The sequence below is a fragment of the Vibrio breoganii genome (assembly GCF_001677275.1).
GTDB lineage: Bacteria > Pseudomonadota > Gammaproteobacteria > Enterobacterales > Vibrionaceae > Vibrio > Vibrio breoganii.
Map to the genome: position 1 here is coordinate 2,477,782 of NZ_CP016177.1, position 115,343 is coordinate 2,593,124.

Here is a 115,343-nt window from a genome sequence, read left to right on the forward strand (position 1 = left end):
AGAATAAGCAAATCCAGTTTTTTCACCGCTCACGGCTCTAACGCCAACACCCCTATCGATATTAAACGAGCCATCTTTAATAATGCTGTCTTCTAAGACAAGAGTTTCATGCCAACTGGATTGGAAATAGACATCCGCGTAATCGATATCTCGAGTAGCGATCATAGAAAGCGTATTGTTGACGTCCTGCTCAGTAAGGCCTGTAGGGGCCAGCAGTTCTTGTTCTACTTGTTCAATAGTCATAATCTACTCTTTATCCTCATTGTTTATGAGGTTAGAAATTTTCTGATGTGAAGCAACAGGCATCGCCTTGCGAACCTTCTCCACTTGATGTAATTCGATTTCGGCTACTAGGTTGCATGGGGTCGTAGCTCCTTGAGTGACGACTTTACCCCACGGGTCAATTACCATAGAGTGCCCCCACGTTTGTCTGTTGGCTGAGTGATAGCCACACTGCCCAACGCCAACAACCCAAGCTTGATTTTCTATGGCTCTAGCGCGAAGTAATATTTCCCAATGTGCCTCTCCAGTGACTGCTGTAAAAGCAGCAGGTACCAGAATAATATCGGCACCTTGCTCACGCAAAATGTTGTAGAGATGAGGGAATCTTAGATCATAACAAATAGAAAGCCCTAACCTTCCTACGGGAGTATCAATCACTTGGGGCTGTGTACCATGAGAAAAACAATCAGATTCTCTATAGCTACCATGCTCATCTTCAACTTCAACATCAAATAAATGCATCTTGTTGTAATGAGCCACTAGCGCTCCATTGTCATCAAACACTAAGCACGCAGAATAAAGATGAGTGGCGTTGCTTCGTATAGGAAAAGAACCAATCACCAACCATGTTTGCAACTCTTTTGCTAGTTGCGCCAATTTGGATTGAATTGGGCCAGAGTTCAGCTCTTCTGCGATCACTTGATACGCTAGTGCATTGTCAAACAGCAAGCTATTCTCTGGTGTTACCACCAACTGACAGCCTTGTTTGACTAAGTCTCTCAACTGTTGCTCAATGAATTGCAAATTCTCAGTGACATCGTTACCCGATGTCATCTGGATCAAACCTATCCTTGGTGCATCCATCATGGATTATTTCCCCTGTGATTCTGAGCGAAGCTGTTTGGGAATCTCGTAGTCAGCCTTACGTCGAGATTTCTCATTAACTTGCGGCGAGTTCATTGGGCCTTTTACCTCATAGGTAACCTGAGTAATAACCTCAATAACTGGCGCCACTACCGTACTTATCGCTAATACATAAAGCGCGGTTTGAGGCGCTACAGCGAAGGCAGTTAGCATAGGTATGCCAGAGGTAACATCCGGTTTAAATGTGACTTCCGCATCCACCATCTGAGTATTCAAATTGGCTAAACCGCGTATGGTCATATCCCCAGAGATAGAGTCCATCTTCAAGTCATTAGTAATAAAGACGCCCTTTTCGACCTTACCTGTACCCTTGATAGAGTCGAAGGCTAAACCTTCATCAAACACATCACTGAAGTCTAATTGCATACGTCTAATAATAGAATCGAGGCTAAACATACCTAACAGCTTTGCTGCGCCGCCGACATCTGAGATAACACCTCGGCCAAGCTCTGCTTTAAGGGTACCGTTAACGGTATCCACTTGCATATTCCAAGGAGAACCCTTCCACTCTAATGATGAGTTCCCCTCGAAAGAGGCCTTCTGAATCCCTGAATCAATGCCAAAGCGCGCCATGATTTCAGAGTTATCGTCACCCTTCAGGTTAAGATCAAGATGCGTAGTACTATCATCATCGGTCAGCTCCCACCAACCACTGGCTAATACACTCGATGTACCGCTGGTAAAGTTGGCTTTATCCCAAACAATACGTTGGCCATCGTGGTTCATGACCACATCAACTTTACCTACCTTGTAGCCCTGCATCCAAAAATCATCGATCTTAAGATCAAGGTTAGGCATTTCCTCAAAGAACTTCCGATCAAAATCGGTAATAAGCGGTTGAGTCTCACCCTTACTATCTTTGACCTCTGTTTTAGCGACAGACTCTTCAACTAAACTCTTTGGCTCAGCAAGATACAGTTGTAGCAGCGACAGATTGATACCTAAATTAGAACCATCATATTCAGCCTTACCTTTAACCTGTGAGCTGTCTATGTTGTATTGCCATGTATTGGCTCTCTTGCGGGCGACAAAGTCCACTTCATTCCAATCCAAGCCACCTACTTTAATACTGCTGGTTTGCACTTGAATACGCTGTGGCACAGGAATTTCAGGAGCATTGAGCTCGCTAAGGATCGGCTTAGGCCCAACACTTGGTCGCTCTAGCGCCGCTATCCATTCATCAAGATTAAACTCTGGCAAGCGCAGCGAGGCGTGATGGCCTACTATAGGGCTTACCCTAAAGCTACCCGAGCCAATGACAGTATTGGTCGCCTCAAGTACAGGCCGCCCCTGAGTGATATCAATTTCAGTCTGAAACTTAGCAGAAGGAAGCTGTAGCCTTGCGGAAATCGATTCCTGGTTACCAGAAGCCTGCATTCGAGCTTGCCATACGTCCCCCACCTTTTTGTTCATTGGTGCAGGATAGGTACTCGCAATAGAAGTTAGATTGGCCTTTGCATCTATCTGATAGGTAAAGCCAACGTCATTAATCTGTAGATCGATCCCCATATTCCAAGGAGCGTGTCCCGATATTGGCTCTAGCCAAGTCTTTCCTAGATAAGGAACTAGCGGTTCAGCGCGCCAATCGCCGATAAGGTCAATTCTGGTGTCGTAACTCGACTCGGCATTTTGTCCAAGGAAGTCCAAGGTAATAGGCTGTTCCAGCAGGTTAGCGCTTATCCCTGATGAGCGCACAACATCATTATCAAACTCAATTCGACCCGATGCCTTTTTCAGCAGCATAGGGGGTGCCGTAATATTGATGTCATTCTCGCTAAGATCAGCGTAGCCCCAAGCTCTAGCTTCTTGCTCTTCGTTGAACGGAATCTTAAGTTGGAACTGCGATTCTACCTGTCCCTTGATATCGACAGTCGTCAGTACCGCACCTACGGAGCCAACCAATGGAGAGGCGCTCATGTAATCTCGAACATCCTTACCTTCCGCTTTTGCTGCAGCGAAGATTTCGATATGTCCATTCCCATACATACGAGGGATCTTTCCAGAAATGCGGTCAGCCTGAATATTAAGAAGCTTGGCATCTTTCGAGTCTAAGAACATGGTCTCGTTTTGGAACAGCAAATCTAGCTGCATATCGGTCAAAGGCGGCCACGCGGTACTAAAGCTAAACTTGGTTTTGCGTAGCGGTACCCATGCCTGGAAAATGCCACTATTGTCGTTATATGGGAAGCTAGACAGTTCACCATACCAAAGCAATTTTGCCGTTTTTACTCGGCCGCCTTGAATACCGGCAGAGAGGTAATCGGTAAGGCCTCGCCCTAAAGCAAGAGTTGGTAAGTAACGCCAGGTTTGCCCTGCATTAGCTAGGTCGGCTTCTGCATAGAAAGACAAAAATGCGGGTGCATCCTTTGGAAAGTCGAGCTTGAACGCTCCCAATACTTGCAAGTCCGGAGTCGCTGCAGTGACTTTATCTGACCATAAACTCCAGCCGTTATCATCCGACTGCCAGACAATATCAACTTCTGCTTGGCGTATCTTAAGCGGTGCCTGGAATACCTCACCATAAGGCAAGGTATCATCAAGCATAGTGACGGTTGCTTTGGCGAGATCTGAGCGACCAAATATACGCGCTTCTAAGGTATGAAAGCCAGGGATCAGCTCCCAGTAGTTCATACGGCCATCTTTTACCTTAGCCGAGTAGCGAAGTGACTCTATGCCTTTACCCATAGATACACGAATATCTTGGACTGTACCTCCAAGACGAACGGTATCCACCCATTCTTCGCTCTTCTCCATATCAGGCAGTAGGTCGAGAATTGGGGTAATACTTTCTAGCTTTATTTGATTGGCATTCAATCGCCACTTTTCTGGAGACCACTCGAATGCCACATTCAGATCTGGCCAAGAGGTGCCATTTGAACTAAATGCCAAGTCTTGCGCGTTTAACTGCCAGCCTTTCTCGGTTGGATCAAGTTTAACCACGCCACCCTCAATAGAGATGGCATTAGGGATATCATCTTTATCACGCCATTCCAGTTCTGATGGCGATATTTCCAGATAGGCATCAACGGGCTGGTTATGTTGCAGGGAAATCCAAGTGTTTAGACTGACTCGGCCCTTATCAATAATCACACCATCAGCAAGATACGGCGATACCCAAGGGGTGACATCAAAGTTATTACCTTGTAGATAAAAGTCACCGCTGATATCCGATAAACCGTTATGGTCATAAAAATCGGCAATGACACTGACGCTATTAAGCTGGACATCTTTGATGCTCACCACACCATCAGCACGGTGGCGGTTGCCATCGTTAAGCCAACTTAGCCTCTCGATATCCACCTCACGTACATCACCAGAAATATCTCTAAATACTATGGTTGAGTTTGTAAGTGCAAACTCACTTAGCTGACGAAGTACTAGGTTTTCGAGGATCTTAAGTAACTGCTGATCGCTCTTTTCAGGTGGCTCTGATGACTCTGGGTTCGCCTTAAACAGGTCGATATCGCTGATATCAATATGCAAACCATCAACGGTCAACTCACTGAGCTTAGGTTGAAGGTTTAACAATGAGTCGATCAGGTCAAATTCAGCGCGAACCTCACCAACCGAAAACGCTTTAACACCTTTAGGTATGTCTGCTTCTAAGCCCGAAAGAGAGAGTGATGGGTGGGTGTTTTTCCAATAGCCATGGACCTCACCTATGGTGAAGTTCAGACCAGAGACTTGGTTAAACCAATTTTGAACATCGTCTTGGTAATGATCTAAGCGAGGTAAAGCAACGCGCAAAGCGGTGACCAGCACCGCTAACGAAACAAAGATAAAGACCAGTAGCGATAAAACTAATCGCTCTAGTCGAACTGCGAATGACGCCAATGGAACATTATCCTACATCATAACTACGTCGAACTGCTCTTGAACATAGAGTGGCTCAGCGGTGATTTTAACTTCTTTGCCAATAAACAGCTCCAGCTCAGCTAACGCATGAGACTCGTCACCATGCAGTGCATCTGCCACCGCTATCGAGGCATAAACTAGAAACTTATCCGCGTCGTACGCTCGGTTAACTCGAGTGATTTCTCGCAGCACTTCATAACACACCGTTTCCACGGTTTTTACTGAGCCACGACCTTCACAGCTAGGGCAATCAGAGCACAATACATGCTCAATGCTTTCCCTTGTGCGCTTGCGCGTCATCTCAACCAAACCTAACTGAGTAAAGCCATTGATATTGGTTTTCACTCGGTCATTGCTAAGTGCTGTCTCTAACGAAGCGAGCACTCGCTTACGGTGTTCATCGCTGGCCATATCAATAAAGTCGATAATGATAATACCGCCAAGATTACGCAGTCTTAGTTGACGAGCAATGGCTTCTGTAGCTTCTAGGTTGGTATTGAAGATGGTCTCTTCGAGATTGCGTCGACCTACGAATGCACCGGTATTGATATCAACCGTCGTCATAGCTTCGGTCTGATCAATAATCAGGTACCCACCCGATTTCAGTGTAACCTTACGATCTAGTGAGCGTTGGATTTCACTCTCTGCATCGTACAAATCAAAGATAGGTTTATCGCCTTCGTACAGCTCTAATTTTTCCATCAACTCAGGTACAAACTCTTCAGTGAACTCAAGTAAAGAGTCATACACCATACGCGAATCAACCTGAATCAAGGAAAGCTCGGTGCCGACGAAGTCACGCAAGATGCGTGGAGCAAGACCTAATTCACCATAGAGAGTCGAGCGTGTAATGTACTTAGAGCGACGCTCCATAACCTTAACCCACAAGCGCTCAAGAAAGGCGGCATCTTGCGCCAGTTCTTTCTCGTCTGCGCCTTCGGCTGCGGTACGAATGATAAAACCACCCGACTCACTGCAGTAAGGAGCAACGATTTTCTTTAAACGGTTGCGTTCTTGCTCAGATTCAATGCGTTGCGATACGCCAACATGGCTAGCGCCAGGCATGAATACAAGGTAGCGAGATGGAAGAGTGATGTCTGTGGTTAGGCGTGCGCCTTTCGTCCCAAGTGGGTCTTTAACCACTTGAACCACAATGTCTTGCCCTTGGCGGACTAACTCAGAGATATCTCGAACTTTAAACTGCTGCTTTTCATTTTCAGCAACACATTCGGTATGAGGAACAATATCTGAGGCGTGTAAAAAGGCAGCCTTATCCAGACCAATATCAACAAAAGCAGCTTGCATACCCGGCAGAACGCGACTCACACGTCCTTTGTAGATATTACCTACAATGCCTCGTCTAGCTTCTCTTTCAATATGGACTTCTTGAAGGACACCGCCTTCGATCATTGCAACTCGAGTCTCACTCGGCGTTGAGTTGATCAATAACTCTGCACTCATAGCGCACCTCTAAATCTTATAAAAATTGGTGCAAGAGCTGTTCGGTTTCAAATAAAGGTAGACCTACAACTGAGTGGTAACTGCCCTCAATACGGGTAACAAACTTACCGCCTATCCCCTGAATTCCGTAGCTTCCTGCTTTGTCGCACGGTTCGCCGGTCAGCCAATAATCTTCTATTTCTTGGCGGCTGAGGGGCTTAAACCATACGTCTGTAATACAAATAATGGTTTCTGATTTTTCGGCACTGCAGACACAAACAGCCGTCATCACTTGGTGCTTAGCATTAGACAGTTGACCCAACATATCCATGCTTTCTTGCAGCGAGTTTGGTTTTTCGAATACTTGCTCGCCTTGCGTAACTATAGTGTCGGCACCAATCACAATAGGTTTTGCACTACTCTCTGAGCGAGCCTGTTGCAGAACCGTTTTCGCCTTACTTTCAGCTAATCGCTGTACATACTGATCAGGGGTTTCTCCCTCACAACGCACTTCTTCTATATCACTGATTAGTATAGTGAATTCATAGCCAAGCTGAGATAAAAGTTCGCGCCTTCTTGGAGAAGCAGACGCGAGAATTAGAGATTTATGCATGGCTTATCGTACTCTCCAAATGCGACGCACCCGGCGCAACAATAAAAATAGCCATGGCCATAGAATACCGTTAATTAAACCTACCCACAGTGACGCAGGATTAAATACCACATCTTGGATGACAAATTCGCCAAAGAACTCGATGAGGACACCCAACATCGTCAGTAGTGCCATAATCATAGCCTGTTGCCACAACGCCATGTTGCGCAGTACCAAGAAATTGATCGCAACGAGATAGGTAATAATTGCCATCATCATGCCGCGAACGCCCAGCGTCGAGCCGAGCAATAGATCCCATATCAGGCCTAGAATTAAACCGGTTCCTACATTGACTCTGTGTGGCGCTGCCATCACCCAATAACAGGTCACGAGTACCAACCAAGATGGGCGGAATACGTCCATCGTGCCGGGCCACGGGATAGTTTGCAGAACCAAGGCGACAAAAAACGTCACCCAAATAACGAATTTGCTACTCAGAATACTATTCGCCATCTTCGACCTCGATAACGGGTTGCTCAGGCTGAACTGGCGCTTGTTCTAAAGTAATATCTTGCCCATCTTGCTGTGGCCACACCAACAACAAGTAGCGTAAGCGACCAAAATCGACTGCAGGTGCTGCGGTAATCGTTGAGAACTCACGATGGTTATCAATCTGCACTTTGCTTACCGTAGCGACAGGATAGCCCTCAGGGTAAATACCCCCTAAGCCAGAAGACACCAGCACATCGCCTTCTTGAATATCAAAGTTACTCGGTATGTGCTGAAGATGGATATTGGTTTGATCACCACTGCCTGCCGCAATCACTCGAATATCATTACGAATCACTTGAACAGGAATAGCAGAGTTAGCATCAGTCAACAGTAACACTCGGCTATTGTGAGCGCCCACTTCGGTGATTTGCCCTACGATACCGTTTTCATTGATGACAGGCTGACCTTGATAAACACCATCGATATGACCTTTATCAATCACTATCTGCTGATGATAAGACGAGGAATCCACCGCCATTACTTCAGTAACTACCTTCTTTTCATCACGCACAAACGTTGAGCCAAGTAGCTTTCTGAATCTTTGGTTTTCTTCTTTATATTGAGAGAGTAAAGACAGGTCGCTCTTCATTTTCAGAAGCTCTTCACGTAGCACTTGGTTTGTAGTCAGTAATTGCTGTCTGCTGCTGAAACGCTCATAGACGTTGCCAAACATGCTGCGCGGTAAGTCGGCAAGATACTGAATGGGCGCTACCGTACTATTCAACACATAGCGTACATTTGAGAAGGCATCTAAACGACTATCAGCCAACATTAAGCTGGCTGATAGTAATACGGCAAAAAAGAGTCTCAATTGCAGAGATGGGCCTCTGCCAAAGATTGGATTCATTCTTTGTTACCCGTTCTTATTGCTAATCGGGAAAATCCAATGAAAGAATTATTCTTCACTGAATAGATCACCGCCGTGCACATCAATCATTTCTAAGGCTTTACCGCCGCCACGAGCAACACAAGTGAGTGGCTCGTCAGCAACTACAACCGGGATACCGGTTTCTTCAGTTAGTAGGCGATCTAGGTCTTTCAGTAGCGCGCCGCCACCTGTTAATACCATGCCGTTTTCTGAGATATCTGATGCAAGCTCTGGTGGACACTGTTCTAGTGCAACCATTACCGCAGAAACGATACCGGATAGAGGCTCCTGAAGAGCTTCTAGGATCTCGTTTGAGTTTAGACTAAAGCTGCGAGGCACACCTTCTGCAAGGTTACGGCCACGAACTTCCAGTTCTTCAACTTCATCACCAGGGTATGCTGAGCCGATCATGTGCTTGATCTTCTCTGCTGTAGCTTCACCAATCAAGCTGCCGTAGTTACGACGAACGTAGTTGATGATCGCTTCATCAAAGCGGTCGCCACCGATGCGTACAGACGAAGAGTAAACCACACCGTTTAGTGAGATAACTGCAACCTCAGTAGTACCACCACCGATATCAACAACCATAGAACCTGTTGGTTCAGAAACACGCAGGCCAGCACCGATTGCCGCCGCCATTGGCTCGTCAATCAGGTAAACCTCACGAGCACCTGCACCTAGCGCAGATTCACGGATAGCACGACGTTCAACTTGTGTAGAACCACAAGGAACACAAACTAGTACGCGAGGGCTTGGCTTTAGGAAGCTGTTGTCGTGAACCTGCTTGATGAAGTGCTGAAGCATTTTTTCAGTCACAAAAAAGTCAGCGATTACGCCATCTTTCATTGGACGGATAGCTGAAATATTTCCTGGAGTACGCCCAAGCATTTGCTTCGCGTCATGACCTACAGCCGCTACGCTTTTCGCAGAGCCTGCACGATCTTGACGGATAGCCACTACTGATGGCTCATCAAGGACAATACCTTGTCCTTTAACATAAATTAGTGTGTTCGCTGTACCCAAATCGATAGACAGGTCGTTTGAGAACATTCCGCGAATTTTTTTAAACATATCTAAGCGCTCTTCTCACAATCTTTGGAAGACAAAATTGTACTAAATGTACCAATGCCACACTTATTCAGCAAGGCATTGGATTACAAAGATTGATATAAAGTGCCTTTTTCTGACGTTGTCCTGACTTAGGCGCTAAAAATGCCAGTTTTAATTGCCAATTAAGCCCCTTTCACCTTTGAATATGATTCTGTCGTTGCCTCGGAAGGTACCAAAGGTGACAACGGCCGAAGGGTCTTCGTCGCCCTTATTCCTCCAGTTGTAGTGCAACCATGGTTGATTGGTGAATCTACTACCATTGCTCGTGCAATCTACACCGGTTTCTGTGCGTTGCGGTGAGTCACTACCTTGCCTTAACCATAAACGTACCTGTGCTCTTTCATTGCTCGAGCCTGCCGCAGGGTTGTGCGTCGCCGATAATTTATCTGAAGCTCCGTCTGATACTTGGCGCTCTCTATTAGAGACTAATTCCGCAGAGGTATCCGCTCCATTCGGTAGGTTGTTCCAGATAGTTTGCACGCAATAACTTTGCGTGGCATCAAACAGGCTTCCACTGTCCTCTTGATTGGTCACAAACGAGCTACCATCCCAATACTCAACCCTAAGTGGAACCCTCAGGGTTTGCGCTGTGTTCCCGCCGACATCATCGAGATTCATTCGCCCATATCTAAATTCAGGCTGATTGGGGAATGACTTTCCAGTATTCGTATCTTCATTCAACTCAGGTATGTCTAATGTGTCAAAATCAACACCATCCACAATAGTCGAGACTTCGATACCGAACACGGAATTATCACTATCGAAGGGGCCATCAGGCTCAGTCACTTCATTGTCACCAATGGAGTCTCCTGCTTTTTTCGCAAAGGCGAAGTCATCAATAGTTACGACTAGGGTTGATGGATCAATCAATAGTGATTTTGGCCAGTCTTCGCCACTCCAAGAGAACGTCAGTACTGATAGTCGGTCTAGTAAACTGACGTCGACAGTTTGATCTTTTGTGTTTGCCACATAATCTAGATTGGAAACGAATGAGTTATTAAACAAGCCATAGTTAAGCGTTGGAGTATTATCATTGGCTTGAGCTTGAACCTTAAAAATGTGCGGAAACTCTTGTTTCATATAGGCAAACTCATCATGTCCATCTGCATAATCCCATTGAGTCCATAGTTCTTCTGGATCGCTACCTTCATCCAGCATTGCTAGGTGATTTGGAGAAAAGCGTCCTACTGAGCGATAGCCGGGATTAATAGGCTCAAACAGATAGTCAGCTTGGTCCTTTAGGCTAGCCGTAACCTTTATGCTCCCCGCCTCTCGCCACTTCAAAGATGAAAACTGCACAGGACCAGACGTGTTTGTATTATTCGGTAATCCGTCAACAGGCACACCTTCTAAACCGCTGCCTATTGTTCCTGTATCTGCACTTCCTAAATCTACATGGGGACTATGGAGTTCTGCCTCTAAACTCACATTTACAGCAGGCGCAAGATCAGGATAAAAGTTTTTCGTCTCAAGGCTATCGATCTGATTGCAGAATGCGCTCACTTCTATCGGTGTAGCGGGAGCTATATCCCCGTCACTCACCCAACGAATCGGCACAGCATCTAACCCAAATAGCTCGCCGGAACGCTTGAAGAAATCACCAGACTCTGATGTGCCAGAAATCTCGTTTCCTGTCGGCTCACACAAAGCGAATGTCCAAGGCCTGGACTGGATTAACTGCTCACCAATTATTTCCTCACACTCTTCTTCACCATCATCGTTGGTGATGCAGACTTCATCTTTCAATTCATAACTAACGCTACCCGCTTCTGGGTATATTACTTCGGTAGTTGCTTTTGCTGGTTCGCTATCACTTCCTGCAGAAAATGTTAGCTGAAGCTGATTATTTGGAGCATCAACCCAATTCCCATCCTTGTCTTTGATGGATATGACTTCACTGGCATTGCGGTCTGCATTAGGCTGAACATAAGTTGTGCTAGAAAGCATCAGTGTTTTGGTACCACTGTATTCATCAGACGGTATGGCTGCTGGCTCGCCTTGCTCATTGCATTGCATTGGCCAAATATCTATTGAGCTCGGTTTAGCAGCAACAACCTCTTTGGGAGACTCTAAAGCAAATTTCTGCGGTACAAACTCATAGCTTCCGTTGACAGAGGTGCCAGAGCAATCCGTACTCAAACATCCAGTAACACTTACTGTACTAACTTCTTGCTGGCTAAGTGTAAGGTCTAATGTACCAGAACCACTTGGGGTATATGAGCCACCGCTAGGTTGTAGTAGACCACCACTACTTGTTACTTCAATGGTCCCAGGGTAATCCGTTGCATTACTTCCATTTTTCTTTACTTGGAATGTAAGTGATTGGTCTTCGCAAGTTAAGTTAATACCTGTCAATGGCGATAATTCTAAGGTGTAATTACCCGGGGTAGTACCCTCACAATTGTTCGATGTCCTTTGTATTTTGGCACTACCCTGCACAGTCAAAGTATCCGCAGTGACAGAACCATAGATGAATGCCCCCCACCCATTAAGCAATACTGAACCTCGACTGAATATATTAGCTTCCAGCGGAACAGAAAGTTGCCCGATTTCAACATAAGCCGGCGATTGCGCTAAATTTTCAGCCCAAATAACTAGGCTTTCACTGCCGCTACCTGCAACGTTAATCGTAGCTTGATTAGAAAAAACCACTCGATTAACTCTTAGAAATGTATCAGCCTGAATATTCAACGTTGAACTACCCTCAACGACAAGAGTGCCTATCTCATAATCTGTGCCCGTAAACGTAGCTTCATTATTATTGTTTATTGTAATACTGCTATACGAACCACTAGGCAAAGGGTCTGTTGGGTTTGTTAAATCCGAACCGTAAGGTGAAAAACCGATTAAAGCTGGTTCTGAAATAAGCAACGTATCATCAGCCAAACACTCGTTACCATCACATAAGTAAACACCTTGGCCTGTCGTAACCTGGTTAAAACCAATTCTTCCCGCCTGATTATAAGTACCAATTATTTGGCCATTATTATCGATAGTTGCTGATGAATAGGGTTGCCCATCTCTATTCCAAGATTGCGCTGCATTAGGGAAAGTCTCGCATTGGTCTGGAATTTCAGGAATTGGTGGTGGCAAAACTACAACGTTGTCCTCAGAGCAATCCGTAATTTCAATTTCAATCCCACTACCGGTTAAGTTACCTTGCTTTATCTCCTCAACCTTTGATGTAATGAACTGAAAATCGGCATCAGATGCTAACCTTCGATAATAGTAGCTTGTATGCGTATCCTCATCGTGTTCAATTCGAACAACGTAATGAACGCCATCATCTAAACTCGCCTCCTCGAAAATATATGCGCCATCATTAGGGTTCGGAGCACCATCAGGAAGTGGCGGTGTATACCATAATGTTTCCCTACGGGTCGATCCTTGGCTAAAGTACATGTCTTGATATTTGCCATCTAGGCCCGTAACTTTAAAGACGACATAAAAGTCTTTGTTGCCTTTGATATTACACTGGTAATCAGCCACCTTCTTGGCGAGTGCTGAGTTCGAAAAGGCAACAAGAAAAAAAAGTAGCATGCTCCGGGTAAGCTTAAGTAACCTAATCATTTTTTACCCCTCTCACCCAAACCGTTTCTTCACGCTCCACCTCAAACACATTACTCTCATTGCATGTCGCTCGAGTCGTAACCTTCAGGTATTTCAAATCATCAGGGATATTTTCAGATGAAACGTCACAAGAAATAGTGGGGGATGAACATGGGATATCGCTGTTTGCCACCAGCGCGTTAGCGGCTTCTGTTGCGCTAGAACCTAGCAAACTGCATCGATCGTTTAACAAATCAAAATCATCATCTTCGTCTAAAGGAAACAAATGTGTAAGAGCCCATTCATTGCCTGATTGAGCCAATAGGGAAGCCTGAGAACCAAGGACTTCTCTCGTCAATGTATCTTGGTTTGACCAACTAATGCGTGTGAGATTGAGTGCTAGCATGCCCATTACCACAATTACGAAGATAGCAATGATGTAAACATTGCCGCTCTGAGATGAAATAGGCGTGGATTGATTACGGTACATTGCTCACCTGCACGTCATGTTTATATTGGCTTTGCTCGTCACCATTTTGAAACAGCAAACTAAGGTGTATAAGCCCACCTCGTTGAAGCGAAGTTTGTTCATAGTTAAAACTGCTTGGGTTGTACATAACCTCAGATGCTACCTGTACGCCATTGCGTCTCAGTTCGTTTGCTTGAGTAATACAGTAGGTCACAGATTGATCTTGGTAGATGAAATGCCGGTTAGCACTCGATTGGCTATCAGGGGTCATGGTTACAGAGAAGTACTCGCCATCAGTGGCTGTAGTGATCCCCCCAATATCTACTGACTGAGGACTCCCCGTTTCCAAATCATCCATACGGCTTGGGTTGATAACCAATTTTGACCCAGCAGTAAATGTATGTGGGTGCTCATAGTCTTCATTGCCCACGACAAACTCCACTGCATTTGTCGCCTCTCGTTCAACATAGAACCCCGCATATTGAATAGGATAGAATTCGATACATTTGCCAGCAGTGCCACTGCTCGTTGCAAAACTATTAGGCACTGCGTGCTGAATTTCTCTGCTCATCTTCTCAATGGCAAAACGAGCTTGGTTTTGTATGCGCTGCCTATCTATTGAGATGGTATAACCTTTAGTGCCAAATTCTACAAAGCCGGCAATGCCAAGAAAGATAATCGCTACAACCACAATAGTGACAATCATTTCAATAAGGGTGAAACCACGTTGTTTCATTAGTAGTTCCCCCTATATCCGGAAAACTTAAAATCACCGTATTGGCTTGCGGTAATAGTTACCGTCACTCTTTTGAACAGAGCCTTATCGGTTACGCCTAAGCGACTATCACTATCATAGACAACTTCAACTTCGGCTCTAAAACCAAGGTAATCATCGGCGATATCATTACCAAAGATATCCGTTAGGCTACCTGCCTCAGTCAGTCGGCATGCCGTTTGTGATTGTGGAGTGGTATACCAACAGCCCACGTAGTCATCGACATCGTTGAATAACTCAGGTGGCTCATCACCATCAGGACCAAAGTCGTCTGCTAATGTACAAGAGATAACATCACCTTGAGCATCGAAATAATCATCCTCTCCACAACGATAGAAGCCTCCATTGTGGTCGCTATTTTCATCAAAATTTCTAGATAGGATCTCTGTCATCAGGCTATTAGCCAGTGCCGACGCTCGTACTTCATAGAAGGGTTTTGCTGATTGAACTATTTGTGGGAATAAGAAACTGGTAAGCGTAATCAATGCTATGCCAAGAATGACAATGGCAATGATGCTTTCTATAAGGGTAAAGCCTGCATTCTTTTTAACAGCCATAGACGTAACCCTGACTGTTGATGCAGATACTTTCTTGTTCTTGAGTACTTGCGATTTGGATACGAATAGGTTCAGGGCATGCGGAACTGCAAATAGGATTACCGAGTAGATCAAAGTCGATACTCATAGCAGGAGTAAAGCTTAAATCCTGCTCTTCAATCACGACTTTATGGCTAAAGGGCTCTGTGGTGCTTGAAGTACATGCTTGCTGTGAACCTAAGCATTTTGCGGTTACAAGTAAACTGTACCTATCGTGCAGCGCATCCGTATCTTGAATATTGGATTGCATGCGGCCTAGCTGAATCTGACGAATAACAGCAATGCCTTGTTGCTGAGCGGCTTGTGCGGAAAACTGAGAAACACCAATAAATTTACTGGCGGCATACAAAGACATAATAGCCACTACGATGATCACCACGATCAACTCGACGAGAGTGAAGCCTTTAATGTGCTTTATACGAGGGTGATTCACTGCTTGTCCCTAACCAATGAAAACGTAAGTATTTAATATTATATGGAATTGAGCGTAATCTTGCTGAGAATTCGCCTAATTGTTAGACCTAAAAAAGGCCAGCGATGCTGGCCTTAACAAATTGACTTAGTAATTATTAACAACCAGAGTCAGTAATTTCGATAGATGATGTCGACGCAGAGTTTGCAGCTTCGCTATAAGTTACAAAACAATTAGTGTCCGTAATTCCAGTTTCATCTAACTTTGGATCGCCAGCGAAAGTAACAACAATCGCTGGAGTCGCAGCTGAAGCGTCAGTACTCAAAGCCCAGTTCCATTCACTATCGTCTTCTAAACCTTGAACTACCGAAACGATACCATTCTCTGTCGCTGCCGGATAACCAAACTCAATTTCTGTCTCATCCTCTAATTTTTCGCCAGCTAGACGCTCTTTACCTTCAATCGCAGCCTTACCGTAAACGATAGAGCCAGCGCCTGCCATTGCGCCTTTCAAGCCTTGTAGAGAAGACTCACGAGCGTCAGATTGTAGATTCAAGAAGCGAGGTGCAGCAGTTACAGCTAGGATACCTAGGATAACGATCACTACTACAAGCTCAATTAGTGTAAAACCGCCTTGCTTTTTCATATTTTAATACCTTTTTACGTGGGTAATCATATTGTTACTAAATATAATAACTAGTAATTATTTATAAACAAGATGTATGCGTGCTTTTTTATGGCACTCCATCTCATATAGCCGTTTTTTAACCTAACAGCCTGTTTCTACAACTGTTATTTTAGGGCTAGAAGACTCATTTATAGCATTTTGATAAATAACAGCGCATTCAGATCCATTGACTACCGTTCTATCAGCAAACGTTACTGCCAAGCCACCTGAAACTGCATCTTCATATTGCCATTCCGCTTCATCTTCTAAGCCTTGTACAGCTAAAACAATGCCAGTTTCATTTGCTGTAGGGTAACCAAAACTAGTCGTAATGGTTGTAGCCCCATTGCTAATTCCGGACAACGGGCTAGTCTCAACCCCATTAATTGCAGCCTTACCGTAAACAATAGAACCCGCACCGGCCATTGCGCCCTTCATACCTTGCAGTGCAGAAACACGCGCGTCAGATTGAAGGTTTAAAAAACGAGGTGCAGCTGTGACGGCTAAAATACCCAAGATCACAATCACAACTACTAATTCGATTAATGTAAAACCACTTTGTTTATTCATAGTACTGCTTACTCTATGTCAGAAGAATTAATTTAGAGTTACAACTACGCTACCGTTAGCTGCATCATACTCAAAGTAATGTGCTGTGTTACCTTCCTGCTGAGTGTAACGACAAACAGTAGTTAAACCGTCATCATTAGGGTCGCCCACTGCCGCTAGATATTTGATATTTGTATCACTACTATTAGAAGACACTTGCGGAGGGTTTTGAAGCAACTCAGTCATCAGATCAACACAACGTTGAGCACTTACAGCGAGAGGCGACTGAGAACCATCGTCTTTAAGAGCTATAGGATAGCCATCTCGAAAGTTTGTGGTATCTGAAGTGGTCAACCAGAACTCAGTACCATCATAGTCAACAAAGTTTGTTCTTGTGTTACCAGCTGTATCTTGAGTACGAACATTCGCTTCCCACTGTGCACGAGCAGACAATACTGCGGTAGCAAAACCACCCGCTACACCTTCAACACTTGCTTCTTTTGCTTTGTCTGTCACATCTAAAAATCTTGGTAGTGCAGCTACAGCTAAAAGACCTAAAACAACGATAACAATCACTAGTTCAACTAGAGAAAAACCTGCATTGCGTTTCATAAAAATTCCTCTTGGGTACGACTTTGGACGGCAGATTATATATAGATTGATTAAATAATCCACTGAAATTGTAAAATTAAGTTACGGAAATCATTGAATGTGTTTTGATATTGATAGGTTCCCTCCAATCATATTTACAATCAATAATTCGCTATTCCTAAAGGTAAAGGTGCATGAATAGACGTCACTTTCCTGCAACAAACTGGTTGCGACAGGAGAGTAGTCTAGCTTTGGTACTGGCAACAATAATTGCTCCCATGCATCGCAGCTTTTCACCCCATCGAGTTCTGGGGTCACCCATCCTTTATTGTTGAAGCGAACTATTGCTCCCTTTATTTCTGCGTACTCTGGTTTACCGTTAAGTTCCCAGTATTGACGCAGATAATTTGCTTTATCCAATGCCTTTGCACTAATCAAAGTGACAGAGGTACTCTCTGCCTCTACTGTGATTCGGTTTAACGAAGCAATCAAAATACCAATGAGTATTAACACTACTGCTGCCCAAGCAGCCAAGTGACCTATCTTGGTATTACGATACGTCGTCTCCACGCTTAGCCCTGCATTGCATCCAACATTCCCCACATAGGTAGGAAAATACCCAGTGCAAGAATCAGTACCATGCCCGCCACGACAACCAACAAAATAGGTTCAATTCGGGCAGTCAACGTTTTCAGGTCGTAGTCCACTTCTCGGTCGTAAAAATCAGCAACCTCGATTAACAGTTCATCAATGCGACCCGTTTCTTCACCGACAGAGATCATCTGCTCTACTAATGGCGTGAAGATACCCGTGCTTTTTGCTGCGCTTGAAATAGCGGTACCCGCTTCAATGGCGGACTTCATTTCCAATAGACGCGCTTCAAGGTATTTGTTGTCCATCGACTCTGCAGAAAGCGCCAAAGCGTTGTTCAGCGGTACGCCCGATTGCAACATCAGTGAAAAGGTTCGCGAAAAACGAGCCAATTGAGCTCGATTGACTATGTCACCGACAATTGGAAACCTCAGGCGCATTTTGTCCCATTTCTCACGCCCTTCTGCTCGGCTAATCCAAGCTTGAAAAGTAAAAAAAGCCCCTGCCATCACCGCAATAATCAGGGTCCAATACTCAACAAAGAAGTTGGATGTGCCGATTAATATCCGTGTTGGAAGAGGAAGATCCACCCCAAAGCGGCTGAACATACTGGCAAACTGAGGGATTACCTTGATGTTGAGTACAAACATGGCGAGGGTAATAAACCCCAGTACCAAAATCGGATAGCGCATTGCGGTTTTAATGCGCTTACGAGTTTCTAATTCTTGCTCGTAATAATTACTTAGCTGGAGCAGGGCTTTATCAAGACGACCAGTGCTTTCACCCACAGAGATCATGGAAACAAACAAGGGGCTAAATACGTTTGAGTGAAGCTGCATCGAAGCAGATAGGCTACGACCATTGGTCAACTCGTTACCCACTTCCTCTAAGGCATGCTTGAGCTGCTTATTTGTGGCATCAGTGGTTAAGCCACGGATAGCGCGCAACAGCGGAATACCCGCTTTGGTTAGGCTGTACATTTGACGACAGAAGATAACGTACACTTCTAGCGGCACCGCCGGGGTGAACATCGCCTTCCAATCAAAATTGCTTTTGTCAGAGGATTTACCCGTGCGCAGAGAGATTGGAATAATTCCTTTCTCGATCAAGGCTTCCGCAGCCAACTCTTGAGTTGCCGCATCCACTAGGCCATTCACTTTCTGGCCTTCTAGGTTTCGTCCTTGATATCTAAACGTCGCCATATCGCCCTACAACATATACGCTTCAATCAAGCCAGAACTGTCACCCTCACCAAGGGTCATCACTTCTTCCAGACTGACTGTGCCATTCAATGCCAACTCCATTGCTGATACCAGCAATGGTTTATATCCTTCCGTGTGACGTGCTTGCTTGGTAAAGCCCACAGCATCATTGGAGCGCAAGGCATCCATCAATGGCTGGTCGAGCTCTAGTAGCTCAAATACACCGACACGTCCTTTATAACCCGTTAAATTACAGCTTTGACAACCTCGCCCTTTGGTAAAGGTCACGGCCACTTGATTTGGGAATCGGGCTTGTAGCCAGGTTTGTTGGTGCTCACTAACAGAATGCGTTTCACCGCAATCGCTGCATACTCGGCGGATCAGGCGCTGTGCCAATACCGCACGAACCGAACTCGCCACCAGATAACCCGGCGCACCCATATCCATCATACGAAGCGCGCTATCTACTGCATCGTTGGTGTGAAGCGTACTCAATACAAGGTGACCGGTAAGCGCGGCACGCAGGCCAATCTCTACGGTTTCTTGGTCACGCATCTCACCCACTAAGATAATGTCTGGATCTTGTCGCAAGAAGGTTCTGAGTACCGTTGAGAAGTCGAGATTGATTTTGGTATTCACCTGAACCTGATTCACTCGCGGCAGTCGATACTCCACCGGATCCTCCACGGTAATAATCTTCTTACCCGGAGAGTTAAGCTCGGACAATGCGCCGTATAAGGTGGTGGTTTTACCGGAACCGGTAGGCCCAGTTACCAAAATCATGCCGTGTGGACGCTTTAGCTGGTAACGCACTCGCTCAAGCAGTTCTTTTGGTAAGCCTGTCTCGTCTAACTGACGCACGCCTGCGGTTTGGTTAAGCAGACGCATTACTACCGATTCGCCGTATTCAACCGGCATGGTCGACATACGAATATCAATAGATTGGCCCTTCACCTTGATATGAAAGCGACCATCTTGAGGTAAGCGCTTTTCAGAGATATCAAGATCAGCCATCAGCTTGAGGCGAAGTACTAGTGCTGAGGCAATATTAACCTCATTAAGAATGGTCTCATGCAAGATACCGTCAACACGCTGTCGCAAGCGCAGTACATTTTCATCCGGTTCGATATGAATATCCGAGGCGCCAACCTGCACCGCATCCTCAAACAGAGAGTTAATCAGCTTAACTACCGTAACTTCATCGCTGTCCGCCTCACTGCTCACGTTGATATCAAAGCTGGCTGTCGGTTGATGCTCGGCATGCAATTGCTCAGCAAACGAGGCGATTTCTTTGGTTCGACGATAATAGCGATCAAAGCCTGAGACTAACTGGCGCTCAGCGGCAATCACCAACTCCACATCGTAGTTGGATAACAAGCGCATCACTGACTCTTGGGCGAACAAGTCCGCAGGGTCGCTCATTGCCACACGCACGGTATGGCCGTTGCGGTCAATCACTAAGGCTCGCAAGCGACGTGCATGTACTTCAGGTAACAGCTGTACGGCTTCTATATCAACTTGCGCAAGGTTTAGGTCGATAAGCGGAAGGCTTAATTGCTGAGACAAAAACTCAAGTAACTGCTTTTCCGTTATAAAGCCAAGCTGAATAAGCGAATCACCCAGCTTACGCCCAGTTTGTCTTTGGGCTTCAAGAGCCTGCTGAACTTGCTCTTCTGAAACAATGTTTTCTTCGACCAGTAGGTCACCCAAACGCTTTAATAGTTTAATCGCCATTAGAGTCACCCTCTAATGATTCGAGAAGCTGTAAGCGGTCACGGATAAAGGACTGGGTTTTTCTCGATACGCCCACAAGACCAAGGGCTTTGGTATAAGATGCGTGAGCTTCTGGGTATTCAAGGCGACGCTCTTGTTGGATAGCTAAACCAAGCCACCAGCGCGCATTGTTTGGGTCTCTCTCAGCCAAGCTTTGGTAGCTTTCTAATGCTACATCGGTATTTTTTAACTGCTGTGCGACACCAGCGCGCAGCGCTAGGTAATCTTCACTGGCATTTTCAGGCACATACATCAGCGGGCTCAGTGCTGCCTCTGGTTGCTGTTCTTTAATCAACAACTTAGCCAATGCAAAACGAAGTTCCTCACTTTTGTCATTCAAGCGAATGCCATCTTGTAGCAAGGTTGCCGCTCTTCTCGCATCTTTACGACCATAGTAAAGCGCAGCAAGTTTTTGGCGTACGTTCTCGTCACTGGGTACTAAGCGCAGCGCTCGGCTGTATTCTGTGAAGGCTGTTTTTACATCATTAGAATCCAATGCTTTTTCTGCGCGAGCGATAGATTTATTCGCTAACTCTCTTGGTGTTAGCTCAACCTGTTCCACTGTCATGCTCTCTTTGGCAGGGGTATCTACCTTAGCGATTAATACTGGCTCTTTTTTTACCACCGCAGATGGAGTAGCAACAGGAGCCGAAACTGGCTCAACCTTGGCTACCTTCACTGGCACTGTCTTTACAGGCACAGGCGTGGTGGTTACCACAGATTGCACCGTTTTTGTGGTGCTGGTTGGCTTAGCTGTAACGGCTACTGACTTTTGTGTTGAGGCAGGTTTAACTTCAGGTAGCTCTTCAAATGATGCAACTGAAGGCTGAACCGTCTGCGGGGTGTGTATCACAACAGACTCTTCAACCTTACTATGGGTTGGAGAAGGCAAGCTTGCTTTGGGTGTTTCAACCACAGCCTCGGCTTGAAAAGCTTGCTGCTGAGCTTGAGTCACTGTCAGGATCTCATTGGAGGATTCTAAGCTTGTTACTGATGTCTGCTGCTGAGAAACCGCCCAGCCACCAATAGCCATACTGATCGCAAAGCCGCCCACCAACCATACAACAGGTTTAGAGCGTTTGATTTCAGGTATTTCAGCCTTGGTAATGGCTTGTCCTTGTGGCTTCTCTTTTTCAGCCAGCTTTGATAGAGCGTTGTTAACTACACTCATACTTGTTGCCACCCCCATAAACATGGCGTTTTGTATTTCGGCTTTTGCATAACGTATGTATCTTTCATTGCGTCAAATAGATGCCGATTTGCGACGGTTTGTTTGTCTGAAGTAAATGCCAGCAGCAAAGCCTTATGACACAACTGATTAATAATTCTTGGTATTCCTGAGGCTGCCCGCCAAATAGACTTTTTCTGGCTCAGATTAAATAAGTCTTTGCTCCCCCCGCATGAGGTAATGCGATGGTCTATATAGGCAGAAGCTTCGGCTAATGTCAGTGGTCGCAACTGAGCACTGAATGTGATTCTCTGGCGAAACTGACGCAAATGATGCTGTGCTAAACGCTCTTCGAGTTCAGGCTGACCAATCAATACTATTTGCAGCAGCTTACTGTTTATGGTTTCAAGGTTGCCAAATAGGCGTATGGTCTCTAATGCTTCGTCACTCAAGGCCTGCGCTTCATCAATCAAGGCAACAACAGGTTTCCCTGCTTCTCTTAGTTCCACCAACTTACGCTGAACATTGTCAACAATGGCTCTGGAGTCACTGGTGTCCACTTGCAACTCATTAGCGATCGCAAAGCGAATGCCATCACCGTCTAGTACTGGGTTGGGTAAATAAACCAATGAATAGTCATGCTCAAGTTGCTCTATGAGCATTCGACAAACCATAGTCTTACCCGTCCCCACCTCGCCGGTAAGCTTGATAACACCTTCGCCCATGGTTACCGCAGACATAACGGTATGGATGGCCTCATAATGCGGAGCCAAACCATGGAAAAGTTCTGTATTAGGCGTCAACCCGAACGGGGGCTGACTAAAGCCAAATCGCGAAAAATACATTATTGCCCTTCAGGGAACCACTCATTCAATAAGTTGCGCGAACGCTCAATCTCTTGCTGCCAGGTATTCACACCGACAACCGTCGGCTTAAGCAAAATAACTAGCTCAGTTTTTTCTGTTGTATTCACTGTATTGCGGAATAAATGTCCGATAGCGGGAATGTCACCAAAGAAAGGAACCTTAGAGACAATTTCTTTACTGCCAGACTTCATTAGTCCACCAATCACAACCACATCACCGTCAGTGGCGCGAATAATGGTGTCGGATTCTCGAATAGAGCTTTTTGCCAGTGGCAACTGAATCACACCCGCAGTATCACCTAGATCAATCGCTTTAATTTCTGTGGTCACTTCAATAACCGCAGGGTGAACATGCAGTAGCACATTGCCTTTGTCATCGATCTGTGGGGTCACATCCAAAGAGATACCAGAGAAGAAGGGTGTTAACTCGACGTCGGGAGCGACGTTGGCATTATCGCCACTGCCTACTGTGCTAGAGACATCAGTAACGAAATACTCATCTTCACCCACTTTAATCAGTGCTTTTTGGTTATTGGCGGCTGTCACTCTTGGACTGGATAGAACGTTTAGGTCACCCTGCGTCGCCATGAAGCTTAATACGGCTTCAAAGTTACCATCGGAAACCGTAACGCTGGTTGAGCCCCCTAACAGATCAGCAATGGGATCTAAGCCCGCCAAACTAGCAGCAGCACGGTTCACTATCACATCAGCACCACCAATGGAGGCACTCATGTTTGACCATTCGATACCTTGTTGATAGCCATCATTTAGGGTTACTTCTAGGATCTTGGTTTCGAGGATAACCTGACGTTGCAGGCGCTCTTGCGAAACGCCAAGAAAGCGACGAATTTCACGAATTTCATCTGGGTAAGCACGAACAGTAATCACACTGGCTTGTGGGGAAACCACAACACTGCGCCCATCACTTGAACCAATCAAGGTCGCAACAGCGGTTTCTAGTTGAGTCCAGAAATCACTTTCACTGAGTGTTTCAATATCGGTTCCGCCGGTTTTTTCCGTTGAGCTCGAGCTTGATGAAGAGTTTGAACTTGAACTCGAGCTTGAATCAGATGAACTGCTACCTGAGCTGTCATCTTTTGACGTTACTGAACCGTTAGTAATAGACGTTAAAGAACGTCCCATTCTCTTCATTTGTAAGTAGTCTACTGGGAGGGTTTCTGTACGAAGACCAGCAGGGTAAACCTGAATCACTTTGCCAGATTTAATCACATCGTAGCCGTACATATCACGAACAACGTTCAGCACCTCGTCCATAGTGACGTCAGTAAGGTTAACCGTAATGCGCCCTTCTACATTAGGGTGAATCGCCGCACTAAACTCCGTGCCTTTTACTAAACTGGCAAAGAAAGCCTTAGCTTGCACGCCATTGGCTTGCACTCTAAAGCGCTTAATCGTTGGCTGGTCAGACGGAGACAATCCTTCAAGATCCGGCATCAGATCCGCTTGTACCGACTCTGGCAGTTCATCCAAACTTTTACTGTTGGCTTGATTAGCAGCTTCGTTCAAGGCTTGTTTTATCTCAACTGGATCCTTGTGCCCCATTGAGCACCCAGATAAAACTGCTATAACCATCCCTAGGAATATAATACGCATCAAATTACTAAAGCCTTATTGTCTAACGTCTGAATTAAAAAGTTCTAAGTGCCAAATTTTTCCGGCGCGAGCTACAACGACTCGTTCTGAGTTGATATGTCTGATTTCATAACCCGCCACAGACTGCCCATCAGACAAGATCTTATCGTTAAGCATGGCAAAGCAATTGGAGCCTTCATCGCACACTATGCTTTGCAGGGTAGGCAAAGGGTATGTCTTTACCTTAGCGACCCCAGTGGATTTCTTTTTGTACCAACCTAAAGGCGCAGTAGGGTCTTGAGCAGCATAAGCAGCTTGCCCACCCACCAGCAAAGCAAGACCCATAATTATCACTTTAACCACTGATAAACTCCTGTCTTGTGCCTAAGGTGTATACCTCTAAAACCAGCTCTGCCTTAGGATATTCTTGGACCTTGTAGTCGAAGCTACGCCAAAAATACTTCACAGGCATATCCTCAAGGGTCGCTAGGTAATCTTTGATATCAAAATAGCGGCCAGAGATGGTAATTCGCACTGGATGTAAGAAATAACCAGAGCTATCGCTTGTTTTAGTGATGGACTCAGCAGGTAGCGACTGTAGTGATTCCAACTTAAGCTTACCGCTACTGCCCAAAACCGTTTCTAAAAGCTGAGCCATCTGGCTTGGCGCTATCAAGCTATCCACAACCTCAGACAATTCCTCAGAGAGTTGCTGGTTCTGTACAGTTAACTCAGTAAGCTTTTGATCGATCTCTGCATCTGGGTCTCGCTTCAGCTTGGCAATTAATACATCAATATCCGCTTGCGTCATCTGAACCGCGCTCATTTCTCGCTCAAGGTTTCGTTGTGCTTTACCTTTCTCTTCGGAAGCGGGATCCAACATAAAGGTTAACGAGATCAGAAGAATACCGACCCAACCGCCAATAGAAACCAACCACTTTTCACGGTCACTGAGATCGGCGAAACGGTCACAGAATAAAAGCCACTGTTCTTTCATTATTTCACCCCAGCCTTAGCTTTAAGCTCAAATGTCACAACGTTGTCTTTATCTCTACCTATGTTCAGTGATTCGAAGGTTCTTCCTACCAAGGCTAACTCATCTTTAAATTGATTGACCCAACTAGGTACCGCCGCCGGCTCGCTGGCTATGCCAGAAAGGTCTAAACGAGTACTTGTAATCACAATGTGTTGCAGAGAGATATCGTTTCGAGCTTGTTCAGATAGCGCAACCATGATCCCTGAGTAGCCCACCTTTTGAGAGTCATCAAACTGCCCAACAGCCTTTAATGAGCTTCTTTTTGCTTCGATATCTTGCTCTATACGCTTGGCAGCATTGACCTTTGATTGCGTCGGAGTATGGCTTGCGAGACGCTGTTGCAAGCTCGACTTCTCTCGATTAAGTAGTTCGGACTGGCTTTTAACGCTGACCAGCTTTTGTTGAAGGTCTGCGGTTTGTGTTTTTTCTAAATAAGTAAGGCCACCAATAGCCACAACCGTGATAACCCATAAGGCAACGACCTTATTCAGGTTCAGTAGCTCTTGTTTTGGTCTCAGGTGTTCTGGGTAAAGGTTAATGCTAAATGAAGTTAGCCCTGCCGCTGTTTTGCACAGCGCTATACCACAAGGCAGATGAGGATCAGATAAGGCACTTATCTTAGGATTCACTGAGTCCTGCAGACGAGCCATCAACTCTTCGATGTTGTCTTCGTCACAACATACTAAAAGCTGTCTAAATGACGATTGAGGCATAGAAGCAGCCAAGTAATCGGCACTGCGCTGAATATCCAGAGCAAGTGAGTCATACATTAGTGGCGTGCCATTCTCCCCCGTGATGGGTGCAACAATACCGCGTAAACTGCGGTTAAATACTGGAGCTCCATCAACATAGGCAGCCAACTTGTAGCCATCATTGGCGCCACGTCTTAGTAATAGGAAGCTTTGTTGCTCGGTGGTCGAATGTCCCCATACTTCATCTTCAGTGATGACTCGAGTGACATCAACATCGTTAGCTGAGCTGACTTCTAGAAGGGTTTGTAAGGTGCGTTTAGCCATTACATAGGCTTGCACCTTTTGTCCGTCAGGCATCAAGCTGCCATCAGCAACAATTTCCGTGAACTTTTCAGTAATCAGGTCTTTGAGTAAAAATGGTAGGGCAACGGGCCACTCTTCTTTTGGTAGTTGTGGTTTGTCTAGCTGGTAGCTCTGATAGTGCTGTGCACCAAGCACAACACAGGCCTTGCCTTTGATTAATTTACTAGACAGAGACTCTTTAAGAGCGCTCTCCCAGTTTCCATGAGCAATAGGAAAGAGTTCAGGAGCTTTTTCTGGGTGTGACAATTCAGACAAATACACAGCATCGGTCTGAATCACTATGATTAATTGAAAGTCATCATCCTTTGATGAGGCTAGTTTTTTTAAGCTCGACAACCATGTCATTTTTATTATCTACCACTACCTATTCACAGGATCTATTAAATACTAGTATTTAACGGGGAACTTTATTCTTCCATCTATTCCTTCTACTAGGAATAGTCGATATTATTTTTTTGCTTTGTGACGTTGGGGATGAAATAAAGTCGCTTTCTTTGGCAAAAAATCGCCCTTGACCACCATCTACACCCAGAGCAACTAATTGATTCCACTCTCGTTTGGTTTCTACACCCACCGCTATAACCTTAGTTTTTGTATTGGTACAGGCACCAATCAAACTTCTAATATAGAGTTGGTTCTCAGAGCGGTTCTCGATATTACGTACTAAGCTTCTATGCAACTTGAGGTAGTCGATCGCAGAGTCTTTGAGATAATGGGAGCTGATAATTGTGCGCCCAGCTTGATTGACAATGACCTTACATCCCAACCCAGATAGCATCTTTAATACAGGACGCATAGCATCTAAGTAAGTCACCATCGGACCTTCCATAAACTCAAACGCTAATCTTTTGCGTTGTGAGGGAGTCAGCTGCAACAATTCATCTCTCAACCAATTGAAGTGCGAACGATATCTGAAAGGTTGTGCATAGAAGTTAATAGAATAACATGAATCTTGAGCATCTTTCTTCAGAAATTTTACGATGCTTAACAAAACGTTTCTATCAAGTTGCCTCTCATAACCCACCTGTCTAATGGCTGGGCTAAATTTCGAAGCCTTCAATATCTTGCCTTGCTCATCGAGTATTCGACTAAAGATCTCTTGGTGAATCAGGTCAACCTCGCCTGATTCATTTAATAAAAAGCATGGCTGCTTAATCAGTATTAGTTTATCTGCATTCAACTGTTTATCGAATAGCGTGCGCCACCTAACACTGCCACGCTCTGAAGATGCCGTGTTAACCTTATTAAAGCGACTCCAATTATTGGAACCTTCTAGTTGAGCACTTTTAAGCGCCGTCTCAACCTCATTCAAAATATCGGTTTTGCGTTCACCTTGTTGATATACCGTCATACCCGCATGTAGCCAGTTTTCAGGATCCAACCCTTCTAATGGCTCAAGCTTTGCTACTTGCTTTAATACTTGAGAAGCCAAGTTAGAAAGATCTGCAGGAGATTGATTGGGAACAAGTGCGGCAAAAGTGGCTTCAAAATAGCGGGCAAACACTACATCGGGAAAGCGATTAACACAGTTGGCGACTGCCTCCCCTAAGTTAACAATAAATCTGTCTTTCTGCTCTTTAGTTAAACTATCTCGGATCTCTACCCAGTCATTCACCTGCACAACGATCACACCACCAGCTGCGCCACTTTCGGTAAGCGTCGACTCCAGTTTGTTGTCAAATGAAAGGCGGTTGGCAGCACCCGTCAATTGATCAAGGAAGGTTTGTGAGCGAATGAAGGTATCGAATCTACTACGCTCTTGTCTTGCATCTTGCAGTTCAGCAATCATCTTATCTAGTGCTTCACTGGCGGTGTATGGCCACTCTAAGTGATCACCAACCGCATACTGCTCCACTCTACCGGCTAAGATCATTCGCCCGCGTTCTTCTAGCAGTTCCGAGCCTTGCAGCTGCTCACGCAACCAGCGCACACCTTGTATCAAGCAAATAGCAATTAAACCGAACGCTAATGTCAAAGACCATAAAGCGCCTACCGAATAGCTATATCCGATATAGGGTGGTAACACCTTCACATTGACAGTATATGAGGGGTTCAAAACAAGGGGGTTGGAGATAGAAATCAACCGGGTTTGATCAAACTGAGCTTCAGTATCGTGATAATGAAAGATGACAGAGTTTGGCGTCGAGACTTCTAGTTCAATAACGTTACTGGCTTTGATTATTTTTGGGATCCAGCGACGTAGCTCTCCAGTTTCAACATGCTCAAGCAGTTGTTGGTCTATGACCTTAACAATGCCTTGCACAGAATGCTTGGTGTATTCCTGACCAAGCTGCTTAATAGAAAGCGCACCCCCAACGAAGAGGATGAATACCGCACTAATCACAATCATGGTCACAAAGGCAACCAAGCGAGTGCTGAGTTTTAGAGAAGGGGTTGAGCGCATGAAGATTCAATCCTTGAATTTCATCAGTAATCTACAGGATATACAGGTCGGGGGTGAATGGTACTATTTTTGCCATAAAAGCAGAGGGCGGTTAAAAAAATGGCCCCTTTTAGGGACCATCTTGTTATTTTTCAATAAGTTTTGAGCTCAAGGCCGGTTTTAGAACGGAATGTCGTCGTCAAAATCCATTGGCGGCTCATTGTACTGCTGAGGAGCCTGTTGTGGCTTCTGCTGCTGTTGCTGTTGAGCTGGCTGATGAACTTGAGGTTGTTGAGGTTGACCCCAACCGCCTTGTTGCTGTTGACCACCTTGAAGAGCGCCACCGTACTGCTGGCCACCTTGGTTTTGTGAAGGAGCTTGACCACCTTGACGAGAGCCTAGCAGTTGCATCTGACCAGTAGGCCACTGAACAACAACTTCAGTTGTATAGCGATCTTGGCCTGATTGATCCTGCCACTTACGAGTTTGCAATTGGCCTTCGATGTATACTTGTGAACCCTTTTTAAGGTACTCACCTGCAATCTCAGCAGTCTTACCAAACAGAACAACACGGTGCCATTCTGTTTTCTCGCGTTGCTCGCCATTGGCTTTGTCTCGCCAAGTTTCAGAGGTAGCAATTGTAATGTTTGCAATTGCATTGCCATTTGCGGCGAAACGAACCTCAGGATCTTGTCCTAAGTTACCCATAATAATTACTTTGTTGACGCCACGGCTAGCCATGTATCGCTCCATTTGTTTCTTTATTTCGCTAATACGCCAAGCATAACATGCCTAACGGACTACTTAAATCACTAGAAAGTGTATTCGAGAACCTCAACCACTGCGCAGGTACTGAGCACAAACCGACACACTTGGTTGCATTTTTTTCGGATTATTACGCAAAATTATGCAACAAAAAGCATAATATAGGCATTCTTATTGAATAAACACGCAAAAACTAGTGCCTAGTTTCGCAAACTAAAGGAATGCAAAAGAGACTAGATGTAGGCAACAGGGAGAAAGATGTATGTATTTTGATGGAATAAATTCTCAGCTTTTTTTGCATGAGAACTGTGGTTTTGATAACAAGACGGTCGAACAACTAATAAAGGCTTCTGAGATTCAACTTCACTCGCTCGAAGATTGGCATCAGAAATACAAGCCGAGTATGACACCGGTGATCTTGGTGGATTATAACGATCCTACGTTTGACCCTACCGATTTCGAGAATCCCAGCTTTCCCGGGCAAAACATCAACATGGTGATCACTCAGGCGCCCTTGCACCTCAAAACCACTGACCTACTCAAATATGGCCGTCTTCGTGGCATCTTCTATAAGCAACAATCCATTGAGGAGATCGCAGCGGGTTTACGCACCCTTAGTGAAGGAAACTCTTGGTTGAGCCGTGGGGTTACCGATCAATTGCTGTCCTATTATCAGTCGGTGCTGATTCGCTATGCCCCTCCACACACGATTAATTTAACTCGTCGCGAAATGGAAGTGCTTGAAGCATTGCGAATTGGCAAATCAAACTATGGCTTAGCTGAGCAGTTGTTTATCAGTGAGCACACCATAAAGTCCCATCTATATAAGATATTTCGCAAAATTAAGGTCAAGAACAGAGAAGAAGCGGTTGTCTGGGCCCACCATTTCTTACCATAAAGTGACAATACTGGGTAATTTAACCAAAGTGTATTTTATATCGACGAATTGTAATGATAGAGTTAGGCGCAACAACTTTATAATAATGATTCAGTTAGGTTACCCCCATGATTAAAAAATGTCTTTTCCCTGCCGCAGGCTACGGCACCCGCTTTCTTCCTGCGACTAAATCAATGCCAAAAGAGATGATGCCAGTGGTTAACAAACCACTGATCGAATACGGCGTTGAAGAAGCGATCGATGCGGGTATGGATGCTATGTGCATCGTAACCGGTCGAGGTAAGCATTCCATCATGGATCACTTTGATAAGAATTATGAACTGGAGCACCAGATTCAGGGCACCAACAAAGAAGAGTTGCTGGTTGATATTCGCGATATCATCGAATCGGCTAACTTTACCTATATCCGTCAACGTGAGATGAAGGGTTTGGGTCACGCTATTTTGACAGGCCGTGAACTAGTGGGCGATGAACCTTTCGCAGTGGTTCTTGCTGATGATTTATGTGTCAATGAGGAGCAAGGTGTTCTAGCTCAAATGGTTGCGCTATATAAGCAGTTCCGCTGCTCTATCGTTGCCGTTCAAGAAGTACCAGAAGAGGAAACTCATAAATACGGTGTTATCAAAGGCGAGATGATCAAAGACGACATCGTGCGCGTTGATGACATGGTAGAAAAACCAGAACCTGGTACAGCGCCAAGTAACCTAGCCATTATCGGTCGCTACATCCTAACTCCTGATATCTTCGATCTTATCGAAGCAACAGAGCCTGGCAAAGGCGGCGAGATCCAAATCACTGATGCTCTACTTAAGCAAGCTAAAGCTGGTTGTGTTCTCGCATACAAATTCAAGGGCACTCGTTTCGACTGTGGTAGCGTTGAAGGCTACATTGAAGCAACCAACTACTGCTTCGAGAATGTGTATCTCAAAGATCAAAAAGCCACTGAGCTTGGCAAGCAGTCTACGCACAAAGAACCAACGACTTAATCGTTAGGCTTTATCCAATACATAAAAACAGTGACCTAGTGTCACTGTTTTTTTATCCAGTATTTATTTGCAGGCGTATAAAGCTATGCAATACTTGGACAACGATTATGTAATTGAGCGGAATTAGATGGACACTATCGACGTTCGTGGCGCCCGAACCCACAACTTAAAAAACATCAACCTCACCATTCCAAGAGACAAGCTGACAGTGATTACTGGTCTTTCTGGATCAGGTAAGTCTTCTTTAGCTTTCGATACCTTATATGCTGAAGGGCAACGTCGATATGTAGAGTCTCTATCTGCTTACGCCCGCCAATTCCTGTCATTGATGGAAAAGCCCGATGTGGACCACATTGAGGGTCTATCACCTGCTATCTCAATTGAACAGAAATCGACATCCCATAACCCTCGTTCTACCGTGGGTACAATTACCGAGGTCTATGATTATCTTCGTCTATTGTACGCGCGAGTGGGTGAACCGCGTTGCCCTGAACACAAAGTGCCGCTGTCTGCACAAACCATCAGCCAGATGGTAGATAAGGTCTTAGAGATGCCAGAAGGTTCTAAGATGATGCTGATGGCTCCGATTGTAAAAGAGCGTAAGGGTGAGCATGTTAAAACCTTTGAGAACCTAGCTGCACAGGGCTTTATTCGAGCTCGCGTAGATGGCGACATCTGCGATCTTTCTGATCCACCGACTCTAGAGCTCCATAAGAAACACACCATTGAGGTTATTGTTGACCGATTTAAGGTACGTAGCGATCTTAAGCAGCGACTTGCCGAATCTTTTGAAACCACACTAGAGCTATCAGGCGGTATTGCCGTAGTGGCTTCAATGGATAAATCGGACGATGAAGAGATCATTTTCTCTGCTAACTTTGCCTGCCCATACTGTGGTTACAGCATGCAAGAGCTTGAGCCTAGGCTCTTCTCTTTCAATAACCCCGCAGGAGCCTGTCACACTTGTGACGGCCTTGGTGTACAGCAATACTTTGATGAGACGAGAGTCGTTCTAGATCAGAACCTAAGTATTGCCGAAGGAGCAATCAAAGGCTGGGATCAAAAGAACTACTATTACTTTCAGATGCTTAGCGCTTTAGCTGATCACTATGATTTCGATCTATACGTGCCCTTTAAGTCTCTATCAAAAAGGATCCGTGAGATCATATTGAAGGGCTCGGGTCGAACAGAGGTCGAGTTTAAGTACATTAATGATCGTGGCGATATTCGAGTTAAGACTCACCCATTTGAAGGGATCCTTAACACCCTAGAGCGCCGCTATCGAGACACTGAATCCAACTCAGTGCGTGAAGATCTGGCTAAGTACATCTCTACTCGCTCTTGTGCAAGTTGTAACGGAACCCGCCTTCGAGAAGAAGCACGAAATGTCTTTGTTCAAGATACTCCTTTACCTAACATCGTTGAGATGAGTATTAGTGAGGCGTTGGAGTTTTTCGAAAGCATGAGTCTTGAGGGGCAAAAAGCCCAGATCGCCGAAAAGATCATGAAAGAGATTAATGATCGTCTGAGCTTCTTGGTCAATGTTGGCCTCAACTATTTAAATCTGTCTCGCAGTGCTGAAACTCTTTCTGGTGGTGAGGCGCAGCGTATTCGTCTTGCCAGCCAAATCGGTGCTGGGCTCGTTGGTGTTATGTATGTGCTCGATGAGCCCTCTATTGGATTGCATCAGCGAGACAATGAACGCCTGCTTGGAACTCTGACTCACCTGCGAGATCTCGGCAATACCGTACTCGTCGTAGAACATGATGAAGATGCCATCCGCACTGCGGATCATATTATTGATATTGGCCCTGGCGCAGGGGTTCATGGCGGTAATGTTGTTGCAGAGGGAACCTATGAAGATATCATCAATAACCCTGAGTCTTTAACCGGGCAGTACTTAAAGGGCACCAAGGAAATCGCCATTCCCAAAAAACGTACCCCTGTTGATAAAGATAAACAGCTGACACTCAGTGGCGCTTCGGGCAACAACCTCAAAACGGTCGATCTTACCATCCCATGTGGCTTGTTTACTTGTGTAACGGGCGTATCAGGGTCAGGTAAGTCAACGCTTATTAACGACACCTTCTTTAAGATCGCGCACCGTGAGCTTAACGGAGCAACCACCAGCAACCCTAGCCCTTACGACTCCATCAATGGCTTAGAGCACTTTGATAAGGTCATCGATATCGATCAAAGCCCAATCGGACGTACGCCAAGATCAAACCCAGCTACTTACACTGGTATCTTCACGCCAATACGAGAGCTATTTGCCGGTACGCAAGAGTCACGCTCTCGCGGCTATAAACCGGGTCGATTTAGCTTTAACGTGAGAGGCGGTCGCTGTGAAGCGTGTCAGGGTGATGGCGTTATTAAGGTAGAGATGCACTTCCTACCGGATGTGTATGTGCCATGTGATTCTTGTAAAGGCAAGCGATACAACCGTGAGACCCTCGAGGTGAAATACAAGGGTAAGTCTATCGATGAAGTATTGAACATGACCGTTGAAGACGCTCACACCTTCTTTGAACCCGTGCCTGTTATTGCGCGCAAACTAAAGACCCTGATTGATGTTGGCCTTTCGTATATCCGCCTAGGCCAAGCGGCTACCACCCTGTCTGGTGGTGAGGCCCAACGCGTTAAGTTAGCGAGAGAGCTGTCCAAACGCGATACAGGTAAAACGCTGTATATTCTTGATGAGCCTACCACTGGCCTTCATTTTCATGATATACAACAGTTACTTACTGTATTGCATCGCCTTCGCGATCACGGCAACACCGTTGTAGTGATAGAGCATAACCTTGATGTGATTAAAACTGCAGACTGGATCGTCGATCTTGGACCTGAGGGTGGACAAGGTGGTGGTGAGATTGTCGCTACCGGAACACCTGAGCAGGTTGCTAAAGTGAAAGGCTCGCATACCGCTCACTTTTTAAAGCCGATGCTTAAATAGAACAAAGGATACAATTCATGGCAACCCTGTTAACCACAGGTACACAACTTGAAGTAAAGGCTCCCAAAGTACCGTTTAACAGGCGTTTTCTACTGTTTATCGGGATAACCTTCCTGATAGCTACTCACTTCTTCTCCCCCAACCCTGGGGGAGCAGGACTTGCGCTTTCATTTAACCCTCCAGTGTGGGGATTTTTGAGCATAGCGCTAGGTATTGCCGTATATCAAATGGCGAGCAACCGTGTCATAAAATACTCAAAGATGACGGTTGTGTTGTTTATCAGCTGCCTGTTGATGACACTGCCCATCGTATTACCCAATGCCAGTGCTGCCATTGCTCTACCAAGGCTCACCGGCTTATGGGCAGGCTTTGTTCTTTTCTTAGCTTTTCAGCAGTTTCGATTTAGTAATGAAGAAAAGCAGCGATTGTTGTGGTTTATTTTATTCTCCGTCGCTATTGAAGCCGTATTTGGCTGGGTTCAGTACACTCTATTATCTGAGGGAAACCCCTTTGGTTACAATACGGTAAACAACCGACCTTACGGCATTTTCCAGCAGCCCAATGTAATGGCGAGCTTTCTAGCGACAGGTCTAGCTTTGTCTGGCTATCTTCTCGCACGGCAGCCTCACGATAAGTACCTAAGCTGGCGACAAAAAATCGTCTTTCTTTATGCCATTCCCCTACTCACCATTCCATTACTGGTTGTTCTTGCGTCCAGAACAGGATGGCTAGGAGCGGTAATTGCAACGGCAATGGTGGCTCCTTATCTGTATCGCTTTGCGTTAAAGTCACGCGCCATTATCTGGTCTGCCTGCCTAGTTGCAGGTCTCGCCATTGGCGTAGGCATGACCTTTATCGGCGACAATCAATCGTTGGTCGGCGATAAAGCCGATCTAGAGAGTCCTCGAGCCTATACCTTCCCGCAAGGGCTAGACATGATGATAGAGCGACCATTGTCAGGTTATGGCTATGGTAACTTTGAGTCAGCCTATATGCTGTATACGGCTAGACAGCACCAGCTTAATCCTGATTATCCTGCTGGACTTCCATCAATGGATCATCCTCACAATGAGTTACTCATGTGGGGAATTGAAGGAGGAATGATTCCACTGGTTGGGATATTTCTTGCGATGGGATTTGTACTGTATCGCTTGTATATGGCGAGAAAAGGCACGCGCATTGGCATATTGTCATTGTTTATCCCCATCGTATTGCACACCCAATTGGAATACCCCTTTTATCATTCAGCTATCCACTGGGTTTCTTTTATTGTGCTTTTATATTGGGTTGATCAGCGCACCGCGCGCTACAGACAATTCAACTTTGGGAAGCTAAGCAAGGTTGGGTTGCGCCTTGCTAGCCTGCTATTACCGATACTCACTTGTGTCTACATGCTCACAGCACTGCACACCAATCAAGTATTAACGGATTTCGAGCGCTCTAAGCCAAAGAACCCAGATATCTTAGATAGGGTGACTAACCCAGTCGCTTGGAAGGATCGCTATGAATGGGACATTCACAGCACACTATTGAATATTGGTATAGCCACCAACGAAAAGGCGCATGTTCAAGCTTACGTGGATTGGTCTCTACCTTTCATACAGGACAAGCCTCGCCCTGCCTTGTATAAGAATTTGATACTCGCGTATCAAGCGCTAGACCAACAGCAGATGGCTAGCGCTATTCGAAGTGAAGCGAAGTTTTTATTTCCGAAGGTGGACTTTAGCTCTGTGTCCTTGAAGCGAGTTAAAGTCAGCCAAGCCAATCAAAGCAACACTAATGGCTAGGTAGATTTAAGCTAGAACCTCTTTCAGTGCCTGCAAGCAAAGTGCGACATTTTCCTTGCGGGCACCGTATCCCATCAAACCAATACGCCACGCTTTTCCAGCGAGATCCCCGAGCCCTGCACCTATCTCTAGATTGTATTCATTGAGCAAGCGCTGGCGCACTAACGCCTCATCAATTCCAGTGGGTACATACACGGCATTCAACTGTGGCAATCGATATTCCTCGTCCACAACAAAGCTCATACCCAAGTCAGTTAAGCCCTCTTTCAAACGTTGATGGGTATCGGCGTGACGTTTCCAAGCCTGCTTAAGCCCTTCTTCTTTGAGTATTAATAGTGACTCATGCAGGGCATAAAGACTGTTTACTGGCGCGGTATGATGATAAGCACGTTTGCCTTCACCACTCCAGTAGCCAAGCACCAAGCTTTGGTCCAAGAACCAACTTTGAACGGGGTGTTGTCTAGCTTCAATCTTGGCAATAGCTCGACTAGAGAAAGTCAGTGGCGATAATCCAGGGGTACAGGATAGGCATTTTTGACTCCCTGAATACACCGCATCCAGTTGCCATTCATCCACCATTAGTGGCACGCCACCTAGCGAGGTCACCGCATCGACAATCACCAGCATGTCTTTACTTCGTGCAATCGTAGACAAAGCCTCTGCATCACTTAGGGCACCTGTCGAGGTTTCGGCATGCACAAAGGCAACCGCGATTGCATCTGAGTGTTCTTCTACCGCGCTTTGTAGCTTTTGTGCTGATACAGGGCTTCCCCATTCATCATCAACCACAATCGCAACGCCTCCGCAGCGCTCTACATTCTGTCGCATACGCTCGCCGAACACGCCATTACGACACACAATCACTTTTTCTCCAGGCTCTATAAGGTTTACAAAGCAGGCTTCCATTCCAGCACTACCCGGTGCGGACAAGGCAATAGTGAATTCATTTTCTGTTTGAAATGCGTATTTTAGCAGTGACTTTAGCTCATCCATCATCTGAATAAACAGTGGATCTAAATGCCCTATGGTTGGGCGGGAAAGCGCCTGTAAAACCTGCGGGGAAATATCCGAAGGACCTGGGCCCATCAGTGTACGATGCGGGGGAATGAAGCTGCGCATAGTTAAACCTTATTCAAGGGAAAGTGCGAATAGCTTATTGCATCACTAAAAGAGCCTCAACGAGCAATGCGTAGAAGTATGCGGTAGGTAAAAAAGTGACGATTTGTATTCAAGCCATTGACATAATTTCGCCAAACCAGTTCAATGAAGACAAAGAGTGGATGACCAATGCAATGCGACAAGGACAAGCTCTTCTCATTTTATGCGGGGTAACTGCTTCGCATTTTATACTCACCTCTATTAGCGAGAGTGAGTATTTGCACATTTAAAGGATTAATGGAGAGACGCTGTGAGCGCAATCAACGTCGCCAAATTTGGCGGCACAAGTGTAGCAAATTTTGAGGCGATGAGCCGATGTGCGGCCATCGTAGAGAATAACCCAAATACCAAACTCGTTGTCATCAGTGCCTGCTCAGGCGTGACCAACGTATTGGTCGAGCTTGCCAATGGCATCGCCGATAAAGGTAAACGTGAGCAACTTCTGCAGCAATTGGTTGATATTCACTTCAGTATCATCAATCAGTTAAAGCACCCTGAAGTCATCAATGATGCGATCAACGAGATTCTAACAAAGGTTTCTCAGTGTGCCGAGAAAGCCGCCAGCGAGACTAGCGAGCAATTGACTGACCAATTAGTCTCTTGTGGAGAGCTAATGTCGACACACATCCTTTGCCAGCTAATGAGTGAGCGCGGACATAAAACCGAGCGCTTCGATATTCGCACAGTGATGAAAACAACATCAGTATTTGGAAATGCAGAGCCGTTACTGGACGAGATCGGCATTGCTGCACAAGCTCACCTAGTGCCATTGTTTAAAGATTCTATTGTCATTACCCAAGGGTTTATCGGCTCAGATCTTAATAACAAAACAACAACACTAGGTCGTGGTGGTAGTGATTATAGCGCCGCCTTAATTGCCGAGGCGATCTCAGCGTCTGGCCTAGAAATTTGGACGGATGTACCGGGCATTTACACCACAGACCCGCGCATCGCGCCACCAGCACAACCCATCAAAGAGATCAGCTTCAGTGAAGCCTCTGAGATGGCAAACTTTGGTGCTAAGATCCTGCACCCTTCAACGTTAGTACCTGCATTGCGACATAAAATCCCCGTATTTGTTGGGTCCTCTAAGGAACCAGAACGTGGCGGTACTTGGGTAAAACAAGAAGTTGATAGTGCACCTTTATTCAGAGCCGTCACCCTGAGAGGCAATCAAACACTGATTACTCTTAAGAGCCTTAATATGTTCCAAGCCAGTGGATTTTTGGCAAAGGTATTTACCATCTTGGCTCGTCATAAGGTATCGGTAGATCTGATTACCACCTCAGAGATCAGCGTATCACTGACGTTAGACCGCACGAATACTCAAGGTGGCGCTCCGCAACTGCCTGTTGCTGCTCAACAAGAACTGGAAGAACTCTGCTCAGTTGTCGTAGAGCAGAACCTAAGCTTGGTTGCGCTTATCGGCAACAACATGGGACAAGCTAAGGGCACCGCAAAGCAGATATTTGGTACCCTTGAAGACCACAATCTACGAATGATTTGCTATGGTGCAAGTAACCATAACCTGTGTTTCTTATTGCATGAATCATCAGCAAGACACGCCGTGCAGCAGCTTCATCGACAGCTCTTTGAAAGCTAAAATTAGCTAACAAATATCGAGAAAAAAGAAGGGGCTAAATAGCCCCTTCGTTATTTTTGTTGTTAACCGTTCAAGTTAGGCCCTAGCCACTTTTCAGCCTCAGTCCAATCCCAACCTTTACGCTCTGCGTAGTCTTTAGCTTGGTCTTCTTGGATCTGTGCAATCGCGAAATAACGGCAATCAGGGTGAGAGAAATACCAACCAGAGACCGACGCACCAGGCCACATTGCGTAGCTCGTAGTAAGCGACATTCCAATGGTTTCCTCAACTTGCATCAAGTCCCATATAGCCTGTTTCTCAGTATGCTCAGGACACGCAGGGTAGCCTGGCGCTGGGCGTATACCTTGATACTTCTCGCGGATGAGGTCATCGTTACCCAATTGCTCATCAGGGGCATATCCCCAGATATCCTTACGCACTTGCTGATGAAGGTACTCGGCAAAGGCTTCAGCCAAGCGATCGGCTACCGCCTGGATCATAATCGCGTTGTAATCATCACCTTCCGCTTTGTAGTTGTCAGCAATCTCACGCTCACCAATACCACCCGTTACGGCAAATCCGCCAACCCAATCTTTAACACCGCTATCTTTAGGCGCAATGTAATCGCTCAAGCAGTAATTGAAGCCTTTCGGCTTTTTGGTTTGCTGACGAAGGTTGAATAACGTCTTAGCCACAACCGTACGTGACTCGTCGGTATACACCTCGATATCATCACCCACACTGTTGGCTGGGAACATCTGGCACATACCGTTTGCCTTGATGATACCGTCCGCTTCTATCATATCGAGCAAATCGTTGGCATCCTTATACAAACGCTTCGCTTCCTCGCCCACTTCTTCATGCTTTAGGATAGCGGGGTATTTACCCATTAGGCTCCAAGTCATAAAGAATGGGGTCCAGTCAATATAATCACGCAGCACCGATACGCTCATATCTTTGACCACCACTGGTTCAAGCTGCTTTGGTTGTGGCGGAGTGTAAGACTCCCAATCAATAGCCACTTTATTCTCACGCGCCTTCTCTAGAGTCACCGGCGCTGTCTTTGGTCGCTTTCTAGCGTGCTGGTCACGAACGCGTTCATAGTCGAGATCTAGTTTCTCAATAAAGCCTGGCTTTTGCTCATTAGAGAGCAGTGCAGAGCATACGCCTACCGCACGAGAGGCGTTGTTTACATATACGACTGGCTCTGAGTAGTTTTGCTCTATCTTCACCGCTGTATGGGCTTTAGAGGTGGTTGCACCGCCAATCAGTAGTGGAAGATCAAACCCTTGACGCTCCATTTCTTTCGCAACGTGTACCATTTCATCCAAAGATGGGGTTATCAATCCTGACAAGCCAATGATATCGACGTTCTCTTCTTTTGCGACTTTGAGGATCTTCTCACAAGGCACCATCACACCCAGATCGATGATTTCGTAGTTATTACACTGCAGAACCACACCCACGATATTCTTACCGATATCGTGCACATCGCCTTTTACTGTCGCCAACAATATCTTACCGTTGGTTTGACCCACTTCTTTTAGAGCGTCAATGTAAGGTTCAAGGTGACCGACTGCTTGTTTCATGACTCGAGCAGACTTTACTACCTGAGGTAAGAACATCTTACCCTCACCAAACAAGTCGCCCACTACGTTCATACCATCCATCAACGGCCCTTCAATGACCTCCAGAGGTTTAGACGCATTCAAACGAGCTTCTTCAGTGTCTTCGATAATAAACTCAGTAATACCTTTCACAAGGGCATGTTCCAAGCGTTTTTCTACTGGCCAACCGCGCCATTCAAGCGCAGCTCCATCATCTTGGGCACCCACACCGTTTTCACGATATTCACCAGCAATGTCCAGCAAACGTTCAGTGGCATCATCTCTGCGGTTCAGAACCACATCTTCCACCGCTTCTCGCAGTTTGTCAGGTACGTTGTCATAAACTTCTAGCTGACCCGCATTCACGATGCCCATATCCATACCATTTTTAAAGCAGTGGTATAGGAATACAGCATGTATAGCTTCACGAACGTAGTTGTTGCCGCGGAATGAGAAAGAAACGTTAGATACACCACCCGACACCATTGCATGTGGTAGGTCGCGTTTGATATCCGCTACTGCATTGATGAAGTCGACGGCGTAGTTATTGTGTTCATCAATACCCGTCGCGACGGCAAAGATGTTTGGATCAAAAATGATATCTTCAGCAGGGAAGCCAACCTCATCGACAAGGATGTTGTAGGCATTAGTACAGATCTCAATCTTGCGCTCACGAGTGTCTGCCTGGCCCTGTTCATCAAACGCCATAACAATCACAGCCGCACCATAACGACGAATTAGCTTAGCTTGCTCGATAAACTTCTCTTTCCCCTCTTTCAAAGAGATTGAGTTAACGATGCCTTTGCCTTGAATGCACTTAAGACCCGCTTCAATGACTTCCCATTTAGAGGAGTCCACCATAACCGGCACTTTCGATATATCAGGCTCGGAGGCACAAAGATTGAGGAAACGAACCATACATGCCTCAGCATCTAGCATCCCTTCATCCATGTTAATATCGATGATTTGAGCGCCGTTTTCTACTTGCTGACGTGCAACGTCCAGAGCTTCTTCATAGAGCTCTTCTTTGATTAATCGTTTAAAGCGAGCAGACCCAGTGACGTTAGTACGCTCGCCCACATTCAAAAATAGAGTTTCTTTAGAAATAGCGAGAGGTTCTAAGCCAGATAAGCGACACGCCGCTTTTATTTCTGGTCGTTGACGTGGTCGAGCATTTGCAACAGCTTCAGCCATCGCCTTAATATGTTCCGGTGTCGTACCACAACACCCCCCCACCAAGTTCAAGAAACCTGACTCTGCCCACTCTTTAATATGCTCAGCCATGTCTTCTGGAGATAGGTCATACTCACCAAACGCATTGGGTAGACCGGCATTTGGGTGAACAGAGACGAAGGTTTCAGAAATACGCGATAACTCATCCACATAAGGGCGTAATTCGTCAGGACCCAAAGCACAGTTCAGACCGAAAGAGATGGGGTTCACGTGTCTTAAAGAGTTATAGAAAGCTTCTGTCGTTTGACCAGACAAGGTACGGCCTGATGCATCGGTAATGGTTCCCGAGATCATGACGGGCAGCGTGTAGCCTAGCTCATCAAAAACAGTATCAACAGCAAATGCACATGCCTTCGCATTCAAGGTATCAAAGATGGTTTCAATGAGAATAAGGTCTGAACCACCTTTTATAAGGGCAAGGGTGGATTCTTTGTATGCCTCGACTAACTCATCAAAGCTAACGTTTCGAAACCCAGGGTCATTAACGTCAGGAGAAATAGAACAGGTACGGTTTGTTGGGCCGAGAACGCCAGCAACATAACGTGGTCTATCGGGAGTCTTTGCTGTCCATTCATCTGCCGCTTCTCTGGCAAGCTTTGCCGCAGCAAAGTTAATCTCTTCGCTAAGATCCTCCATCTCATAATCCGCCATCGCTATGGTGGTTGAGTTAAAGGTATTGGTTTCTAGGATGTCAGCACCAGCTTCCAAATAATCACTATGAAGCTTTTTGATGAGTTGAGGCTGGGTAAGGACAAGAAGGTCATTATTCCCTTTCAGGTCACAATGCCAATCGGCAAAACGACCACCTCGATAATCCGCTTCTTCTAGTTTTTGATTTTGAATCATGGTGCCCATACCACCATCTATCAAAAGAATGCGGTTCTTTAATTGGGCTTCTAATTGTGCTCTCATTCTGCGTCCTGCTCAGGTGTGGCATTTCCAACTTATACCCAACATCCTATCACAGTAAAATTAGATTTCTAGACGTCTAAACCATGGTAATTTTCGCTATGATGCTATCTAAGGTATAACTATATTTGATCTAGTTAACATTTTGTCTCACAGTGTTGAGGCTATTCAAACTTAGGAGAAAGGAATGGAAGCCTACCATACGCTGTGCTTTCTAGCTGCCGGGGCAGCACTCATCGCATTAATCAACAGTAAAATCGGCAAAATGCAGACCACCATTGCGATTACAGCCGGTGCCATGTTGCTATCGTTAGCGATTATTATCGCAGGTCAAGCAGGCTGGTTTAAGCTATCTCATGTCGCCAGCGAGACCATCGCATCGATTAACTTTGAAGATTTTTTGCTTAAGGGAATCTTAGGGTTTCTATTATTTGCAGGTGGACTTGGCATCAAGCTGGATCACCTTAAAGACCAGAAATGGGAGATTACAGCGCTAGCATTAGGTGCAACCCTGTTCTCTACTTTCTTCATCGGTTTTGTGCTATTTGGCATCTGTTCGTTAATCGGCTTCAATCTAGACCTGATTTATTGCCTATTATTTGGCGCATTAATATCACCTACCGATCCCATTGCAGTATTAGCTATTGTAAAGAAGTTAGATGCTCCACCACGCATCTCTACTCAAATTGAAGGGGAGTCCCTGTTCAATGACGGCTTTGGTTTGGTTATCTTTGTAACCCTATTTACCATCGCCTTTGGTACTGAAGCCCCTACCGTTGGTTCAGTGTCAGCACTGTTCTTCCAAGAAGCTATTGGTGGTATCGCCTACGGCTTTGTTCTCGGTCTAATCTTTCACTGGTTAATATGCACCACTGAAGATCATTCCATGGAGATGTTGCTGACCATTCTGATTCCTTCAACAGGCTATGCCGTTGCAGAGCTGCTAGAGGTATCAGGGCCACTCTCGATGGTGGTATCGGGCATCATTATTGGTAACTGGACACGCAAGACTGGATTTTCAGAATCAGGATTTAAGAATTTAGACCATTTCTGGGAATTGATTGACGAGTTCCTGAATGCGGTATTGTTCCTGCTCATTGGTATGTCGATGCTGTTGTTCGAGTTCCATCACGAAGACTGGATCATGATGGTGATAGCAGTACCCCTAGTACTTCTGTCTCGCTACCTTAGCATCAGAATCAATTATGTTGGTTTCAATCGATTTAGATACTACAACCCTATGTCTGTGAAAATACTCACATGGGGCGGGCTCCGAGGCGGTCTAGCATTAGCTATGGCTCTGTCTATCCCGGCTGGGATCATGGTGATTCCTGAAAAGAATATCGATGTGAAAGAGATCATCATGGTCATGACCTATTCTGTGGTCATGTTCTCTATCTTGGTACAGGGGATGACTATCACTCCAATGATAGAAAAAGCGAAGCAACTAGAACCCTCAAGTGAATCAGAGCAAGAGTAACCTTCTATAAACAGAAAAGGCATGCCAATGGCATGCCTTTTTTATATCAAGCGAATGACAAACTACTCTTCTGTAGTGAAGTTAGCTTCAGAAAACTTATCCAAATCGTATGGGGTTTGTTGGTAAACACAGTAATTAAGCCAGTTACTAAACAATAGGTGACCATGACTACGCCATGTTGCCCTAGGGGCATTATCTGGGTTGTTGTCAGGGTAATAGTTAACAGGTATTGCAGGCTCCATCCCTTCAGCCAAATCTCGCACGTACTCAGTATGCAGAGTCTTTGACTCGTACTCAGGGTGTCCAGTCACGAATACATTTCGCTTATCTTTGGTAGAAGCAAGATAAACCCCAGCGGTATCTGATGTTGCTAAGATATCAAGATCGGTATGCTCAGATAAATACTCTGGAGAAAAATCCGCATAACGTGAGTGAGGAGCTAGGAAGGTATCATCAAATCCACGAAGAATCGGATGGTGCTGATCCTGTGTAAAATGCTCATAGACACCCGATAGCTTTTCTTTACGAGTGCGCTTAGGAAGGTCGTAGAGCAACTTTAAACCAGCTTGAGCGGCCCAACAAACGTAAAGCGTTGACGTCACATGCTCTTTTGCCCAATTCATGATGGACTGCAGGTGCTCCCAATAGATGACATCTTCAAACTGAACCAGGCCGAGTGGCGCACCGGTAATAATGAGTCCATCAAAATTGCGTCCTTTCACCCCTTCAAATTGGCGATAGAAGGTATCTAAATGCTCAGTAGGAGTGTTCTTACTTGGTCGATTATCAATACGAAGCAGTTCAACGTCTACTTGCAACGGACTATTAGAAAGCAAGCGTAGAAATTGCGTTTCAGTCTCAATCTTCTTTGGCATCAGGTTGAGCAATAGGACTCTTAGAGGACGAATCTCTTGCGATGAGGCGCGAGATTCAGACATAACGAAAATCTTCTCTCCTCTTAATACATCAGTCGCAGGTAATTGATCAGGGACTCGAATTGGCACAACTTTTCTCCTTTAAGCATCTAGACGTCCATACGTATGTTGATTCAGACTACTGTATTCACTCGTTTATGTCGAGACTGATATTGTAAACCCATCTTTAATCACGAGACCATTGGAACTCTGGACTCTCTCCTAGTCGTTCGAAGTACGCTGGATGTAATTGTTTAAACTGATCTTTTTTCAACTCAGCTATGTTCCACGGGGTAAAGTCTATCTTGATTGATCTGCCATTAATCTCAATATTCGCTTGTTCTAATGTGTGTTCAGTAGATAAATATCTAAGCTCATTAGAGTCAGTACACGTCAACGTAATCGTTCTTTCTATATCATGATTAACTGCCAATTGAGCTTCAACATCATTATCGCACGAGGTGAAAATGGTCAACTGCAGCACCATGTTGTTATCCATAGTGGTATAGGCTGAGACTTCCATGGCGTGTAAAGGATAGAGCTTACGCAGCAGTAGTTGATGGGTATCTTTGGTACGCGCTATCTGTATACCACTATCTAGTAGAGGAAAGCCTAACCACTGCCAATCATAGCCCCGGTCTTTAACTATCAGCAGTCCGTACAAGCTTCCAAGAGCGCTCATTAGCACTATAGAAATTATGCAGCAAAGTAGTATGAGTAGCTTTTTCATTAACTCAGATCGTCGTTAGCCTTAATATAAAGGTATCACCGATACGGGATAAAAGCAGGAAAGAGAAATTAGGTTAGAAATATAGCTAAAGGAAAAATTATTTTCTACAGGTAAGAAAAAACCTTATACCAATTAAAGTAAAAATATGATCTAATTGAGGCTATCAAACAATTGTGAAATATTGCTATGGATAGCCTTGATAATACCGATTTCAAAAAGCTAGCGAGTCAACAAAAAACCATTCAGATGAAGGTTCGCTTACTAGCGCTTGCACACTTCAAAGAAGGTCATTCGCGAACTCAAATTGCTAAATATCTTAAAGTTAGCCGAACCAGTGTGAATAAATGGGTTAAGGTCTTTTTTGAAGAAGGCTTGGAAGGGCTTCAAGAAAAACCCCGCACAGGTAGACCTGCATATCTCAATGAGGAACAACGAAAACAACTCAGCGAATTCATACAAAAAGCAGCTGAATCACCGTCTGGAGGACGTCTTGTCGGTAGCGATATACATGACTACATCGTTGAACACTTTGATAAACACTATCACCCCAATTCCATCTATTATCTCCTCGAGCACATGGGCTTTTCTTGGATAACTTCTCGTTCAAAACACCCTAAGCAATCACAGCAAATCCAAGACGATTTTAAAAAAATTCCAAATAGAAACGATCCTTAAGATCCCCGGCCATATTGGGCTAGAACAGGTTGATGTCTGGTTTCAAGATGAGGCTAGATTTGGTCAGCAGAACACAACAACTCGTCTTTGGGCGACTCGCGGAACGAGGCCTAGAGTCGTAAAACAGCAGCAATTTGAATACGCTTATTTGTTTGGCTCTGTGTGCCCAGCAAGAGGGATCGGCGAAGCAATAGTTGTTCCTTGGGTAAACAAGGACATCATGATCAACCACCTAGAACAAATATCGAAAGCTACAGAAAAAGGTCGTCATGCAGTCGTAATAATGGATGGTGCAGGCTGGCATACGGACGACATAGCGAACCAATTTAATAACGTCAGTATCATCAAGCTTCCTCCATACTCGCCAGAGCTGAACCCTATTGAACAAGTTTGGAGCTGGTTAAGACAACATTATTTAGCAAACCAAAGTTTCACTGATTACAACGAAATTGTGTCCAAGGTTTGTCGCGCTTGGAATGGCTTTCTTGAGTGCAGAGATCGCGTCACAAAAATGTGCCAAAGAGATTGGATAGACCTGATCAGTTAATTTTCCGGATTGGTATTAGGACGGCTAGCCTGATGCTTGCTTCAATTAATGCTAAAGCTATAGACGAAAAAAAGCCCTAGTCTTTCGACTAGGGCTTCTTATTAGTGGCGGAGTGGACGGGACTCGAACCCGCGACCCCCGGCGTGACAGGCCGGTATTCTAACCAACTGAACTACCACTCCGCACCAATTTGTTATTGTCTTGAAGTCTTACTCGCGTTGCTTCAATACAATCTAATTTAAAGCCTGGCGATGTCCTACTCTCACATGGGGAAACCCCACACTACCATCGGCGCTATTATGTTTCACTTCTGAGTTCGGCATGGAATCAGGTGGGTCCACAATGCTATGGTCGCCAAGCAAATTTTAAAATTCGGAAAGCTATTATTTAAAAGTTATATCACACATTCAAAGTTCTACTTTGAGTCCACAAAACCCCTTGGGTGTTGTATGGTTAAGCCTCACGGGCAATTAGTACAGGTTAGCTCAATGCCTCGCAGCACTTACACACCCTGCCTATCAACGTTCTAGTCTCGAACAACCCTTTAGGACACTTAAAGTGCCAGGGAAGACTCATCTCAGGGCTCGCTTCCCGCTTAGATGCTTTCAGCGGTTATCGATTCCGAACTTAGCTACCGGGCAATGCCATTGGCATGACAACCCGAACACCAGAGGTTCGTCCACTCCGGTCCTCTCGTACTAGGAGCAGCCCCCTTCAATCTTCCAACGCCCACGGCAGATAGGGACCGAACTGTCTCACGACGTTCTAAACCCAGCTCGCGTACCACTTTAAATGGCGAACAGCCATACCCTTGGGACCGACTTCAGCCCCAGGATGTGATGAGCCGACATCGAGGTGCCAAACACCGCCGTCGATATGAACTCTTGGGCGGTATCAGCCTGTTATCCCCGGAGTACCTTTTATCCGTTGAGCGATGGCCCTTCCATTCAGAACCACCGGATCACTATGACCTGCTTTCGCACCTGCTCGAATTGTCATTCTCGCAGTCAAGCGGGCTTATGCCATTGCACTAACCACACGATGTCCAACCGTGTTTAGCCCACCTTCGTGCTCCTCCGTTACTCTTTGGGAGGAGACCGCCCCAGTCAAACTACCCACCAGGCACTGTCCTCATCCCCGATAAGGGGACTAAGTTAGAACATCAACACTACAAGGGTGGTATTTCAAGGACGGCTCCAACGATACTGGCGTACCGTCTTCAAAGCCTCCCACCTATCCTACACATGTAGGGTCAATGTTCAGTGCCAAGCTGTAGTAAAGGTTCACGGGGTCTTTCCGTCTAGCCGCGGGTACACTGCATCTTCACAGCGATTTCAATTTCACTGAGTCTCGGGTGGAGACAGCGTGGCCATCATTACGCCATTCGTGCAGGTCGGAACTTACCCGACAAGGAATTTCGCTACCTTAGGACCGTTATAGTTACGGCCGCCGTTTACCGGGGCTTCGATCAAGAGCTTCGACCGAAGTCTAACCCCATCAATTAACCTTCCGGCACCGGGCAGGCGTCACACCGTATACGTCATCTTACGATTTTGCACAGTGCTGTGTTTTTAATAAACAGTTGCAGCCACCTGGTATCTGCGACTCCTAGTAGCTCCATCCGCAAGGGACTTCACCGCCAAGAGCGTACCTTCTCCCGAAGTTACGGTACCATTTTGCCTAGTTCCTTCACCCGAGTTCTCTCAAGCGCCTTGGTATTCTCTACCCGACCACCTGTGTCGGTTTGGGGTACGATTTCTTATAATCTGAAGCTTAGAGGCTTTTCCTGGAAGCATGGCATCAATGACTTCACTGCACGTAGCAGCTCGACATCGTATCTCAGCGTTAAGAAAGTCCGGATTTACCTAAACCTTCCGCCTACATACTTGAACCTGGACAACCATCGCCAGGCCCACCTAGCCTTCTCCGTCCCCCCATCGCAATTATAAGAAGTACGGGAATATTAACCCGTTTCCCATCGACTACGCCTTTCGGCCTCGCCTTAGGGGTCGACTTACCCTGCCCCGATTAACGTTGGACAGGAACCCTTGGTCTTCCGGCGAGGGGGTTTTTCACCCCCTTTATCGTTACTCATGTCAGCATTCGCACTTCTGATACGTCCAGCAGCCCTTACAGACCACCTTCAACCGCTTACAGAACGCTCCCCTACCCCGCATACAAAAGTATGCAGCCGCAGCTTCGGTGTATAGCTTAGCCCCGTTACATCTTCCGCGCAGGCCGACTCGACCAGTGAGCTATTACGCTTTCTTTAAATGATGGCTGCTTCTAAGCCAACATCCTGGCTGTCTGAGCCTTCCCACATCGTTTCCCACTTAGCTATACTTTGGGACCTTAGCTGGCGGTCTGGGTTGTTTCCCTCTCCACGACGGACGTTAGCACCCGCCGTGTGTCTCCCGGATAGTACTCAATGGTATTCGGAGTTTGCAAAGGGTTGGTAAGTCGGGATGACCCCCTAGCCTTAACAGTGCTCTACCCCCATTGGTATTCGTCCGAGGCGCTACCTAAATAGCTTTCGGGGAGAACCAGCTATCTCCAGGTTTGATTGGCCTTTCACCCCTAGCCACAAGTCATCCGCTAATTTTTCAACATTAGTCGGTTCGGTCCTCCAGTTGATGTTACTCAACCTTCAACCTGCCCATGGCTAGATCACCTGGTTTCGGGTCTAATTCTAGCAACTCGACGCCCAGTTAAGACTCGGTTTCCCTACGGCTCCCCTATACGGTTAACCTTGCTACTAAAATTAAGTCGCTGACCCATTATACAAAAGGTACGCAGTCACGCTTCGAGGCGCTCCTACTGCTTGTACGTACACGGTTTCAGGTTCTATTTCACTCCCCTCACAGGGGTTCTTTTCGCCTTTCCCTCACGGTACTGGTTCACTATCGGTCAGTCAGTAGTATTTAGCCTTGGAGGATGGTCCCCCCATGTTCAAACAGGATATCACGTGTCCCGCCTTACTCGTTTTCACTTAAAATGCGTTGTCGGTTACGGGGCTATCACCCTATACTGCGAGACTTTCCAGACTCTTCACCTGACGCATTAAAAGCTTAAGGGCTAATCCAATTTCGCTCGCCGCTACTTTCGGAATCTCGGTTGATTTCTCTTCCTTCGGGTACTTAGATGTTTCAGTTCCCCGAGTTTGCCTCATTAACCTATGTATTCAGTTAATGATACGTGCTTATGCACGTGGGTTTCCCCATTCAGAAATCCCAGACTCAAATGGTTATTACTACCTAATCTGGGCTTATCGCAAGTTATTACGTCTTTCATCGCCTCTGACTGCCAAGGCATCCACCGTGTACGCTTAGTCACTTAACCATACAACCCCAAAGGGTCTTGCTTAACGCAATGCAGTTGCTACGCTGCAGTATGACGTTTCCAAGGTGCGTTATCTCTTTATTATGAGCGAGATAACATTCGATTTTGCCGGACTCAAATTTGAATGCACTCCGGCAAGAGTACATTCCCAAGAACACTTGAATGTGTGTTGGTACCTACATCATAAAGATATAGGATTTGAGAACTTTTAAATTTGAACAACAATGAAATCACATTGTTGTTCGTCAGCTTTCCAAATTGTTAAAGAGCGAGATTCAAACAAATGAACCATTTTTAAACACACTCGAAAGAGCGCTTAAAGATGGTGGGCGATACCGGGCTCGAACCAGTGACCCCCTCCTTGTAAGGGAGGTGCTCTCCCAACTGAGCTAATCGCCCACATTGTTTGCTATTTGTGTTCACTATAAAGTGAATTCAAACAACTTCCTTTGTGGAAAGGAAATGGTGGGTCGTGCAGGATTCGAACCTGCGACCAATTGATTAAAAGTCAACTGCTCTACCAGCTGAGCTAACGACCCAATGGTATCCCGTAGGGGAGTCGAACCCCTGTTACCGCCGTGAAAGGGCGGTGTCCTAGGCCTCTAGACGAACGGGACACTAGATTTATCTTTACTCCGAAGAGCAAACATAAACTGTTGAAGCACCTTGGGGGGTGCTTCAAAAATCTCTCTTTACTTTCTAAACCATATCAATCTGTGTGGACACTCATCGTGAGTAATCATCGTATAAGGAGGTGATCCAGCCCCAGGTTCCCCTAGGGCTACCTTGTTACGACTTCACCCCAGTCATGAACCACAAAGTGGTGAGCGTCCTCCTCGAAAGGTTAAACTACCCACTTCTTTTGCAGCCCACTCCCATGGTGTGACGGGCGGTGTGTACAAGGCCCGGGAACGTATTCACCGTGACATTCTGATTCACGATTACTAGCGATTCCGACTTCATGGAGTCGAGTTGCAGACTCCAATCCGGACTACGACGCACTTTTTGGGATTCGCTCACCATCGCTGGTTGGCTGCCCTCTGTATGCGCCATTGTAGCACGTGTGTAGCCCTACTCGTAAGGGCCATGATGACTTGACGTCGTCCCCACCTTCCTCCGGTTTATCACCGGCAGTCTCCCTGGAGTTCCCACCATTACGTGCTGGCAAACAAGGATAAGGGTTGCGCTCGTTGCGGGACTTAACCCAACATTTCACAACACGAGCTGACGACAGCCATGCAGCACCTGTCTCAGAGTTCCCGAAGGCACCAATCCATCTCTGGAAAGTTCTCTGGATGTCAAGAGTAGGTAAGGTTCTTCGCGTTGCATCGAATTAAACCACATGCTCCACCGCTTGTGCGGGCCCCCGTCAATTCATTTGAGTTTTAATCTTGCGACCGTACTCCCCAGGCGGTCTACTTAACGCGTTAGCTCCGAAAGCCACGGCTCAAGGCCACAACCTCCAAGTAGACATCGTTTACGGCGTGGACTACCAGGGTATCTAATCCTGTTTGCTCCCCACGCTTTCGCATCTGAGTGTCAGTATCTGTCCAGGGGGCCGCCTTCGCCACTGGTATTCCTTCAGATCTCTACGCATTTCACCGCTACACCTGAAATTCTACCCCCCTCTACAGTACTCTAGCCTGCCAGTTTCAAATGCGGTTCCGAGGTTGAGCCCCGGGCTTTCACATCTGACTTAACAAACCACCTGCATGCGCTTTACGCCCAGTAATTCCGATTAACGCTCGCACCCTCCGTATTACCGCGGCTGCTGGCACGGAGTTAGCCGGTGCTTCTTCTGTCGCTAACGTCAAACGATGAAGCTATTAACTTCAACGCCTTCCTCACGACTGAAAGTACTTTACAACCCGAAGGCCTTCTTCATACACGCGGCATGGCTGCATCAGGCTTGCGCCCATTGTGCAATATTCCCCACTGCTGCCTCCCGTAGGAGTCTGGACCGTGTCTCAGTTCCAGTGTGGCTGATCATCCTCTCAGACCAGCTAGGGATCGTCGCCTTGGTGAGCCATTACCTCACCAACTAGCTAATCCCACCTGGGCATATCCTGAAGCGAGAGGCCCGAAGGTCCCCCTCTTTGGTCCGTAGACGTTATGCGGTATTAGCCATCGTTTCCAATGGTTATCCCCCACATCAGGGCAATTTCCCAGGCATTACTCACCCGTCCGCCGCTCGACGCCCAATAAATCACCCGAAGGGTCAATATTGTCGTTTCCGCTCGACTTGCATGTGTTAGGCCTGCCGCCAGCGTTCAATCTGAGCCATGATCAAACTCTTCAATTAAAGTTTTGTTGAAGCTTACGCTTCGGCTCAATGAATACTGACTTCAAAACTGTTCCTTACTCGAAAGTAAGAAGTAATTTTAAAGCTATTATCGTTCCAACAGAACGATAATGAATTGACTGTGCCAATGACTAAAAGTCATCGTTTTGGTCACTCAGTTCATTGATAAATCTTTTCGATTATCATCAACGAGTGCCCACACAGATTGATAGGTTTAAATTGTTAAAGAGCGCTGCTTTGAATGCCTTAGCACTTAAGCAGGACGCGTATAATACGCGACTGACTGTTAAAGTCAACATAAAACTCTAAATAAATTAGAACTTTATGGTGACTCGCTTCATTAGAAGCAAGTCTAACCTTTTGTCTTCACTTTTTAAAAAGTGAAAATAAATAGGAGCCTGGCGATGTCCTACTCTCACATGGGGAAACCCCACACTACCATCGGCGCTATTATGTTTCACTTCTGAGTTCGGCATGGAATCAGGTGGGTCCACAATGCTATGGTCGCCAAGCAAATTTTAAAATTCGGAAAGCTATTATTTAAAAGTTATATCACACATTCAAAGTTCTACTTTGAGTCCACAAAACCCCTTGGGTGTTGTATGGTTAAGCCTCACGGGCAATTAGTACAGGTTAGCTCAATGCCTCGCAGCACTTACACACCCTGCCTATCAACGTTCTAGTCTCGAACAACCCTTTAGGACACTTAAAGTGCCAGGGAAGACTCATCTCAGGGCTCGCTTCCCGCTTAGATGCTTTCAGCGGTTATCGATTCCGAACTTAGCTACCGGGCAATGCCATTGGCATGACAACCCGAACACCAGAGGTTCGTCCACTCCGGTCCTCTCGTACTAGGAGCAGCCCCCTTCAATCTTCCAACGCCCACGGCAGATAGGGACCGAACTGTCTCACGACGTTCTAAACCCAGCTCGCGTACCACTTTAAATGGCGAACAGCCATACCCTTGGGACCGACTTCAGCCCCAGGATGTGATGAGCCGACATCGAGGTGCCAAACACCGCCGTCGATATGAACTCTTGGGCGGTATCAGCCTGTTATCCCCGGAGTACCTTTTATCCGTTGAGCGATGGCCCTTCCATTCAGAACCACCGGATCACTATGACCTGCTTTCGCACCTGCTCGAATTGTCATTCTCGCAGTCAAGCGGGCTTATGCCATTGCACTAACCACACGATGTCCAACCGTGTTTAGCCCACCTTCGTGCTCCTCCGTTACTCTTTGGGAGGAGACCGCCCCAGTCAAACTACCCACCAGGCACTGTCCTCATCCCCGATAAGGGGACTAAGTTAGAACATCAACACTACAAGGGTGGTATTTCAAGGACGGCTCCAACGATACTGGCGTACCGTCTTCAAAGCCTCCCACCTATCCTACACATGTAGGGTCAATGTTCAGTGCCAAGCTGTAGTAAAGGTTCACGGGGTCTTTCCGTCTAGCCGCGGGTACACTGCATCTTCACAGCGATTTCAATTTCACTGAGTCTCGGGTGGAGACAGCGTGGCCATCATTACGCCATTCGTGCAGGTCGGAACTTACCCGACAAGGAATTTCGCTACCTTAGGACCGTTATAGTTACGGCCGCCGTTTACCGGGGCTTCGATCAAGAGCTTCGACCGAAGTCTAACCCCATCAATTAACCTTCCGGCACCGGGCAGGCGTCACACCGTATACGTCATCTTACGATTTTGCACAGTGCTGTGTTTTTAATAAACAGTTGCAGCCACCTGGTATCTGCGACTCCTAGTAGCTCCATCCGCAAGGGACTTCACCGCCAAGAGCGTACCTTCTCCCGAAGTTACGGTACCATTTTGCCTAGTTCCTTCACCCGAGTTCTCTCAAGCGCCTTGGTATTCTCTACCCGACCACCTGTGTCGGTTTGGGGTACGATTTCTTATAATCTGAAGCTTAGAGGCTTTTCCTGGAAGCATGGCATCAATGACTTCACTGCACGTAGCAGCTCGACATCGTATCTCAGCGTTAAGAAAGTCCGGATTTACCTAAACCTTCCGCCTACATACTTGAACCTGGACAACCATCGCCAGGCCCACCTAGCCTTCTCCGTCCCCCCATCGCAATTATAAGAAGTACGGGAATATTAACCCGTTTCCCATCGACTACGCCTTTCGGCCTCGCCTTAGGGGTCGACTTACCCTGCCCCGATTAACGTTGGACAGGAACCCTTGGTCTTCCGGCGAGGGGGTTTTTCACCCCCTTTATCGTTACTCATGTCAGCATTCGCACTTCTGATACGTCCAGCAGCCCTTACAGACCACCTTCAACCGCTTACAGAACGCTCCCCTACCCCGCATACAAAAGTATGCAGCCGCAGCTTCGGTGTATAGCTTAGCCCCGTTACATCTTCCGCGCAGGCCGACTCGACCAGTGAGCTATTACGCTTTCTTTAAATGATGGCTGCTTCTAAGCCAACATCCTGGCTGTCTGAGCCTTCCCACATCGTTTCCCACTTAGCTATACTTTGGGACCTTAGCTGGCGGTCTGGGTTGTTTCCCTCTCCACGACGGACGTTAGCACCCGCCGTGTGTCTCCCGGATAGTACTCAATGGTATTCGGAGTTTGCAAAGGGTTGGTAAGTCGGGATGACCCCCTAGCCTTAACAGTGCTCTACCCCCATTGGTATTCGTCCGAGGCGCTACCTAAATAGCTTTCGGGGAGAACCAGCTATCTCCAGGTTTGATTGGCCTTTCACCCCTAGCCACAAGTCATCCGCTAATTTTTCAACATTAGTCGGTTCGGTCCTCCAGTTGATGTTACTCAACCTTCAACCTGCCCATGGCTAGATCACCTGGTTTCGGGTCTAATTCTAGCAACTCGACGCCCAGTTAAGACTCGGTTTCCCTACGGCTCCCCTATACGGTTAACCTTGCTACTAAAATTAAGTCGCTGACCCATTATACAAAAGGTACGCAGTCACGCTTCGAGGCGCTCCTACTGCTTGTACGTACACGGTTTCAGGTTCTATTTCACTCCCCTCACAGGGGTTCTTTTCGCCTTTCCCTCACGGTACTGGTTCACTATCGGTCAGTCAGTAGTATTTAGCCTTGGAGGATGGTCCCCCCATGTTCAAACAGGATATCACGTGTCCCGCCTTACTCGTTTTCACTTAAAATGCGTTGTCGGTTACGGGGCTATCACCCTATACTGCGAGACTTTCCAGACTCTTCACCTGACGCATTAAAAGCTTAAGGGCTAATCCAATTTCGCTCGCCGCTACTTTCGGAATCTCGGTTGATTTCTCTTCCTTCGGGTACTTAGATGTTTCAGTTCCCCGAGTTTGCCTCATTAACCTATGTATTCAGTTAATGATACGTGCTTATGCACGTGGGTTTCCCCATTCAGAAATCCCAGACTCAAATGGTTATTACTACCTAATCTGGGCTTATCGCAAGTTATTACGTCTTTCATCGCCTCTGACTGCCAAGGCATCCACCGTGTACGCTTAGTCACTTAACCATACAACCCCAAAGGGTCTTGCTTAACGCAATGCAGTTGCTACGCTGCAGTATGACGTTTCCAAGGTGCGTTATCTCTTTATTATGAGCGAGATAACATTCGATTTTGCCGGACTCAAATTTGAATGCACTCTGGCAAGAGTACATTCCCAAGAACACTTGAATGTGTGTTGGTACCTACATCATAAAGACATAGGATTTGAGAACTTTTAAATTTGAACAACAATGAAATCACATTGTTGTTCGTCAGCTTTCCAAATTGTTAAAGAGCATGAATTTCTAAGCAATAAAGCTTTCGAAACCATTTTTAAAGACACTTAATTCTTAATTTAATAAGAAGTGCACTTAAAGATGGTGGAGCTATGCGGGATCGAACCGCAGACCTCCTGCGTGCAAGGCAGGCGCTCTCCCAGCTGAGCTATAGCCCCATCTGTAGATTCGATAACATCAGCGTTCTGAGTTAATCTTTTTGAGAGCAAGGAAACTAGTAAGGCCGCATACATCAGTATGCAACGCGCTAGTTGACGCCGCTATCAGAAAGATTGGTGGGTCTGAGTGGACTTGAACCACCGACCTCCCGCTTATCAGGCGAGCGCTCTAACCAGCTGAGCTACAGACCCATTTCTGCTGCGCATTTTTCCTTACTTCCACGTCAGGGCTGCGACTCTTCAGTCAGTCACATACTAATGTATGCTCCTTCCTTCATCGCTGGCCTTCCTTGAATTAAGAAAAACTGCTTTGCATAAATAATCTCAATGAACTTGAGTTATCTTTCTCTTTTCTAAACCATATCAATCTGTGTGGACACTCATCGTGAATAATCATCGTATAAGGAGGTGATCCAGCCCCAGGTTCCCCTAGGGCTACCTTGTTACGACTTCACCCCAGTCATGAACCACAAAGTGGTGAGCGTCCTCCCGAAGGTTAAACTACCCACTTCTTTTGCAGCCCACTCCCATGGTGTGACGGGCGGTGTGTACAAGGCCCGGGAACGTATTCACCGTGACATTCTGATTCACGATTACTAGCGATTCCGACTTCATGGAGTCGAGTTGCAGACTCCAATCCGGACTACGACGCACTTTTTGGGATTCGCTCACCATCGCTGGTTGGCCGCCCTCTGTATGCGCCATTGTAGCACGTGTGTAGCCCTACTCGTAAGGGCCATGATGACTTGACGTCGTCCCCACCTTCCTCCGGTTTATCACCGGCAGTCTCCCTGGAGTTCCCACCATTACGTGCTGGCAAACAAGGATAAGGGTTGCGCTCGTTGCGGGACTTAACCCAACATTTCACAACACGAGCTGACGACAGCCATGCAGCACCTGTCTCAGAGTTCCCGAAGGCACCAAAGCATCTCTGCTAAGTTCTCTGGATGTCAAGAGTAGGTAAGGTTCTTCGCGTTGCATCGAATTAAACCACATGCTCCACCGCTTGTGCGGGCCCCCGTCAATTCATTTGAGTTTTAATCTTGCGACCGTACTCCCCAGGCGGTCTACTTAACGCGTTAGCTCCGAAAGCCACGGCTCAAGGCCACAACCTCCAAGTAGACATCGTTTACGGCGTGGACTACCAGGGTATCTAATCCTGTTTGCTCCCCACGCTTTCGCATCTGAGTGTCAGTATCTGTCCAGGGGGCCGCCTTCGCCACTGGTATTCCTTCAGATCTCTACGCATTTCACCGCTACACCTGAAATTCTACCCCCCTCTACAGTACTCTAGCCTGCCAGTTTCAAATGCGGTTCCGAGGTTGAGCCCCGGGCTTTCACATCTGACTTAACAAACCACCTGCATGCGCTTTACGCCCAGTAATTCCGATTAACGCTCGCACCCTCCGTATTACCGCGGCTGCTGGCACGGAGTTAGCCGGTGCTTCTTCTGTCGCTAACGTCAAACACTAAAGCTATTAACTCTAATGCCTTCCTCACGACTGAAAGTACTTTACAACCCGAAGGCCTTCTTCATACACGCGGCATGGCTGCATCAGGCTTGCGCCCATTGTGCAATATTCCCCACTGCTGCCTCCCGTAGGAGTCTGGACCGTGTCTCAGTTCCAGTGTGGCTGATCATCCTCTCAGACCAGCTAGGGATCGTCGCCTTGGTGAGCCATTACCTCACCAACTAGCTAATCCCACCTGGGCATATCCTGAAGCGAGAGGCCCGAAGGTCCCCCTCTTTGGTCCGTAGACGTTATGCGGTATTAGCCATCGTTTCCAATGGTTATCCCCCACATCAGGGCAATTTCCCAGGCATTACTCACCCGTCCGCCGCTCGACGCCCAACAAATCACCCGAAGGGTCAATGTTGTCGTTTCCGCTCGACTTGCATGTGTTAGGCCTGCCGCCAGCGTTCAATCTGAGCCATGATCAAACTCTTCAATTAAAGTTTTGTTGAAGCTTACACTTCGGCTCAATGAATACTGACTTCAAAACTGTTCCTTACTCGAAAGTAAGAAGTAATTTTAAAGCTATTATCGTTCCAACAGAACGATAATGAATTGACTGTGCCAATGACTAAAAGTCATCGTTTTGGTCACTCAGTTCATTGATAAATCTTTTCGATTATCATCAACGAGTGCCCACACAGATTGATAGGTTTAAATTGTTAAAGAGCGCTGCTTTGAATGCCTTAGCACTTAAGCAGGACGCGTATAATACGCGACTGACTGTTAAAGTCAACATAAAACTCTAAATAAATTAGAACTTTATGGTGACTCGCTTCATTAGAAGCAAGTCTAAAATTAAAGCCTGGCGATGTCCTACTCTCACATGGGGAAACCCCACACTACCATCGGCGCTATTATGTTTCACTTCTGAGTTCGGCATGGAATCAGGTGGGTCCACAATGCTATGGTCGCCAAGCAAATTTTAAAATTCGGAAAGCTAATATCTAAAAGTTTTTATCACACATTCAAAGTTCTACTTTGAGTCCACAAAACCCCTTGGGTGTTGTATGGTTAAGCCTCACGGGCAATTAGTACAGGTTAGCTCAATGCCTCGCAGCACTTACACACCCTGCCTATCAACGTTCTAGTCTCGAACAACCCTTTAGGACACTTAAAGTGCCAGGGAAGACTCATCTCAGGGCTCGCTTCCCGCTTAGATGCTTTCAGCGGTTATCGATTCCGAACTTAGCTACCGGGCAATGCCATTGGCATGACAACCCGAACACCAGAGGTTCGTCCACTCCGGTCCTCTCGTACTAGGAGCAGCCCCCTTCAATCTTCCAACGCCCACGGCAGATAGGGACCGAACTGTCTCACGACGTTCTAAACCCAGCTCGCGTACCACTTTAAATGGCGAACAGCCATACCCTTGGGACCGACTTCAGCCCCAGGATGTGATGAGCCGACATCGAGGTGCCAAACACCGCCGTCGATATGAACTCTTGGGCGGTATCAGCCTGTTATCCCCGGAGTACCTTTTATCCGTTGAGCGATGGCCCTTCCATTCAGAACCACCGGATCACTATGACCTGCTTTCGCACCTGCTCGAATTGTCATTCTCGCAGTCAAGCGGGCTTATGCCATTGCACTAACCACACGATGTCCAACCGTGTTTAGCCCACCTTCGTGCTCCTCCGTTACTCTTTGGGAGGAGACCGCCCCAGTCAAACTACCCACCAGGCACTGTCCTCATCCCCGATAAGGGGACTAAGTTAGAACATCAACACTACAAGGGTGGTATTTCAAGGATGGCTCCAACGATACTGGCGTACCGTCTTCAAAGCCTCCCACCTATCCTACACATGTAGGGTCAATGTTCAGTGCCAAGCTGTAGTAAAGGTTCACGGGGTCTTTCCGTCTAGCCGCGGGTACACTGCATCTTCACAGCGATTTCAATTTCACTGAGTCTCGGGTGGAGACAGCGTGGCCATCATTACGCCATTCGTGCAGGTCGGAACTTACCCGACAAGGAATTTCGCTACCTTAGGACCGTTATAGTTACGGCCGCCGTTTACCGGGGCTTCGATCAAGAGCTTCGACCGAAGTCTAACCCCATCAATTAACCTTCCGGCACCGGGCAGGCGTCACACCGTATACGTCATCTTACGATTTTGCACAGTGCTGTGTTTTTAATAAACAGTTGCAGCCACCTGGTATCTGCGACTCCTAGTAGCTCCATCCGCAAGGGACTTCACCGCCAAGAGCGTACCTTCTCCCGAAGTTACGGTACCATTTTGCCTAGTTCCTTCACCCGAGTTCTCTCAAGCGCCTTGGTATTCTCTACCCGACCACCTGTGTCGGTTTGGGGTACGATTTCTTATAATCTGAAGCTTAGAGGCTTTTCCTGGAAGCATGGCATCAATGACTTCACTGCACGTAGCAGCTCGACATCGTATCTCAGCGTTAAGAAAGTCCGGATTTACCTAAACCTTCCGCCTACATACTTGAACCTGGACAACCATCGCCAGGCCCACCTAGCCTTCTCCGTCCCCCCATCGCAATTATAAGAAGTACGGGAATATTAACCCGTTTCCCATCGACTACGCCTTTCGGCCTCGCCTTAGGGGTCGACTTACCCTGCCCCGATTAACGTTGGACAGGAACCCTTGGTCTTCCGGCGAGGGGGTTTTTCACCCCCTTTATCGTTACTCATGTCAGCATTCGCACTTCTGATACGTCCAGCAGCCCTTACAGACCACCTTCAACCGCTTACAGAACGCTCCCCTACCCCGCATACAAAAGTATGCAGCCGCAGCTTCGGTGTATAGCTTAGCCCCGTTACATCTTCCGCGCAGGCCGACTCGACCAGTGAGCTATTACGCTTTCTTTAAATGATGGCTGCTTCTAAGCCAACATCCTGGCTGTCTGAGCCTTCCCACATCGTTTCCCACTTAGCTATACTTTGGGACCTTAGCTGGCGGTCTGGGTTGTTTCCCTCTCCACGACGGACGTTAGCACCCGCCGTGTGTCTCCCGGATAGTACTCAATGGTATTCGGAGTTTGCAAAGGGTTGGTAAGTCGGGATGACCCCCTAGCCTTAACAGTGCTCTACCCCCATTGGTATTCGTCCGAGGCGCTACCTAAATAGCTTTCGGGGAGAACCAGCTATCTCCAGGTTTGATTGGCCTTTCACCCCTAGCCACAAGTCATCCGCTAATTTTTCAACATTAGTCGGTTCGGTCCTCCAGTTGATGTTACTCAACCTTCAACCTGCCCATGGCTAGATCACCTGGTTTCGGGTCTAATTCTAGCAACTCGACGCCCAGTTAAGACTCGGTTTCCCTACGGCTCCCCTATACGGTTAACCTTGCTACTAAAATTAAGTCGCTGACCCATTATACAAAAGGTACGCAGTCACGCTTCGAGGCGCTCCTACTGCTTGTACGTACACGGTTTCAGGTTCTATTTCACTCCCCTCACAGGGGTTCTTTTCGCCTTTCCCTCACGGTACTGGTTCACTATCGGTCAGTCAGTAGTATTTAGCCTTGGAGGATGGTCCCCCCATGTTCAAACAGGATATCACGTGTCCCGCCTTACTCGTTTTCACTTAAAATGCGTTGTCGGTTACGGGGCTATCACCCTATACTGCGAGACTTTCCAGACTCTTCACCTGACGCATTAAAAGCTTAAGGGCTAATCCAATTTCGCTCGCCGCTACTTTCGGAATCTCGGTTGATTTCTCTTCCTTCGGGTACTTAGATGTTTCAGTTCCCCGAGTTTGCCTCATTAACCTATGTATTCAGTTAATGATACGTGCTTATGCACGTGGGTTTCCCCATTCAGAAATCCCAGACTCAAATGGTTATTACTACCTAATCTGGGCTTATCGCAAGTTATTACGTCTTTCATCGCCTCTGACTGCCAAGGCATCCACCGTGTACGCTTAGTCACTTAACCATACAACCCCAAAGGGTCTTGCTTACGCAATGCAGTTGCTACGCTGCAGTATGACGTTTCCAAGGTGCGTTATCTCTTTATTATGAGCGAGATAACATTCGATTTTGCCGGACTCAAATTTGAATGCACTCCGGCAAGAGTACATTCCCAAGAACACTTGAATGTGTGTTGGTACCTACATCATAAAGATATAGGATTTGAGAACTTTTAAATTTGAACAACAATGAAATCACATTGTTGTTCGTCAGCTTTCCAAATTGTTAAAGAGCATAAAGCAAAAAGCTTTAATCAATAACCGAAGTCATTAATTAAAGCTCTATTACTTTAACTAAATTAAACCATCAATCTGTGTGGACACTCATCGTGAGTAATCATCGTATAAGGAGGTGATCCAGCCCCAGGTTCCCCTAGGGCTACCTTGTTACGACTTCACCCCAGTCATGAACCACAAAGTGGTGAGCGTCCTCCCGAAGGTTAAACTACCCACTTCTTTTGCAGCCCACTCCCATGGTGTGACGGGCGGTGTGTACAAGGCCCGGGAACGTATTCACCGTGACATTCTGATTCACGATTACTAGCGATTCCGACTTCATGGAGTCGAGTTGCAGACTCCAATCCGGACTACGACGCACTTTTTGGGATTCGCTCACCATCGCTGGTTGGCCGCCCTCTGTATGCGCCATTGTAGCACGTGTGTAGCCCTACTCGTAAGGGCCATGATGACTTGACGTCGTCCCCACCTTCCTCCGGTTTATCACCGGCAGTCTCCCTGGAGTTCCCACCATTACGTGCTGGCAAACAAGGATAAGGGTTGCGCTCGTTGCGGGACTTAACCCAACATTTCACAACACGAGCTGACGACAGCCATGCAGCACCTGTCTCAGAGTTCCCGAAGGCACCAATCCATCTCTGGAAAGTTCTCTGGATGTCAAGAGTAGGTAAGGTTCTTCGCGTTGCATCGAATTAAACCACATGCTCCACCGCTTGTGCGGGCCCCCGTCAATTCATTTGAGTTTTAATCTTGCGACCGTACTCCCCAGGCGGTCTACTTAACGCGTTAGCTCCGAAAGCCACGGCTCAAGGCCACAACCTCCAAGTAGACATCGTTTACGGCGTGGACTACCAGGGTATCTAATCCTGTTTGCTCCCCACGCTTTCGCATCTGAGTGTCAGTATCTGTCCAGGGGGCCGCCTTCGCCACTGGTATTCCTTCAGATCTCTACGCATTTCACCGCTACACCTGAAATTCTACCCCCCTCTACAGTACTCTAGCCTGCCAGTTTCAAATGCGGTTCCGAGGTTGAGCCCCGGGCTTTCACATCTGACTTAACAAACCACCTGCATGCGCTTTACGCCCAGTAATTCCGATTAACGCTCGCACCCTCCGTATTACCGCGGCTGCTGGCACGGAGTTAGCCGGTGCTTCTTCTGTCGCTAACGTCAAACGATGAAGCTATTAACTTCAACGCCTTCCTCACGACTGAAAGTACTTTACAACCCGAAGGCCTTCTTCATACACGCGGCATGGCTGCATCAGGCTTGCGCCCATTGTGCAATATTCCCCACTGCTGCCTCCCGTAGGAGTCTGGACCGTGTCTCAGTTCCAGTGTGGCTGATCATCCTCTCAGACCAGCTAGGGATCGTCGCCTTGGTGAGCCATTACCTCACCAACTAGCTAATCCCACCTGGGCATATCCTGAAGCGAGAGGCCCGAAGGTCCCCCTCTTTGGTCCGTAGACGTTATGCGGTATTAGCCATCGTTTCCAATGGTTATCCCCCACATCAGGGCAATTTCCCAGGCATTACTCACCCGTCCGCCGCTCGACGCCCAATAAATCACCCGAAGGGTCAATGTTGTCGTTTCCGCTCGACTTGCATGTGTTAGGCCTGCCGCCAGCGTTCAATCTGAGCCATGATCAAACTCTTCAATTAAAGTTTTGTTGAAGCTTTCGCTTCGGCTCAATGAATACTGACTTCAAAACTGTTCCTTACTCGAAAGTAAGAAGTAATTTTAAAGCTATTATCATTCCAACAGAATGATAATGAATTGACTGTGCTCTTATCGGTCTTCACTTTTTAAAAAGTGAAATAAAACAGCTCAAGGCTGCACCCAATTTGATTTTGGTCACTCAGTTCATTGATAAATCTTTTCGATTATCATCAACGAGTGCCCACACAGATTGATAGGTTTAAATTGTTAAAGAGCTTGCTTATCGACGATTCCTTTTGTGAGGAACCTCTCGAAGCGGACGGCCATTCTAGCGATTTGAACCTCAGTGTCAAACACTTTTTTGAATTTATTTTCGAATCGAACTTAAACTCAAATGGTTCGGCTAGTTAGCCTACTGAACTAGTGCGAAGCGTTGTGCGCTCTGCCGTGTCAGTGAGGCGCATTATAGAGATGCTCGTCACATTGGCAAGGCTTTTTTTCAATAAATTTAAGAAAAAAGCCTTTTCGCTCGTTTTTTGAGTGAAAGGCTTATTTATCTATTTTTACCCCCTAGTTAGGTACAGGTTATCCACAGACTTATTCTAAATTGGCTAATTTCATATGCGGCAGACAATAAAAAAGAAACCGCATGAGCGGTTTCTTTTTCTGTATAGAGGGTAATAGAAGGAGGAATGACTAAAAGATTAAATTCCTGAACCGTCTTGCTCTACATTATCTTCGTGTAACCCACATTCTCTTTTAAGACCAAAGAATCGAGTATCTTGCTCCTTCATGCCCGGTTCGAACTTAGTGGTAGTATGAATATCACCAATCGAGAGATAGCCCTGCTCTTTAAGAGGGTGCTGAGGCAGTGCATGCTCCTCTATATAACTATCTACTTGTGCCGAGGTCCAATCCACTATTGGAAGAAACTTAAATACTCCATGTTGAATAGATAGAACCGGTAACCCCTGTCTAGAATCAGACTGACTTCTTCTTAATCCAGAAAACCATGTCCCCGCATTAAGATCAGATAGTGCTCTGCGCATAGGTTCTACTTTATTTAGCTGGTTATACTGAGTAATCCCCTCTACACCCTTCTCCCATAATTGGCCGAATCGCGATTCTTGCCAAGCTGGACTTAAAGAGCTTCGGTATATCTTTAGGTTGAGACCTAATAGTAGTGTTAACTCATCTATGAACTGATAGGTCTCAGGAAATAAATAACCAGTATCCGTCAGTATCACCGGAATATTCGGTGCCTGTCTCGTTACTAGATGCAGCATCACCGCAGCTTGAGCACCGAAACTTGAAGAGAGCACTATGTTTTGTTGCAGATTTTCCAGTGCCCACGCAATTCTTTGCTCTGTGGTCATGTCCTCTAGCTCAGCATTGAGTTTAGCTAACTCTAGACTCTGCTCTACCTTATTAAGTTTGACTATCTCTTTAAGGTTTGGTTTTTGCGTAAGTTCAAGCATGAAAATCCCTCTTAGATACTAAGACTTCTTCTACGATGCCATCTCTAATGACAAAGTCCCCGAATGCTTCTTCTGGTAAACGCTCACTCGACCAACGAGCCACCAGCGAATCGATCTCTTGCAATATTTGCGCTGAACTGATGTTCTCTTTATACATCTTCGGAACACGAGTACCGGCTTTATTGCCCCCAAGGTGTAGGTTGTATCTATCTGGTGCTTTACCTACTAAGCCAATTTCGGCCAGCATAGCTCGCCCACAACCATTCGGGCACCCCGTTACACGCAATATAATGCTTTCGTCTTTGCTTATGCCGTGCTTTTCCAATATCTCTTCAACATCAGTAACAAACTGAGGGAGGAAGCGTTCTGCTTCTGCCATCGCTAATGGACAAGTCGGAAATGCCACACACGCCATTGAGTCTTTTCGTTGCTGAGACGTAGCAGGATCGAGTAACCCACTTTCAAAGGCTATCTTTTCAATCTGTTCTTTATCTTTTGCATCTACGCCAGCCACTATTAGGTTTTGGTTGGCGGTCATGCGCAAATCACCTTTGTGGATCTTGGCAATATTAGCCACGCCACTCTTTAAGGGCTTACCAGGGTAATCAAGTAATCTGCCATTTTCGATAAACAGAGTCAGATGATGCTTTCCATCAATGCCTTCTAACCAGCCAAACTTATCACCTCTATGAGTTAATTCGTAAGCTTGCACAGGCTCAAAGTTAACCGCAGCGCGCTTTTCGACTTCTTGCTTGAATACCTCTATACCCACTCGGTCTAGAGTGTATTTGGTCTTGGCATTTTTTCGGTTAGAACGATTACCCCAATCACGCTGCGTTGATACTACAGCGGCAGCAACCTCTAGCGTCTTATCAAGAGGAATATAACCAAATTCATCGGCCTTTCTTGGATAGGTAGACGTATCACCATGTGTCATGGCAAGTCCACCGCCAACAAGAACATTAAAGCCGACCAGTTTTCCGTCTTTCGCAATCGCCACAAAGTTAAGATCGTTAGCATGCAGGTCAACATCATTATCCGGCGGTACAACTACCGTTGTCTTAAACTTACGAGGTAAATAGTTGCTACCTAGAATTGGTTCTTCATCGGTAGATTCAAGCTTTTCACCATCTAACCATATCTCTGCATACGCTCTGGTTTTTGGTAATAGATGCTCACTGATCTTTGTTGCCCACTCATAGGCTTGCTGATGCAGTTCCGTTTCCACCGGATTACTGGTACATAAGACGTTACGGTTCACATCCCCAGCTGTAGCGATTGAATCAATCCCGATCGCGTTTAGCGTTTGGTGCATCAGCTTGATATTTGGCTTGAGCACGCCGTGAAACTGAAACGTTTGACGAGTCGTAAGACGAATACTGCCGTACATAGTGCTTTCAGTGGCAAACTTATCGATGGCTAACCATTGCTTTGGGGTAATTACGCCCCCTGGCATACGAGCTCTTAGCATTACATTGTGCAGTGGCTCTAGTTTTTGCTTCGCTCTTTCATTGCGATAGTCTCTATCATCTTGTTGGTACATCCCATGAAAACGAATCAGCTGAAAGTTATCTGCATCGAACCCACCCGTAATCTCATTATCGAGGTCGTTGGTAATGGTACCGCGCAAAAAGTTACTTTCTCTTTTGAGTCTTTCATTGTCAGAAAGTGGGCCTAGCTCTTCACCCAATACAACTTGCTTTTCCATTAGTACACGTCCCTTTGATATCTTTTCTGTTTACGGAGGTCTTTTAACCACTCTTCTGCGCTTTCTGGGTTTAGCCCACCTTGTTGCTGTGCAATTTCCAGTAATGTCGACTGAACATCTTTGGCCATTCGATCAGCATCGCCACAGATATAGAGGTAGGCACCGTCTTGTAGCCATTGCCAAACCTGCTGTGCGTTCTGCTTAAGCTTGTCTTGAACGTAGACCTTGTTTGCACCATCTCTACTGAATGCCACATCTAAGCGACTCAATAAGCCATCTTTTAGGTAACGCTGAAATTCAAGCTGATACAGAAAGTCTTGAGTAAAGGTACGGTCACCAAAGAACAGCCAGTTTTTGCCTTCCGCTTCTCTCGCGTCACGCTCTTGCAAGAAACTTCTAAACGGCGCAATACCTGTACCAGGACCAATCATGATCACTGGAGTGTTGTCATCGGTTGGTAATTTGAAATTGTTGTTGTGTTCAATGAACACCTTGACGTCTTCACCTTCTTCAAGCGAATGTGATAAGAAACCTGAAGCACCACCTACTCTCTGTCCTTTATTGGTTTCGTACTCGACCACACCGACCGTTAGATGAACCTCTTCATCCACTTCGGCTTGTGACGATGAGATGGAATATAGGCGAGGAGTTAGGCGTCGTAGCATAGCGATTAGCTCTGTTGCGCTAAGCTTGGTCTTTTTCTCAGCTAGCACATCCACCACTTGCGTTCGAGCAGCGTATTCTCTTAGCTTGCTTTTATCTTCGATAAGCTTGAGAAGTTTCTTACTCCCCGACTTCTCAGCATATTGAGAAACAAATTGAGGATTAGAAGCGGTCACTTCAAAGTATTCTACGAGCGCTTGTTTTATGGATAGGGTTTCGCCATCAATCTCCACTTGCTCGTCTTTATCTATCGACGCGATTGCTAAGATAGAGTCCACCAGCTGAAGATCATTCTTATACCAAACACCTAGCGCATCACCGGGTTGGTAAGTAATACCCGATTCTTCCAAATCAATTTCGATATGTCTGACATCTTTTGTTGAGTCACGACCTGTAATTTTTTGGTTGGTTAGCAGAGTAGCGGTATATGGGCTTTGCTTAGTGTACTGAGATTGGCTTGCAGACACAGGCAATTGAACCACTGCACTTTGCGTCCCTACAGAGTTATCTTTGAATAGCTCAGCCACTTTATTGAGTGCTTGTGATTGCCACGCGGCAACGGGAGACTCGTAATCCACATCACAATCGATTCTATCTAGAAAAGCGGTCGCCCCTAGCTTGCTTAGTGCAGCGTCAAAGTCTTTGCCCGTCTGGCAGAAGAACTCATAGCTAGAATCCCCTAGCCCTACAACCGCGTATTGCAACTTGTCTAGCTTGGGTGCTTTCTTGGAGGTTAGATAATCATAAAACTCAATGGCATTGTCTGGGACTTCTCCCTCACCATTGGTAGAAGCTACGATCACTACGTGCGTTTCATTTTTTAAATTCTTTAGTTTGTAGTCTGCGGCATCGTAAAGCTTGGCCTGATAACCATCCTCTACCACCTTGGCATGCAATTGCTTAGCGACACCTTTAGCATTGCCCGTTTGCGAGGCAAAGATGATAGAGAGCTGAGAAGCTGTCGCTACAGCTGGTGCTGTATCTGGAACAGAAGCTAAAGAATGGTTTTGGCTGATGCCATAGAAATAGCCACTAACCCAAGCCAACTGCTGTGGCGATAATTCGGCGGCGGCCTGTTTTAGTTGATTGGCTTGATTATCACTCAACGGAGTAGCAAAGCCAGAAAGATCCTTAAGCAACATGGTCACGTTATCCCTGTATATTACGTGACCATAAGATTACCTACTATTTGTAATAGCAATAAAGAATAAAGGGGTATGTTTAATAATCAAAAGGAATGAAAAAGAGTTTTACCTACAAGGCTTCCACTCTCACTTGGCTAAATCCAACCGCCATTGCGCTCTTAGAAGCAGAGTCTAAGTCATTGTAATAGCGCTGTTCTCCTTGGGGATCAGTAAGAGCAAGTATTCCTCCATGACTGTCTCTAAACTCAACCACCCACAAGCCATCTTGATCTGCTTGTTCTACGATTGCTTCTACCAAACGCTCAGAACGATATAACACACGAAGTTCATTGATTGTCATATAAAAGCTTGCTCCTGTTTAACTCTACTAAGGATGGACCAAACCCGTGAAAATGCGAATTGAGAACTGCTATCAATTACAAAGCTATAGGCAATAAAAAGCCCATCCGAGGATGGGCTTTATCATTTTGCTTAATTCTTTAGAAAGCGACCTGTCCACCGACAAACCAACCGTCGACAAAGCCATAGGCTTTGCTATCAAACTCTTTAAAGGTGTAGTCCATTACGCGATAGCCACCGCGCACAACCAAATCGACCGAATCTAGATCGAAGGTGTACTGCAAGCCACCGGTTAGATCTGCAGATTTAATATCGGATGTCTCACCAAAATCAAACTCACCAATAACCGCTAGATTTGTATTAGGCACGGCAATTAATGCATTGGCATACCAGCTAAAGATGATGCCATCAAAGTCACCACTTTTACCTGTATCGGTATCTTCATAGAAACTATTGCGATAGTCAGTCAGAGTAAAGCCAAGATCCAACTCAAGATTTTCAGTTCTCAAAGGTCGATAGTAGAAGGTGTAATCGAACTTATCATGAGCAATGTATTGGGTATCTAACGCCGTATAGCGAATTCTAAAGTTAGGCAGATAAGGCACATCGTGTTCGATTTGTGCGGCTAGAACCGGGATTTCGTCATCTTCTTGACGAGTTTCTCTGATCTTCGTGCTACCCCAGAACATGTCTGCAGTAACCTTACCATGAACACCTGGCTCAGCGACTTTTGCCTGCGCCGACCAAGAACTTGCTAATGCACTGGCTCCTACGACCGCAATTAAAGTGCATTTGTTCATTTTCCACTCCCAAGAAAACTAAAATCGTTACTTTATGAGCAGATACTAGCATACATACACCTTAGTTAAATCAATAACTAACATCATGAACATGCACTTGTACGCTTAAGCACCCAGTAGATCACAACAGCAAGTAGGATATAGGGCAAGAACTTAAGCGCCGCTCCCAGTAAACCTAATACTAGACTGAAGGCAAACACGACGAAAAATGCCATCAATAGGCCAAAAAAAGTCAGGCCAGTAAAGAAAAACACGCCAAAGAACATCAATAACATAAGTAGCTCAAACATAGACACTCTCCAACTACAGATTAATAGGTCAGGGTAACATCGCACATGAACCCCATTACTACACTTATAAAGCAAGTACCTTGCCAATCATGCACGACGCATTAAACCATTGATTAAATACAATAAAAAAGGCCAACACCAAAAGTGAAGGCCCTTTTAAGAGTTTAATTTAGTAAAAATAACCAGTTAATGGTGAGTTTTACACACCTAGCTCTTTAGGGATTTTAGCTAATGCAGCCTCAACCACTTCAATACCCGAACCCGGTTTGTGTGCATTTTCACTAATATAACGTCGCCATTGGCGTGCACCTGGCATGCTTTGGAACAAACCTAGCATGTGACGAGTGATATGCCCTAGGTAAGCACCTTCAGATAGTTGCTGCTCTATGTATGGGTACATAAGTTCAACCACTTCGCTACGCTTAATGACTGGCTTGTCTTGACCAAAGATACGCTGATCTACCTCTGCCAATAAATAGGGATTTTGATAAGCCTCTCGACCGATCATCACGCCATCAAGGTGCTCAAGATGTTCTAACGTTTCTTCTAGGGTTTTCACGCCGCCGTTAACCGCAATATCCAAATGTGGGAAGTCTTTCTTAATCTGATAAGCGCGAGGGTAATCCAATGGTGGGATCTCGCGGTTCTCTTTCGGGCTCAATCCACTCAACCACGCCTTACGCGCGTGAATGGTAAAGTGCTCACAGCCACCCTTCTCGTGTACTGTAGATACAAAGTCAGTCAAAAACTCATACGAGTCTTGATCGTCGATACCAATACGCGTTTTCACCGTTACTGGGATATCAACGACCGATTTCATTTCAGCAATACAATCGGCTACCAATTGTGGCTCAGCCATAAGGCAAGCCCCAAACTTACCGTTTTGAACTCGGTCTGATGGGCAACCGACGTTGAGGTTCACTTCATCATAGCCTCGCTCCTGTGCCAGCTTTGCACAGTGCGCTAGGTCTTTTGCGTTTGAACCACCAAGCTGCAGAGCAATAGGATGCTCCTGTTCGCTAAAGCGTAGAAAGTCACCCTTACCATGAATAATCGCGCCCGTTGTTATCATCTCGGTATACAACAGAGTGTTTTGCGACAGCAACCTGTGAAAGTATCGACAGTGACGATCCGTCCAATCGAGCATCGGAGCGATAGAGAGTCTAGAAGATGGGTACATAAGGTTCAGTCCGCGAATAAAAATGAGGGCGTATTCTACATCCTGTCTATAAAATAGACCAGTTTATTACAGACATAAAAAAGACCAGCACTATGGCTGGCCTTATATATGGGTAGATAAATTACGCTTTGTATTGTTTAAATGCGTTGATCAGACCGTTAGTAGAGCTATCGTGAGAATCTACTGCTGAGTCGTCAGCTAGCTCAGGAAGGATTTGGTTTGCTAGTTGTTTGCCTAGTTCCACGCCCCACTGATCAAAGGTAAAGATGTTCCAAATAACACCTTGCACAAAGATCTTGTGCTCGTACATTGCAATTAGGTTACCCAACGTGCGCGGAGTAATTTGCTTCACAAGAATAGAGTTGGTTGGACGGTTGCCTTCAAATATTTTGAATGGTGCTAGTTCAGCCACTTCTTGCGCTGATTTACCTGCTGCAACAAGCTCTGCTTCAACCACTTCACGAGACTTACCAAACGCCAATGCTTCTGTTTGAGCAAAGAAGTTCGACATTAGTTTCTGATGGTGGTCGCCCGTTGGGTTGTGGCTGATTGCTGGTGCAATGAAGTCACACGGAATCAGTTTAGTACCTTGGTGAATCAACTGGTAGAACGCGTGTTGACCGTTGGTACCTGGCTCACCCCAAATGATTGGGCCAGTTTGGTAATCCACTGCATCGCCGTTACGGTCTGTGTACTTACCGTTTGATTCCATGTTGCCTTGCTGGAAGTAAGCCGCAAAACGGTGCATGTACTGGTCGTATGGAAGAATCGTCTCAGACTCTGCACCGTGGAAGTTGTTGTACCAAATACCGATAAGCGCAAGAATCGTTGGGATGTTGTTCTCAAGATCCGTTGACTTAAAGTGGTTATCCATCTCGTGAGCACCAGCAAGTAGCTCAACGAAGTTGTCGTAGCCTACACCCAGTGCAATAGAAAGACCGATTGCAGACCATAGAGAGTAACGACCACCAACCCAGTCCCAGAACTCAAACATGTTGTCAGTATCAATACCGAACTCAGACACTGCTTGGCCATTGGTAGAAAGCGCAGCGAAGTGTTTAGCAACGTGTGCTTCATCCTGTGCTTCAGCAAGGAACCAATCACGCGCACTGTGTGCGTTGGTCATTGTTTCTTGAGTCGTGAACGTCTTAGAAGCCACCAAGAACAATGTTGTTTCTGGGTTTACTTTCTTAAGCGTTTCAGCGATGTGCGTACCATCAACGTTAGAAACGAAGTGTAGGTTTAGGTGATTCTTGTAGGGTGCTAGTGCTTCAGTCACCATGAATGGACCTAGGTCAGAGCCGCCGATACCGATATTCACTACATCAGTGATTGCTTTGCCCGTATAACCTTTCCACTCGCCACCAATAACGCGGTCAGTGAAAGATTTAATCTTTTCAAGAACAGCATTCACTGCTGGCATTACATCTTCGCCATTAACAACAACAGGAGTGTTGCTACGGTTACGAAGTGCAGTGTGAAGAACAGAGCGTCCTTCAGTTTTGTTGATGGTCTCGCCAGAGAACATTGCGTCGATCGCAGACTTTAGCTCTGTTTGTTTCGCAAGATCAAACAGGTGCTTCATGGTTTCGTCGTTAACTAGGTTCTTTGAGTAGTCAACCAAGATGTCGTCGCCGAAGTTTTTAGAGAAGTTATCAAAACGCTCTGAATCTTGTGCAAAGAGATCTTTCATCTCCATATCTTGAGCTGATTCAAAGTGAGCTGTTAAGGCTTTCCAAGCATCGGTGTGCGTCGGATTGATGTTTTTCAACATTGTGAGTTCCCATTATTTCTAATTTTAAGTTGTGCTTAACAAAGAGCAGACAATGCGACTCAATTGTTAAACTCCCCTGATACTGGTTGTAGTGACCGTGCATTGCTTCGCACCACCACTTTAATAATTTGTTCTAATGTACCGTGTTCTACGGCTGATTTGCGATTATCACTGAAGCGTTTCACTCAGTTGTTGACTTAGCTCACATTTTAGTCGGCTAAACGCTGTCTTTAGTGTAAACAGGTATCACTCGAGAGGTGAGCTTAGTCACCAACTCGTAGGCAATGGTTCCAACATACCTTGCAACTTCTTCTACAGGTAACGCCTCTCCCCAAAGTACAGAAGAATCACCAACTTTGTCGCTAGCGTCTGGCCCAAGATCCACGGTCAGCATATCCATCGATACTCGTCCAACCAATGGGACCTTGCGGTTATTCACTAGGACGGGAGTGCCATTGGGTGCCATACGAGGGTAGCCATCCCCATAGCCAACCGCAATCACACCTATTTTTGTATCTCGTTCTGAAGTCCAGTTTGCGCCATACCCCACGCTTTCACCGGCCTTAAGTTCGTTAACTGCAATAAGATGCGAGCGTAGTGTCATGACAGGGCGATAGCCCAACTGCTGTGCATCGTTATCGCTAAATGGAGATACTCCGTACATGATGATGCCCGGTCGTACCCACTCAAAATGGCTATCACTGCGAGACAATATGCCAGACGAAGCCGCGATTGAGCGTTCACCGGTGCAATTGGCAGTCGTACTCTTAAACAGCTCAATTTGTTGCGAAGTGATTGGGTTTTCTAGCTCGTCTGCGCAACCAAAGTGACTCATATAACGCAGAGGATGCGCCACATTTTTGCAGTTATGTAGGCGCTGAATATACTCATCATAGTGTTCAGGACGTACACCTAAACGATGCATTCCTGTATCCATCTTCAGCCACACAACCACAGGATTTTCCAGTTCGGCTTGCTCTAGAGCCTCTAGTTGCTCCTCGCAATGCACCACGGTTTGTATGTTGTTGGTGACTAAGATAGGCAGATCACTGGCCGAGTAAAAGCCTTCCAATAACAATACAGGTTTAACAATACCGCCGGCACGAAGCTGCAATGCTTCCTCTACGCGAGCGACACCAAAGGCGTCAGCACCTTGTGCGTGTTTGGCCACTTCTAATAAACCGTGCCCATAACCATTGGCTTTAACAACCGCGAGTAAACGGCTGTTAGGCGCCTGTTTATGCAGCATGTCTATATTATGGCAAAGAGCATCGGTGTTAATCGATGCTACAGCAGCTTGCAATCTACTCATGCCAGTTCCTATTCGTCGTCATAATCGAATGCAGGACCGGCGTAGTTATCAAAGCGAGAGAACTGTCCCTGGAATGTTAAACGAACAGAACCAATTGGGCCGTTACGTTGCTTACCTAGAATGATCTCAGCCGTTCCTTTCATAGAACTGTCTGGGTTATAAACCTCATCGCGGTAAATAAACATGATCAAATCGGCATCCTGCTCGATCGCACCTGATTCACGAAGATCCGAGTTGATCGGGCGTTTATCAGCACGTTGCTCCAAGGAACGGTTAAGCTGAGAAAGAGCGACAACCGGCACTTGCAACTCTTTCGCGAGTGCTTTCAAGGAGCGCGATATTTCAGATATCTCCAAGGTACGATTGTCTTGCATACCGGGTACACGCATCAATTGCAGGTAGTCGACCATGATGAGACTTAATCCGCCATTGTCACGGGCGATTCGTCTTGCGCGAGAGCGTAATTCTGTTGGCGTTAAACCTGAGCTATCATCAATGAACATGTTCTTCTTTTGCATCAGAATGCCCATGGTTGATGAGATACGAGCCCAATCTTCATCGTCTAACTGACCAGTACGAATCTTGGTTTGGTCAACGCGAGATAAAGAGGCTAACATTCTCATCATAATCTGTTCTGAGGGCATCTCTAGAGAGAAAATAAGAACTGGCTTATCGGAGCTCATCGCCGCGTTTTCACACAGGTTCATCGCAAATGTGGTTTTACCCATAGATGGACGAGCTGCAACGATAATCAGATCCGAAGGCTGTAGGCCTGCCGTTTTCTTGTTCAGATCGTTAAAACCAGAATCGACACCCGTTACGCCATCTTGCGGGGTTTTGTATAACTCCTCGATGCGCTCCAGAGTTTTCTCAAGAATGTTATCGACATTCTGCGGGCCGTCTTTCTCATTACTGCGCTCTTCGGCAATGGCAAAAACCTTGCTCTCAGCAAAGTCGACAAGATCACCCGATGAACGACCTTGTGGGTCATAACCCGCATCTGCAATCTCGTTAGCCACACCAATCAGGCTTCGAACGACGGCTCGTTCTGCCACTATCTCAGCGTACGCATTGATGTTTGCCGCACTCGGAGTGTTCTTTACAAGGTCGGCTAGATAAGCGAATCCACCCACATCTTCAAGTTGCTCACGACGCTCTAAGAACTCGGATAGCGTAATTAAATCCAGAGGCTGGCTGTCTTCAAGAAGGGTTTTCACCGCTTCAAAGATCAATCTATGCGGACGACTATAAAAGTCTGTTGCCATCACTTTTTCAGCAACGGTATCCCAACGCTCATTATCCAGCAATAGTCCACCAATTACCGATTGCTCAGCCTCTAATGAATGTGGAGGCGCTTTGATTGCATCGACTTGGGAATCTTGTTTTGTGTTTGTTCGTTGATCTACCATGAATGTGCTCAGTGACTTGCTGTTCTTTGCATTATACCAATGCTAATGATGATGTGTTTAGAAAATTATCTTTAATAGATATCATCATGAAAACTATTAACTTATTTCATTGTCTCTAGAATGGCAGCTTTGGAGTTGAGATAATACCTACTGTATAATTTTTTACCTAAGCTTGACGCTTAACCAAAAAGTTGGGGTACAATGCGCCAGCGCTATTTTATGCTAGAGGTATTTCGTGTCTAAAAAATTGCTATTTTGTCTGGGGTCTCTGATGTGCTCAGTGCTCCACGCGGAAGAGCTTATTGATGCGGATATCGAGAGCCCTTCCCCCTTCAAGAGTGAAGTCGAGTTTGGTTACCAGGCTCACTCTGGAAACTCAGATTCAGAATCTCTCAACGCTCGTCTCAGTGGCGAATACATCAAGAATCGCTATCGTTTAACCGGCGAGTGGAAGTATTACCTGCTGTATAAAGACGGTGAAGAAGATAAACGCCAATCGACGTACGACCTGCAAGGGGATTACAAGTTAGGCCCAAAGAGCTACGCCTACTCAAGTTTTAGTGGCTATGACTCCAAATACAGCGCTTACTTTACTGATTACACGATATCAGCGGGTCTGGGTTACCAGCTTATGAATACCAAGTATTTATTGATTGAGGGAGAGCTTGGTCCTGGTTTTCGTTACCAAGAGCCAAATTTAGATGAAATTGACGATGACGATATCGTATTTCCTGAAACAGTCAGTGAGGCGATCATTCGTACCAACCTAGCGATGACTTGGAAGCCAATCAAGACGTTAGCAATAAGTGGCAATCTTACGGTTGTTGCCGGTGAGAGTAACACCAGAACAGATACCGAGATTTCTGTCATCAATGAGATCACCAACGATATCGCACTCAAGCTGGTGCATAACCGTCAGTACCACAACAAAGTACCCGATGGGTTAAGCAATACCGACTCGGTATTCTCCGTTAACCTGCTGTTCCTTTTCTAGCAAATCTTATTTTCTAGACATAAAAAAACACCGACCAAGGCCGGTGTTTTAAAATCGTCTTTAGAGTAAAGAATTACTCTGCAGCAACAACTTGTAGTTTCACAGTTGCGAAAACTTCAGAATGAAGTTGAACGCTTACTTCGAACTCACCAGTGTTACGTAGTGCGCCTTCAGGAAGACGAACTTCGCTCTTAGCAACTTCAACGCCAGCAGCTGTAACAGCGTCAGCGATGTCACGAGTACCGATAGAGCCGAATAGTTTGCCTTCGTCACCAGCTTTAGAAGCGATAACAACTGCTTCTAGAGTGTTAACTTTCTCAGCACGAGCTTCAGCAGCACCAAGTTGCTCAGCAACTTTAGCTTCTAGTTCAGCACGACGAGCTTCAAACATTTCAACGTTAGCTTTAGTAGCCATTACTGCCTTATTCTGAGGAATAAGGTAGTTACGAGCGTAACCAGATTTAACGTTAACAGTATCGCCAAGTGCACCTAGGTTACCGATTTTATCAAGTAGAATAACTTGCATTATTTAATCCTCTATTTAATAAACGGTGCCGATTACTGATGCTTATCAGTGTACGGCAGTAGTGCTAGGTAGCGAGAACGCTTGATTGCACGAGCTAGTTGACGCTGATATTTAGCGCTTGTACCAGTGATACGGCTAGGTACAATTTTACCAGCTTCAGTGATGTAGTTTTTAAGAGTTGCTACGTCTTTGTAATCAATCTCTTGTACGCCTTCTGCAGTGAAACGGCAGAATTTACGACGACGGAAGAAACGAGCCATGGGCTATCTCCTGATCTTAAATTTGAGTGATATCTTGGGCATGTAAAACCAGTTTTCCTGAGCCATTTCGACTCATTTGATAAGCAACAAAGCCGCTTACCCTGATTGTACTGCCTTTAACTAGTTCTTGAGTTAATGTGTGTGACCCTTTGCCACTCACCACTACAGGCATTCGACAGTAAACCTGTCTTGGAAGCTCAGCTTCCATCACATTTGAGCGATGCTCGAGCCAAAATTGGCAATGTGATATCCCCGAGGGGCTTTGCGTTCGAATAGGGTCTTTAGCAACAATGCCGCTTAAGTCCATTCGATTGGTCATACAATCAATTACTCAGCAGATGCTTCTGGCTTAGCTTCAGTACGCTCTTCGCGACGAGGAGCACGCTCTGCACGCTCTTCTTTTTGCTTAAGCATGATTGATTGCTCAGTCACAGCGCCTTTAGTGCGCATGATCATGTTGCGTAGAACTGCATCGTTAAAACGGAAAGCAGTTTCTAGCTCGTCGATCACAGCTTGACCAGCTTCAACGTTCATAAGAACGTAGTGAGCTTTATGAAGCTTGTTGATTGGGTAAGCCAGTTGACGACGACCCCAGTCTTCTAGACGGTGGATAGTACCGCCAGCTTCGTTGATAGAACCAGTGTAACGCTCGATCATGCCAGCAACTTGCTCGCTTTGATCAGGGTGCACCATGAATACGATTTCGTAATGACGCATGTGTTGCTCCTTACGGATTATTAGCTTCCACGAATGGCTCGGTCGTCCAGAGGAAGCAAGGAACTAAAGATAAATGACCGAGTTTTAAGGACGGCAAATAGTACAGAAAGCAGTCAGTAAGATCAAGTAAAAAAGGGGCTTCTGCAGAATATAGTTTTCGCACTCCCAATTATCTTTCATCTGTTAAGGCTGCTGATTCATAAACCCTTGTTTCTTAAGGTAACTAAGAACTGACTGTGAAAATTCAATATGGGACTCTTTGGTGTATTTTAGCTTGGTATAAACCTGAGCCAAATTCTCAACGCCAGACTCTTCAATCATCTGCTTAAGCTCAGGAAACGCCATGTAACGTTGCCAACCTGCGGTTTCTCGCTGTTGATAGATATCAGAGATCTGCTGTTCGGTATGGTCTTGGTATACCTCATTGTGCACTAGGCCAGCCAGAGGTAAGCGGTCACGAATCTGTGGGGATTCATCTGCGTACCCTAGTGAGTACCCTACGACAGGTACAACACCTTCAGGGAGTTCGAGTATCTCGCCAATTTGCTCACAATTGGCCAAGGTAGAGCCCATGTAACACAAGCCCAATCCTTTCGCTTCCGCTGCAATAGCCACATTCTGCGAAACCAATGTGGCATCAATGGCTGCGATCATGAAGCTCATAAAGTTATCGAAATTTAGCGGAGCACCACTTTGTGCCAGCCATTTTCGCATGCGTCTAAAGTCGGCACAAAACGTCAACAATACTGGGGCATCCACCACCATAGATTGCTGCATATGAGGCTCATACAATGCCTTTCTCAGCTTTTCATCTTTGGTCACTATGATGGAGTACGATTGCATGTTGCCCGATGATGAGGCGCGAATACCGGCCTCTAGAACCTCATTAAGAGTCTGTTCTGAAATAGGTTGGTCTTTATATTCGCGAATGGAGCGATGAGAGTGAAGGGCTTGAAAAACGTCCATGAAGATCTAATCCTTGATACAAAAATAGGAGCCGAAGCTCCTATTTTATCATGGGTTAATTGTGCTTAACCTTGACGCTGTCTCACTGCTTCAAATAAGCAGACACCAGAAGCAACAGAAACATTCAGGCTTGATACTGAACCAGCCATTGGGATCTTAATCAAATCGTCACAGGTTTCACGAGTAAGACGGCGCATACCATCCCCCTCAGCACCCATAACGATAGCTAAAGGTCCGGTTAGCTTGCTCTGATAGACATCATGAGTTGCCTCACCAGCCGTGCCTACGATCCAAACGCTCTGCTCTTGTAGGTGACGCATCGTGCGCGCTAGGTTCGTTACACGAACCAGTGGCACAGTTTCTGCTGCGCCACATGCCACTTTGCTTACCGTAGCGGTAAGAGGGGCTGATTTATCCTTAGGAACAATCACTGCCGCGACACCCGCCGCATCTGCGTTGCGCAGACAAGCACCTAGGTTGTGTGGGTCCGTAACGCCATCCAAGATAAGAAGTAATGGATTAGTCTGAGACGCTAAGATCACATCTAGGTCGTTTTCATTCAGAGCTTTGGCTGCCTTAACACGGCCAATAATGCCCTGATGGTTTGCGCCCTTTGCTTTGTCGTCCAACGCCTTACGGCCAGTTTGCTGAATGGACACGCCAAATGCTTGTAGCTGATTGATTAAAGGTAACAAACGGTCATCCTGACGCCCCTTTAAAACAAACGCTTCGATAAAGCGTGCAGGATCTTTTTCTAGTACCGCTTTAACTGCGTGGATACCGTAAATATATTCGCTACTCATTATTTGCTTCTCTTATTTCTTCGAATCACGCGCTTTATTCTTGTTGCTACGTGCTTTACTCTTTCGGGCTTTTTGCGACTTTCGCTTCTTCGATGCGGGTTTCTCATCAGAGCTGCCATCTGGACGAACCGTAGGTTCTACCATAGTCTTCGCACGTTTGGAGCGGCCTTTTCCTGCTGCATCCTCTTTCTTTTTATCAAAGCGTTTCGCTTCTTCTACTAGGCGTTTCTTCGCCGTTTTTCCTTTGCCTTTAGGCGTACGTACCGTACCCGCTAATTCAAAATCAATCTGTTTATCGTTAAGATTAACGGCTAACACCTTCACCTTAACCTGATCGCCTAAGCCATATATCTGGCCCGAGCTTTCACCCACCAACCTTTGGCTCACTGCATCATAGCGATAATAGTCATTGGCCAATGCAGATATATGCACCAAGCCATCGATGTGTAGCTCAGTCAGCCTCACGAAGAAGCCAAAACCCGTGACATTAGCAATAACGCCATCGAGTTCTTCACCCACGTGGTCTTGCATGTACTCACATTTCAACCAATCGGCTACATCACGGGTCGCATCATCGGCACGGCGCTCTGTCATTGAGCACTGCTCACCATATACATCCATATCATCAAAGGAGTAATGGAAGCCACCCGTTGGAGTCCATCGGTCTTGATTGCGGCCTTCTTGCTTGGCAATCAAGTACTTGATTGCTCGGTGCAACAATAAGTCAGGGTAGCGACGAATAGGAGAAGTGAAGTGTGCGTATCGCTTCAGTGCTAGTCCAAAGTGCCCAGCGTTATCGGGATTATACACAGCTTGCTTCATTGAGCGTAGCAACATTGTTTGAATCAGCTCTTTATCCGGTCGCTGGGTGACAACGTGCATCAAATCGGCGTAATCAGTCGGTGACGGCTCTAGCCCACCGTTTAGAGTTAAGCCAAGCTCACTCAAGAAGTCTTTGAAACCAACAAGTCGTTGCTCTCCAGGAGATTCATGAATTCGATACAGAGCGGGTTCTTTTAATTTCTCTACCAGTGAAGCTGAGGCAATGTTTGCTAAGATCATGCACTCTTCAATGAGCTTATGGGCATCATTGCGAATAACAGGCTCAATGCGGTCAATCTTTCTATCCGCATTGAAGATAAATTTAGTTTCTACTGTTTCAAACTCTATCGCCCCTCGGCCGTCTCGAGCCGTCTTAAGAGTACGATACATATTATGCAGTTCTTGAAGGTGCGGCACTAAAGGCTCATAGCGCTGGTTAAGCTCTTCATCGCCATTGAGAATGTCATTCACCTTGGTATAGGTTAAACGAGCGTGGGAGTTCATTACAGCTTCGTAGTGCTTATAGCCCGATAGCTTACCGCTTTCGGAAACCGTCATCTCGCACACCATACACAAGCGATCAACTTCTGGGTTTAGTGAACACAAGCCGTTCGAGAGCACCTCAGGCAGCATAGGGACAACCTGAGAAGGGAAATACACAGAGTTGCCACGATTGATAGCTTCTTTGTCTAGCGCTGAATCAGGACGAACGTAGTAGCTGACATCGGCAATGGCCACCCATAAACGCCAGCCACCGCTTTTCTTCTTCTCACAGAAAACGGCATCATCGAAGTCTCGGGCATCCTCGCCGTCGATGGTCACCAATGGCAACTCTCTAAGGTCAACACGCCCTTTTTTCGCCTGCTCTGGCACTTCTTCTTCAAGGGAAGCGATTTGCTTGGTGACCTCTTCAGGCCATTCATTTGGAATTTGGTGTGTACGAATAGCAATTTGAGTTTCCATGCCCGGTGCTAGGTTTTCTCCCAGTACCTCCACCACTTGACCTGTCATGCCTCGAGAACGACTCCCCCTGTCGGTGATCTCGATAACAACGACATTCCCCATTCGAGCACCCATTCTATGTTCTTTAGGGATGAGGATATCTTGATGGATTCTTGAATCGTCGGCGACAACATACGCTTGTCCAAACTCCAAGAAGAAGCGACCAACGATCTGCATAGAACGCTCTTCAAGTACTCGAACAATACGCGCCTCTTTTCGGCCTCGTTTGTCGGTGCCAGATTCTTGAGCGAGAACATAGTCACCGTGAATGATGCCACGCATCTGATGGAATGGCAGAACAAGGTCATGCTCTTTGCCAATCACACCCTCAGGGCGTACCCAACCATAGCCATCTTTATGACCGATTACATGCCCTTTTATCATCTCGAGTTTTTCTGGCAAGGCGAAGCATTGACGACGAGTAAACACTAGTTGGCCATCGCGCAACATAGCATTTAGCCTGCGGCGTAAGCCTTCATATTGTTCTTCACCATCAAGCTCAAGGGCAGTAAATAAATCATTGCGATTCATTGGTGCGCCAGCACTTTCTAGAAAGCTTAAAATAAACTCTCTACTCGGTACTGGGTTTTCATAATTTTTCGCCTCTCGATCTGCATGGGGGTCAAGAGAATTAGAATCGGACATGGGGGTGCTCATTAATTAGAATAATTGAGTAAAGTATATTCTAGTAATGCCCCACAAGGAAAAAATGCTTTAAAAATTAATGAAATATTCGCTTTTTCGAACGTTAAGCAAGTGAGAAGTATGGTCAGAGCAACGCCCTGACCACATTGTTTACATTATGGTACTGGCGCTTGCTATTATCGTTGCCAGTTTAAGTAATGCTACGACTATCGAATCTGATACTTCTAAACTAAATTGTACTTTCATAAATCGACTATACCTGTGGTTGGTTGACGGTTTGGTTAAGTAACAGAAGCAGTTGGCCAACATTTTCTAGTTAGTAGCTATTATATTCTAGTAATGCCCTACGACGAAAAAATGCTTTAAAAATTAATGAAATATTCGCTTTTAACGTCTAGCCCTTGGACAAAAGAATCATCAGGTCCGAATTGTCATCCACCAAATCATCAAGATTGCATTTATCGAGCTCTGCCAAAAACGCTTCCTTTGCTTTGTGCAGGTAGCCCTTAAGTCGGCATGCAGGGGTAATATGGCAAAATTCGGGGGAGCAGTTGATGACTTTCAGTGGTTCTAGCTCTCTAATTACATGCCCTATATTTATGTCACTGGCTGGCTTATTCAGTCTAATGCCACCATTCTTACCTCGAATAGTTTCAATAAAACCGGTTTGCCCTAGTTTATTAACAATCTTAACCATGTGATTGCGAGAGATATCGAACACTTCACTGACCTGGGTAATGTTTGTCAGTTCATCATCTTTCAGTGCAGCTAAATAGATGAGAGTGCGGATGGCATAGTCAGTAAAGCTTGTAATTTGCATAGTGGTACTCCGTATCGTTCCGCAAGTGTAATTCTTTTGTTGACTTTAATATACATTTTATACAACATATAAACATGTATTTGAAATACACCTTAAAATGGATAATGAAGATGTTAGAACAAAAAACCATTGATATCGTTAAAGCTACTGCCCCACTTTTGGCAGAAACCGGCCCTAAATTGACGGCGCATTTCTATGATCGCATGTTTGCTCATAACCCAGAGCTGAAAGACATCTTTAACATGAGCAATCAGCGCAATGGCGACCAAAGAGAGGCATTGTTCAATGCTATCTGTGGTTACGCATCTAACATCGACAACCTAGGTGCTCTATTACCTGTTGTGGAAAAAATCGCACAGAAACACACCAGTTTCATGATCACCGCAGAGCAATACAATATTGTCGGCAGCCACCTACTAGGCACTATCGACGAATTATTTGCTCCTGGCCAAGAGGTACTTGATGCATGGGGTAAGGCATACGGCGTATTGGCCAATATCTTTATCCAGCGTGAGGAGCAAATTTATGTGGCTAATGAACAAAGCCAAGGTGGCTGGCGTGGGCTTCGTGAATTCGAGGTTGTTGAGAAGAAAGTAGAAAGCTCAGTAATCACTAGCTTCGTATTTAAGCCTGTTGATGGTGACTCGGTTGCTGACTTTAATCCAGGGCAGTATCTAGGTATCTACCTCAACACACCGAAATTTGAAAACCAAGAAATTCGCCAATACAGTCTATCGGCAGCACCAAATGGAAACACCTACCGCATCTCGGTGAAGCGTGAGGAAGAAGGCAAGGTATCCAACTACCTGCATGATCATCTACAGCGAGGCGATGTTGTTAAACTGGCACCTCCGGCCGGTGATTTCTTCTTGGACTCTGAATCAAAAGAGCCTGTGGTTCTTATCTCTGCGGGTGTTGGCCTTACGCCTATGCTGTCTATGCTAGAGACGCTTGAGCAAGGCGAGCAAGCAGTGACTTGGTTGCATGCGGCTGAAAATGGCGAGCATCATGCCTTTAAAGAGCACGTATCCCAGCTTTGTAACAATAAGGATAACTTTGAGCACTTCACTTGGTATCGCAGCCCTCTAGCATCGGATCTCCGCTCAGAAGACTATCAAGCAGAAGGCTTGATTGACCTGTCTAAATTGAGCCAAGAACAGCTACCAAAGAATGCCAAGGTGTACTTCTGTGGTCCTGTCCCTTTCATGCAAGCGGTCGCTCAGCAGCTCACCGATCTAGGCTATAAGCAAGATCAGCTAAACTACGGGTGCTTTGGACCACATAAGGTTCTTTAATCAAAAGCAGAATGACAGACACAAAAAAACCGGCAATAGCCGGTTTTTTTTATTCAAGATACTTATTCAATTAAGAATTGAATGGGTGAACCTTGATCATAGTCTCGTTACGGTCAGGACCAGTAGAGATGATGTCGATCGGCACGCCAGTTAGCTCTTCGATACGCTTGATGTAATCTAGTGCTGCTTGTGGCAGTTCTTCAATAGACTTGGCACCAAAGGTAGTTTCAGACCAACCAGGAACTGTTTCGTAGATTGGTGTTGCTTCTTCAAATGCTTCTGCAGCCATTGGAGAAACTTCTAGAACAGTACCGTCTTTCATCTTGTAACCAGTACAGATTTTCAGTTCTTTAAGACCATCTAGTACGTCTAGTTTAGTCAGACAGAAGCCTGTTACTGAGTTGATTTGAACCGCACGGCGCATAGCTACTGCATCGAACCAACCAGTACGACGTAGACGACCTGTTGTAGCACCAAACTCATGACCTACGTCACCAAGGTGTTTACCTACTGGGTCTTGCTTGTCTAAGCCATCGTAAAGTTCCGTTGGGAACGGACCAGAACCAACACGGGTACAGTAAGCTTTTGCAATACCTAGGATGTAACCAATGTGACGAGGACCAAAACCAGAACCTGCTGCTACACCACCAGCTGTAGTGTTAGAAGAAGTTACGTACGGGTAAGTACCGTGGTCGATATCCAGAAGTGTGCCTTGAGCACCTTCGAACATGATCTTATCACCACGTTTACGTGCTGCGTCTAGTTCGTCAGTAACATCAATGACCATAGAAGTTAGAAGGTCTGCATAGCTCATCGCTTGCTCAAGAACTTCTTCATAACTTACTGTGTCAGTTTTGTAGTAATGCTCTAGTTGGAAGTTATGGTATTCCATAACTTTCTTTAATTTCTCAGCAAATGTAGTCTTATCGAACAAATCGCCTACACGTAGGCCACGACGAGATACTTTATCTTCATACGCTGGACCAATACCACGACCTGTAGTACCGATTGCTTTTTTACCAAGAGCTAGCTCACGAGCTTGATCGATTGCGATATGGTAAGGAAGAATTAGTGGACATGCTTCTGAAACGAATAGACGCTCGCGTACTGGGATTCCGCGCTCTTCAAGAGGCTTCATTTCTTTCAGAAGTGCATCTGGAGAAAGTACAACACCATTGCCGATAATGCATTTTACATTATCACGCAGGATGCCTGATGGAATTAAGTGTAGAACGGTTTTTTCACCGTCAATAACTAGAGTGTGGCCTGCATTGTGACCGCCTTGGTAGCGCACCACGTACTTCGCATCTTCAGTTAAAAGGTCAACGATTTTACCTTTACCTTCGTCACCCCATTGGGTGCCTAAAACAACTACGTTATTTCCCATCTTTCCAAATCTGATTGCTAGTTAAAAAAGGATTCTAGCACCGAAAAATCAAATTTGCAGTCATTTTTTAGACACTAACCATAAAATAATGGCGGTTATTCAAATTGATTTAAGCTGAAAACCAATACTTTATTAATGCTCACAGTAACATAAAGGTAATTACTGCCCCTGCAACCACAAGACATCCGCCCAGTCTTCTCAGCTGATTATCCGGCTGCTGGCTCAATTGTGCCATCATATTGCGCCATGCGTTTGGAGCCAATAATGGACCAATCCCTTCGAGTATTAAAACCAAGCCTAAGGCAATCCATATCCCTTGAGACATATCTATTTCCTATTAAGAATGAATAAAAAAGGCTCCTATGATAGGAGCCTTTGCGATATCTAGCTGATATTACTTACGCGGTGCGCCGCTTGAATCGTTCATGAAGCGGAAGAAATCGCTCTTCGGATCAAGGACCATAATGTCCCCTTTCTGAGAGAATGACTTCTCATACGCTCTAAGTGAACGAACGAAGCTGTAGAACTCAGGATCTTTGTTGTACGCTTCAGAGTAAATCTTAGCAGCAGTTGCGTCTGCATCACCTCGAGTTACTCGTGCCGTTCTGTCAGCCTCAGCAAGTACAGTTGCTACCTCTAGCTCAGCTTGAGCTCGGATAACATCTGCCTTCTCACGACCTTGAGAACGGTGCTTACGCGCTACAGATTCACGCTCAGCACGCATACGACGGTAGATAGACTCAGAGATTTCATCCGGTAGGTTGATCTTCTTCATTCGGAAGTCAACAACACGAACGCCCAAGTCATCCATCGCGCTTTGGCGAGTATCTTCCAAAACGACTGCCATGATCTTATCACGCTCACCGTCAATCTCTACAGCAGCACGAGCCGCTTCAGAAACTGTTTCTTCCAGCTCTTCCTCATCCGGTAAAACGGCTTCATTACGAGGACCCGATACAATCTGCTTGATTTCACGAGAACCGATTTCAGCACGAAGCACGTCTGTTACTTTACGCTCCAATAGGGCTTGCGCTGTAAGCGCATTACCACCACCGGTTGCCAAGTAATATTGACCAAAGTCTTCGATACGCCATTTCACGTATGAATCGATGATGACGTCTTTTTTCTCAGACGTTACAAAGCGGTCAGAACGGCCGTCCATGGTTTGAATACGAGCGTCTAGACGCTTAACGTTGTCAAACAATGGCATTTTAAAGTGCAGACCTGGCTCGTGGATACGAGACATATCATTGTTGTCTTTCAAGATACGACCAAATCGAACCACGATACCGCGCTCACCCTCAGGGACAACGAATACCGACATTAGCATTAGTGCGAGTGCAACCACCAATACTGGGATCATTAACTTACGCATTCCTAGTATCTCCCTTGACGAGTAGTAGTTGAACGAGTGTCAGTTGAAGACGACTGCGGTGTTGTCGCCGCATCTAGCTCTATCTTATCGTACACTGAAGATGACTTATCAGAACGCTTGGTTGAAGAACTATCCTGACCCGCTAACTTGTCGATTGGCAAGTACAATAAGTTACCGCTTGATTCAGAATCAATAAGTACTTTAGACGTGTTTGAGTACACTTCTTCCATTGTATCTAGGTACAGACGGTTACGAGTAACCTCTGGCGCCGCTTGATATTCTGGTAGTAGTTTTTCAAACTGAGCCACTTGACCAAACGCTTCGTTAACGATGCGCTCGCTGTAACCTAGTGCCTCTTTCTTCAGACGCTCTGCACGACCTGTCGCTTTCGGCAAAATTTCATTCTTGTAAGCTTCTGCCTCACGAATGAAACGCTCCTCATCCTCACGCGCTGCGATAGCGTCATCGAATGAGTCTTTAACTTGCTCTGGTGGACGTGCTGATTGGAAGTTGACGTCAACAACAAGGATACCCATGTCGTAGCCATCAATGATTTCATTCAGAGTCTCTTGAGTGCTTTGACGAATTTGCTGACGACCACTTGTCAGGATGCTATCCATCAAAGAGTCACCGATTACTGCACGCAAAGCAGAATCTGTAGCTTGACGCAAACTGTCATCAGCGTTTGTTACGCGATACAAGTATTTGTATGGATCAGATACGCGGTACTGAACACCCATACCAACAGTTACAACGTTTTCATCTTTCGTAAGCATTAAGCCCGAAGCTTGAAGTGCACGAATTGCTTCAACGTTTACTGTTGTTACTTCATCGACGAAACGTGGACGCCAGTTCAGACCAGGATCTACGATGCGATCGTATTTACCTAGACGAAGTACGACACCACGCTCTGCTTCACCTACTGTGTAGAAACCAGAGGCAACCCAGATAACGATAGCGACTACAGCAATTAGACCGAAGCCAATTGCACCGCCACCACTTGATGATGAACCACCACCACGCTTACCAAATTTACCACCCAGCTTTTGACTTAGTTTGCTAAACACTTCATCTAAATCTGGCGGTCCTTGATTGCGACCACCGGATTGCTGATTGCCACGATCTTTATTACCCCAAGGGTCATTGTCGCGGCCATTGTTTCCGTTGTTATTTCCAGGCTCGTTCCACGCCATTAGAAAACTCCATCACTAGATATGACGTTATAAAGTAACAGTCTTTTAACCGACTATAAAGTCGTCCAACTGCGCCTCTTCCCTCTTTTGCAGTCTAGCCCAATCGGCTTGCTGCATTCGAATATCAATCAACAAGTTACCTTCTGAATCATACGCCTCTTGTCGAATAGATTTCATATTGAAAAATACACTGCGTAAACGCCCCTGATACAGGGGAGGTATACTCAAGGTATATTCGACCATTTGACTTGCTAAGCGTTCAGTCAACGCTTGAAACAGCAGGTCTAAACCCAAGCCTTCCATCGCAGAAACCCACACTGTAGTGGGCACACCCTCTTCGTTATATTCAATACGAGGAGACTGTTGTTCCATGTTGTCTATCTTGTTCATGACAAGTAAGACTGGGATCTCGTGCGCATCGATCTCTTCTAAGACGATATCGACGGCTTGGACATTCTCTCTGAAACGTTCGTCACTAGCATCTATAACATGTAACAAGATGTCTGCTTCTTGGGTTTCCTGCAAGGTTGCCTTAAAAGCAGCAACCAAATCATGCGGAAGATGACGAATAAAACCTACGGTATCCGCAAGGATAGCAAGGCCCACATCGTCTAACTCTATTTTACGTAGAGTTGGGTCCAAAGTAGCAAATAACTGGTCAGCTGCATAAACGCTAGCTTCAGTAATCCTATTAAACAGAGTGGATTTACCGGCGTTGGTATAACCAACCAAAGAGACAGTGGGGATTTCAGCTCGCTTTCTTGCTCTGCGGCCTTGTTCGCGCTGCTTAGCTACCTTTTCTAGGCGACGTAAAATCGCTTTGATTCGATCTCTTAGCAAACGACGGTCGGTTTCAAGCTGGGTTTCACCCGGCCCTCTTAAACCAATACCACCTTTCTGTCTCTCCAAGTGAGTCCAACCACGAATCAATCGGGTGGAGATATGACGCAACTGCGCCAACTCTACTTGCAGTTTACCCTCATGGGTTCTCGCCCTTTGAGCAAAAATATCCAAGATAAGACCGGTACGATCTAGCACTCGGCATTTGCACAACTGTTCTAGGTTTCGTTCCTGAGCAGGAGAAAGGGAATGGTTAAAGATAACTATCTCAGCCTCAAGTTGCTGAACGAAATCAGCAATTTCTTGTGCTTTACCCTCACCCACAAAGTACTTCGCATGGGGGGACTGACGGCTACCCGTTATGGTATGCAGGTTGTTAACACCCGCAGAAGACACTAACATCTCAAATTCAGCTAGGTCTTCCCACTCCCCTTCCTGTGTAAAATTAATATGAACAAGTACCGCCTGTTCACCTGATTCATACCGGTCAAACAAGCGATAAGCTCCTTACACAAGATACTTGATGATTAAATAACTTTTTCAATTAGTCTTCAGATTTCTCTTGAGTGCGATCTGCACGTTCATTGCTGCTGTGATGAGTTACTGCTCGTGCAGGAACTACTGTCGAAATAGCATGCTTGTATACCATCTGATTAACGGTATTTTTCAGTAGGATCACAAATTGGTCAAAAGACTCGATCTGACCCTGAAGCTTGATGCCATTGACAAGATAAATAGAAACCGGCACGCGCTCACGACGCAATGCGTTTAAGAATGGGTCTTGTAAAGATTGCCCCTTTGCCATTGTTATTTTCCTTATTAGTATGTTGTTGTAATTATTTAGCAAGTGACAGTAGAAAAATTGTACTGTTTACGCATCCTAGCTAAACCAAACAATACCTCAATTAATTCTACGATCCGTGTAGAGGTATTATTCATGTAAAACGATCATATTATACACAGCAAATTCAATTAGATGCTATGACATTTGCGATTGTTTCTACCCCATGATCGATATTTTGACTATCGAGCCAAGTTAGGTCTTTCCAACTGCGAAGCCAAGTAATCTGGCGCTTCGCTAATTGCCTAGTCGCACAGACTCCTTTGAAGATGGCTTCATCAAAGCTGTACTCTTCTTCTAAGTAACCCCACATCTGACGATAGCCCACACAACGAATTGAAGGAAGATCTGGATGCAAATCAGTGCGTTGATGTAAGGCTCTAACTTCATCTTCAAATCCAGCCTCTACCATTTTTTCATAGCGAAGTTCGATACGTCGATGCAGTTCGGAACGCTCTTGAGGAGCAATAGCAAACTGTTTCACATCATACGGGATAGGCTCCCCCTTCTGTTGCGTCAGTTCTGTCAGCGACTTTCCAGAAATACGAAAAACTTCTAAAGCGCGCGATAAACGCTGCGGATCATTGGGGTGAATACGCTCTGCTGAGACTGGGTCTATCTGTTTTAGCTCATCATGCAGAGCTTGCCAGCCCTTTTGAGTGGCTTCTTGCTCAATTTGCGCGCGAATCTCAGGGTCAGCTGCGGGTAATGGAGAAAGCCCCTCTAGTAGAGCTTTGTAGTACAGCATTGTACCCCCTACTAACATAGGGATTTTACCTTGTGCAGTAATCTCATCCATTAGCTGCAGCGCATCACGACGAAAGTCTGCTGCTGAATAAGATTCTGAAGGGTCGATAATATCAATAAGGCGATGAGGGGCGGCGGCTTGCTCTTCTGCCGTCGGCTTAGCCGTGCCTATGTCCATCCCTTTGTATATCAGAGCTGAATCAACGCTGATTAGCTCAATGGGAAAGCGTTGTCGAAGGCGAATCGCCAATTCGGTTTTACCGGAGGCCGTTGGGCCCATTAAAAATATGGCCAAAGGCAATTTATCATTCATGTGATAGCGCTTTAATTTGGGTGGAAAAATCCACTAATTGAATAAGTTTTTTATCTTTTAAGTCTAGACCTTGTGCGGAAGCACCCTCTAAGTCGGACAGTAACTGAACCGCCTCTGACAAAGTGTAGGTCTTATTTTGTTCGGCTACCTGAGAAGCGAGCCAAAGGCTTAACTGTTCAAAGGACAACGCTTGCCCACCACTCAACATATCGATGAGCTTAGAAAACAACTGCTGAAGATTATGATGTCTTAGTGGCTGAGGCACTGCCATGATCATCACTTTGGCTCCAGCTTTAAACATCAACTGAATCGCAAAACGCTCAAGCATGGGCTGCATTTGCTTAAGCAACTCGATATCTTCGCTTCTCACTCGCAATGCCAGAGGGATCAACAGTGGCTGCTTGACCAACTGCCTTTGGTCTACCGACAACTGTCCTCGAAGCTTTAATATCTCAGCATAAGACAAAGCAAGCAGTCCGCATCCTGCGTTGGTGTTAATCAACAAAAAGCGCTCATTGACCACAGTGAGAGCCTTCCCTAGCTGAGTAATAGGCTGAGCCACCACAGAAGATGGAGTCTCTACGGCAGAGCTAGGCTCAACGGTCATCAGTTGCTGATAGACCTTAGCCTCTTGTTCAGATACCTGAGGCTTAGGCGTTCTTGAGGTGTTATTTTGCCCCCAACTTGAGCGCGCCTGACCTTCGCTTCGCGGTGCACCATGAGACGACTCTGCCGAGTCTGCCCTGTTTGGATATGCTGGAATCTGCTGCATCGCCTGAGCTTCTCTTTGTGAAGGAGAGGCTGATATTGGCTTTGACTCGGGGCTAGGTGTGATTGTGGTTTGCTCTGATTCACTTGCAGTCGATTGCTGCGGATGAGGCGTGGCGAACGCACTTTCCCGTCTCTCTTCAGAGACCAGCTGTTGCGACTGTCCTAGCGCATCAACAAGGGCTTGATAGATAAAGTCATGCACCAGTCGCGCTTGATGAAAGCGTACTTCATGCTTTGCTGGGTGAACATTCACATCCACTTGATGTGCATCGATCTCAATGAACAGCACATAAGCGGCAAACTGCTCTGGACGCAATGCTAGCTCATAGCTTTGGCGAATCGCATGATTGATGAGTTTGTCACGCATCATTCTGCCATTTACATAGCAGTATTGCAGATCACCTTGTGAACGCGCTGCTGCGGGTGTGGTTATCCAGCCATACAACTTTAGGTCTTGATGTTGCAGCTCAACCTTTAGCATGTTGTCGGCAAAGTTTTTACCACACACAGATTGAATGCGTTGCTCTACCTGGCGCTCTGTTTTTGCAGCGCGATATTGCTTAACCAGCTTACCATTGTGTCTAAGGTTAAGAGTGACATCAAAGCGGCTCAAAGCAATGCGCTTTAACAGCTCTTCAATATGAGTGAACTCTGTCTTTTCAGTACGTAGGAACTTTCGTCTTGCCGGAGTATTAAAAAACAGATCCAACACTTCTACCGAAGTTCCTACAGGGTGTGCGGTCGGCTGCAGTTTCACCTGCATATCTCGACCTTCAGAATAGGCAGCCCACGCTTGCTCTTGTGTCGCTGTTCTTGAGGTTAAGGTTAAGCGGGATACTGAACTGATACTAGCCAGCGCCTCTCCACGAAAACCAAGGCTCATGATGGCTTCAAGATCATCCAAGGTGGTGATTTTAGAGGTCGCATGTCGACTCAGGGCAAGTTGAAGTTCATCCTTAATGATGCCCTTGCCGTTGTCTCTGATGCGAATCAGTTTACTGCCGCCTTTTTCGATATCGATATCGATACGAGTAGCACCCGCGTCGATGCTATTTTCAACGAGCTCTTTAACCACAGAGGCGGGTCTCTCAACCACCTCTCCGGCTGCTATTTGGTTCGCCAGTCTCGCTGGTAGTATCTTAATTTCGCTCATCGGTTTGGAATAATCAGCGTCTGTCCAATGGCTAGTTCATCGGAACGAAGGTTATTGGCGCTGCGAATACTGCTCACAGTCACCCCATACTTAGATGCGATTTTACCCAAAAACTCTCCTCGCTGAACCTTATGGCGCCTAATTGGTGCATCCTTCACAGCAACGGTGATCTTAAGTTTTTGGCCAACACGAACCGTATTGGATTTAAGGTTATTTTCTCTTTTAATTGAGTCGACCGATACCTTATATCGACTGGCGATCTTACCTAGATACTCACCCGATTTCACCACATGGGTGACAGTTTTGGTCTCTACGGTATTGAGTGTTTTCGTTGGAACTGAAGCGCCAGGAATAGTCAGCTTCTGACCCACTTTGACGGTATCACTTCTTAGATTGTTCGCCGATTTGATCGCACCAACGGAAACTCCGTGTTTTTGCGCAATCTTAGATAAGAAATCACCTCGCTGAACTACGTACATTCCACCATGGCTAGGAGTCTTATCAAACCCAGTGCCTTCCGGCGGATTTTGTTTTAGATACGTCACTACCGCACGGGACAAAGCGCTCGCTAGCTTGTCTTGATATGAACGCTGAAATAGCAGCTTCTCTTCAGTTGGGTTTGAAATGAAGCCTGTTTCAACCAGAACTGATGGTATTTGAGGTGAACGCAACACCGCTAGGCTAGCTTCACTTGGTTTACTTTTATGCAGACGAGCGACCTTTTTCAACTCACCTAATATCTCTGTCGCTAACTTCTCACCCTCTCGCTTGGAGTGAGTGAACTGCAGATCCAGCAATGTTTGGTTTACGTTTTTATCCGCTCGAGTAACCGTGGAAGTGCCACCTAGTTTTTGAGATTGACGCTCTTGGTTCTCTACCCAACGAGAAATTTCTGTGTTCCTACGACGATCATTCAAGAAGAAAACGGAAGCACCTCTTGGCTGTGGCGAGGTAAACGCATCTGCGTGAATAGAGATAAATAGGTGTGCTTTCTCTCGGTCGGCAATAGCCACGCGCTGATCTAGATTCACATAGTAGTCGCCCGTTCGAGTCAACTTGGCTCTAATACCAGGGATAGCATTCAATTGTGCTGCAAGCTTCCTTGAAACACTCAATGTGGTGTGCTTTTCATATTTGCGACTAGGACCAATGGAGCCAGGGTCTTTACCACCATGGCCAGGGTCGATAACAATAACCACATCTTGTCGGCTAGGCACGCTCGTCTTAGTCGCAACGACCGGCTTAGCGGCTGGTTTAGACTGGCTGGTTGCAGAGAGAGGAAAATCGATCACCAAACGATGGCCTGCGCCGTTACCCGGAGCAAGCTTGAATAATTTAGGCGAAGACTTTCCCTTTAACTCAAACACCAATCGAAAGGTGTTTTTGTTAGGAGGAGAACTTTCTCTCACTTTACTTAAGATCGGACTCTTGGTTACCGACTTAGGTAATTTGGAACGATTGGATGTGCTCTTGAGATCCACAACCAAACGATCTGGGCTGCCTAAGGTAAAGTAGCTAAAATCCGCTGACTGGCTCAGGTCAATAACCGTCCTTGTTTCTTTATTAGTGGTCGAAATGCGAATGTTCTTAATCTCATTTGCTTGCACAGTGGCAAATAAAGAAGAGACAAAGAACAAGGCAAACGCCCATACTGAATTCTTAATCAATTTAGCTCCAGCTTTTCAATCAGTGTTAATCCATTGTCACTGTTTGCAGTAATGGTCGCGATACGACCCTCGCCTTGATAACGAATGTCGATATCTAAATCTGCTTTAGGAAGCAATCCTTCCCCTTTCTCTGGCCACTCAACAAGGCAGATGGCATCAGGGGTAAAGTAGTCTCGAATTCCCATAAACTCGAGCTCTTCTGGGTCCGCAAGACGATAAAGGTCAAAATGATACACCTGCCAATCTTGCAAATCATAAGGCTCAACCAAGGTGTAGGTTGGGCTCTTAACGTTGCCTTTATGCCCCATCGACTGGATAAAACCACGACTGAAGGTGGTTTTTCCCGCACCAAGATCACCGTGTAAATAAATGGTCGTTTGCTCAGAACATAGGGCTGATAAGTTTGCTCCCATCTTTACAGTGTCATGCTCATCTTTGAGGGAGAAGTGCTTCTGGGTCATAAAAGAATAGTCTTTGCTTGGTTTTATTAATAATGACCTAATTATCTCTACTGAGCGCGTTTTGTCGAGCAAACCCGCCTCTTTGGTAGACTATGACCAATAAATTTCGTTCAAAAGTACTTCGAATGGGTTGCAGTGTTACATGTCGACTCGTTTATTCGCTAAAATAGACTCAACTTTCTTCGAATGACAGCATCAATGAATCTTCAACATTTGGCAGATCAAATCAAACTTTGGGGCAATGAACTCGGATTCCAAAAAATAGGAATAACCGATGTCGACCTCTCATCACATGAAGAAGGCCTGAAGAAATGGATTGCCCATGGCTACCACGGCAGTATGGAGTGGATGGAGCGCAATGAAGATAAACGCCTACATCCAGATAAACTTCACCCGGGCACATTACGAGTTATTAGCGTGCGCTTGGACTATCTTCCCCCAGAAGCTCATTTTGCCAGTAATCTTTCCGATCCGACCCAAGCTTATATTAGTCGTTACGCATTAGGTCGTGATTATCATAAGCTGATGAGAAACAAGCTCAAAAACTTAGCCAAGAAAATTGAAGATGAACTTGGAGAGTTGAACTATCGCCCCTTTGTTGACTCGGCTCCTGTGCTGGAGCGTCCCTTAGCTGAAAAGGCGGGTCTAGGCTGGACCGGTAAACACTCTTTGCTGCTCGATGAAGAGGCAGGCTCTTGGTTTTTTCTTGGCGAACTATTGATTGGATTGCCTCTTCCTGTCGATGCTCCAGTAGAAAACCAATGTGGGAAGTGTCGCTCTTGCATCACAAGTTGCCCTACGGGAGCGATAATCGAAGATGGTGTCATTGATGCGCGCAAGTGCATCTCTTACTTAACCATAGAATATGATGGAATCATTGAGCGTGAGCTTAGTGATGCAATGGGCAATCGTATCTACGGCTGTGATGACTGCCAACTGGTATGCCCGTTTAACCGTCATGCTCAGCTTACGCAGCAAGCGGACTTTCATAGACGAGAAAGCATTAAAGACAGCAACTTAATTACACTTTTATTATGGAGTGAACAAGAATTCCTTAAGAACTTCGAGGGTTCAGCAATACGCCGCATTGGTCATCTGCAGTGGCTACGAAACCTCGCGATTGCTTTGGGAAATGGCGCATACAGCGATGAAGCCATAATAACTCTAGAAAGTAGACTTGGGCTTTGTGACGTTTTGGACCACCATATTGCCTATGCCATCGAACGCCTTAAATCTCAGACTCCATTTACCTCAACCAAGCAACAGCGACTGATTCGAATTGTTCAGAAAGGACTGCCTAGGGATGCCTAGCTAGATGCAATGCCATCAACTCTAGAGTATTCAGAACAAATGCTCGCTAGAAAAACCCAATAAGTGCCAATAAGCGGATGTTAAACCCTTAATTCAGCATAAAATGGTAAGTACATAGGTAATGTGGAAAAAGAATATAAAGCAAGTCTCATTTCAGCATGCCCTAAAGTTAAACACAGACGCGGAATATGATGAAGATCAAATAAAGTGACATTTAAGATCAATTTCTTACATTCTCAGGATCAAACAACCTCACTATCAGCCCTTATATTTCAAGGCATTAAGCTATGTGTAATAAGTCCCATCGTTCTTATGATGAAATTAGATCTTGACAAAAGATCCGCAAAATTCAATTGCTAAAATTTTTATCAACCAAGTTATCCACAGTCGTGGTTTTGTGGATAAGTCTGTGAGTTAATTCTTAATGGAGTGTAATAATGGGCGTTTCACAGAGATTGTGAAAAATTATAGATAAGGAGAAAAAGAGCTGGGTAATACTAGTGCAGAAAGAATGTAATGATTCGGATAATCAGTTCAAAAGCTTTGGAGCGACTCGACCAGACTGGACACAAGGTTCCTCATGTATCAGTCAATCAATCCAAAAGCTTTGGAGCGACTCGACCAGACTGGGCACGAGGTTCCTCGTGTAGCAGGTAATCACCCAAAAGCTTTGGAGCGACACACGAGGTTCGAACTCGTGACCTCAACCTTGGCAAGGTTGCGCTCTACCAACTGAGCTAGTGTCGCATTTCTGACAGCTAACAGCTTGAAGCTGACAGCTATAAGATAAAATTGGTTGCGGGGGCCGGATTTGAACCGACGACCTTCGGGTTATGAGCCCGACGAGCTACCAAGCTGCTCCACCCCGCGTCCGAATTGTATCACCGTTAAGTACGATGAAGACTTACTCTCTATTTAAAGAGAAATTTGGAGCGACACACGAGGTTCGAACTCGTGACCTCAACCTTGGCAAGGTTGCGCTCTACCAACTGAGCTAGTGTCGCATAACTTGTAGCTGTCAGCTTGAAGCTATAAGTTTTTGAAAGTGGTTGCGGGGGCCGGATTTGAACCGACGACCTTCGGGTTATGAGCCCGACGAGCTACCAAGCTGCTCCACCCCGCGTCCGAATTGTGTCACCGTTAAGTACGATGAAGACTTTCTATTTGGAGCGACTCGACCAGTGCCCTATTCCGGGTGAGACACGAGGTTCCTCGTGTATCGGTCAATCAATCCAAAATTTGGAGCGACACACGAGGTTCGAACTCGTGACCTCAACCTTGGCAAGGTTGCGCTCTACCAACTGAGCTAGTGTCGCATAACTTGTAGCTGTCAGCTTGAAGCTATTAGCTATAAGTTTTTGAAAGTGGTTGCGGGGGCCGGATTTGAACCGACGACCTTCGGGTTATGAGCCCGACGAGCTACCAAGCTGCTCCACCCCGCGTCCGAATTGTGTCACCGTTAAGTACGATGAAGACTTACTCTCTATTTAAAGAGAAATTTGGAGCGACACACGAGGTTCGAACTCGTGACCTCAACCTTGGCAAGGTTGCGCTCTACCAACTGAGCTAGTGTCGCATCTCACTCACAGCTAGCAGCTTTAAGCTAACAGCTATCAGTTTAAAATTGGTTGCGGGGGCCGGATTTGAACCGACGACCTTCGGGTTATGAGCCCGACGAGCTACCAAGCTGCTCCACCCCGCGTCCGAATTGTGTCACCGTTAAGTACGATGAAGACTTACTCTCTATTTAAAGAGAAATTTGGAGCGACACACGAGGTTCGAACTCGTGACCTCAACCTTGGCAAGGTTGCGCTCTACCAACTGAGCTAGTGTCGCTTCGTAAACGTCTTTGTGCCGTTTAGGGATGCGAATTATAAGAGGTTATTTTTGTGATGCAAGCCTTAATTCTGATTTTTTTTATCTCAGCGCGTTAACTGAATAAAAAAACATCAGATCTTCATGATTGTATCTCTGTAATAACGAAGTTCAGCAATTGATTCGCGAATATCATCTAGCGCTAAGTGAACACCTTTCTTGGTAAATCCATCCAATACTTCTGGCTTCCAGCGGCGAGTGAGTTCTTTGAGCGTACTTACGTCCACATAACGATAATGGAAGTACTGTTCTAGCTCAGGCATGTGCTTGTACAAGAAACGTCTGTCTTGGCCGATGCTATTACCACAAATCGGTGAAGCTCCCCTCGGTACCCACTTTTCAAGGAACTCTATCGTTTGAGCAACGGCTTTATCTTCGTCGATATCACTGTTTTGAACCCTTTCTACCAAGCCACTATTGGTATGGGTGTTAGTGCACCAATCGTCCATCTTAGCCAGCTCGGATTCTGGTTGATGAATCGCAATAACAGGCCCTTCAGCCAGAATGTTCAATTCGCTATCTGTAACGATAGATGCGATTTCGATGACTTTATGTGTTTCTGGATCCAACCCCGTCATTTCAAGATCGACCCAGATTAAATTTTTATCGTTCAACGCCATGAATGAAATTGCCTATTATTGTTGTGAAAGAATGAAATCTCAGTGGAGTGACTAATATGGGCTGCATAAAAGTAAGCCGTGACCGCTTAGTCTCGCATCTTGAGGTCAATTGGGTATATCATACTCCTCAATTATAGAAAGCCAACTGGACACTAAATAATACATGGCTAAAAAGAAGAAGCTAACCAAAGGGCAAGTACGTCGAGTGCGCGGCAATCAAAAGAAGCGACTGCAACAAGACAATACTGTTCAATGGGATGAGCAAATGCTTGGTGAAGCCAAGAAGGGCTTAGTCATCACTCGATTTGGGCAACATGCCGATATTGAGGATAGTGAGACTGGAGAGATTCATCGCTGCAACTTACGCCGTGGTATTGAAAGCTTGGTCTCCGGTGACCGCGTATTATGGCGAATTGGTCTTGAGTCTATGGCTGGTATCTCTGGTGTTGTAGAAGCGGTAGAGCCAAGAACCTCAATGCTCACTAGACCCGACTATTATGATGGTCTTAAACCCGTTGCTGCCAACGTAGAGCAGATGGTCATTGTATCTTCAGTGCTGCCTGAGCTTTCTCTATCTATTATTGACCGCTACCTGATCGCGTCAGAAACCCTAAACATCGCGCCACTACTGGTACTCAATAAGATTGATTTACCCACACCAGAGCAACTTGTCGAGCTTAGAGAACAGCTAACGATCTACAGTAACATTGGCTACAAGGTCTTGCTGGTGAGTAAAGAATCTGGCGAAGGCATTCCTGAATTAGAAGCCGAGCTTGCAGGTAAGATAAACATTTTTGTAGGTCAATCTGGTGTAGGAAAATCGAGTTTAGTCAATGCGTTGATGCCAGAGCTTGAAGTAGAAGAAGGCGTTATCTCTGAAAACTCGGGGTTAGGTCAGCACACCACAACAGCAGCACGTCTATACCACTTCCCTGCGGGTGGTGATCTTATCGATTCACCGGGAGTGCGTGAGTTTGGCTTATGGCACTTAGAGGCCGATGAGGTCACCACAGCCTTCGTTGAATTCAGAGAATTCCTTGGCCTTTGTAAGTTTAGAGATTGTAAGCATGCTGATGACCCGGGTTGCGCCATTCAACAAGCGATTATCGACGGTAAGATTCATCCTAACCGATTTGAAAACTACCAGAAAATCATTGAAAGCATGGTCGAAATGAAAGCCAATCGCCAGTACTCGAAAAACAAGAAGCTGGATCAGTAGTATATTTAGACAAACGATGCCAGTTTGAGTAACATTCTGGCCCAATTTAGGAATAATGGACCTTATTGTGATTGATAAAATCAAAGTCGGTGCCCAATACTGGATGCCACAACACGGCCTAACGCGCCTAGTTGGAAAGCTTGCATCTGCGAAACTTGGCGGGGTTACCACGTCGATCATTCGTGGCTTCATCAAGCAATACAAAATTAACATGGACGAAGCGCTGCACTCAGATCCTGCTCACTTCAAAACCTTTAACGAGTTTTTCGTACGTGAACTAAAGCCAGGGATTCGCCCTGTCGTTGAAGACGACTCGGTTATCACACACCCGGCGGATGCTTGTGTGAGTCAGTTTGGTCCAATCGAAGACGGTAAGCTCATTCAAGCGAAGAAACACAGCTATTCAGCTCGTGAACTGCTTGGCGGTGATCTAAACCTTGCTGAAAGCTTTGCTGATGGTAGCTTTGCTACGCTTTACCTATCGCCTAGTGACTATCACCGTGTGCACATGCCTTGCGACGGCACATTAAGACAAATGATTTACGTTCCAGGCGATCTGTTTTCGGTAAACCCGTTAACCGCAGAGAATGTAGAGAATTTATTTGCCCGCAATGAGCGCGTGGTGTGTATCTTTGATACTGAATTTGGCCCAATGGCACAGATTCTTGTCGGCGCGACTATTGTCGGTAGTATTGAGCTAATTTGGGCTGGCACCGTGACACCACCTCGTGGAAACACTGTCTATCGTTGGGATTACCCTGCAGATGGAGAGAAAGCTATCCACATTAAGAAGGGTGAGGAAATGGGCCGCTTTAAGCTAGGTTCAACAGTGATCAACCTGTTCCCTAAAGATGCCATTGAGTTTGATGAAAGCATGCAGCTTGAAGCTATTACTCGACTCGGTACTGCTTACGCTCACAAGCGCTAATCGCAACCATTTGAAAAATAAAATTAAAAAAGGAGCCTTAGGCTCCTTTTTTGTTATTCCTCAGTGACACAACTCATTTGCAAACCTTCCTCAAGCAGGAGCAATTGCTCTTTACCCAGTTGAGTTGCCATTGGTTTTACCATGGCCAGTATCTGCAACATGCCTTGCATAATCATTGCCTCTGTCACCTTTTGGTTGGCATTCATCGCTGATTGATAACCGAGCCACCCCGTCGCAATAAAATGCAAGTTAGTGACTAACCTAGGCATGTCCTTGGGATCGACTTCGATTAACTCAAGGGTAAGAAACGACTGTACGATGGCGACTAGGTTAACCCTTAGCTTTTCTTGAACTTCCAAATATGCGTGATGCAGTTGAGTATCACGACTCACAATATCGGCTAAGTTGGCATAGAAAAACCGGTACTTCCACATTAAAGAAAAGGTCGAATTTACATAGTGTTTTAACAACACCAAGCTCTCACCCTGGCTTTCATAGGGGCGAAACCTATCCAACAATTCAGAGGTATAGTCCTCAAAAATAGCTCGGATTATCTCTTGCTTGTTCGAGTAATGGTAATAGAGGTTTCCTGGACTGATGCCAAGATGTGCAGCAATGTGGTTGGTCGTGACGTTGCGCTCACCTTGTTGATTGAACAACTCTAGCGCGCCTTGCACAATTCTCTGCTTTGTTTTCATTAAGCGACTCAATACCCTAGGTCATTGTTAATTAGATCGAAATAGAAAAGAGTTTTGCTATACTCAAGCACTCTTACTGTAACGTAAAAAGCTATTATTACTTTGTCTGTATCTCATTGGCTATCTGCCGCTAGACCCAAAACATTGCCCTTGGCGTTAACTTCTATTGTGACAGGAAGTTGCCTAGCCTATACCCACCAGCAATTTTCGTGGAGTGTCAGCATTCTGGCTCTACTCACCGCAACGCTTTTACAAATATTATCAAACCTTGCTAATGATTATGGTGACGCTCAACAAGGAACCGACAATCAAGATCGACTTGGTCCTACGAGAGCGATTCAATCAGGAGAGATAACGGCGAAACAGATGAAAAGTGCAATGGTGTTGTGCTCACTGCTGAGTCTCGCAGCCGGTCTGACACTGATTCTAACATCTTTAACCACTATGGTGGATATTGGTATTTTCCTCGGCTTAGGCGTCCTTGCCATATTTTGTGCCATCGCATACACCGTAGGCAAAAAACCCTATGGTTACATAGGTTTAGGTGATCTGTCTGTCTATATATTCTTTGGTTTGCTTGGTGTAGGTGGGACTTTTTATCTGCACACCAACGCTATCTCTGCAGACCTGTTTTTGCCCGCCACCGCTACCGGATTACTCGCGGTCGCGGTACTCAATGTCAATAACATGCGAGATATTGATAACGACCGTGCGTTTGGTAAAACGACAATGGCGGTGCGCATGGGACTGGCAAAAGCCAAGCACTATCACGCGTTGCTGGTCTTAAGCGCATGGTTGGCTTATTTCATCTTCGTGCTCAATAATCATGGTAGCTCTATCAGCTTGCTTTTGTCCTCATTAATCTTAGTTCCAAGCCTATTGCATTTGCGTTCACTTAACCGCGCAACTGATAGTTTAGCCATTGCTCCATTGATGGCTGGAGTGGTAAAACTTGCACTAATTGCTAACTTATTATTTTCTTTAGCTATTATTGTTTAATCAAAAAGTTAACTTGCATCAATTTTCAATGAGCGTTGCAGGATATACTCGAGCGTAAGAATACTAACTTAGAAGGTGACTCTGATTATGGAATACAACACTTCAGCCCTGTGTGACGTCTACTTAGATCAGGTTGATGTCGTAGAGCCAATGTTTAGCAATTTTGGTGGTAGTGCGTCATTCGCAGGTCAGGTAACCACCATCAAATGCTTTGAAGACAATGGACTTATTCGCTCTGTTCTCGAGCAAGATGGGCAAGGTCGAGTATTGCTTATTGATGGCGGTGGTTCATTAAGACGAGCCTTGATTGATGCTGAGATAGCGTCTCTCGCTGAGGAAAACGAATGGGAAGGCCTTGTCGTTTATGGCTCAGTACGTGAGATTGATGAGCTTGAGGATATGAGCATTGGTATTCAGGCCCTAGCGTCTATTCCTGTTGGTGCAAGCCAAACTGATGTTGGTGAGCTAGATGTTCCGGTTAATTTCGGTGGTGTAAGCTTCTTGCCTGAGGACTACTTGTATGCCGACAATACTGGCATTATTTTGTCCCAAGAGCCTCTAGACACCAACTTTGAGATTGATGTCGAAGACGAAGCCTAGCCTTTTCACTGTCAGATTGAGTTACATTTAGAAGCAGAACGAGAAATTCGTTCTGCTTTTTTTTGATTAAAAGCAAAATAATCTCGAATAAACTTTATCATTTCAAAAAAAACTGCATGACATCCAAACACTTGCAATAACTTTTCGATAGTCTGCATATTCCATGTAGAGAGGAAGCGATGGAATGGACAAAGAAAATTCGAGCCAGGTAATTAAGTTAGCGTTCTGCATACTTATACCTATTTTAATATTGATGATGCCAAGCAGTTGGATCCCTATCAATGATCTTACCGTGGTTCAACATCGATTATTGGCTATCTTCGTCATGTCCGCCTTACTCTGGGTTTTAGAGCCTGTTCCGGTTTTTGCTACCTCGATACTGATCATTACCCTAGAGCTGATTTTCTTATCCGATAAGGGATTGAACGTTCTAATCGTCGATCACGCCAATGAAGCCTTTGGCACCCTTATTCCTTATACGGACATACTTGGGTCCTTCTCTTCACCCATCATCATCTTGTTTATGGGCGGGTTTGCTTTGGCTATTGCCGCCTCTAAGTACCAACTGGACAACAACCTAGCTCGAGTTCTATTGAAGCCATTTGGCACCCAGCCTCGATACATCATGCTTGGCTTAATGCTGATTACCGCGGTGTTCTCCATGTTCATGTCAAATACCGCAACCACGGTTATGATGCTGGCATTGCTTGGCCCTATCGTCGCCTCTGCCAAACCTGGCGATTTAGGTATCAAGGCTTTAGTTTTGTGTATACCTATCGCTGCGAATACCGGGGGTATCGCGACTCCAATCGGTACTCCGCCTAACGCCATTGCCTTGCAGTATCTTACCGGTGAAAACAGTATCGACTTTCTAAGCTGGATGATGTTTGGTTTGCCTTTTGTGATCGTACAGCTCGCTATTGCTTGGCTGTTACTACAAAAGCTATTCCCATCGTCAGAAGACAAAATGGTGCTCTCTTTAGAGGGTGAATTCTTAAAGTCTTGGAAAGCGATCGTTGTTTACATCACCTTTGCACTGACCATAGTGCTGTGGATGACCACCAAGCTCCACGGTATGAACACCTACGTCGTCTCAGTGATTCCTCTGGCGATATTTACGCTGACTGGCATCATGGGTAAAGCGGAAATCAAACAGATTAACTGGGACGTGCTGTGGTTGGTTGCCGGCGGTATCGCCATTGGACTTGCTCTAGATAAGACAGGCCTAGCCAAAGGGTTAGCTCACTCTATTGATTATCAGAGCCTATCGCCTGTTGCTGTCGTACTCACACTGTCCATCATCTGTTGGTTAATGGCCAATTTCATGTCCAATACCGCAACCGCTAACTTATTAATGCCTATTGCTGCGGCAATTGGCGCATCCATGCCTAGCCTAGTAGCGACCGGAGGACTGCAAGGTCTTCTGATTGTCGTCGCATTCTCTGCATCGCTAGGCATGATCTTACCTGTCTCAACGCCACCCAATTCATTGGCTTACTCCACCGGACTTATTGAGAGTAAAGACATGGCGAAAACAGGCATCATTCTTGGTATCGTCGGCCTAGCACTCGTCTACGTTGCTATGTTTATCCTAACCTAAAAGGAGTGCCAAACTTTAACTAGGGAGAAGTTATGTTTGTTGTCGCCCATAGAGGAACAAGAGAAACCCACCCAGAGAATACGTTACTCGCCTTTGAGAGCGCATTAGAGGGAGGCACAAAAGCTATCGAGTTAGATATCCATCAACATCAAGGAGAGTTCTGGGTAATTCACGATAGCTGGGTCAATCGCACGACTGATGGTGCAGGCCCGCTCAATTGGTTTTCAGCTAAGGGCTTAAAAGAACTTGATGCGGGTGAAGGTGAGCAGATCCCGACTCTGAGAGAGACCCTACACCACCTGTCTGGTCGCTGTGCTTTAAACATCGAGTTAAAGGGGCTGGATGACATAGCAACCTTGCTTGCTCACCTCGACTATGCCGTGAATGAGTGTGGGTTCAAACAAGACCAGCTATTGGTGTCATCATTCAATCATCACTGGCTAGCAGAGCTCAATCGCCAGCGCCCTGAGCTTAAGCTTGCGGCATTAACCGCCAGTAAACCCATCGGCTTGTGCCAATTTGCACAAGAGCTCAATGCGTACAGCGTTAATATCGACTTGCACGTTATCGATGGCGAAATGGTTGATGATGCAAAGAAACGCGGGCTGAAGGTTTACGTGTATACGGTGAACCGCCAAGAAGATTGGCAACGCTTAAAAACGATGGGAGTGGATGGCATTTTCTGTGATGTTCCCAACGAGGCGGTGAAGTACTTCGCCTCAACCACGACTCAAAGCCGAATCTGGCCTGAGTAACACCGCTCAATCGAGGGTTTCTTATCCTCACGATATGGTGCATATTGAGGGTATCTATCAAAAACCTCAATGTGCACCATGGGATACGAATGGTTGGCCCTTGCCGCGGCCTTCTTATGGGCGATATCTAGCCTAATTTCAGTTAAACCTGCTCGCCACCTTGGCCCCTTTGCCTACAGCCGTTGGCGAATGGGTTGTACCGCAATCATGCTCAGTAGCATGGCCGCTTTCACAGGGGGCTGGGCAACCGTAGCGACAGAGCATATGACGCTAATGATGCTTTCGGGCCTGATTGGTATCTTCATTGGTGATACTGCCCTATTTGCCTGCATGAATAGAATGGGACCGCGACAAGCAGGTCTGCTTTTTTCATGCCATGCTGTATTTTCAGCGGTATTAGGGTATTGGCTTTTCAGTGAAACCTGGAGTGGCATTGAACTTCTAGGTGCGCTATTGGTATTTTCCGGCGTTGTGATCGCAATCTTCTTTGGCAGAAAACAAACTGGAAAGCATGACTGGGAATCATTACAAGGAAAAATGGCGGTCGGTATCAGCATTGGCCTACTCTCTGGGCTTTGCCAAGCACTGGGTGGCATCATTGCTAAGCCCGTAATGCAAACCAGTATTGACCCTGTTGCGGCCTCTGCTATTCGCATGATTACGGCGTTTGCGGCTCACTCATTGTTTTTGTTTAGTGGTGCAAAGATTGCAAAAGCTAAACAGGCTATCAATCTAAAGATACTTGCGATCACTGCACTAAACGGCTTCTTGGCTATGGCTGTAGGTATGACATTGATACTTTACGCATTACAAGAAGGCAACGTGGGTATGGTAGCCCTGCTCTCTTCCACAACCCCAATTATGGTGCTGCCTCTGCTTTGGTTTATCACCAAACAGCGACCAAGTCGCTACGCGTGGTATGGCGCGATCTTGGCCGTTATTGGCACAGCGTTAATCGTAAGTTGAAGCTGACAGCTCGAAGCTATCAGCGGTCAGTTTTAGGCTCTTGGGAAAGGGAACGCGGTAATTTCATCAATGTGGGTTTGCTTGCAAGCCAGCATGATTAGTCTGTCTATGCCTAAAGCAACCCCTGAGCATTGTGGCAGTCCGTGGCGCAATGCCTCAATTAAATGATAATCAATAGGCTGAGGGGATAACCCCATTTTCTCGCGCTTTTCGTTGTCTTGCTCAAAGCGACGCAATTGCTCATCGGCATCATCAAGTTCATGAAAGCCGTTAGCGAGTTCAATGCCCTTAAAGTAGACCTCAAAGCGATCGGCTACCCTATGGTCATTGGGGTTTATCTTCGCCAATGCGGCTTGAGAGGCAGGAAAATCATAGACAAAAGCCGGTACCTGTTGCCCAATTTTAGGTTCAACGCCAATGCTAAATAACAGCTGCAATAGCGTGTCTTTGTCTGTTTCTGGCTCGGCAATATCAGACAACCCTAAGGTTCCAGCGACGGCTTTCAGTTCATCTATACTGCCTTGTAAAGGGCACACGTTTAACACATCAACAAACGCCTGCTGATAGGTCATTCGTTCGGCTTGGTTGCATGACAGAACAAGTTGCAGTAGCTGATCCATTTCATTCATCAAGTCATGATGATCAAACCCGATTCGGTACCACTCCAAGAGCGTAAATTCGGGGTTATGGTAACGACCCGCTTCTTCGTTCCTAAAGGCTTTCGCTATCTGGTAGATACAGCCACTGCCAGAAGCTAGTAAGCGTTTCATGTGAAACTCAGGGCTGGTCATGAAAAAGAGCTTTCTTCCACCCGCGTACCCTGGGCCAATAAATTTCGTTTGAAAGGTATGCAAATGAATATCGGTTACAGTGGCATGGCTCATCGCCGGAGTGTCCACTTCCAATACATTGCGTTCAACAAAAAACTGCCTGATGTGGCCGATGAGCTCTGCTCTTCTTTTCAAAGAAGAGAGGTCTGCAGAAGGCTGCCAATTGAGAGTACTCATAGAATTTCCTGTGAAATGAATTGAATAAGTTTCTGAGATTCAGATGCTTATTTTGACATGATAATGATCACAGTCCCCGTTCTTTTTAGATTTTTTCACCTGGATCGGCATCAAAAAACTAGGTAAATCAATTTTTTCGCAACACGCTTCCCATACAATGGAGCGCAGCATTTCTTAAGAAACTTACAATCACGAGCAGGATAACCTGCCTAACACTCTGGAGGATAACTGTGAAAGTACTACACACAGATATCGCGGTCATCGGCGCAGGGGGTGCCGGTCTTCGAACTGCTATCGCAGCAGCTGAAGCGAACCCTGATTTGGAAGTTGCTTTAATTTCCAAGGTTTACCCAATGCGCTCGCACACTGTAGCGGCTGAAGGTGGCTCTGCTGCCGTCGTTAAAGAAGAAGATAGCTTAGACAATCACTTCAACGATACTGTTGGTGGTGGTGACTGGCTTTGCGAACAAGATGTTGTTGAGTTCTTTGTAGAGAATTCGACCCGCGAAATGATCCAGATGGAACAATGGGGTTGCCCGTGGAGCCGCAAAGAAAACGGCGAAGTAAACGTGCGCCGCTTTGGTGGTATGAAGGTTGAGCGAACTTGGTTTGCTGCAGATAAAACCGGATTCCACATGCTACATACGCTATTCCAAACCTCTATAAAGTACCCGCAAATCAAACGCTTCGATGAGTACTTTGTGGTTGACCTGCTTGTAGTCGAAGGTGAAGTTCAAGGCCTAGTAGCTATTCATATGGCGGAAGGCGAACTGGTAACGATTAAGGCTAAATCTGTTGTTCTCGCAACGGGTGGCGCTGGTCGTGTTTATCATACCAACACCAATGGCGGCATAGTCACAGGTGACGGCATGGCCATGGCATACCGCCACGGCGTACCACTGCGTGATATGGAATTCGTTCAGTATCACCCAACAGGTCTTCCTGGTACGGGCATCCTGATGACCGAAGGTTGTCGTGGTGAAGGTGGCATCATAGTGAACAAAGATGGCTACCGTTACCTACAAGATTACGGCATGGGCCCAGAAACCCCTGTAGGCCAGCCTAAAAACAAATACATGGAGCTTGGCCCTCGCGATAAGGTATCGCAAGCATTCTGGCATGAGCAGCAAAAAGGCAACACCATCAAGCACCCATTGGGAGATGTTGTGCATCTTGATCTTCGCCACTTGGGCGAGGAGTACCTACAAGAGCGCCTGCCATTTATTTGTGAGCTTTCTAAAGCCTACGTCAACGTAGACCCAGCAAAAGAACCCATTCCTATCCGTCCTACTGTTCACTACACCATGGGTGGTATTGAAACGAACCCTAAATGCGAAACGCGCATCAAGGGTCTATTTGCGGTGGGTGAATGTGCTTCCGTTGGCTTGCACGGTGCAAACCGTCTTGGTTCAAACTCACTGGCTGAGTTCGTCGTATTTGGTCGTGTTGCCGGTGAAGAAGCCGTAAAACGTGCTAGCGAATTCCAAGGCTGGGATGATGATGCTATTACAGCTCAAGTCAAACTCGTTGAAGCTCGCATCCAAGCGCTAATGACACAAGACGGTGACGAAAACTGGTCAACTATCCGTACTGAAATGGGCCATGCAATGGAATCTGGCTGTGGTATTTACCGTAGTGAAGACCTAATGCAAGAAACCATCGACAAGCTTTCTGAGCTAAAAGAGCGCTATAAGAAAATTAGCATTAAAGATAAAGGCAAGGTATTCAATACTGACCTTCTATATGCCATTGAAGTGGGCTACGGCCTAGAAGTGGCAGAAGCTATGGCTCACTCTGCTTTGCTGCGTAAAGAGTCTCGTGGTGCCCACCAGCGCCTTGATGAAGGTTGTACTGAGCGAGATGATGAGAACTTCTTGAAACACTCACTGGCCTACTACACGCCACAGAGTGCACCTAGCATTGACTACAGCTCAGTGACCATTACCAAATCGCAACCAAAAGCTCGCCTGTATGGCGCGGCGGCTGAAGAAGCAGCTGCGGCAGAGAAAGCAGCGAACAACGCGGAGGAGCAACAGTAATGCCAGCTCGTATTCAGAAAGTAGACATTCTCCGTTACGATCCTGAGAAAGACTCAGAACCGTATTTCCAAACCTTCGAGGTGCCATTTGATGAAACCATGTCAGTGCTTGACGCTCTGGGTTACATCAAAGATCACCTAGATAAAGACCTTGCCTACCGCTGGTCTTGTCGTATGGCAATTTGTGGCTCATGTGGAATCATGGTTAATCAGGTGCCAAAGCTTGCTTGTAAGACCTTCCTGCGTGAATACCCAGATGGCTTGAAAATTGAGGCACTGGCTAACTTCCCAATCGAGAAAGACTTAATTGTTGATATGACGCCATTCATTGAGCGCCTTGAAGCCATCAAGCCTTACATCATTGGTAATGACCGCACACCAGAAGATGGCACAAACATCCAAACCCCAGAGCAAATGGCTCGCTACAAGCAATTTGCAGCCTGCATTAACTGTGGCCTTTGCTACGCAGCGTGCCCTCAGTTTGGTTTGAACCCTGACTTCTTAGGTCCTGCGGCTCTTACCCTCGCTCACCGCTACAACTTAGATAGCCGTGACAATGGTAAACAAGAGCGTATGGAACTAATCAATGGTGACAATGGCGCTTGGGGCTGTACTTTCGTCGGTTACTGCTCGGAAGTGTGTCCGAAGAGCGTTGATCCTGCAGGTGCAGTAAACCAAGGCAAGATTGAATCTTCAAAAGACTTTGTCATCGCCATGTTGAAGCCGGAGGATGTGTAATGAGTAATCGTAAACCTTATGTTCGCGAGATGAAGCGTACATGGTGGAAGGATCACTCTTTCTACCGTTTCTACATGCTGCGAGAGGCAACGGTGCTGCCTTTGATTCTGTTTACCCTGTTCATTACCTTTGGATTGGGTGCCTTGGTTAAAGGTCCAGACGCTTGGGCAACGTGGTTAGACTTCATGAGCCACCCTATCGTTATTCTAATCAATATCTTAGCGTTGGCAGGCAGTCTGTTTCATGCTCATACCTTCTTTAATATGATGCCGCAGGTTATGCCAATGCGCTTCAAGGGTAAGGCGATAGACAAGAAAACTATCGTACTTGCTCAGTGGGCTGCTGTAGCCTTTATTTCTCTTGTTGTTCTCATCATTGTATAAGGAGTCGAATGTGATTAATCGAAACCCTAAACGTTCAGACGAACCCGTATGGTGGGGACTGTTTGGTGCCGGCGGCTCATGGTTTGCCATGATCACTCCAGTAACCGTATTTGTTCTGGGCATCTTAGTACCACTAGGCATTATTGATGCTGAAGCAATGAGTTATGAGCGAGTCTCTAGCTTTGTAACCTCGATTATTGGCGGCCTATTCGTGATTGGTACTATTGCGCTCCCTATGTGGCATGCAATGCACCGTCTACATCATGGAATGCACGACCTTAAGCTACACACGGGTGTTGCTGGCAAGGTTGCCGTTTACTTCACTGCAGCCTTCCTAAGTGGTCTGGCTATCGTGTTTGTATTCATGATTTAAGAAAACCCTAGATAACCACTAGATAAACAAAAGGCCGCTGTTCTATGAACTAGCGGCCTTTTTTATGCTTTGTAATCAGTGATTACTTTACACGTCCAACGTATTCGCCAGAGCGTGTATCACACTTAACTACTTCACCAATTTGGATGAATAGAGGCACACGAACTACAGCACCTGTAGTCAATGTAGCTGGTTTACCACCAGTACCTTGAGTATCACCTTTTAGGCCAGGATCAGTTTCAACAACTTCTAGCTCTACAAAGTTTGGTGGAGTAACAACGATAGGGTTACCGTTCCACAAAGTGATCATACAAGTGTTGTTCTCAACCAACCACTTAGCATTCTCGCCCACGGCTTTCACGTCAGCAGCGATTTGCTCGAATGTCTCATTGTTCATAAAGTGGTAGAATTCACCGTCCGAATATAGATAATCTAGGTCGATATCCAGAACGTCAGCCAGTTCTACGTTTTCACCAGACTTAAATGTCTTTTCTAGAACTTTGCCAGACAGTAGTTTACGAACTTTAACACGGTTGAAGGCTTGGCCTTTACCAGGCTTAACGTATTCGTTTTCTAGGATAGTGCATGGCTCGTTATCGAGCATGAACTTTAAACCGCCCTTGAATTCATTGGTACTTACAGTAGCCATTTTTTCCTCTTTAGATTCTTAGAGTAAGTTTTAATGCCGCATATAATAACCCAAAAAGCCTTATCTGTTGAACAAAACTGGTTACAACAACTGGCGAATGGGATCTCAGATCCAGCTGAACTGCTCTCAATGCTAGCAATTGACCCCCAACATTATGCTGATGGTTTCGCAGCGCGCAAACTTTTTGCCCAGCGAGTGCCTCTAAGCTTTGTCGAGAGAATGGAAAAAGGCAATCCCAATGACCCTCTTTTGCAGCAAGTTTTACCTGTTGTTGAAGAGTTTGCACAGGTGGATGGGTTTACCACAGATCCACTCGAAGAACAGGATAATCAGCAGCCAAGTTTGCTGCACAAATACAAGAATCGAGTGTTACTTATTCTAAAGGGAAGTTGCGCTATCAACTGTCGCTACTGCTTTCGCCGACACTTCCCCTACTCTGACAACAAGGGCTCTAAGTCGGTCTGGCAACAGAACCTCGACTACATAGCGCAACATCCTGAGATCAATGAAGTAATCTTATCCGGTGGTGATCCATTAATGGCTAAAGACCACGAGCTAGAGTGGCTTGTGCAAGAGATAGAGAAGATAGGGCATATTCGCACTCTGCGTATTCATTCACGCTTGCCTGTTGTGATTCCCAGCCGAATCACAGAAGCATTGTGCGCAATGCTCAAAGAAACTCGACTCAACACGGTATTGGTGACTCACCTTAATCACCCCAATGAGATCAACTCTGAGTTTGCTACTGCTATGTCCAAGTTGAAACAGAGCAATGTCACTCTTCTTAATCAAGGGGTCATGCTAAAAGGGGTCAATGATGATGTATCGATACTGAAGAGCCTGAGCGAGCAACTCTTTGGGGTCGGTATTCTGCCCTACTATATGCATGTACTGGACAAGGTACAGGGCGCAGCACACTTTTACATTAGTGATGAGAAAGCAAAAGCATTGATGGCAGGCTTAATGAAAGAGGTCTCTGGCTATCTTGTGCCGTCACTGACCCGAGAGATTGGCGGTAGAGACAGCAAGACCCCTCTTGATCTGCATCTTGAGTGATCAAAAAAGCCCTGATGAAGCTCATCCATCAGGGCCTTTAGTGTCATTGCAACTACTTCGCGAAGTTAACGATTGGGAAACACTTCAAGAAGCCATTGCTCGCACAGTTAATAATACCAATCTGCACACCATCAATCTTCTCAGTCATATTGAAGAAGCCTAACTGGAAGTTTGAGCTTTCTGAAACACTTGCAAATGCAACATCAGCAACCGTGTGTCCTGTTGCATAGTTCACAGCTGCTAAGTTCAAACCTTTCACATCATTGATGACATTCACAGTACCTGCGTTGATGCCTGTTGCGTTGCCGGTATTCCAGTTAAATATACCCAGAGAGACACCACTCATTTGTTGATTTACCTTGGACGCACCAAAGAACAATCCAAAATTTAAACCTACTGTAGTATCTGTTTCAGACATACCCACTAAAGAGAAGTCCACCCCCTTAACCTGCTGAACTTTACCGTGCAATACAGCCAAACGAACACCACCCACTGCATTTGAGGCTGGTGCATTGAAGCCATTGAGTGAAGAAAACATCACTGGAGAACTTTCAGCGAGTGCCACTGGAGATGCCACTGCTGCTGCCACTGCTAATACTGATAATAGTTTTTTCATTATAAAATCCATCTCTTATTTTTTCCGACATACACCATGGCGTCGAGTCGCCGAAAGGTGCTACTTCGATAAGCATAAGACATAAAGGGTAAACAGCAAGCAAACCATAGATATTTTGTATACTTATCATTATGTTAAAAAAAAGCCCCTGCATTTCTGCAGAGGCTCATTAAATATAGAGAATCAGTTGGCTTTATTTGTCGCGAGCTTTTAAGAACTCAGCATAAGTACCACGGAAGTCGTTGATCTTACCGTCTTTTATCTCAAGGATACGCGTTGCCAAAGAATCTACAAATACACGGTCATGAGAAACGAAGAACAAGGTGCCTTTGTAGTTCTCAAGCGCCAAGTTCAATGACTCGATTGACTCCATATCCATGTGGTTGGTTGGTTCATCCATAAGTAGAATGTTTGGCTTATGCATCATGATCTTGCCCAGAAGCATACGACCTTGTTCACCACCAGAAAGTACTTTAACTGACTTCTTAATGTCGTCTTGACCAAACAGCATACGACCAAGGAAGCTACGTACTACCTGCTCATCGTCGCCCTCTTGACGCCACTGTGCCATCCAATCGAATACTTTAAGGTCTTCTTCAAAGTCATGGGCATGGTCTTGCGCGTAGTAGCCAATGTTCGAGTTCTCAGACCATTTGTACTCACCAGAGCGTGGAGCGATTGCACCCGCTAGAGTATTCAATAGTGTGGTTTTACCCACGCCGTTCTCACCGATGATTGCAACGCGCTCGCCTACTTCAAAGATAGCGTTAAAGTTGTTGTACAGGTCTTCTTCAAAGCCTTGAGTCAGGTTCTCGAGAACCAAAGCATTGCGGAATAGCTCTTTAGATTGCTCAAAACGAATGAATGGGCTTTGACGGCTAGAAGCTTTCACTTCATCCAGTTCAATCTTATCGATTTGTTTAGCGCGAGAGGTCGCCTGCTTTGCTTTAGATGCGTTAGCAGAGAAGCGAGATACGAAGGTTTGAAGCTCAGCAATTTGCGCTTTCTTCTTCGCGTTGTCAGATAACAGACGCTCACGTGCTTGTGTAGCCGCCGTCATGTACTCATCGTAGTTGCCTGGGTAAAGGCGCATTTCGCCGTAATCCAGATCAGCCATATGGGTACATACAGAGTTTAAGAAATGACGGTCGTGCGAGATGATGATCATAGTGCAGTTACGCTGATTTAGCGTCTCTTCCAACCAACGGATAGTGTCCATATCCAAGTTGTTGGTTGGCTCATCAAGAAGCA

At 45.9% G+C, this 115,343-nt stretch carries 87 protein-coding genes, 15 tRNA genes and 9 rRNA genes (2 of these 111 only partly in view); 22 read left to right on the forward strand and 89 right to left on the reverse strand.

The window, feature by feature from the left end; translation table 11 throughout:
- The 27 genes from tldD to A6E01_RS11615 form a co-directional block, all read right to left on the reverse strand.
- On the reverse strand, window positions 1–243 hold the start of the coding sequence (gene tldD / locus A6E01_RS11485) for a metalloprotease TldD (protein WP_017028835.1). The gene continues 1,203 nt to the left of window position 1, outside the view; 243 of the gene's 1,446 nt are visible here — the first part of the coding sequence; its start codon is at window positions 241–243; its stop codon lies beyond the left edge, outside the window.
- 3 nt (window positions 244–246) lie between these two features.
- The gene (locus tag A6E01_RS11490; RefSeq protein ID WP_371935989.1) at window positions 247–1,089 is read right to left on the reverse strand and encodes a carbon-nitrogen hydrolase family protein; all 843 of its coding nucleotides are present in this window, start codon (window positions 1,087–1,089) and stop codon (window positions 247–249) included.
- 3 nt (window positions 1,090–1,092) lie between these two features.
- Window positions 1,093–4,980, reverse strand: a complete 3,888-nt coding sequence (locus A6E01_RS11495; protein WP_065210249.1) for a YhdP family protein — start codon at window positions 4,978–4,980, stop codon at window positions 1,093–1,095.
- A gap of 12 nt (window positions 4,981–4,992) precedes the next feature.
- The gene (gene rng, locus A6E01_RS11500; RefSeq protein WP_017028838.1) at window positions 4,993–6,462 is read right to left on the reverse strand and encodes a ribonuclease G; all 1,470 of its coding nucleotides are present in this window, start codon (window positions 6,460–6,462) and stop codon (window positions 4,993–4,995) included.
- A gap of 16 nt (window positions 6,463–6,478) precedes the next feature.
- The gene (locus tag A6E01_RS11505; RefSeq protein ID WP_017028839.1) at window positions 6,479–7,054 is read right to left on the reverse strand and encodes a Maf family protein; all 576 of its coding nucleotides are present in this window, start codon (window positions 7,052–7,054) and stop codon (window positions 6,479–6,481) included.
- 3 nt (window positions 7,055–7,057) lie between these two features.
- Window positions 7,058–7,546 (reverse strand): rod shape-determining protein MreD, encoded by a 489-nt coding sequence (gene mreD, locus A6E01_RS11510; RefSeq protein WP_017028840.1) that lies wholly within the window; start codon window positions 7,544–7,546, stop codon window positions 7,058–7,060.
- On the reverse strand, window positions 7,536–8,432 hold the full coding sequence (gene mreC / locus A6E01_RS11515) for a rod shape-determining protein MreC (protein WP_017028841.1): 897 nt from the start codon (window positions 8,430–8,432) through the stop codon (window positions 7,536–7,538). The genes mreD and mreC overlap by 11 nt, the downstream gene beginning before the upstream one ends.
- A gap of 48 nt (window positions 8,433–8,480) precedes the next feature.
- Window positions 8,481–9,524: a rod shape-determining protein gene (locus A6E01_RS11520; protein WP_017028842.1), complete on the reverse strand. Its 1,044-nt coding sequence runs from the start codon at window positions 9,522–9,524 to the stop codon at window positions 8,481–8,483.
- A 150-nt stretch (window positions 9,525–9,674) separates the two neighbouring features.
- The gene (locus A6E01_RS11525) at window positions 9,675–13,103 is read right to left on the reverse strand and encodes a DUF6701 domain-containing protein (RefSeq protein ID WP_237334474.1); all 3,429 of its coding nucleotides are present in this window, start codon (window positions 13,101–13,103) and stop codon (window positions 9,675–9,677) included.
- A 22-nt stretch (window positions 13,104–13,125) separates the two neighbouring features.
- On the reverse strand, window positions 13,126–13,602 hold the full coding sequence (locus A6E01_RS11530) for a hypothetical protein (protein WP_065210251.1): 477 nt from the start codon (window positions 13,600–13,602) through the stop codon (window positions 13,126–13,128).
- On the reverse strand, window positions 13,592–14,317 hold the full coding sequence (locus A6E01_RS11535) for a PilW family protein (protein ID WP_065210252.1): 726 nt from the start codon (window positions 14,315–14,317) through the stop codon (window positions 13,592–13,594). The genes A6E01_RS11530 and A6E01_RS11535 overlap by 11 nt, the downstream gene beginning before the upstream one ends.
- Window positions 14,317–14,913 (reverse strand): type IV pilus modification PilV family protein, encoded by a 597-nt coding sequence (locus tag A6E01_RS11540; RefSeq protein WP_065210253.1) that lies wholly within the window; start codon window positions 14,911–14,913, stop codon window positions 14,317–14,319. Before A6E01_RS11540 ends, A6E01_RS11535 begins: the two co-directional genes overlap by 1 nt.
- Entirely contained in the window at window positions 14,903–15,385 is a 483-nt protein-coding gene (locus A6E01_RS11545; RefSeq protein WP_065210254.1) for a prepilin-type N-terminal cleavage/methylation domain-containing protein, read from the reverse strand. Before A6E01_RS11545 ends, A6E01_RS11540 begins: the two co-directional genes overlap by 11 nt.
- A 136-nt stretch (window positions 15,386–15,521) precedes the next feature.
- The gene (locus A6E01_RS11550) at window positions 15,522–16,010 is read right to left on the reverse strand and encodes a type II secretion system protein (RefSeq protein ID WP_065210255.1); all 489 of its coding nucleotides are present in this window, start codon (window positions 16,008–16,010) and stop codon (window positions 15,522–15,524) included.
- Between the two features lie 123 nt (window positions 16,011–16,133).
- Window positions 16,134–16,601, reverse strand: a complete 468-nt coding sequence (locus A6E01_RS11555; RefSeq protein ID WP_065210256.1) for a type II secretion system protein — start codon at window positions 16,599–16,601, stop codon at window positions 16,134–16,136.
- 27 nt (window positions 16,602–16,628) lie between these two features.
- Entirely contained in the window at window positions 16,629–17,192 is a 564-nt protein-coding gene (locus tag A6E01_RS11560) for a prepilin-type N-terminal cleavage/methylation domain-containing protein (protein WP_065210257.1), read from the reverse strand.
- Window positions 17,193–17,282: 90 nt separating this feature from the next.
- Complete coding sequence (locus A6E01_RS11565) at window positions 17,283–17,741, reverse strand: hypothetical protein (RefSeq protein WP_065210258.1); 459 nt, start codon at window positions 17,739–17,741, stop codon at window positions 17,283–17,285.
- A gap of 2 nt (window positions 17,742–17,743) precedes the next feature.
- Window positions 17,744–18,964, reverse strand: a complete 1,221-nt coding sequence (locus A6E01_RS11570) for a type II secretion system F family protein (protein WP_065210259.1) — start codon at window positions 18,962–18,964, stop codon at window positions 17,744–17,746.
- 6 nt (window positions 18,965–18,970) lie between these two features.
- Window positions 18,971–20,698 carry a GspE/PulE family protein gene (locus tag A6E01_RS11575; RefSeq protein WP_017028853.1) on the reverse strand — a complete coding sequence of 576 codons (1,728 nt, stop codon included), beginning with the start codon at window positions 20,696–20,698 and terminating at the stop codon, window positions 18,971–18,973.
- On the reverse strand, window positions 20,688–21,908 hold the full coding sequence (locus tag A6E01_RS11580) for a tetratricopeptide repeat protein (RefSeq protein WP_017028854.1): 1,221 nt from the start codon (window positions 21,906–21,908) through the stop codon (window positions 20,688–20,690). Before A6E01_RS11580 ends, A6E01_RS11575 begins: the two co-directional genes overlap by 11 nt.
- Entirely contained in the window at window positions 21,905–22,750 is an 846-nt protein-coding gene (locus tag A6E01_RS11585) for an ExeA family protein (RefSeq protein WP_026026443.1), read from the reverse strand. Before A6E01_RS11585 ends, A6E01_RS11580 begins: the two co-directional genes overlap by 4 nt.
- Window positions 22,750–24,384 carry a pilus (MSHA type) biogenesis protein MshL gene (gene mshL, locus A6E01_RS11590; RefSeq protein ID WP_026012898.1) on the reverse strand — a complete coding sequence of 545 codons (1,635 nt, stop codon included), beginning with the start codon at window positions 24,382–24,384 and terminating at the stop codon, window positions 22,750–22,752. The genes A6E01_RS11585 and mshL overlap by 1 nt, the downstream gene beginning before the upstream one ends.
- Window positions 24,385–24,399: 15 nt before the next feature.
- Window positions 24,400–24,726, reverse strand: a complete 327-nt coding sequence (locus A6E01_RS11595) for an MSHA biogenesis protein MshK (protein ID WP_082961363.1) — start codon at window positions 24,724–24,726, stop codon at window positions 24,400–24,402.
- Window positions 24,719–25,360 carry a type 4a pilus biogenesis protein PilO gene (pilO, locus tag A6E01_RS11600; RefSeq protein WP_065210260.1) on the reverse strand — a complete coding sequence of 214 codons (642 nt, stop codon included), beginning with the start codon at window positions 25,358–25,360 and terminating at the stop codon, window positions 24,719–24,721. The genes A6E01_RS11595 and pilO overlap by 8 nt, the downstream gene beginning before the upstream one ends.
- On the reverse strand, window positions 25,360–26,799 hold the full coding sequence (locus A6E01_RS11605) for a hypothetical protein (RefSeq protein WP_065210261.1): 1,440 nt from the start codon (window positions 26,797–26,799) through the stop codon (window positions 25,360–25,362). Before A6E01_RS11605 ends, pilO begins: the two co-directional genes overlap by 1 nt.
- Window positions 26,800–26,848: 49 nt before the next feature.
- Entirely contained in the window at window positions 26,849–28,858 is a 2,010-nt protein-coding gene (gene csrD / locus A6E01_RS11610) for an RNase E specificity factor CsrD (RefSeq protein ID WP_065210262.1), read from the reverse strand.
- A 159-nt stretch (window positions 28,859–29,017) separates the two neighbouring features.
- Complete coding sequence (locus A6E01_RS11615) at window positions 29,018–29,578, reverse strand: single-stranded DNA-binding protein (protein ID WP_065210263.1); 561 nt, start codon at window positions 29,576–29,578, stop codon at window positions 29,018–29,020.
- Between the two features lie 286 nt (window positions 29,579–29,864).
- Between A6E01_RS11615 and A6E01_RS11620 the strand changes: the two genes are divergently transcribed.
- The 4 genes from A6E01_RS11620 to A6E01_RS11635 all read left to right on the forward strand — a co-directional run bounded on the left by A6E01_RS11620 (window position 29,865) and on the right by A6E01_RS11635 (window position 36,226).
- Entirely contained in the window at window positions 29,865–30,500 is a 636-nt protein-coding gene (locus A6E01_RS11620; protein ID WP_065210264.1) for a response regulator transcription factor, read from the forward strand.
- Window positions 30,501–30,607: 107 nt separating this feature from the next.
- The gene (galU, locus tag A6E01_RS11625; protein ID WP_065210265.1) at window positions 30,608–31,486 is read left to right on the forward strand and encodes a UTP--glucose-1-phosphate uridylyltransferase GalU; all 879 of its coding nucleotides are present in this window, start codon (window positions 30,608–30,610) and stop codon (window positions 31,484–31,486) included.
- 127 nt (window positions 31,487–31,613) lie between these two features.
- The gene (gene uvrA, locus A6E01_RS11630) at window positions 31,614–34,439 is read left to right on the forward strand and encodes an excinuclease ABC subunit UvrA (protein ID WP_065210266.1); all 2,826 of its coding nucleotides are present in this window, start codon (window positions 31,614–31,616) and stop codon (window positions 34,437–34,439) included.
- A 17-nt stretch (window positions 34,440–34,456) separates the two neighbouring features.
- Window positions 34,457–36,226 (forward strand): PglL family O-oligosaccharyltransferase, encoded by a 1,770-nt coding sequence (locus A6E01_RS11635; protein ID WP_017028866.1) that lies wholly within the window; start codon window positions 34,457–34,459, stop codon window positions 36,224–36,226.
- A gap of 6 nt (window positions 36,227–36,232) precedes the next feature.
- Here the strand turns inward: A6E01_RS11635 and A6E01_RS11640 are convergent, their stop codons facing one another.
- Window positions 36,233–37,345, reverse strand: coding sequence for a pyridoxal-phosphate-dependent aminotransferase family protein (locus A6E01_RS11640; RefSeq protein WP_017028867.1), 1,113 nt, complete (start codon window positions 37,343–37,345; stop codon window positions 36,233–36,235).
- 289 nt (window positions 37,346–37,634) lie between these two features.
- Between A6E01_RS11640 and lysC the strand changes: the two genes are divergently transcribed.
- Window positions 37,635–38,987 (forward strand): lysine-sensitive aspartokinase 3, encoded by a 1,353-nt coding sequence (gene lysC / locus A6E01_RS11645; RefSeq protein WP_065210267.1) that lies wholly within the window; start codon window positions 37,635–37,637, stop codon window positions 38,985–38,987.
- Window positions 38,988–39,049: 62 nt separating this feature from the next.
- On the opposite strand, the gene metH is transcribed toward lysC, so the two are convergent.
- On the reverse strand, window positions 39,050–42,718 hold the full coding sequence (gene metH / locus A6E01_RS11650) for a methionine synthase (protein ID WP_065210268.1): 3,669 nt from the start codon (window positions 42,716–42,718) through the stop codon (window positions 39,050–39,052).
- A gap of 184 nt (window positions 42,719–42,902) precedes the next feature.
- Between metH and A6E01_RS11655 the strand changes: the two genes are divergently transcribed.
- A complete protein-coding gene (locus A6E01_RS11655) occupies window positions 42,903–44,195 on the forward strand; it encodes a cation:proton antiporter (RefSeq protein ID WP_065210269.1) in 1,293 nt (430 codons plus the stop codon).
- 62 nt (window positions 44,196–44,257) lie between these two features.
- Here A6E01_RS11655 and metA read toward each other — a convergent pair whose 3' ends face one another.
- Window positions 44,258–45,199: a homoserine O-acetyltransferase MetA gene (gene metA, locus A6E01_RS11660; RefSeq protein WP_017243803.1), complete on the reverse strand. Its 942-nt coding sequence runs from the start codon at window positions 45,197–45,199 to the stop codon at window positions 44,258–44,260.
- A 97-nt stretch (window positions 45,200–45,296) separates the two neighbouring features.
- Window positions 45,297–45,791, reverse strand: a complete 495-nt coding sequence (locus A6E01_RS11665) for a hypothetical protein (RefSeq protein WP_065210270.1) — start codon at window positions 45,789–45,791, stop codon at window positions 45,297–45,299.
- A 234-nt stretch (window positions 45,792–46,025) separates the two neighbouring features.
- Between A6E01_RS11665 and A6E01_RS20945 the strand changes: the two genes are divergently transcribed.
- A protein-coding gene (locus A6E01_RS20945) for an IS630 family transposase (protein ID WP_371944777.1) occupies window positions 46,026–47,061 on the forward strand; the annotation gives its coding sequence in 2 pieces (ribosomal slippage) (window positions 46,026–46,492 and window positions 46,491–47,061; 1,038 coding nt in all).
- Window positions 47,062–47,166: 105 nt separating this feature from the next.
- Here A6E01_RS20945 and A6E01_RS11680 read toward each other — a convergent pair.
- The 25 genes from A6E01_RS11680 to A6E01_RS11800 form a co-directional block, all read right to left on the reverse strand.
- Window positions 47,167–47,243, reverse strand: a tRNA-Asp gene (locus A6E01_RS11680).
- Between the two features lie 61 nt (window positions 47,244–47,304).
- A 5S ribosomal RNA gene (gene rrf, locus A6E01_RS11685) occupies window positions 47,305–47,420 on the reverse strand.
- 90 nt (window positions 47,421–47,510) lie between these two features.
- Window positions 47,511–50,400, reverse strand: a 23S ribosomal RNA gene (locus A6E01_RS11690).
- 323 nt (window positions 50,401–50,723) lie between these two features.
- Window positions 50,724–50,799: transfer RNA gene (locus A6E01_RS11695), tRNA-Val, on the reverse strand.
- Between the two features lie 64 nt (window positions 50,800–50,863).
- Window positions 50,864–50,939: transfer RNA gene (locus A6E01_RS11700), tRNA-Lys, on the reverse strand.
- A 2-nt stretch (window positions 50,940–50,941) separates the two neighbouring features.
- Window positions 50,942–51,017: transfer RNA gene (locus A6E01_RS11705), tRNA-Glu, on the reverse strand.
- Window positions 51,018–51,147: 130 nt separating this feature from the next.
- Window positions 51,148–52,702, reverse strand: a 16S ribosomal RNA gene (locus A6E01_RS11710).
- Window positions 52,703–53,098: 396 nt separating this feature from the next.
- Window positions 53,099–53,214 (reverse strand): 5S ribosomal RNA (rrf, locus tag A6E01_RS11715).
- Between the two features lie 90 nt (window positions 53,215–53,304).
- Window positions 53,305–56,194, reverse strand: a 23S ribosomal RNA gene (locus tag A6E01_RS11720).
- Between the two features lie 351 nt (window positions 56,195–56,545).
- Window positions 56,546–56,621 (reverse strand) — tRNA-Ala (locus tag A6E01_RS11725).
- Between the two features lie 115 nt (window positions 56,622–56,736).
- Window positions 56,737–56,813: transfer RNA gene (locus A6E01_RS11730), tRNA-Ile, on the reverse strand.
- Between the two features lie 209 nt (window positions 56,814–57,022).
- A 16S ribosomal RNA gene (locus A6E01_RS11735) occupies window positions 57,023–58,575 on the reverse strand.
- Window positions 58,576–58,938: 363 nt separating this feature from the next.
- A 5S ribosomal RNA gene (gene rrf, locus A6E01_RS11740) occupies window positions 58,939–59,054 on the reverse strand.
- Window positions 59,055–59,145: 91 nt separating this feature from the next.
- Window positions 59,146–62,035 (reverse strand): 23S ribosomal RNA (locus A6E01_RS11745).
- Window positions 62,036–62,414: 379 nt separating this feature from the next.
- A 16S ribosomal RNA gene (locus tag A6E01_RS11750) occupies window positions 62,415–63,967 on the reverse strand.
- The 16S, 23S and 5S rRNA genes sit together here with 6 tRNA genes alongside, the layout of an rRNA operon.
- 702 nt (window positions 63,968–64,669) lie before the next feature.
- Window positions 64,670–65,443 (reverse strand): phosphoadenylyl-sulfate reductase, encoded by a 774-nt coding sequence (locus tag A6E01_RS11755; protein WP_017027490.1) that lies wholly within the window; start codon window positions 65,441–65,443, stop codon window positions 64,670–64,672.
- Window positions 65,436–67,151 (reverse strand): assimilatory sulfite reductase (NADPH) hemoprotein subunit, encoded by a 1,716-nt coding sequence (cysI, locus tag A6E01_RS11760; protein ID WP_017027491.1) that lies wholly within the window; start codon window positions 67,149–67,151, stop codon window positions 65,436–65,438. Before cysI ends, A6E01_RS11755 begins: the two co-directional genes overlap by 8 nt.
- Window positions 67,151–68,956 carry an assimilatory sulfite reductase (NADPH) flavoprotein subunit gene (locus A6E01_RS11765; RefSeq protein ID WP_017027492.1) on the reverse strand — a complete coding sequence of 602 codons (1,806 nt, stop codon included), beginning with the start codon at window positions 68,954–68,956 and terminating at the stop codon, window positions 67,151–67,153. The genes cysI and A6E01_RS11765 overlap by 1 nt, the downstream gene beginning before the upstream one ends.
- Before the next feature lie 112 nt (window positions 68,957–69,068).
- A complete protein-coding gene (locus A6E01_RS11770; protein WP_017027493.1) occupies window positions 69,069–69,299 on the reverse strand; it encodes a hypothetical protein in 231 nt (76 codons plus the stop codon).
- Between the two features lie 139 nt (window positions 69,300–69,438).
- Entirely contained in the window at window positions 69,439–70,098 is a 660-nt protein-coding gene (locus A6E01_RS11775) for a TIGR04219 family outer membrane beta-barrel protein (RefSeq protein WP_017243459.1), read from the reverse strand.
- Window positions 70,099–70,181: 83 nt separating this feature from the next.
- On the reverse strand, window positions 70,182–70,388 hold the full coding sequence (locus A6E01_RS11780; protein WP_017027495.1) for an envelope stress response protein PspG: 207 nt from the start codon (window positions 70,386–70,388) through the stop codon (window positions 70,182–70,184).
- 199 nt (window positions 70,389–70,587) lie between these two features.
- Window positions 70,588–71,568 (reverse strand): tRNA dihydrouridine(20/20a) synthase DusA, encoded by a 981-nt coding sequence (dusA, locus tag A6E01_RS11785; RefSeq protein WP_026012834.1) that lies wholly within the window; start codon window positions 71,566–71,568, stop codon window positions 70,588–70,590.
- 121 nt (window positions 71,569–71,689) lie between these two features.
- On the reverse strand, window positions 71,690–73,342 hold the full coding sequence (gene pgi / locus A6E01_RS11790; protein WP_065210271.1) for a glucose-6-phosphate isomerase: 1,653 nt from the start codon (window positions 73,340–73,342) through the stop codon (window positions 71,690–71,692).
- Between the two features lie 217 nt (window positions 73,343–73,559).
- Window positions 73,560–74,654, reverse strand: coding sequence for an alanine racemase (gene alr / locus A6E01_RS11795; RefSeq protein WP_065210272.1), 1,095 nt, complete (start codon window positions 74,652–74,654; stop codon window positions 73,560–73,562).
- 8 nt (window positions 74,655–74,662) lie between these two features.
- Window positions 74,663–76,063, reverse strand: coding sequence for a replicative DNA helicase (locus tag A6E01_RS11800; protein WP_017027499.1), 1,401 nt, complete (start codon window positions 76,061–76,063; stop codon window positions 74,663–74,665).
- Window positions 76,064–76,334: 271 nt separating this feature from the next.
- Between A6E01_RS11800 and A6E01_RS11805 the strand changes: the two genes are divergently transcribed.
- On the forward strand, window positions 76,335–77,057 hold the full coding sequence (locus A6E01_RS11805) for a DUF481 domain-containing protein (protein WP_065210273.1): 723 nt from the start codon (window positions 76,335–76,337) through the stop codon (window positions 77,055–77,057).
- Between the two features lie 73 nt (window positions 77,058–77,130).
- Here A6E01_RS11805 and rplI read toward each other — a convergent pair whose 3' ends face one another.
- From rplI to nsrR, 8 genes are all read right to left on the reverse strand, one after another.
- Window positions 77,131–77,583, reverse strand: coding sequence for a 50S ribosomal protein L9 (gene rplI / locus A6E01_RS11810; RefSeq protein ID WP_017027501.1), 453 nt, complete (start codon window positions 77,581–77,583; stop codon window positions 77,131–77,133).
- Between the two features lie 32 nt (window positions 77,584–77,615).
- A complete protein-coding gene (gene rpsR / locus A6E01_RS11815; RefSeq protein WP_000090472.1) occupies window positions 77,616–77,843 on the reverse strand; it encodes a 30S ribosomal protein S18 in 228 nt (75 codons plus the stop codon).
- Window positions 77,844–77,859: 16 nt separating this feature from the next.
- A complete protein-coding gene (gene priB, locus A6E01_RS11820) occupies window positions 77,860–78,162 on the reverse strand; it encodes a primosomal replication protein N (protein WP_026012832.1) in 303 nt (100 codons plus the stop codon).
- Between the two features lie 8 nt (window positions 78,163–78,170).
- Window positions 78,171–78,560, reverse strand: coding sequence for a 30S ribosomal protein S6 (rpsF, locus tag A6E01_RS11825; RefSeq protein ID WP_017032969.1), 390 nt, complete (start codon window positions 78,558–78,560; stop codon window positions 78,171–78,173).
- A 183-nt stretch (window positions 78,561–78,743) separates the two neighbouring features.
- Entirely contained in the window at window positions 78,744–79,526 is a 783-nt protein-coding gene (locus A6E01_RS11830; RefSeq protein ID WP_065210274.1) for a nitroreductase family protein, read from the reverse strand.
- A gap of 65 nt (window positions 79,527–79,591) precedes the next feature.
- Window positions 79,592–80,329, reverse strand: coding sequence for a 23S rRNA (guanosine(2251)-2'-O)-methyltransferase RlmB (gene rlmB, locus A6E01_RS11835; RefSeq protein WP_065210275.1), 738 nt, complete (start codon window positions 80,327–80,329; stop codon window positions 79,592–79,594).
- Between the two features lie 12 nt (window positions 80,330–80,341).
- Entirely contained in the window at window positions 80,342–82,798 is a 2,457-nt protein-coding gene (rnr, locus tag A6E01_RS11840; RefSeq protein WP_065210276.1) for a ribonuclease R, read from the reverse strand.
- 394 nt (window positions 82,799–83,192) lie between these two features.
- On the reverse strand, window positions 83,193–83,618 hold the full coding sequence (nsrR, locus tag A6E01_RS11845; RefSeq protein ID WP_017027507.1) for a nitric oxide-sensing transcriptional repressor NsrR: 426 nt from the start codon (window positions 83,616–83,618) through the stop codon (window positions 83,193–83,195).
- Between the two features lie 110 nt (window positions 83,619–83,728).
- Between nsrR and hmpA the strand changes: the two genes are divergently transcribed.
- A complete protein-coding gene (hmpA, locus tag A6E01_RS11850; protein ID WP_065210277.1) occupies window positions 83,729–84,913 on the forward strand; it encodes an NO-inducible flavohemoprotein in 1,185 nt (394 codons plus the stop codon).
- A gap of 70 nt (window positions 84,914–84,983) precedes the next feature.
- Here hmpA and A6E01_RS11855 read toward each other — a convergent pair whose 3' ends face one another.
- From A6E01_RS11855 to tsaE, 10 genes are all read right to left on the reverse strand, one after another.
- Entirely contained in the window at window positions 84,984–86,300 is a 1,317-nt protein-coding gene (locus tag A6E01_RS11855) for an adenylosuccinate synthase (protein ID WP_017027509.1), read from the reverse strand.
- 139 nt (window positions 86,301–86,439) lie between these two features.
- Window positions 86,440–86,625 carry a DUF2065 domain-containing protein gene (locus A6E01_RS11860; RefSeq protein ID WP_017027510.1) on the reverse strand — a complete coding sequence of 62 codons (186 nt, stop codon included), beginning with the start codon at window positions 86,623–86,625 and terminating at the stop codon, window positions 86,440–86,442.
- Between the two features lie 69 nt (window positions 86,626–86,694).
- Entirely contained in the window at window positions 86,695–87,675 is a 981-nt protein-coding gene (gene hflC / locus A6E01_RS11865; RefSeq protein ID WP_017027511.1) for a protease modulator HflC, read from the reverse strand.
- 2 nt (window positions 87,676–87,677) lie between these two features.
- Window positions 87,678–88,868: an FtsH protease activity modulator HflK gene (gene hflK / locus A6E01_RS11870; RefSeq protein WP_017027512.1), complete on the reverse strand. Its 1,191-nt coding sequence runs from the start codon at window positions 88,866–88,868 to the stop codon at window positions 87,678–87,680.
- A 45-nt stretch (window positions 88,869–88,913) separates the two neighbouring features.
- Complete coding sequence (gene hflX / locus A6E01_RS11875) at window positions 88,914–90,203, reverse strand: ribosome rescue GTPase HflX (RefSeq protein ID WP_017027513.1); 1,290 nt, start codon at window positions 90,201–90,203, stop codon at window positions 88,914–88,916.
- 49 nt (window positions 90,204–90,252) lie between these two features.
- On the reverse strand, window positions 90,253–90,513 hold the full coding sequence (gene hfq / locus A6E01_RS11880) for an RNA chaperone Hfq (RefSeq protein WP_017027514.1): 261 nt from the start codon (window positions 90,511–90,513) through the stop codon (window positions 90,253–90,255).
- 163 nt (window positions 90,514–90,676) lie between these two features.
- Window positions 90,677–91,609 carry a tRNA (adenosine(37)-N6)-dimethylallyltransferase MiaA gene (gene miaA, locus A6E01_RS11885; RefSeq protein WP_017027515.1) on the reverse strand — a complete coding sequence of 311 codons (933 nt, stop codon included), beginning with the start codon at window positions 91,607–91,609 and terminating at the stop codon, window positions 90,677–90,679.
- Complete coding sequence (gene mutL, locus A6E01_RS11890; RefSeq protein WP_017027516.1) at window positions 91,602–93,533, reverse strand: DNA mismatch repair endonuclease MutL; 1,932 nt, start codon at window positions 93,531–93,533, stop codon at window positions 91,602–91,604. The genes miaA and mutL overlap by 8 nt, the downstream gene beginning before the upstream one ends.
- Window positions 93,530–95,200, reverse strand: coding sequence for a LysM peptidoglycan-binding domain-containing protein (locus A6E01_RS11895; protein WP_065210278.1), 1,671 nt, complete (start codon window positions 95,198–95,200; stop codon window positions 93,530–93,532). Before A6E01_RS11895 ends, mutL begins: the two co-directional genes overlap by 4 nt.
- Window positions 95,197–95,661, reverse strand: a complete 465-nt coding sequence (gene tsaE / locus A6E01_RS11900) for a tRNA (adenosine(37)-N6)-threonylcarbamoyltransferase complex ATPase subunit type 1 TsaE (RefSeq protein WP_065210279.1) — start codon at window positions 95,659–95,661, stop codon at window positions 95,197–95,199. Before tsaE ends, A6E01_RS11895 begins: the two co-directional genes overlap by 4 nt.
- 198 nt (window positions 95,662–95,859) lie before the next feature.
- Here tsaE and queG point away from each other — a divergent pair, with 198 nt between their 5' ends.
- The gene (gene queG / locus A6E01_RS11905; protein ID WP_017027519.1) at window positions 95,860–96,972 is read left to right on the forward strand and encodes a tRNA epoxyqueuosine(34) reductase QueG; all 1,113 of its coding nucleotides are present in this window, start codon (window positions 95,860–95,862) and stop codon (window positions 96,970–96,972) included.
- Window positions 96,973–97,643: 671 nt separating this feature from the next.
- Here the strand turns inward: queG and A6E01_RS11910 are convergent.
- The 10 genes from A6E01_RS11910 to orn form a co-directional block, all read right to left on the reverse strand.
- Window positions 97,644–97,719, reverse strand: a tRNA-Gly gene (locus A6E01_RS11910).
- A gap of 46 nt (window positions 97,720–97,765) precedes the next feature.
- Window positions 97,766–97,842, reverse strand: a tRNA-Met gene (locus tag A6E01_RS11915).
- Between the two features lie 58 nt (window positions 97,843–97,900).
- Window positions 97,901–97,976, reverse strand: a tRNA-Gly gene (locus A6E01_RS11920).
- A 42-nt stretch (window positions 97,977–98,018) separates the two neighbouring features.
- A tRNA-Met gene (locus A6E01_RS11925) sits at window positions 98,019–98,095 on the reverse strand.
- 117 nt (window positions 98,096–98,212) lie between these two features.
- Window positions 98,213–98,288, reverse strand: a tRNA-Gly gene (locus A6E01_RS11930).
- Window positions 98,289–98,337: 49 nt separating this feature from the next.
- Window positions 98,338–98,414: transfer RNA gene (locus A6E01_RS11935), tRNA-Met, on the reverse strand.
- A gap of 58 nt (window positions 98,415–98,472) precedes the next feature.
- Window positions 98,473–98,548 (reverse strand) — tRNA-Gly (locus A6E01_RS11940).
- 49 nt (window positions 98,549–98,597) lie between these two features.
- Window positions 98,598–98,674, reverse strand: a tRNA-Met gene (locus tag A6E01_RS11945).
- 58 nt (window positions 98,675–98,732) lie between these two features.
- A tRNA-Gly gene (locus A6E01_RS11950) sits at window positions 98,733–98,808 on the reverse strand.
- A 113-nt stretch (window positions 98,809–98,921) separates the two neighbouring features.
- Window positions 98,922–99,467: an oligoribonuclease gene (gene orn / locus A6E01_RS11955; protein WP_065210280.1), complete on the reverse strand. Its 546-nt coding sequence runs from the start codon at window positions 99,465–99,467 to the stop codon at window positions 98,922–98,924.
- 163 nt (window positions 99,468–99,630) lie between these two features.
- Here orn and rsgA point away from each other — a divergent pair, with 163 nt between their 5' ends.
- Complete coding sequence (gene rsgA / locus A6E01_RS11960; RefSeq protein WP_017027357.1) at window positions 99,631–100,686, forward strand: small ribosomal subunit biogenesis GTPase RsgA; 1,056 nt, start codon at window positions 99,631–99,633, stop codon at window positions 100,684–100,686.
- 70 nt (window positions 100,687–100,756) lie between these two features.
- Window positions 100,757–101,614: an archaetidylserine decarboxylase gene (asd, locus tag A6E01_RS11965; RefSeq protein ID WP_065210371.1), complete on the forward strand. Its 858-nt coding sequence runs from the start codon at window positions 100,757–100,759 to the stop codon at window positions 101,612–101,614.
- Window positions 101,615–101,667: 53 nt separating this feature from the next.
- On the opposite strand, the gene A6E01_RS11970 is transcribed toward asd, so the two are convergent.
- The gene (locus A6E01_RS11970; RefSeq protein ID WP_065210281.1) at window positions 101,668–102,312 is read right to left on the reverse strand and encodes a TetR/AcrR family transcriptional regulator; all 645 of its coding nucleotides are present in this window, start codon (window positions 102,310–102,312) and stop codon (window positions 101,668–101,670) included.
- Window positions 102,313–102,408: 96 nt separating this feature from the next.
- Here A6E01_RS11970 and A6E01_RS11975 point away from each other — a divergent pair, with 96 nt between their 5' ends.
- The 5 genes from A6E01_RS11975 (at window position 102,409) to A6E01_RS11995 (ending at window position 107,232) form a co-directional block, all read left to right on the forward strand.
- The gene (locus tag A6E01_RS11975) at window positions 102,409–103,311 is read left to right on the forward strand and encodes a 1,4-dihydroxy-2-naphthoate polyprenyltransferase (RefSeq protein ID WP_026012672.1); all 903 of its coding nucleotides are present in this window, start codon (window positions 102,409–102,411) and stop codon (window positions 103,309–103,311) included.
- An 87-nt stretch (window positions 103,312–103,398) separates the two neighbouring features.
- Window positions 103,399–103,911: a ribonuclease E activity regulator RraA gene (rraA, locus tag A6E01_RS11980; RefSeq protein ID WP_017027353.1), complete on the forward strand. Its 513-nt coding sequence runs from the start codon at window positions 103,399–103,401 to the stop codon at window positions 103,909–103,911.
- A 184-nt stretch (window positions 103,912–104,095) separates the two neighbouring features.
- Entirely contained in the window at window positions 104,096–105,511 is a 1,416-nt protein-coding gene (locus A6E01_RS11985; RefSeq protein WP_017027351.1) for an SLC13 family permease, read from the forward strand.
- A 32-nt stretch (window positions 105,512–105,543) separates the two neighbouring features.
- A complete protein-coding gene (locus A6E01_RS11990; protein ID WP_017027350.1) occupies window positions 105,544–106,266 on the forward strand; it encodes a glycerophosphodiester phosphodiesterase in 723 nt (240 codons plus the stop codon).
- Window positions 106,267–106,344: 78 nt separating this feature from the next.
- Window positions 106,345–107,232 carry a DMT family transporter gene (locus A6E01_RS11995; RefSeq protein ID WP_017242811.1) on the forward strand — a complete coding sequence of 296 codons (888 nt, stop codon included), beginning with the start codon at window positions 106,345–106,347 and terminating at the stop codon, window positions 107,230–107,232.
- 32 nt (window positions 107,233–107,264) lie between these two features.
- Here A6E01_RS11995 and epmA read toward each other — a convergent pair whose 3' ends face one another.
- On the reverse strand, window positions 107,265–108,239 hold the full coding sequence (gene epmA, locus A6E01_RS12000; protein WP_017027348.1) for an elongation factor P--(R)-beta-lysine ligase: 975 nt from the start codon (window positions 108,237–108,239) through the stop codon (window positions 107,265–107,267).
- Between the two features lie 230 nt (window positions 108,240–108,469).
- Between epmA and frdA the strand changes: the two genes are divergently transcribed.
- The 4 genes from frdA to frdD are packed head-to-tail and all read left to right on the forward strand — an operon-like array spanning window position 108,470 to window position 111,771.
- On the forward strand, window positions 108,470–110,278 hold the full coding sequence (gene frdA / locus A6E01_RS12005) for a fumarate reductase (quinol) flavoprotein subunit (protein ID WP_065210282.1): 1,809 nt from the start codon (window positions 108,470–108,472) through the stop codon (window positions 110,276–110,278).
- On the forward strand, window positions 110,278–111,015 hold the full coding sequence (locus tag A6E01_RS12010; protein WP_017027346.1) for a succinate dehydrogenase/fumarate reductase iron-sulfur subunit: 738 nt from the start codon (window positions 110,278–110,280) through the stop codon (window positions 111,013–111,015). Before frdA ends, A6E01_RS12010 begins: the two co-directional genes overlap by 1 nt.
- Window positions 111,015–111,398 carry a fumarate reductase subunit FrdC gene (frdC, locus tag A6E01_RS12015; protein ID WP_017027345.1) on the forward strand — a complete coding sequence of 128 codons (384 nt, stop codon included), beginning with the start codon at window positions 111,015–111,017 and terminating at the stop codon, window positions 111,396–111,398. Before A6E01_RS12010 ends, frdC begins: the two co-directional genes overlap by 1 nt.
- Window positions 111,399–111,408: 10 nt before the next feature.
- Window positions 111,409–111,771, forward strand: coding sequence for a fumarate reductase subunit FrdD (frdD, locus tag A6E01_RS12020; protein WP_017027344.1), 363 nt, complete (start codon window positions 111,409–111,411; stop codon window positions 111,769–111,771).
- An 82-nt stretch (window positions 111,772–111,853) separates the two neighbouring features.
- Here frdD and efp read toward each other — a convergent pair whose 3' ends face one another.
- Entirely contained in the window at window positions 111,854–112,420 is a 567-nt protein-coding gene (gene efp / locus A6E01_RS12025; RefSeq protein ID WP_017027343.1) for an elongation factor P, read from the reverse strand.
- Between the two features lie 33 nt (window positions 112,421–112,453).
- On the opposite strand from efp, the gene epmB reads away from it, so the two are divergent.
- On the forward strand, window positions 112,454–113,476 hold the full coding sequence (gene epmB / locus A6E01_RS12030; protein WP_017242813.1) for an EF-P beta-lysylation protein EpmB: 1,023 nt from the start codon (window positions 112,454–112,456) through the stop codon (window positions 113,474–113,476).
- A gap of 52 nt (window positions 113,477–113,528) precedes the next feature.
- Here the strand turns inward: epmB and A6E01_RS12035 are convergent, their stop codons facing one another.
- The gene (locus A6E01_RS12035; RefSeq protein ID WP_017027341.1) at window positions 113,529–114,092 is read right to left on the reverse strand and encodes a VC2662 family protein; all 564 of its coding nucleotides are present in this window, start codon (window positions 114,090–114,092) and stop codon (window positions 113,529–113,531) included.
- 193 nt (window positions 114,093–114,285) lie between these two features.
- Window positions 114,286–115,343: the 3' portion of an ABC-F family ATPase gene (locus A6E01_RS12040; RefSeq protein WP_017027340.1), read on the reverse strand. Its footprint extends 529 nt past the window's final position; only the last 1,058 of its 1,587 coding nucleotides appear in the window; its start codon lies off the right edge, out of view; the stop codon is at window positions 114,286–114,288.

Excerpts from the sequence above, each read along its gene's own strand:
- A6E01_RS11490 (WP_371935989.1), bottom strand. The coding sequence starts at position 1,089 with ATGATGGATGCACCAAGGATAGGTTTGATCCAGATGACATCGGGTAAC.
- rng (WP_017028838.1), bottom strand. The coding sequence starts at position 6,462 with ATGAGTGCAGAGTTATTGATCAACTCAACGCCGAGTGAGACTCGAGTT.
- A6E01_RS11505 (WP_017028839.1), bottom strand. The coding sequence starts at position 7,054 with ATGCATAAATCTCTAATTCTCGCGTCTGCTTCTCCAAGAAGGCGCGAA.
- mreD (WP_017028840.1), bottom strand. The coding sequence starts at position 7,546 with ATGGCGAATAGTATTCTGAGTAGCAAATTCGTTATTTGGGTGACGTTT.
- mreC (WP_017028841.1), bottom strand. The coding sequence starts at position 8,432 with ATGAATCCAATCTTTGGCAGAGGCCCATCTCTGCAATTGAGACTCTTT.
- A6E01_RS11520 (WP_017028842.1), bottom strand. The coding sequence starts at position 9,524 with ATGTTTAAAAAAATTCGCGGAATGTTCTCAAACGACCTGTCTATCGAT.
- A6E01_RS11525 (WP_237334474.1), bottom strand. The coding sequence starts at position 13,103 with ATGCTACTTTTTTTTCTTGTTGCCTTTTCGAACTCAGCACTCGCCAAG.
- A6E01_RS11530 (WP_065210251.1), bottom strand. The coding sequence starts at position 13,602 with ATGTACCGTAATCAATCCACGCCTATTTCATCTCAGAGCGGCAATGTT.
- A6E01_RS11535 (WP_065210252.1), bottom strand. The coding sequence starts at position 14,317 with ATGAAACAACGTGGTTTCACCCTTATTGAAATGATTGTCACTATTGTG.
- A6E01_RS11540 (WP_065210253.1), bottom strand. The coding sequence starts at position 14,913 with ATGGCTGTTAAAAAGAATGCAGGCTTTACCCTTATAGAAAGCATCATT.
- A6E01_RS11550 (WP_065210255.1), bottom strand. The coding sequence starts at position 16,010 with ATGAAAAAGCAAGGCGGTTTTACACTAATTGAGCTTGTAGTAGTGATC.
- A6E01_RS11555 (WP_065210256.1), bottom strand. The coding sequence starts at position 16,601 with ATGAATAAACAAAGTGGTTTTACATTAATCGAATTAGTAGTTGTGATT.
- A6E01_RS11560 (WP_065210257.1), bottom strand. The coding sequence starts at position 17,192 with ATGAAACGCAATGCAGGTTTTTCTCTAGTTGAACTAGTGATTGTTATC.
- A6E01_RS11570 (WP_065210259.1), bottom strand. The coding sequence starts at position 18,964 with ATGGCGACGTTTAGATATCAAGGACGAAACCTAGAAGGCCAGAAAGTG.
- A6E01_RS11575 (WP_017028853.1), bottom strand. The coding sequence starts at position 20,698 with ATGGCGATTAAACTATTAAAGCGTTTGGGTGACCTACTGGTCGAAGAA.
- A6E01_RS11580 (WP_017028854.1), bottom strand. The coding sequence starts at position 21,908 with ATGAGTGTAGTTAACAACGCTCTATCAAAGCTGGCTGAAAAAGAGAAG.
- A6E01_RS11585 (WP_026026443.1), bottom strand. The coding sequence starts at position 22,750 with ATGTATTTTTCGCGATTTGGCTTTAGTCAGCCCCCGTTCGGGTTGACG.
- mshL (WP_026012898.1), bottom strand. The coding sequence starts at position 24,384 with ATGCGTATTATATTCCTAGGGATGGTTATAGCAGTTTTATCTGGGTGC.
- pilO (WP_065210260.1), bottom strand. The coding sequence starts at position 25,360 with ATGAAAGAACAGTGGCTTTTATTCTGTGACCGTTTCGCCGATCTCAGT.
- A6E01_RS11605 (WP_065210261.1), bottom strand. The coding sequence starts at position 26,799 with ATGACATGGTTGTCGAGCTTAAAAAAACTAGCCTCATCAAAGGATGAT.
- csrD (WP_065210262.1), bottom strand. The coding sequence starts at position 28,858 with ATGCGCTCAACCCCTTCTCTAAAACTCAGCACTCGCTTGGTTGCCTTT.
- A6E01_RS11615 (WP_065210263.1), bottom strand. The coding sequence starts at position 29,578 with ATGGCTAGCCGTGGCGTCAACAAAGTAATTATTATGGGTAACTTAGGA.
- A6E01_RS11620 (WP_065210264.1), top strand. The coding sequence starts at position 29,865 with ATGTATTTTGATGGAATAAATTCTCAGCTTTTTTTGCATGAGAACTGT.
- galU (WP_065210265.1), top strand. The coding sequence starts at position 30,608 with ATGATTAAAAAATGTCTTTTCCCTGCCGCAGGCTACGGCACCCGCTTT.
- uvrA (WP_065210266.1), top strand. The coding sequence starts at position 31,614 with ATGGACACTATCGACGTTCGTGGCGCCCGAACCCACAACTTAAAAAAC.
- A6E01_RS11635 (WP_017028866.1), top strand. The coding sequence starts at position 34,457 with ATGGCAACCCTGTTAACCACAGGTACACAACTTGAAGTAAAGGCTCCC.
- A6E01_RS11640 (WP_017028867.1), bottom strand. The coding sequence starts at position 37,345 with ATGCGCAGCTTCATTCCCCCGCATCGTACACTGATGGGCCCAGGTCCT.
- metH (WP_065210268.1), bottom strand. The coding sequence starts at position 42,718 with ATGAGAGCACAATTAGAAGCCCAATTAAAGAACCGCATTCTTTTGATA.
- A6E01_RS11655 (WP_065210269.1), top strand. The coding sequence starts at position 42,903 with ATGGAAGCCTACCATACGCTGTGCTTTCTAGCTGCCGGGGCAGCACTC.
- A6E01_RS11665 (WP_065210270.1), bottom strand. The coding sequence starts at position 45,791 with ATGAGCGCTCTTGGAAGCTTGTACGGACTGCTGATAGTTAAAGACCGG.
- A6E01_RS11755 (WP_017027490.1), bottom strand. The coding sequence starts at position 65,443 with ATGCTTGAACTTACGCAAAAACCAAACCTTAAAGAGATAGTCAAACTT.
- cysI (WP_017027491.1), bottom strand. The coding sequence starts at position 67,151 with ATGGAAAAGCAAGTTGTATTGGGTGAAGAGCTAGGCCCACTTTCTGAC.
- A6E01_RS11765 (WP_017027492.1), bottom strand. The coding sequence starts at position 68,956 with ATGTTGCTTAAGGATCTTTCTGGCTTTGCTACTCCGTTGAGTGATAAT.
- A6E01_RS11770 (WP_017027493.1), bottom strand. The coding sequence starts at position 69,299 with ATGACAATCAATGAACTTCGTGTGTTATATCGTTCTGAGCGTTTGGTA.
- A6E01_RS11775 (WP_017243459.1), bottom strand. The coding sequence starts at position 70,098 with ATGAACAAATGCACTTTAATTGCGGTCGTAGGAGCCAGTGCATTAGCA.
- A6E01_RS11780 (WP_017027495.1), bottom strand. The coding sequence starts at position 70,388 with ATGTTTGAGCTACTTATGTTATTGATGTTCTTTGGCGTGTTTTTCTTT.
- dusA (WP_026012834.1), bottom strand. The coding sequence starts at position 71,568 with ATGTACCCATCTTCTAGACTCTCTATCGCTCCGATGCTCGATTGGACG.
- pgi (WP_065210271.1), bottom strand. The coding sequence starts at position 73,342 with ATGTTGAAAAACATCAATCCGACGCACACCGATGCTTGGAAAGCCTTA.
- alr (WP_065210272.1), bottom strand. The coding sequence starts at position 74,654 with ATGAGTAGATTGCAAGCTGCTGTAGCATCGATTAACACCGATGCTCTT.
- A6E01_RS11800 (WP_017027499.1), bottom strand. The coding sequence starts at position 76,063 with ATGGTAGATCAACGAACAAACACAAAACAAGATTCCCAAGTCGATGCA.
- A6E01_RS11805 (WP_065210273.1), top strand. The coding sequence starts at position 76,335 with ATGTGCTCAGTGCTCCACGCGGAAGAGCTTATTGATGCGGATATCGAG.
- rplI (WP_017027501.1), bottom strand. The coding sequence starts at position 77,583 with ATGCAAGTTATTCTACTTGATAAAATCGGTAACCTAGGTGCACTTGGC.
- rpsR (WP_000090472.1), bottom strand. The coding sequence starts at position 77,843 with ATGGCTCGTTTCTTCCGTCGTCGTAAATTCTGCCGTTTCACTGCAGAA.
- priB (WP_026012832.1), bottom strand. The coding sequence starts at position 78,162 with ATGACCAATCGAATGGACTTAAGCGGCATTGTTGCTAAAGACCCTATT.
- rpsF (WP_017032969.1), bottom strand. The coding sequence starts at position 78,560 with ATGCGTCATTACGAAATCGTATTCATGGTGCACCCTGATCAAAGCGAG.
- A6E01_RS11830 (WP_065210274.1), bottom strand. The coding sequence starts at position 79,526 with ATGGACGTTTTTCAAGCCCTTCACTCTCATCGCTCCATTCGCGAATAT.
- rlmB (WP_065210275.1), bottom strand. The coding sequence starts at position 80,329 with ATGAGTAGCGAATATATTTACGGTATCCACGCAGTTAAAGCGGTACTA.
- rnr (WP_065210276.1), bottom strand. The coding sequence starts at position 82,798 with ATGTCCGATTCTAATTCTCTTGACCCCCATGCAGATCGAGAGGCGAAA.
- nsrR (WP_017027507.1), bottom strand. The coding sequence starts at position 83,618 with ATGCAAATTACAAGCTTTACTGACTATGCCATCCGCACTCTCATCTAT.
- hmpA (WP_065210277.1), top strand. The coding sequence starts at position 83,729 with ATGTTAGAACAAAAAACCATTGATATCGTTAAAGCTACTGCCCCACTT.
- A6E01_RS11855 (WP_017027509.1), bottom strand. The coding sequence starts at position 86,300 with ATGGGAAATAACGTAGTTGTTTTAGGCACCCAATGGGGTGACGAAGGT.
- A6E01_RS11860 (WP_017027510.1), bottom strand. The coding sequence starts at position 86,625 with ATGTCTCAAGGGATATGGATTGCCTTAGGCTTGGTTTTAATACTCGAA.
- hflC (WP_017027511.1), bottom strand. The coding sequence starts at position 87,675 with ATGCGTAAGTTAATGATCCCAGTATTGGTGGTTGCACTCGCACTAATG.
- hflK (WP_017027512.1), bottom strand. The coding sequence starts at position 88,868 with ATGGCGTGGAACGAGCCTGGAAATAACAACGGAAACAATGGCCGCGAC.
- hfq (WP_017027514.1), bottom strand. The coding sequence starts at position 90,513 with ATGGCAAAGGGGCAATCTTTACAAGACCCATTCTTAAACGCATTGCGT.
- miaA (WP_017027515.1), bottom strand. The coding sequence starts at position 91,609 with ATGAATGATAAATTGCCTTTGGCCATATTTTTAATGGGCCCAACGGCC.
- mutL (WP_017027516.1), bottom strand. The coding sequence starts at position 93,533 with ATGAGCGAAATTAAGATACTACCAGCGAGACTGGCGAACCAAATAGCA.
- tsaE (WP_065210279.1), bottom strand. The coding sequence starts at position 95,661 with ATGACCCAGAAGCACTTCTCCCTCAAAGATGAGCATGACACTGTAAAG.
- queG (WP_017027519.1), top strand. The coding sequence starts at position 95,860 with ATGAATCTTCAACATTTGGCAGATCAAATCAAACTTTGGGGCAATGAA.
- orn (WP_065210280.1), bottom strand. The coding sequence starts at position 99,467 with ATGGCGTTGAACGATAAAAATTTAATCTGGGTCGATCTTGAAATGACG.
- rsgA (WP_017027357.1), top strand. The coding sequence starts at position 99,631 with ATGGCTAAAAAGAAGAAGCTAACCAAAGGGCAAGTACGTCGAGTGCGC.
- A6E01_RS11970 (WP_065210281.1), bottom strand. The coding sequence starts at position 102,312 with ATGAAAACAAAGCAGAGAATTGTGCAAGGCGCGCTAGAGTTGTTCAAT.
- rraA (WP_017027353.1), top strand. The coding sequence starts at position 103,399 with ATGGAATACAACACTTCAGCCCTGTGTGACGTCTACTTAGATCAGGTT.
- A6E01_RS11985 (WP_017027351.1), top strand. The coding sequence starts at position 104,096 with ATGGACAAAGAAAATTCGAGCCAGGTAATTAAGTTAGCGTTCTGCATA.
- A6E01_RS11990 (WP_017027350.1), top strand. The coding sequence starts at position 105,544 with ATGTTTGTTGTCGCCCATAGAGGAACAAGAGAAACCCACCCAGAGAAT.
- A6E01_RS11995 (WP_017242811.1), top strand. The coding sequence starts at position 106,345 with ATGGGATACGAATGGTTGGCCCTTGCCGCGGCCTTCTTATGGGCGATA.
- epmA (WP_017027348.1), bottom strand. The coding sequence starts at position 108,239 with ATGAGTACTCTCAATTGGCAGCCTTCTGCAGACCTCTCTTCTTTGAAA.
- A6E01_RS12010 (WP_017027346.1), top strand. The coding sequence starts at position 110,278 with ATGCCAGCTCGTATTCAGAAAGTAGACATTCTCCGTTACGATCCTGAG.
- frdC (WP_017027345.1), top strand. The coding sequence starts at position 111,015 with ATGAGTAATCGTAAACCTTATGTTCGCGAGATGAAGCGTACATGGTGG.
- efp (WP_017027343.1), bottom strand. The coding sequence starts at position 112,420 with ATGGCTACTGTAAGTACCAATGAATTCAAGGGCGGTTTAAAGTTCATG.
- epmB (WP_017242813.1), top strand. The coding sequence starts at position 112,454 with ATGCCGCATATAATAACCCAAAAAGCCTTATCTGTTGAACAAAACTGG.
- A6E01_RS12035 (WP_017027341.1), bottom strand. The coding sequence starts at position 114,092 with ATGAAAAAACTATTATCAGTATTAGCAGTGGCAGCAGCAGTGGCATCT.